The organism is Arthrobacter sp. (assembly GCF_048266065.1).
Taxonomy (GTDB): domain Bacteria; phylum Actinomycetota; class Actinomycetes; order Actinomycetales; family Micrococcaceae; genus Arthrobacter_H.
Genome location: NZ_JBLXAH010000001.1, coordinates 1 through 113,125 on the forward strand (window position 1 = coordinate 1; position 113,125 = coordinate 113,125).

Genomic DNA, 113,125 nt, shown 5'->3' on the forward strand with positions numbered 1-113,125 from the left:
GCTTCCTCGCACCGCCGTTGGCATCCATCCGGTCATCGGCAACGGGTTCGACGCGCTCAACGAGGGACTCGTCGAACAAACCATCCGGGCCGGGAGAACTGGTATCCATACCCCAATTCTCCCAGCCGCACCCTATGGACCCTTGCTATTGCGTCGGCGTTTTAAAGTTCGGGCTCAGCATTATTGACCCACGCACCTAGTGCAACTCGTCGCAGAGCTCAGGGAACGGGGGTATTGCTTTCCGGTCCCTGGAAGAAGGCATCGACACCGGGAACATCAATGGGCAACTGGTGTTCAACATCTTTGCCAACCTCACCGAATTCGAGCGCGAACTCATCCGCGAACGAACAAGCAGAGGCCGCGAAAAGGCACGCGAACGCGGCAAGGTCGGAGGAAGGCCCCGCAAGTACGACGCCAAGACGGTGGCCCTCGTGAAGAAACTCCACGCAGGCGGGGGCATGAGCCCCCAGGCGATAGCCGACGCCGCCCAGGTGAGCGTATCTAGCATGTACCGGCTGCTAAAGATGGAAGCCGCGGACAATGCGTAGCCCCGGCGTCACCGCGGCACTCGCAGAGAAGGCCGCCGAGATAGCACGGTTGCGCGTCAAAGTGCACACCCTGCCCCTCGACGAACTCCGCGCCGAGTGGTGGGGAGGTTACGACGGGAGAACGCACACTATACATCTGGCCGAATCCCTCGGCCCGCTACAGGCCCGATCCACCCTCGCCCACGAACTCTCACACGCCGAGCACCGGCACCAAGGCAGCAGCACTGACGAGAACAACGGGCAGGAAGCCCGCCACACGGCAGCGCAGTGGCTCTTCGGCCCCTGCGGACCTTGCCGCAGCCGTCGCCGGCCTGAACATCGGAGGGGCTCTCGCAATCGGCTTAGGCGCCCTCCACGGGACATACACGCATTCATCGAAGCACGGCTCGAGGCCGCCGCCCAGGCGATCATGGGCACCCTTGCCACCCACGCAGGAAACCTGACCATCCCACGCCCCAGCGAATACCGCAGAAGCAGAGCACAGGGCATCGAAACATTGGAGACAACTCCATGAGCGCCAACCACCCGAACCCGCACCAGCCATGGTGCGACCTGAACCTGTACGAAGCCGAAACAGTCGGCGCAACCTGGCGCTTGTCCGAGAACACCGAGCACACCACGGGCACGCGCACCAACACCACCACCCTGCAGCGCACCAACGACGGCACCGGCACCAGCGCATTCATCCCCGTGCTCCACGACGACCCATGGACACTGGACGACTTCGAAGCCCTTGCCTCGTACCTCACCGACCTTGCCGGACAGATCCGCGAATAGGCTCCAGCAACGCCACCGCGGCCCCGTCACCCATCACCGGGGGCGGGGCCGCTTGCTGTGCCACTGCGAAGGCCGGCGGCGCGATCTAAGGTGTTGTTTATCTGAAACCAATAACGAGGGGGAATCATGGCCGAACCGAAAGCCACGCTGGATGACATCTACCGCCAGAACGAAAGCATCATCGGGTTACTGGAACGCTTGAATGAGAATCTGCACCACATCCGGGAAGCAACCTACGGGCAGACTGTGGAAGAATCGGGCAAGCGTTTCGACCAGCCCAAGCACGGGGTATTCGGAGCCATTGCGGAGAGTAAGACCGAGACGGAATCCATCCTGAGCGAAATTCGGGATGCCCTGAGCAAGAAGTAGGGCAAACAGAGCGGTCCCGCGTCTCGTGATGACGTGGGAAGCGGGGCCTTCCCCATGCCCGCGCCGCCCTAGAAGGAGCGCACAGCAGTCCGGAGGGGGAACGATGGACCGAGAGCTGCAGGAAGCAGCCAGCTCCAAGGAGCAAGCGCCGTGACCAGACAATCAAAGATCAAGCTCAACAGGAACCTGACGATGCAGGTCAAGAAGGCATCCGCCCGAGGCCTGAACCACGCGGCCGAACATGTCCTAGGCGTGGCCGTGGAGAACGCGCCATCGGAAAAGGCATCCTCCGCCGGTCCGGCTTCACCGCACTCGACGAGGGCAACATGAAAGCCTCCATCGCATTCGATACGCCCTACGCCGTCCCGGTCCACGGGGACATGACCGCCTGCCATCCCGTGGGCGGCACCAAGTACCTAGAGAATGCCGTGAAGAGTGAGCGGAAAGCCGTCCTCGACATCGTCGCCCAGGAGCTCAAGAAAGAGTCCAAGACGAAAATCTGTGGTACATTTCACGCGATGCATCCCTTCGGGGACCATACGGGTGTAGCTCAGCTGGATAGAGCAGTTGCTTCATACGCTTCAGGTCACGGGTTCAACTCCCGTCACTCGCTTCCGAAAGGCCCGGCGCGGCGAAAGCCCCGGGCCTTTCGACGTAAGTACGTATTTCCAGACATATTGCTCCCCCATAGGATCGAGTGATGGATGCAAATACGGTGACGGCTATTGCAACCCTCAGTGTCTCCGTCGCAGCACTATCGGTTTCACTTGCCGTATTCCTCATCGAGCGCGTCAGACGACAGGCAACACCCAGTTGGCAACCAAAGCGCACTCGCGTCCAAGGGGCAGGCGAGGACAACGCGGCATTCGAAAACATTAGGGATCTCGGAACGATCTATCCCGTTGGTGAAGGCGTTATGGAGGGTGCGTTCTTCGATGTCCGCCACGCGGTATTGCGGGAGGGATCGTTTCCTCGGAGCTTCTCATTTCGCGATGGGAAGGTCGATTACTCGATCCTTCCTCTAAGGTCCGATGTCCAAGCTGGTCGTGAACCAGTCGTCGCGATGTACTGGTGGGGTCCAGGACTGTTCAGCAGAAAGTTCTACGGCATGCGCCTGCACACGAGATCCCTGAGGTACGAGCGCTATGGCCGCAGCGGATGGCGTCCCTGGAAGCGAATTTGGAAACCGGCAGGCATCCCACAGCTCGAGCCAGCGCCAATAACGGCAGCCCCAGCTGCCAGTGATAAGGCCTGGAAGCGTTATCAGCGCAAGTTCAAGGCGTAGCGACTGGCCCGTATGACCGGCAGGAAATGGTCAACGTGCTCAGTGCTGAGGGCATGAGTCGCCCGGCTATTGCCGCCGTGACGGGAGCGAACGAGCGAACGATGCAGCGGGACTTCAAAGACATTCGGCAGGTGGAGACAGATGTCTCCCCCCCTTGTGGTTCGAGGTAGGTGTGTGGCCCGGGCTGGCGTGTCCCGGGCCACACCCGTTTCCAGAATTGGTCGCCCAACCGCCTAATGTGCACCGATGTGTGAACAAGCTGCGGGTCACGGGCCGGACCCATGGGACCTGGTGGGTCTGAAGACGGCAGAATCCGAACGGGTGGAGACGCCAAGAACGCTCAAGCCTCCGGGGCACGTTCCTTGTAAACAGGGGGTCGCCGGTTCGAATCCGGCAGGGGGCTCCACGAATTCAGGCGCTGAACAGATAAAACGCCCAATCCCAGGCATTCCTCGGATGTTGTTCTCCACGCAGGGGCACCACAAAGCCCACATACAAGCCGGTGGATCGTCGCGCGAGGAAATGCGGTATGAGAATCAGACAGCTCGCGCCTCTCTTCGCCGGGGTCCTCCTGACCGTCGTCGTTGGTCAGCTGGGTCGACGAGGCAGCACGCCGCGGCCATGATAGCCCGGGTCAGCTTCCGGCGTCGTCGTCCTGTGCCGTGGTGTCCTGCCGACCGGGGCGGGACAACCGCAAGGGGACGAAGTAGAAGAGGCCCAGCACGATGCAGACGGCCAGCGTCAGGTAGGGAGTCACCAGCCCCAGCAGTGCTGCGACGAGATAGGTGGGGCCGGCAATGGCACCGCGCATCAGCAACGTTCGCTGCTGGCTGCGGGTCAGGGGCTCGCGCAGCAGGTGCGGTCTGTGCCGAAGGATGAGCACCTGCAACCCGAGGAAGACCAGCGAGGTCACCAGGAAGGAGCCGGCGTAGACGACGGCAGCCAGGTGGCCGCCGGAAGCTGCGTCGAGGTAGGTGGCAAAAAGCGAGGTGCTGAAGGGCAGGGCCACGATGCACATCAGCAGCAACAGGTTGACCACCAGCACCGCATGGTCCACCGCCTTCAGCCGGCGCAGGGCCGCATGGTGGTTGATCCACATGATGCCGATGGCCAGGAACGAGATGCCATACGCCAGGTAGTTGGGCCACAAGTCGAGCAGCCGCGCCCCGAGGCTTCCGTCGCCGAGGGGCTCCGGCACCCGCAGATCCAACACGAGCAGCGTGATGGCAACCGCGATGACGCCGTCGGAAAAGGCCTCGACCCGGCCGATTCCGTACATTTCCCCCGCGGGACTGCCGGAAGGATGCTCGCTTGTCATACGTCATTAAGGCACGGCCGCAGCGGCGCCACAAGGGAACCACCGGCCGTACGCCTCAGCTGCGCAGCACCTGGTGCACGAACTGGACGGCGACCGACCCCTCGCCGACCGCCGAGGCGACCCGCTTGACGGAACTGGCGCGCACGTCGCCGACGGCGAACACCCCCGGGGCGCTGGTCTCGTAGAGGAACGGGTCGCGCTCGCCGTCGGCCGTCGCATGGCGTTGATCCCCGAGGGCCGGCCCGGTGAGGATGAACCCCCGGGCATCGCGGGTGACCTGCGGGGGCAGCCAGTCTGTGCGGGGGGAGGCCCCGATGAAGACGAACAACGCCGTTGCTGCGAGTTCCTCCGTGGCTCCGGTGCCGGCATCCAGGACGGTGACCGTTTTGAGCCGGTCGCCTCCCTCGAGCGTGCTGACCGTCGCCCCACAGCGCACCGTGATGTTGGGGCGTGCCTCGATCTGGTCCACGAGATACGTCGACATCTTGGCTCCGAGTTCGGCCGCCCGGCACAGGATCGTCACGGACCGTGCATAGTCGGAGAAGAAGACGGCAGCCTGGCCGGCGGAGTTCGCTCCACCGACGACGACGATGTCCTCTCCCCGCACCGAGTCGCGCTCGCTCAGGGTGGCTCCATAGAACACGCCGCGGCCCTCCAACTCGGCGCAGCCGGGCACGTCGAGGCCGTGATAGGCCACCCCGCAGGCGAGAATGATGGCACCGCAGCTGATCGCCGACCCGTCTTCCTGCTCCAGGCGCGGATAGGGGCCGGTGAGGTCCAGGCCCACGGTCGCGGTGGGAGCCAGCACGTCGACGTGGAAGCGCTTCGCCTGGGTCACCGCCCGCCTGGCCAGGTCGGTCCCCGAGATGCCGTTGGGGAAGCCCAGGTAGTTTTCGATGCGTGACGACTGTCCGGCCTGGCCGCCGGGAACGAGCTGTTCGATGCAGATCGTGCGCAGACCCTCGCTGGCCCCGTAGACGGCGGCCGCGAGCCCTGCAGGTCCGGCGCCGACGATCGCCAGGTCGAAGGATTCGGCGTCGGCATGGGTCTTGTGGCCCAACGCCTCGGCCAGTTCGGCGAGCCCGGGGGAGTGCAGGGCCGACCCGTTGGGGGTGATGACCAGCGGGAGGCCGTCGGTTCCGGCGGATTCGGAGAGGAGCCGGCCCTCCTGGCTGACATCGACGTCGAACCATTTCATGGGGATCTGGTTGCGCTGCAGGTAATCGCGGATCTCGTGGGTTCGCGCCGACCAGCGGCTGCCGACGACCCGGGTCACCGTGTAGGTGGGCTGGTGTTGGGCATGCCAGTCCCCGAGCAGATCGTCGATGACGGGGAACAGCCGTTCTTCGGGCGGGTCCCACGGTTTGAGGATGTAGTAGTCCAGGTGCAGGTCGTTGATGGCACCGATGGCGACGTCGGTGTCGGCGTACGCGGTGAGCAGGACCGTGCGGACATCGGGGAACAGTTCCAGGGAGGCGGTGAGCACCTCGGACCCGGTGACATCTGGCATGCGCTGGTCGGAGACGACGACGGCGACGGGATCGCCGCGCAGCTTCAACTGGTGGAGTGTATCGATGGCCTCCTGGCCACCGGATGCGGTCAACACCCGGTTGTGGCGCCCGTACCTACCGCGCAGGTCGCCGCGCACGGCGGCGAGGACCGCGGGGTCGTCGTCGGCCACCAAGATGACCGGTCGCTGCGCTGCGGGCACGGTGTCGGTCATGGTTGGCTCCCGGGTGGTGGGTCATCGGGCGGCTGCTCGGTGGCCGGTCGCCGGGGCGGCAGCCAGATGCGGAACACGGTTCGTCCGGGGACGGACTGCACGTCGATGGTGCCGCCGGTTCCGCGGATCATGTTGAACACGATGTTCAGTCCCAGCCCCGTCCCGTGCCCGGGGGCCTTCGTGGTGAAGAAGGGGTCGAACACCTGGCCGATCGCCTCCGGGGCGATCCCGGGACCGTCGTCCTCGATCTCGACGGCAACGCCCCCGTCGGCGGCCCGCGTGCGGATTATCAGGTGTCCGGATCCGTCCAACGCATCGGCGGCGTTGTCGATGAGGTTGGTCCACACCTGGTTCAGTTCGCTGCCCAGGGTCTCGATCCGCGGAACGTCCGGGCCGTAGTCCCGGTGCACCTCGATGCCGCGCTTGAGCTTGGCCTGGAGCATGACCAGAGTGCCATCCAGCCCCTCATGGATGTCGACGTCCTGCACTGCAGCGCGGTCCATGTAGCTGTAGTCCTTCAACGCGCCGACGATCTGCGAGATCCGCGCCGACCCATGCCCGATCTGGGCGATGAGCCCGTAGGCGGTCCGTGCCTCCGCCAAGGCAGTGAGTGCGCTGCCCAGATGGGCCGGATCGAAGGTCTTCGACAACGTGTCCAGGTCACCGGTGTCCAGCCCCAGGTCGACCAACGGTCCCGCAGCGTCCCAGGAGTCGGCGAGCCCATGATCGTCCAGCCAGGCCTCGACCTCCTCCTCGCGGTCGCCACGGGCCAGCGGGTCGAGCTGCTCGAGTTCCGTTGACTGCAGCGCGGCACGTTCGATGAGTTGAACCAGTTGGCCGGCTTCGACGGGTCCCTGGGCGGTACGGACCAGGGCGAGCAGTGCGGCACAGGTCTTGGAGAACGCGTCTTCGAGCAGTGCCGCACCGCGCTTCGCTGCGGCGGCTGGATTGTTGAGTTCGTGGGCCAGGCCGGCACTGAGGCGGCCCAACGTTGCCAGTTTCTCGCTCTGGATGAGGGCCGCTGACCGTTCGGCCACCTCCTGCTCCAGTTCCCGTTGGTAGGAGGCCTGCAGGGCCTCGGCTTGTTTGCGGTCGCTGACGTCGCGGAAGAAGGTGTGGGTCGCGACGAAGACCCCGTCACGGAACCTTCCTGTCGCATTGCCCTCGACGGGGAAGGTGCGCCCGTCCTTGGTGACGAAGCTGACCTCGACATGGTCGAAGGACTTTCCGCTCATGATCTGGCCGATGAGCAGCGTGCAGTGGTCGTGGTCCACCTCGGCGACGATGTCGAACAGGGTCAACCCGGGAAGGTCCTCGGGGGTGTAACCGAGCAGGTCGTGCCACGCACGGTTGACGAAACCGAAGTGCCCATCCGGCAGGATGCTTTGCACGATGTCGTGCGCGGATTCGATGAGGTCCTGGTAGCGGCGCTCGCTTTCGCGCATCTGCGCCTCGGCATGGTGCGTCGGGCTCAGATCGCGGACGACGGCGCGGAAGGATTCGGTTCCGGGCACCCCCACGACGGTCCACAACAACCACCGGGTGGATCCGTCGGCCGCCAGGAAGCGGTTCTGGAAGCGGGAGACCGTGGTGCCGTCCCGGGTGGCATCGAACTGTTCGGCGGTCGCTGCGGCATCGTCCGCGTGGACGAATCCTGCCAGTGGCCGTTGCAGTAGTTGATCGCGGTTCCAGCCGAGCAATGTGGACCAGTCGCCGGTGGCCTCCTGGATGAGGCCGTCGAAGCCGACGGCGCAGGCCAGGTCGGCGCTGCGGTCCAATAGGCGTGCCGTGACGTCGTGTGGCCACGCATCACTACCGAGCCCATCGAGCACCATGGGTCGCTCCTTCGCGGAACCCCCGTCCGGCAGTCTCCGGGCGGTCCTAGGAACATTACACCCGTTTGACAGCAAAAACAGGGGGCACCATGCGCCTCGTTGATCGGCCAGCTGCCCGCTGACTTGCGGCTAACGCGTGGTGGCGACCAGGAAGTCCAGGGCGCGGCAGGCCCGCCACCCGGTCCACAACGCGAAGAGGCCCGAACCGATCGCGGCAGCCCCGGCCAGGGCCGTGGGGAGCGACAGCCCGACGGCCGCCGGGTCGAAGGTGGTGGCCGCGACGGCCGCGCATCCGAGGGATACGAGCCACAAGACGATCGTGACGACGTAGAGTCCAGAGACCGGATGCGGACGTTTCATGGATTCCCCCTGGGTGGCGCTGGCGGATTGGTCTATTCGGACTGGTCCTCGACGGTGACGCCGGTGACGTTGTCCAGTTCGGAGAGGTGGTGGACCAGCACGTTCAGGTCACCGGAACCTTCGATCTCCAGTTCCACACCGACCTCGTTGGTGCGCAGTTGACGGGTGGGTCCCTGCAGGAGCCGCGACATGGTTCCGCCGCTGCCGGCATCGCGCTGGGTGGTGAATCCCTGGATCTGGAAGCCCTGTCTGGTGCACGTCTGCAGGATGGAACGCAGGGCACCGGTCCCATCGATGTAGGTGGCCTGCAGGGCATGCTCGGTGCGGTTTCCGAGCGAGGTCCGCCGGACGATCCACGGGTAGGCGTAGGCCACCAGGTAGTGGGCCAGGACCACGAACACCGCGGGGATGACCAGCCCGGCACCCGCGGCGGTGCCCACCGCGGCGGTCAGCCAGATCGATGCCGCCGTCGTCAGCCCGCGCACCCGGTTGCGTCGCACGAACACCAGTCCCGCTCCGATGAAGCCGATGCCGGAGACGATCTGTGCTGCCACGCGGGAGGGGTCGAGGTTGATGTGGTCCTGCACGTCGGCGGCGATGACATCGGCGAAGCCGTATTTGCTCACGATCGTGAACAGGGCGGCACCCAAACCGACCAGGGTATGGGTGCGCATGCCGGCGGATTTGGCCTTGAGCTGGCGTTCGAAGCCGATGGCAGTGGACAGCACCAGGGCGACGCCGAGGCAGATCAGCATCTGCCACCAGGTGGTTCCCACGGACAGGATCATGGCTGCGCCCCGAGACCGTGCTCGTCCAGTGCGGCCTGCCAGATCCGCAGGGCACGGGGGCCGACCCCGTGGAGTGCGGCGATCTCGTCCCAGGGGCGTTCGGCTAGCTCCGCCAGTGAGGTGATTCCCGCGTTGGCCAGTGCGCGCGCGGCGGGAGCGCTCGTCCGCGGCAGGTCGCTCTCGGGTGTGGCGTCCATGAGCCGGACTCTACAGCATGCCCCGAGGGTGGGAAGCGGCGAACCGGGGGCCACCGGAAGCCCCTCGGATCGGATCGCCGTGACGGCTAACCAAAGCCCGACGCCGGCCGACAGTAGCAGCCGGACGCTCGTGTCGCCCGGAATAATACCCGAGCGAGTCCACGGTGCCGCGGAGACACGCCGCATGCACTTCGCCCGCCGCCTTCCCGGCGGCGGACCCCGATTGGAGACACCGTTGAAGAAATTCGACCACCCGGTGCGGAGCCTGTTGGCCGCCGTCGTTGTGGCAGTGGCCCTCGTGGCGGGTTCGTTGGGGGCACCCGCCGTCGACGTGGCCGTTGCCGCCACCGCCAAGCAGACCTCCGCCAACCTGAACCTGCGGACCTCGGCGTCCACCTCATCGCGCATCGTGACCACGTTGAAGAAGGGGACCCGCGTCAGCGTCTCCTCCACGCGGGGCAGCTGGTCCAAGGTGGCGGCCGGGAAGAAGTCCGGGTGGGTGGCCTCGCGGTACCTGGTCAAGCCGGCGGTTGCGAAGAAGAAGGCAGCACCAAAGAAGAAGGCTGCTGCCAAGGCACCCGTCAAGAAGGCCGTTGCCAAGAAACCTGTTTCCAAGATCACGACGGCGAATCTGAACCTGCGCAGCGGTGCCGCGTCGAAGTACAGGGTTGTGAAGGTCCTCAAGAAGGGCACCAAGGTCTCCGTCACCTCGACGAAGGGGACCTGGTCCAAGGGGACGGCCAGCGGCAAGACCGGGTGGATGTCCTCCAAGTACCTGAAGAACGCCCCGAAGCCCGCGGCGAAGAAGCCGGTCGTGAAGCCCAAGCCCAAGCCGGTCGTGAAACCGAAGCCCAAGCCGAAACCGAAACCCACTCCGGTCGTCAAGCCCAAGCCGGCGGCACCGGTGAACTTCGCCACCACGGTGAACCTTAACCTGCGCAAGACGGCGCCGTCGGGTGCAGTCCTGGCCACCATCCCTGCCGGTGACACCGTCACGAAGACCGGCTCGACGGCCCTGCAGGGCAGCTGGGCCCAGGTGAAGTACGGGACGACGACGGGATGGGTGTCCACGTCCTACCTCAAGAAGGCAGCCAAGCCGTCGACCACCAGGGTCCCTGCCAGCTTCGCCGTCTCCGGGGCCGGCTGGGGGCACGGCGTGGGCATGAGCCAGTATGGCGCGCAGGGCCAGGCCAAGGCCGGGCGCAGTGCGGCGGCCATCCTGAACCACTACTACGCCCCGGCGACCATGTCCTACACGAGCTCCCGGGCGGCAGCTGACATCCGCGTGCAGATCCTGGCGGCATCGACGTCGTCCATCACCCCCGCGAATGGTTCGCTGCGGCTGATGGACGGTTCGAAGGTCCTGGCCACGACGACCGGCAAGGTCACCCTGTCCACCAAGTCAGGCAAGGTGGTCGCCAAGATCGGCTCCAAGACCTACCAGCCGGCCGGAAAACTGGCAGTGGTGTGGCAGAACACCAGGTTCTGGCGTTCGGGCTCGAAGGCCACGACAGTCTCCGTCCCGAAGGCCAATGACGGTTCGGGCACCGTGAACTACCGCCACGGCAAGATCGAAGTCGGGGTCCTCTCGGGACGGCTGAACCTGGTGAACATCGTGCGCCTGAACGATGAATACCTGTACGGGCTGGCCGAGATGCCCTCGTCCTGGCAGCCGGCCGCCCTGCAGGCCCAGGCCGTGGCCGGCCGGACCTACGCGATGCGCAACATGTCATCGCTGAAGAAGAACTGCGATTGCAACGTCTACGACGAGGTCGCCTCCCAGAAGTTCACCGCCTGGAACAAGGAGAACGAGGGCTCCGGAGCCTACTACGGCAAACGCTGGAAGGCTGCTGTCGATGCGACCAACCGGCGCAATGCGTCCGGGACTCCGACGTCGGGGGCCGTGTTGCTCTACTCGGGGTCGCTGATCGACGCCGTCTACTCCTCCTCCACCGGCGGCCGGACCCGCAGCTCGGCCACCGTGTGGGGCAGCAACCACGCGTACCTGCAATCGCGTGATGACCACTGGTCGCTGCTGGCTTCCAGCGGGAACCCGAACCGGTCCTGGACCAACACGGCGTCCCAGGCACAGCTGGCCAGGGCCTTCGGCACCAGTGCAGTGACGACTGTAAGGGTGGCCAAGAACAGCGACCTGACGATCAAAGAAGCCACCGCCACCACGGCGACCGGCGTGGTGCGCACCATCACCGGATCGAAATTCCGTTCCGGCATCGCGACCAAGAGTGCGTGGGTCACCGGCGTGGCCGGGCGGTAGCGGCCCGGTCCGGGGCTGGCCGTCCCGGACCGTTGACAAGGAATCGGCCACCACAAACCTGACCTATGATCTAAGTGCGCTGGAACCGGGTGGTCCGGCGCCGCTTGCGGCACGCAGCCGGCAAGCAGGGGGGAAGCGGTGTCACCGCTGCCCGTTTCATCCACACCAAAGGGCAGTACACCGTTATCCCGACCTGTGAATGTAGAGCGCCAAAATGAACAAGACGAAAAAGCTGCTGTGGTCCACCCTGTCCGCGGCCGCCCTCATTGCCGGCACCATCGGGGCCGGCCCCGTGTATGCGGCACCGGCGAAGGACACCGTGGTGTCCCCGCTGAAACCCAATACCTACCGGTACTCCTCCACCCAGGGGCCGCGGTGCATCCCGGTGCGCAACGGCACCACGATGCACCTGGGCCAGGACCTCGCGGCCTCCAACGGCAGCCCCATCTATGCCGTCGCAGATGGCGTCGTGACCGCCACCCACAACGGCGTCTACCAGGGCACCGCCGGCTACATCGTCGTCCGCCACGTGCTCGGCGGCCAGACGTACTACACCGCCTACATCCACATGTACAACGCGGGGAAGTACGTCAGGGTCGGACAAAAGGTCAAGGCGGGTCAGCGCATCGCCGACGTCGGCAGTTCCGGTGCCTCCACCGCCCCGCACCTGCACTTCGAGGTGTGGGGATCCGCGGGGTGGATGAAGGGCCCGACCATCGAGCCGATGGCCTGGCTCAAGCGCTATGGCGTCGACATGAAGCGCCACGCAACCTTGGTCTACAACTTCACGCTCCCCAAGAGCTGCAACTACTGGGCGGCGAGCGATTTGAACCTGCGCTCCTCCGCCTCGACCGCGTCCAAGCTGGTCAAGGTGGTGCGCAAGGGCACCCCCATGACGTCCGTGCCGGGAGCGTACGCCAATGGCTACGTGAAGGTGAACGCAGCCGGCGTCAACGGCTGGGCCGTGCACGGGGCCGTTTCCCCGACGCGCGTGGCAGCCGATCCGGCAAAGATTGAGGTCACCCCCGTCGCGGCAAACCTCTACTACTACGCCACCGCCAACGTGAACCTGCGCCAGGGGCCCAGCACCGCGTACAACACCCTCGGCACCGTCCCGTCGGGGACGCGGGTGAAGGTCACCGGCACGTCCGGCCGTTGGCTGCGGTTGGTCTACGGGACCAAGACCGGTTTCGCCTCCGCTGACTATTTCACCCGGACCGCACCGGCACCGGTGAAGGCGCCGGCCAAGACGCCGGTGAAGACACCTGCCAAGCCCGCACCGAAGCCGACGACGCCCGCGAAGAAGACCACCCTTCAGGTGAAGTCCAACGTGAACCTCCGCAAGGGTGCCAGCACCAAGGACGCGGTGATCATGGTCCTGCCGAAGGCGGCCAAGGTCGTCCAGACCTCCGCATCGGGTGGCTGGTCCAAGGTCACCTACCAGGGCAAGACCGGCTACGTGGCCTCGTCCTACCTGGTCACCCCGCCCAAGGCGCCCGCCAAGCCGGCGCCGAAGCCCGTCGTCAAGGCACCAGCGAAGGCCCCCGCGAAGAAGACCACCAAGCAGACCACGGCGAACCTGAGCCTGCGGGCCGGTGCCTCGACGTCCAAGAAGCGCGTGCTGGTGATCCCCAAGAACGCCAGGGTCACCGTCACCTCGACATCCAAGGGCTGGTCGAAGGTCACCTATAAGGGCAAGACCGGATACGTGTCCGCGTCCTACCTGAAGAACGTCGCGGCCGCCAAGCCGGCGGCGAAGAAGCCGGTGGTGAAGAAGGCAGCGGCGAAGACGCCCGCCAAGAAGGCGCCGGCGAAGAAGGCCGTCAAGAAGGCAGTCAAGAAGACCACGAAGCAGACGACGGCGAACCTGAGCCTGCGGGCCGGTGCCTCGACGTCCAAGAAGCGCGTGCTGGTGATCCCCAAGAGTGCCAAGGTCACCGTCACCTCGACGTCCAAGGGATGGTCGAAGGTCACCTACAAGGGCAAGACCGGCTACGTCTCGGCGTCGTACCTGAAGAACGTGGCAGCCGCCAAGCCTGCGACGAAGAAGCCGGTGGTGAAGAAGGCCGCGGCGAAGGCGCCCGCGAAGAAGGCGGTCAAGAAGACCACCCGGAAGGCGACGGCGAACCTGAGTTTGCGGGCCGGTGCTTCGACGTCCAAGAAGCGGCTGGCGGTCATCCCCAAGAACGCCAAGGTCACCGTCACCTCGACGTCCAAGGGATGGTCGAAGGTCACCTACAAGGGCAAGACCGGCTACGCCTCGGCCAGGTACCTGAAGTAGGCCATCCCGCGCACTGGGCAGGGCACGACGGCGGTGGAGGCACCGCCGTCGTGCCTTGCCTGGGTGCCAGTGACGGGGTGCCGGATGAATTTGGCCCCGGGCGGGGCCTCCGGTACCCTTTCTAGGTACGCCTTCGCGGCGCACGACCTTGGATCTTTAGCTCAGTTGGTTAGAGCGTTCGCCTCACACGCGAAAGGTCGCTGGTTCGAGTCCAGTAAGATCCACCACCTGAAAGGCCCCCGGCAACTGCCGGGGGCCTTTCGCATGAACGCACGGGTCAGTCGTGGAACCACTTATCGGTTCGGGTGACCGTTTTCGTGTGGGCCGAACCTGCCAGCTTGACGGTGACGCGTTCCAGCTCCGGTGCATCGAAGTAGATGTTGTCCAGGATCGTGACGGCGGTCCCTTCCAGTTCCTGGTTTATCGACCAATACGGCGTGTGTGCCACCTCGGACTGCGGCAACGAGGCATCCATGGTGACCACGAGTTCGCCGCGCTGCGGGGATGACCACGCATCGATCAGCCGGAACCCGAGGGCGAGGTCCGCTACGCTGTCGGCGCGGATCTTGGTGAGCCACTGGTCCATCTTCTCGTCGGCCCAGTCCTGGCCGGTCGCCGTCGACGCGTGGCGGTGCTGTGTCGCGGCGTTTTCGGCCCGCTCGTCCCAGGGCAGGCCGATGTCCCACTGCCCCCGCGTGTAGGACCCGGTGGCCTGGTGCCCGCTGATTTTCGCGGTGACCTGCTGCAGGTCGGCGTTCGTGGGGGCCGTGTGGTCCATGACGTCCCGGGCGAGTTCGGACAGCGCAGCGACGGCTCCCGGCGCGTCCTCGACGATGACCACGAGCTCGCCCGTGGCTCCCCGCTGGAACGATTCCGCGAAATAGCCGGGAAGGGTGATCTGGTCCGGGCAGTCGGCGTGGTCTGCTGCCAACCAGTCGGAGCCGATCGCCTGGGCCCACTTCTCTGCCGGTGTCTGCGGTGCCGGTTGCTCCCAGACCTGGCACTGGATGTCGAAGGCCGCCGCCGGCCGACCCGCGGCGACCGCGCTGGCCTTGACCGCCTCGGCGTCCACGCCCGGGCCCGGATTAGCTGCCGCGGCAGCCGACTGCGGGGCCACAACGGGTGTCTGCGGGGTTGATGCGGTCGCCTGGGCGGAGGCGCTGCAGCCAGCCAGCGCCAGTGCGCAGAGCAAGAATGGAGCCGCGACGATGCTGCCCTTCATGGGGTCCCTTTCATTGGTGGTCTCCAGTGAGCCTAGGGGCCGCTGCGCCGGTCGGACGCCGGTCGGCCCGTCGCAGCGGTAATCGTTACGGATTGGAGATGGCGAAAGGCCCGCGGCAACTGCCGGGGGCCCTTCGCCTCTGCTGCGCCGGATCAGCCCTCGAGCATGTCCAGCACCATGGGCTTGACCTTCTCGCCGAGCAGCTCGATGCTGTGCTGCATGGGGCCGTGCGGGAGCGTGCCGGCGCTGTACTTGATGTCGACCCGCGACAGGCCGAGCGTGCCGGCGATCCTGGCCATCTTGCGCGCCACCGTCTCAGGGGATCCCAGCAGCAGGTTGCCGTCCTCCCCGGCGGAGGCGTTGAAGCGGATCCGGCTGGCCGGCGGCCACCCGCGTTCGGAACCGAGCCGGTCCATGGTGCGCTTGTAGTGCGGCCAAAGGATCTCGGCCGCCTCCTCGTCGGTATCGGCGACCAGGCCATGCAGGTGGGCGCCGATCCGCTGTGGCTGCTGGCCGAACTCCTCCAGCGAGCGGTGGTACAGCCGGGTCAGCGGCTCGAACGCCAGCGGGTTCCCGCCGATGATGGCCAGGAACAGCGGCAGGCCGTGCCGGGCGGCGCGGACCACCGATTCGGGGCTGCCGCCCACGCCGACCCAGGCGGTGAGGCCGTTGGCCGTGGGTGGGTAGACGCGCGCCCCGCTCAGTGGAGCACGGGTGCGTCCGCTCCACGTCACGGGTTCCTCCTTGAGCAGCTTGGCGAACAGGGCGAGCTTCTCCTCGAACAGCACCTCGTAGTCGGCCAGGTCGAACCCGAAGAGCGGGAACGATTCCACGAACGAGCCGCGTCCCAGGATGGTCTCGGCGCGTCCGTTGGACAGTGCGTCCACGGTGGCGAAGCGTTCGAACACGCGGATGGGGTCATCGGAGCTGAGGACCGTGACGGCCGATCCGAGGCGGATTCTCCCGGTCCGTGCGGCGATCGCCGCCAGCACCACCTCGGGGGCGGTGACGGCGTAGTCGTCGCGGTGGTGCTCGCCGACGCCGAAGAAGTCCAGCCCGGCCTGTTCGGCGGATATCGCCTGCTCGACGACGTTGCGGATGACCTGGGCGTGGGGGAGCAGGGTGCCGTCCTCGTCCTCGGTGACGTCGCCGAACGTCTCGACGCCGATCTCAAGCTGTGTCATGGATCCTCCAAAAGTGGTTTATATGCATTCGCATACAACAACCCGTGGGTGCCGCCGGGTATTCCCGGTTCAACTCCGGCGGGGATGCCGCGGCCACCACAACTTGTCGCCGAGGTCGTAGGCCAGGGCGGGAACCAGCAGCGAACGGACCACGATGGTGTCCAGCAGCACCCCGAAGGCCACGATGAAGCCCAGCTGCGCCAGGAACAACACCGGCAGCACGCCCAGTGCCGCGAACGTCGCGGCCAGTACCAGACCGGCGGAGGTGATCACCCCGCCGGTGGCCCGCAGCCCGCGCAGGATCCCGATCCGGGTGCCATGCAGGGCCGTCTCCTCGCGGACGCGGGTCATCAGGAAGATGTTGTAGTCCACCCCCAGCGCCACCAGGAACACGAACCCATAGAGCGGAACCGAGGCATCAGCGCCGGGGAAGTCGAACACCCCGTTGAACACCAGGGCCGAAACGCCCAGCGCCGTCCCGAAGGAGAGCACCGTGCTGGCCACCAGCACCAGCGGGGCCACGATCGAGCGCAGCAGCACCACCAGGATCAGCGCGATCACCCCGAGCACCACGGGGATGATCAGGTTGCGGTCGTGCACGGAGGCGTCGCGGGTATCGAGGGCGACTGCGGTGTTCCCACCCACCAGCACCTGGCCGCCAAACGCCGGGGCATCGAATTCCGTGCGCAGCCGCTGGACCGTCTGCTCCGCGGCGGCCGACTCCGGGGCGTCCTTCAGGGTCGCCGAGAGCATGACCTTCCCGTCGTGTTCGGTCGGCCGGCCCACCGAGTCCACTCCCGGGTCCTTCGAGAGTGCGTCGGTGACCTTGCCGATCTGTCCCGCGGGGGCGATCACCACGGTGGGTGCCCCGGAGCCGGCGGCGAAATGCTCGGCGAGGACCGCCTGGCCGGACTTCGAATCGGTCTGGCCGATGACGAAGTCCGTCTGGGAGATGCCCTCGGCCTTCAGCTGCCCCACGCCCAGGCAGCCGATGACCAGCAGCAGGGCCGTGGCGATCCACACGGTGCGCGGACGCGAGGAGACCAGCCGGGTCACGGCCGGCCAGAGTCCCCGCCCGGTGGCGGCGTAGGCGCGGGCGCCGTCCCGGTCGCCGGCCCCGGAGGCCGCCGGCCGGCCCTCCGCCGCATCGACGGCGCGGGGTTTTCGCGGCCAGTAGGCTGCCTTTCCGGCCCACATCAGCAACGCGGGCAGCAGGGTCAGGGCGGCGAGCATCGCGAACACGATGCCCAGCGCAGCCACGGGCCCCAGTGCCCGGTGGGAGTTCATCTGGCTCAGCAGCAGGCACAGCAGGCCGGCGATCACGGTTCCACCGGAGGCGGCAATCGGCCCGATCGAGGCCCGCCAGGCCACCCGGGTGGCCTCCCAACCGCGCCCGAACCGCGCCAGCTCGGCCTGGAACCGGGAAACGTAGAGCAGCGAATAATCCGTCGCCGCCCCGACGACCAGGATCATCAGGATCCCCTCCGTCTGCCCCGACAAGGTCACCACACCCGCCTTCGCCAACGCGACGACGGTGGCCATCGCAGCTGTCAACGCGGCCATCGCCGTGCCCAGCACGATGATCGGCAGCAACGGCGAGCAGTAGACGATGACCAGGATCAGCAGCACCACGGCCAGCGCCACGAGCAGCAGCAGCCCGTCCAGGCCGGCGAACGCGCCGCCGATGTCGGCACTCATCCCGGCAGGTCCCGCCACGTACACATCCACCCCGGGGACCGGGTGCCCGGCCAGGAACGAACGCAGCTCCTCCACCGAGACCCGGGTCTTGACCGTGCCGCCGTCGGCGGCATGGGTCTGCAGCGGCACGAAGCTGACGGCTGCCAGCCCGTCCCCGCTCGGCCGGGCTGGGGACACGGAGGCCGGAACCACGGTGTCCAGGGCCTGGACCTTCTCCAGCACCGTGTTGATGCCCTTGAGTTGCCCGGCGTCCAAGGGGGTGTCGGCGACGAAGACCAGGGTGGCGGGCAAGGCGTCGGAGTCACGGAAGGCGGGCTGCAGGTCGTTCACCACCGTCGCCTCGGCGCTCGCCGGCAGGTGCTCGGCGGGATCGTTGACCGAGACGCCGTTGACCTCGGAGAAGGCCCGCCCGCCCATCGAGAAGGCCACGAACCAGATGATGATCAGCACGGCCGGCAGCGTGATGCGCAGCCAGCGCCGCGGTCCGGGCCGCGGGGATCCGGTGGTGGTGTCGCCGGAGGGCGGGGGAGGGGTCTTCGGCGTCGGGGTGCGGGTGCCAACGGAGCTCATGGTGGTGCCTTCCTGCGGGGTGTCCAAGGGGCGTTATTCCCGACGCTAAGGAGCCCCCGGGCGCCGCGGATCAACCATTCGGTTGATCCCGTTTCCGGGGCGTGTTTGACGTTGGACACACCTGCCCGCGAGGCCCTCTCACGGAGGGGGAAGCGGTTGTAGAGTTGGCTGCGGAACACCGCGTCAGAACAGGAGACTTCGTGCCCGACCGCGAGACGCCGGAGCCCTCCGAGACCACTGGGCAGCCGGAAGACCCGAACCCGCCCGCCGGCTCGATGCCGCGGGTCACGACGTCCGAGATCAAGCAGCCCGTCGGACTGCTCGGACGCCTGGGCCTGGGTCCGCGTGCCACGGAGGACGACGCCGGTGCCACGGCTGACGCGGAGGCAGCCCCGGGCTTCCATGAGGACTGGGTCAAGACCGAGCCCACCGGCGCCCTCGCCTACATTCCCGAACCGGCCGAGGCCGACGAGCAGGCGCGCCCGCGCACCGACCACGTGCTGCCCAGCGGCAGCGTGGACCTGCCCGGCTCACCCGATGACCGCTCCAAGTCCAAGCTCGACTGGGACGGGGTCACCCCGCGGACCGCCGAGGTCCCCGTCGTCGCGCCAGCGGCCCGGGCGGCCCAGTCCCACGCCCCGCACGCCAGCGCGCCCGCAGCCGACGCCCCACCGGCAGATGCCCCGCCAACAGACGCCCCGCCGGCCACGGCCCCCACCCCCGGGGCGCAGCCGACCGGAACGGGCCGCAAGACCCGTCCGGGATGGCCCGGCCGACCCGGCAAGACCCCGAACCGCTCCGCAGCACCCGGCGCGGCGACGCCTCCGGAAGCCGGGGGATCCCGGCGGCCCAACGCCTGGAAGATCCCGGCGACCCGCCGGCCCAAGCCCGCTGCCTCCGTGCCCGTGCCCACCACCACCGTCCCCATCGACCCCGCAGTCGCCCGCGTCGGGAACGTGGTGCCACCGGAGGCCCGCACCGGACCGCAGGCCGCAGCGCAGGCCGCAGCGCAGCCGGCGCCCCCCACGACGCGCCCGAAACCGCTGCCGACCGTGGCCCGGGCCGCCAGCAAGGCCAACCCGGCGGCCCGGCGCATGTTCTCCAAGATCATGCACACGGAGTCCCCACCCACGCAGGCGTTCTCCATCGTGGACCGGTTGGTGGGCAGCCCGTATGCCAACCCCACCATCCAGCAGGCACCCGAATTCGATGCCAACGCCCGCCAGATCCTGGAGTTCGCCCTGGACCTGGCCGAGGCCATGTTCCGGTTCGGTGCCGGTGCCCTGCAGGCGGAGACGAGCGTCATCGCGGTGACCGCATCGCTGGGCCTGCGCAACGTCGACGTGGAGATCACCAACCAGTCGATCCACCTCAACCATGCGCCGAAGGGCCAGAACCCTGTCGCCCTGCTGCGTGTGGTGCGCTCCTGGACGGGGAACTACCGCGGGCTGGCCAACCTCCACCGCCTCGTCTCAGACATCGTCGCCGGCGAGGCCACCCGGACCCAGGCGGCCGACCGGCTGCACGAGATCCTGCGCCAGCCCAAGCCGTTCCCGCGCTGGATGGCCACCGCGGGAGGCGGCGGATTCACCGCTGCCTTCGTGCTCTTCATCGGCGGCAGCTGGCTCGGGGCCCTGCTGGGTTTCGTCTCCTTCTGCCTGATCACCCAGATCATGGACACCGTCGGTCGGTGGCGGGTTCCCGAGTTCTTCACCATCGGCCTCGGCTCCGCGGTGACGACGGCGATCGCGATGCTCTTGTGGGCGGTCGATGCGCCGATCTCCCCGGCGGTGGTCGTGGCCGGTGGGATCATGCTGCTGTTGCCCTCCTCCCGGTTCGTCTCGGCGGTGCAGGATGCGATCAACGGCTTCCCGGTCACCGCAGCGGGGCGCTTCTTCTCCTCGATGTTGATCTACGGGGCGATCATCGCCGGCATCACCGCCGCCCTGGTCTCCGGAGCCATGATGGGCATGAAGCGCCTGGACGTGGCCAACGTGGCCCAGATCGACTACCCCAAGCCCTTGCTGGTCTTCCTGGTGTTCGTCGCCGTTGCCTGCGTGGGCGTGTTCGAACAGACAGCCCACTCGCTGGTGATCCCGACGGCTGCGGTGGCCATGACCGGTTACCTGGCGTACCTGCTGGCCGAACAGCTCGGGGTGGGGGAGCGGCTGACCCCCGCCGTCGCCGCCGTCGTGGTCGGTGGCCTCGGCCGCTGGGTCGCCCTGCGGATGGGCGCGCCCCAGCTCGTGGTCGCCGTTCCCGCGGTGACCTTCCTGCTCCCCGGTCTGATGATCTTCCGGGCGATGTACGGCATCACAATCGACTCCGGTGACATGTCGGTGGGCCTGATCCAGATGTTCAACGCCTTCACCATCATCCTGGCCATCGCCGGCGGCGTCGTGCTCGGCGATACCGTGGCCCGGCCCTTCACCAAGGGCTGGAACACCCACGAACGCCGGCGCATCCGCCGGCGCTGACGGCCCGGCCTGCGCTACAGACCGGGCAGCGTCTGCGGTGCATCGGCGACGGGGGCGGCGGGAAGCCGCCAGTCGACCGGTTCGCCACCCTGCTCCACGAGCAGCTCGTTCGCCCGGGTGAACGGGCGCGAGCCGAAGAAGCCGCGCCGCGCCGATAGCGGGGAGGGGTGCGCACTGGTGATCACCGGCGTCGTGCCCAGCAGGGGTTCGAAGCGCTGGGCGTGGCGGCCCCACAGGATCGAGACCAGCGGTGTGCCGCGTGCGGCCAGCGCCTCCACTGCCGCCGTGGTGACCTCCTGCCAGCCCAGTTTCTGGTGTGAGCCCGTCTGGCCGGCGGCCACCGTCAGGATGGGGTTGAGCAGCAGCACGCCCTGCTCGGCCCAGGCGGTCAGGTCCCCGGTGGCGGGCATCGGGTGCCCGGTGTCGGCGACGTACTCGTCGAAGATGTTGGCGAGGCTGCGCGGCAGCGGACGCACGGCGGCATCCACGGCGAACGCCAGCCCGATCGAGTGCCCCGGCGTCGGGTAGGGGTCCTGGCCCAGGATGAGGACCTTGACCTCGGACATCGGCCGGTGGAACGCCCTCAACACATGCTCCGGGGCGGGCAGGACCAGTTCGCCGGCATCACGCCGCCGCACCAGCTCGGCCTCGATGGCCTGCAGGCGCGGCGCCACCGGTTCCAAGGCGCGTGCCCAGTCGGGGGCCAGGGGCCAGGGCGGGCGCCGCTCGTCGTTGTCCATGCGCCCATTCTGCCCGCCGGGGCGCGCGCCGCACCAAATGACACCGATGTGATTCGCCCCTATCATGGAGGGTGGGGAAGTACCCGCGCCCGGCCTGGTGCCCGGCGGCGGGACGCAGCGACAGAGACGGCTCAAGGAGGCACACCATGGCAGTTCAGGCCGGCGAGCTGGAGTTCGACGTCGACGAGACCAGTGCCCTGGGCGAACGCGACCAACGGATCCTGGCCCTGGAACGCCAATGGTGGAAGTACGCCGGCGCCAAGGAACAGGCCATCCGCGACCTCTTCGACCTCTCCGCGGCAAACTACTACCAATTGCTCAATGCGCTGATCGACACGGACGCCGCATTGGCCCATGACCCGATGCTGGTCAAAAGATTGCGTAGACTTCGATCGACGAGGCACCGTGCACGCAGCGCCCGCCGTCTGGCAGGCGACGCGTAGGCCGGAGAAGGCCCCGCCACCACCTGCCGGATGCACCAAAGGAACCAAGGACTGCGATGACGAAGTACCCGAACGACGAGTTCGACAGGGTCCCGGAATTCACCAACCGCAAGGGTGTCCACCGCCAGGCCATCACCGGGACGGCAGTGCGCCGCTCACCGCTGGGCTGGATCGTCGGCTTCGGGATCCTGGCCCTGGTGGTCGGGCTCTTCAGCTTTTTCGTCCTGCCGCAGCTGACCGGCAATCCGGTGGCCACCACCGCCGAGGCGTCCTCCAGCGCCCCCGCCGCACCGTCGGCGTCCGCCACCGACGACGCCGGGGCCTCCTCGACGGACGCCGCCTCCAACGCCGCCTCGGAGGAACCCGGTGCCTCCGAGTCCGCTGCCGCGGCATCGTCGAAGGCCGCCGCTGAATCCGCAGCCAAGGCGTCCAAGGCTGCAGCCTCCTCCAGCGAGGCTGCCGCATCGTCCAGCGCTGCGGCCAGCGAACCGGATCTCTCGGCCAAGGTCGGCGTCTACAACGGCTCGCGCCGTTCGGGGCTGGCCGCCGCGGGCAAGAGCACGCTGAGCGGTGCCGGGTTCACCAACGTCTCGGCAGCGAACTGGACCAAGAAGGTCAACACCTCGATCGTCTACTACGCCTCCGACGCCGACAAGGCCACCGCGCAGAAGGCGGCCAGCGCCCTGGGCATCAACGCGATGTACCAGACCACGCAGATCCCCGGGAAGATCGCCGTCGTCCTCGGTTCCGACTTCTAGCAACCGCCCCGCCCTGCCCGTGGTGTCCGCAATCAGCGGAAATCACGGTCCAGGGCGGGGTGTTTTCATGAAATCCACCCCCACGGCTTGCACTCTCGGGTGGGGAGTGCCAATAATTGACTTAGCACTCGGGTGTGGGGACTGCTAAGTCGCCCACCACGCCGGGTGAACCCCGGATCAGTTGCAGCGAGGGTGTGGGTACGGCGTTCAGACAACGCGGGACCCCGCCCGTCCGTCGCGGGCGTTTCAGCTGGTTCATGAACTCGCATGACTGTCCCGAAAGGACCACTAGCCACCATGGCCAAGATGATTGCATTTGACGAGGAAGCACGCCGCGGCCTCGAGCGGGGTCTGAACACCCTGGCCGACGCCGTCAAGGTGACCCTCGGCCCGCGCGGGCGCAACGTTGTCCTCGAGAAGAAGTGGGGCGCCCCCACCATCACGAACGACGGCGTCTCCATCGCCAAGGAAATCGAGCTGGACGACCCGTACGAGAAGATCGGCGCCGAGCTGGTCAAGGAGGTCGCCAAGAAGACCGACGACATCGCGGGCGACGGCACCACCACCGCCACCGTGCTGGCCCAGGCCCTGGTCAAGGAAGGCCTGCGCAACGTTGCAGCCGGCGCCGACCCGCTGTCGCTCAAGCGCGGCATCGAGAAGGCCGTCGAGGCCGTGACCTCCGAGCTCTTCGGCTCCGCAGTGGAGATCGAGACCAAGGAGCAGATCGCCGCCACCGCGTCGATCTCCGCCGGCGACACCCAGATCGGCGAGCTCATCGCCGAGGCCCTGGACAAGGTCGGCAAGGAAGGCGTCATCACTGTCGAGGAGTCCAACACCTTCGGGCTGGACCTCGAGCTGACCGAGGGCATGCGCTTCGACAAGGGCTACCTCTCCGCGTACTTCGTCTCCGACGCCGAGCGCCAGGAAACGGTACTCGAGGATCCCTACATCCTGATCGTCAACTCGAAGATCTCCTCCGTCAAGGACATGGTCGCCATCCTCGAGAAGGTCATGCAGTCCGGCAAGCCGCTGCTGATCATCGCCGAGGACATCGAGGGCGAGGCCCTGGCCACCCTGGTCGTCAACAAGCTCAAGGGCACCTTCAAGTCCGTCGCGGTCAAGGCACCGGGCTTCGGTGACCGCCGCAAGGCCATGCTGGCCGACATCGCCATCCTCACCGGTGGCCAGGTCATCTCCGAGGAGGTCGGCCTCTCGCTGGAGACCGCCACCCTGGACCAGCTGGGCCAGGCCCGCAAGGTCGTCGTCACCAAGGACGAGACCACCATCGTCGAGGGTGCAGGCGACGCCGAGGAGATCTCCGGCCGCGTCAACCAGATCCGCGCCGAGATCGAGAACTCCGATTCGGACTACGACCGCGAGAAGCTGCAGGAACGCCTGGCCAAGCTGGCCGGCGGCGTGGCAGTCATCAAGGCCGGTGCAGCCACCGAGGTCGAGCTCAAGGAGCGCAAGCACCGCATCGAAGACGCCGTGCGCAACGCCAAGGCAGCAGTGGAAGAGGGCATCGTCGCCGGCGGCGGCGTGGCCCTGATCCAGGCCGGCGAAAAGGCCTTCGCGAAGCTGGCCCTGGAGGGCGACGAGTCCACCGGCGCCAACATCGTCAAGGTCGCCATCGAGGCACCGCTGAAGCAGATCGCCTTCAACGCCGGCCAGGAGCCGGGCGTCGTCGCCGACAAGGTGAAGGGCCTGCCCTCGGGCCACGGCTTCAACGCCGCCACCGGCGTCTACGAGGACCTGCTCAAGGCCGGCGTGAACGACCCGGTGAAGGTCACCCGCTCTGCTCTGCAGAACGCGGCGTCCATCGCGGGCCTGTTCCTCACCACCGAGGCCGTTGTCGCCGACAAGCCGGAAAAGGCCGCTCCGGCCATGCCCGGTGGCGACGACATGGGCGGCATGGGCGGCTTCTAGCCACCCGGGCTTCCCAGCCTTCATCAGCACGACGCCGGCGCGGTCACCTCATGGAGGTGGCCGCGCCGGCGGCTTTAAGGAGCGGCGGTTCAGGGTGCCGGAAAGCCGAGATCGGCCAGTTCCGCTGTGAGGTTCTCCCGGGCGGCGACTTCCCACAGGTCCCTTCCGGTGGCTGTCGCGTAGAGCGGTTCGGTGGCCAGCAGCGTGCGCAGCACCTGGGCCCGGCCGACGGCGAAGTCCGCGGCGGGGACGTGCGAGTACTCGCGGCGTACCGCGGCGGCATAGCGGGTGTAGGCGGGCCGCGGACGGGCCAGGACCTCCAGATCCGCGTCGCACAGCAGGCGCCCGGCGGCGTCGTCCGCTTCCGGCCAGTGGGTGGCCGTCAGCCGGACCAGGCGGGCAACCTCGGCCACCTCGTCCGCGGGGACCCCTGCCTGCGGCAGCAGCTGTTCGGCCAGGCGGGCCGATTCCTCCTCATCCTGGCCGGCGACACCGGCGTAGACGGCGTCGTGGAACCAGGCGGCCAACCACGGTGCCCGCGGATGGGGCCCGACCGCTTCGCCCCGAGACCGCAATAGGTCCAGGGCGCGCAGCACGGCCAGCAGGTGGGCCCGGTCGTGGTACTGCCGGTGCGGTTCGGACCACCGGGTGATCAGCTGTGCAGCGAGGCCCGCGTGGCCGGGCAGCAGGCGGTCCCACGCATCGGCGAGGACCCCGTCGAGGCGCTCGGGGCGTTGCCGGGCCGGGATGCGCACCCCGGAACGGATGAGGCGCCGCGCCAGCTCGGTGGCCGGGACGGGCAGGGCCCCGCGTGCGACCAGGTCGTCAAACCGCTTGCGAGGTACGTCGTAGTGGTCACGGTCGAAGGCACGTGCGGGCAGGTCGGCGGCCGCGGCAAAGGCATGGAGTTCCTCGACCGAGATGTCGGAGACCAGATGTGAGAACTCCGTGCCGTGGGCGGGCCACAACGGGGGATCGATGAGGATGGCCATGCGCCCAGATTACCGGCAAGACTTCTGGCTGGGGGACGAGAACTGCAGGCATCAATAGACGGGCATGCTGTCCAGGACCGTGGAAGCACGCTGAATGATGATTGCAGCGGCTGTTCCGGCTTCCGCGACATCGTCAGGTGACGCCACGGATCGTTCAAGACTTGGGTACTCGGTGTCGTTGCGCAGTGGCCGCATCCAGCTGAAGGGCTCCAGATCCTTGCCCAGTGGTGGGTGAAGTTGTGCACGGACGGCCTCATACAAGGTGGCGTGGGCTCCCGCGCCCTTCGCTCGAAGGCCCTCGTTGGCCAGGATCGCTGCCAAGGCCTTTCGGGCGGCGTCGTAGGCAAGTTGAAATGCGCCGGCGGTATCCACCGAAGCGAGAAGTCGTGAGGACTCCAAGTGCGTTTGTGCCTGAGTGATCATGAGATCTGCCAGTTCACGGCTGGCAGAGACTCGTTCGAGTTGTCCGCGCTTCAGAAGATCGTCGATGACTGCTCGACCCTGCGTCCAGTGGTTGATGCTCATGCCGTGTCCTGCAAGGTGAGCTCGACGATTGGCTGGTTCTTGACTGTTCGCTCGAAGGGGCCGTCACCGTTGTCCCAGTCGGTACGGGTGGACCGATGAATGTTGACCTCGCGGCCCAAGCGGCGGCTCGCTTCAGCAGAGGCATGCGCCAGATCTGTGCGGGTCGGAGACCCGAGGACCAAAACGTCGATGTCGTGTGGCGGGGGGCCGGGAATTCCGGATCGCCGAGCGGCCCAGGAACCATAAATGTAAGCGGATTCCACGCCCTTGATATCGGCAAGGACATCTTGAAGGACTGGTCGCGGACCGTAGGTGTCGATGACGATCTCGGACATTGGGCCGTAGATACGGTTCGAAGTGTTCGCCCTGACGACTCGGGTTCGGCCGACCCTACGATCAATGAGGAGTCCGAAGTCGACCAGGCGCCCCACTTCCCGGTGGACTGTGGCCCCCAAGGCACCGGTCAGTCGGGACAACTCACTCAGGCTGAATTCGCGTTCGGGGCTCAGCAGGAGCACTGCAAGGATGTCGCCCTGGGCGTCGGAGCGCATGAACGGTGAGAGCGAAGGGCTAAGACTCTTCATATTCGATGATGATACATTCATCGATTGTGAAAGTGAAGACGCATGCTTTCCGCATTTGGGTGACTTCCTCTGAAAGCCACCCGGATCAGGCAGTGGCGCCCAAGGGGGAGCGCAACGGCCAGTCCTGGCCCTCGAGGATCACCTGGGCGCAGGCCCCGGTTTCCGGGTTGACGAGCACGGGAGCCAGCAGGTTCACTGTGGCCTCCCGGTCGGAGGTGTTGACCATGGTCAACACCGAGAGCTGCTGCCGGGCGGGGGAGCCGACCAGGGCCAGCTGCTCGGCGGAGAACCGGGGCGTGTAGTCCGGCAGGTGGGTGGCCGCATCCAACACGAAGAAGCGGATATCCGGGCTGGTGGCCGAATCCAACGAGTAGAGGCCCACTGCGTCCTGGACCGGCTCGAGGGTGAACTCGGTCAGATCGGAGAGGCCGGGCAGCGGGGCGGCGAAGGCCAGGCGCGTGCTCATCGCAGGAAGTCCATCAACGTCGGCTGCAGGACCTTGGCCGAAGCGGCCAGGGCGGCCTGGTAGGCGACCTCCTGGGTCTTCAGGTCCAGGATCGCGGTGCCGAGGTCGACGTCTTCCACCGCGGAGCGCTGGCCCTCCAAAGCCACCGCCTCGTCCTTCAGGGATGCATCGGCAGCCAGGACCGTGGCGTGCCGGACACCGACCGAGGTCTGTGCGTCGCGCACCTGCTGCATGGCGGAATCTACGTCGCCGATCCGCGTGGAGATGTTGGTTCCCGCGCGCAGGTCCTTGATGATGTTGCTGATCAGCGAGAACACGTCGTCTCCGCCTTCCGTGGCTGGACCGAAGACGGCCGTGGCATCCGTGTCCACGCGGATGGTCGTGTTGGCGCCGGTGCGTCGTTCGACAGTGCCGCCGGCCACCGGGTTGAAAACGACCTTCGTCTCGCCCGCGACGGGTTTTCCGTTGTCGTCGAGTACAGGTTCCGCCGTCACTGCGGTACCGGTGTCGGATGTGCCGGCGAAAACGGTACGGCCCGCGTACTTGGCGTTGGCAGCATCCATCAGGCTGTCGCGCAGCGTCTCAAGCTCGATGGCGATGGCTTCCTTAGCGCCGGCATTGATGCTGCCGTCGTTGGCTCCGCGGACCGTGAGGTCGCGAACCCGGTTGAGGATCGTGGTCGCGGAGGCCAGCGCTGTGTCGGCGGTGGCCAGCCAGCCCTGGGCATCCCCGACGTTGCGGCTGTACTGGGCGTTGGCGCGGGTCTCCGCGCGGACGGCCATGGAGGTGGCCGTGCCCGCGGGGTTGTCGCTGGGCTTGGAGATCGCTTCCAGCGAGGAGGCCTTGGTCTGTGCCGTGGCCAGGCGCTGCATGGCGGTCTGCAGGTTGCGCTGGGCCGCGGCGCTGATGGCTGCGTTCGTGATGCGGGTGATCATGGTTCCTTCCCCTAGCGCCCGACGATGCCGGTGCGGTTGATCAACGTATCGAGCATCTCATCGACGGCCGTCATGACACGGGCCGCGCCCTGGTAGGCGTGTTGGTATGCGAGCAGTGCGACGTTCTCCTCGTCCAGGGAGACGCCGGTCGCTGCCTGCTGCTGCGAAGCTGCAGCATTATGGGCGAGGGCTGCATTCACTGACTGCTGTGCCTCGGCCTGGGCAGCCAGGCCAGAGGAGACGACGACGGTGGACCATTGGTCGTCGGCTCCGCCTTTCTCCGTGGCCAGCTGGGCGATGGCCAAGGCATTGGAACCGTCCAGCTTGCCGCCATCCTTGCTTCGGGTGGCCAGCTCATTGGCCGAGGAGACGACGACTGTCAGGCCGGCCGCCGTCGTTGCGGTGGGATCGAAGAAGTTCCCGCCGGGGAGATCGTCGCCGGTGATGCCCTGTTGGTGGGCGGCATTGACGGTCTCGGCCAGGTTCTTGGCCACGGCGTCCAGCGAAGAAGCCATCTGGGCGATGGCGCCCCCGGTGCCGGTGTCGTTGGCCGGCCCAAGCAGGGACAACGCGCCGGCGATGCGTCCGCCTTGCACGTCGAAGTTCACGGTCGGGGCGCCACCAGCAGCAGAAGTCTCCAGGGACGTGCCGCCAGCGATTGTCAGTTCATGAGGGGTCTTCCCCGAGACGAGCACATCGTTGCCGATCTTCACCTCGAAGACACCCTCGTTTTCGCCTGACGTTGCCCCGGCGAGCTCAGCCAGCCGGGTGACCAGCATGCCCCGCTGGTCCAGCAGCTCATTGGCGTTGCCGCCGGCGGCGATGGTGGAGGTGATGCTGGCGTTGAGTTCGGCGACGCGTGCCGCCGTTGAGTTCACTTCGGCGGTCATGGTTTCCAGTGCGGAATGCTGGGCCGACCACTGGTCGGAGAGTTCGCCGTGCATGAGCTTCAACCGTGCGGCGACGTCGTTGGCGCTGGAGATCAGCACGGTGGCCGGTGCCGCCTCGCCGGGCTGGTTCGCGACGCCTTCCCAGGCGTTCCAGAACTTGCCCAGGATCGCCGACAGGCCGTTCTCGCCGGGCTCGCGCAGGGTGGCTTCGATGTCCATGAGTGCGGCGGCGCGGGTGTCGGCCTGGCCGACAGCACCGGAAGTGGCGTTCAGCCGGGCCTCCAGGTGGGCGTCGGCCAAACGGGAGATGCCGGCGACGGAAACTCCCTGGCCGAGTCCCGGGCGGGAGGCGATGAGCCCCGTGGAAGCGAGGGCGCCGACGGCGGTGAGCTCGGCGCGCTGGCGCGTGTAGCCGGGGGTGTTCACGTTGATGATGTTGTTTCCGGTGGTCTCCAGACCCACGCGGGCGGCATTCAGCCCGGTCATCGCCGTGTTCAATCCACTGAAGGTGCTCATGGTCTCGTCCTAGAGTCTCGTGTCGATGATGCGGGCGCTGCCATGGGCACCGGCCTCGGCCCCGGTCTTGCCGTAGCCCGGTCGTTCGTCGTCAAGGGTGGCCAGCGTCTCCTGCGTCGAGCGGTAGGCAGCGCGGAGGTACTGGTCATTGGCGTCGCGGAGGGTGGCAATCTCTGCGGTGATCTCGCGTAGCGCGCTCAGGTGTGCTGCCAGGATGTCGGTCCACGGCCCTTGGGGAGCGTGGGCGGCGATGTCGGCCAAGGGGGAATCGGTGGGGAGCCCCCATGCCTCGGAGACGGAAGCGGCTTCCACGGAGCGGGCCAGCCCAGCGGCGTGCACCTTTTCCAGAACGCTCTCCACCTCGCGGGTGGCCATGCCGATCCAGCGGCTTTTCCCGGAGACCAGGAGGAGTTGTTCCTCTTCGAGCTTGAACTGGAGAAGCTCCAGCAGCTCACGTTCTTTCCACAACAGTGCGGATAATTCATTGGCACTCATGGCCACGATCCCCTCGGCTTGTCGGGTAGACCTCACGCCTATCTTCAACGGTGCCCCCCGGCATACCCGAGTCTATCGGCCGGTTTTTGGGTGCCGTTAGGAGGGCCGTAGAAGAAGAACAAAATGGGGGCTACCCAAATTCCACAGAGTTAAACTATTATCTCCTGTGGGGGGGATCTTCGCTCTGCCCCAAGCGACCAGTATGGCTGGCCGCTATTTACTTGATTGGGGCGAGTAAGTGGATAGTTCTGTGCGCAACCAGATGGTTGTCGACAACCTTCCGTTGGTCGGATACCTGGCCGCGGAGATGTGTGCCAAGGCCACGCATCTCTCGCGTGAGGACCTGGTCTCCGTGGGCACGATCGCCCTCATCACGGCGGCCGACTCCTTCGACTCGACATTGGGCGTTCCCTTTGGAGCGTATGCGCGCCGGCGCATCGTCGGCGCCTTTGCCGACGACATGCGTTCCAGCGACTGGGCCACCCGTGGCGCCCGCAAGCGCATCAAGGAAACCAAGAGCGTCCAGGAAACCTTGACCTCCGCCTTGGGGCGCACTCCGACGACGGCGGAACTCGCCGGGGCACTTGGTGTCGCCGAGGACGAAGTCCACGCAGCCATGCAGGACGCCGCCCGCACCGTCGTGGGCATCGATGACGTCATGGCCGACTACCTGGTCGCCGAAACCGAGACGCCCGAGCAGCGATTGCTCGCCGATGAACGCACCGCCATGGTCCGCACAGCGGTCACGGTCCTGCCGGAGAAGATGCGCCACATCGTCCAGCGCATCTACTTCGAAGGGTCCAGCGTTAAAGAGGTCGCTGCCGAGTTGGGGATTACCCACTCCGCGGTCTCCCAGCAACGTTCCGAGGCCACGCGGCTCCTGCGTGACGGTCTGCAGACCCACTATGCCGATGCCGAGCAGAAGATTGCTCCGGAGCCGGTGTCCCGTGTGGCAGCGCAGCGCCGCAGCGGATACCTGAAGGCCTTCGGTGAGCAAGCTGCCGGCGGGATCGCCCGCAGCGCCGAAGCCGTGCACCGGCTCAACCCGGCCGCTCCGGCATTCTGACGAAAAATCTTCCAGTTCCCTGCTAACGATCCACGGTCAGCCTGCCGATAGGTGGGGTTGAGGTCCACGGATGGACCTCGCACGAACACCCACTTCACGGAGGAAATCACCATGGGTATGACCGTTAACACCAACCTTTCTGCGATCAACGCACAGCGCAACCTGAGCAACACGCAGAATGACCTTTCCAAGTCGCTGGAGAAGCTGTCCAGCGGACTGCGCATCAACCGGGCCGCCGATGATGCGGCGGGTCTGTCGATCTCCGAGGGCCTGCGCTCGCAGGTCAACGGCTACACCGTGGCAGCACGCAACGCCCAGGACGGCATCTCCGTCATCCAGACCGCTGAAGGTGCACTGACCGAGGTCCACTCCATCCTGCAGCGCATGCGTGATCTGGCTGTTCAGGGATCCAACGACTCGAACAATGATGCTTCACGCGCGGCCATCCAGAAGGAAGCCGACCAGTTGGGCGCCGAGCTCAACCGCATCCAGGAGTCGACCAACTTCAACGGGATCGATCTCCTAAAGGGTGGAGATCCGCTGAAGTTCCAGGTCGGCGCCGATGGCAACGCGAACAACATGATTGCCGTCACTCTGGGGGACATTGCAACCGCAGTGGGCACATTGGCAGACACGGATGGCAGCGGCGCAGCAGGATTCGATGTGGCCGACCACACCGTCGCGCAGACCACTATCGAGTCCATCGATACCGCCATTGCCGCGGTATCGGCTCAGCGCTCCGATCTCGGTGCCGTGCAGAACCGCTTCGAGTCCGCGATCAACTCGCTGAACGTCGGTCGCGAGAACCTGACCGCTGCCGAGTCCAGGATCCGCGACGTCGACATGGCTGCCGAAATGGTCAAGTTCACCCGCTCGAACATCCTCTCCCAGGCAGGCACCTCCATGCTGGCCCAGGCGAACCAGTCGAACCAGGGTGTACTGAACCTCCTGCGTTAGTCCACTGACGCACTGAGGTAATCAGTTCCACGAACGGTGTGTGGCGGCCGGACCGGCCCCCCGCCAGATAACGGCCGCCACCCGCCGTTCGCGGAACCCATCTCGCAGTAACCGCAGCCACCTAAGGGGTATCCATGGGCATCGCCCTCGACGGCCTGTCGTCCGGTCTGGACACCACAGCCCTGATCAATACGTTGATGCAGGCCGAGGCCATCCCGCAGAACATCCTCAAGAACAAGGTCTCGGCAACGCAGACCATGATCTCCGCACTGCAGGCCCTGAACACCAAGGTCGCCGACCTGGCCGAGTTGACGAAGAAGACGGCCAAGCCGGACTCCTTGCAGTTGTTCATCACCACCAGCAGTTCCGATGCGGCGAAGGCCACCGCGGGCAGCGGTGCAGCACCCGGCTCCCTCGACTTCACAGTCACCCAGATCGCCCAGGCCCAGGTATCCGTCTCGGCCCCAATCACCGAGTGGACCGAGACCTCGTTCTCGATCACGAAGGCCGACGGAAGCGCGGTCGACATCACCGCGGACTCCACGTCGCTCGACGACGTGGTCCGCGCGATCAACAACTCCGAGGCCGGCGTCAAGGCCGTCAAAGTCTCGGCCGGCAACGACACCTACCGCCTCCAGTTCTCCGCCGCCGAAACCGGTGCCGCCGGTGAATTCAGCATTTCAGGTGCTGCCGGGGGAGCGCTCACCCAGGTGAAGGCGGCCCAGGACGCGAGAGTCACGCTCTGGGCCGGCACCGCCGCCGAGCAGACGGTCACCTCGTCCAGCAACACCTTCGAGGACCTGCTGCCCGGCGTCGACATCACTGTCGCCAAGGTGTCCGCTGATCCCGTGACCGTCACCGTCGCCCGCGACAACGAGGCCGCTGGCAAGGTCGCAAAGGACCTGGTCGACAGCCTCAACGGGCTCTTCAAGTTCATCTCCGGCAACTCCTCTGTTACCTCTGGTGCCGACGGTGCCACCAAAGCCATGATCTTCACCGGTGACAGCACCGCCCGGGACGTGAACCAACGGATCCTCTCCGCCGCCACGCTGCCGGTGAACGGCAAGTCACCGTCGGAAATCGGCATCAGCATCAACAAATCAGGCACCATCGACTACGACGCCGAGAAGTTCCAAGCCGCCCTTGCCGACAACCCGGCGCAGGTCGAGGCGACCCTGCAGGAAATCGCCTCCCGCATCAACACGGCAGCGGCCGGGCTCTCCGACAAGTACGACGGCCAGATCACCGCCCGCATCAAGGGCCAGGAGTCGACGGTCACCCGACTGGGCGATCAGGTCGAGGACTGGGACCGCCGCCTGGCCACCCGCCGAGCCACCCTGGAGAAAACCTATTCCGCCATGGAGGTCCAGCTCAGCGCGCTGAACGCCCAGTCCTCCTGGCTCACCAGCCAACTGTCCTCGCTCCCCTCGACGAATAGCAGCTCCTGATGATGATGAATGCAGCCCAGAAACGCGCCCAGCTCAACCGCGAGGCCATCCTCTCCGCGAGCCCGGCGCGCCTGTTGACGATGCTTTACGACCGCCTCCTGTTGGACCTGGGTCGGGCCGAGGCCGCCCAGCAGAACGAGCAGTGGGCCGTTGCCTCCGAGAACCTGATCCACGCGCAGGCCATCGTCGCCGAACTCTCCAGCACGCTGAAGGCCGATGTGTGGGACGGCGCAGCGGACCTGATGGCGCTCTACACCTACGTGACCACCGCGATGATGAACGCCAACACCAGCCGTGACGCGGCGACGACGCGCCAATGCATCGAGCTGCTCGAACCGCTGCGCCAGAGCTGGCACGAGGCAGCACAGCAGCAGGCCACTGCCGCGCCGTCGGCCGCCGGGGCCCTGCGTGTTGGATAGGACCGAACATGCAGCCTGGACGCACGTGCTGGAAGACCTTGAGCACCACCTGGAAGCGGACCCGGCACCCGAGGCCGGCACCGGTGGCGTGCCCTGGACCCCGCCGGCCGGGCTTGGTCCACTGCCCGCGGAACTGGCGCCCCGTGCCCAGGCGCTCGTCGCAGCGCTGAATGCCGCCGCCGCCCGAACCGCCGCCGCGCGGGACGGGATCGCCGCCCACCTGGCAGCGGTGCGTTCGGTGCCGCTGGCGGAGGACGGCGGATCGTCGGTGTACCTCGACGTTGCCGGCTGAGCTGGACCGCAGCACGCACGGAAAGGTTTTCGTCGAATCTTGAAGCAATCGCTAACGGGCCGGTGACCCCGGCCGATGGTTGCCAGTGAGCACGGATTGCTCACCCCTTTTTGGCCCACGGACGGGCAGTGTCTCGATCTTGGAGCGGTAAGCCGTGTTCGAATCCGTCACGTCGGTCGCGCTGGAAAGCGCCCTCGATGGCCTGGCCCTGCGCCAGCGCGCCATCGCCAACAACATCGCCAACGTCAATACGCCCGGCTACCATGCCGAACGCGTCTCCTTCGAGGACACGTTGGCCCAGTCCGTGCGCGACGGCGACGGGCATGCGACAGCCACCACGGCACGGTCGCTGGAACCCACACGGCTCGACGGCTCGAACGTGAACATGGACACCGAAACGCTCTCCAACATCGACACCGTGCTGCGCTACCAGTTCGCCACGCAGGCCGCCTCCGGCACCTTCAACGGCATCCGCACCGCCCTGAGGAGCAACTGACATGGCCCTGGACGCCATCGGCATCGCCGGAACCGCACTGACCGTGCACCGCAAATGGCTCGACGCCGTCGCGGACAACCTCTCCAACATCAACACAGCCACCTCCACCAACGGCGACGCCTTCCGTGCCCGCTACGTGCTGGCCCAGGCCGGCGGCGCGGACAACGGCGTGTACGTCGCCGGCACCGAACTCGGTGACGCCGCAGGCCGGGTGGTCCACGAACCGGACCACCCGCTGGCCGATGAGAACGGCAACGTGCGCTACCCGGACATCGACTACTCCGAGCAGATGGGTTCGCTGATCATGGCCCAGCGCGGCTACCAGGCCAACGCGGCAGTGGTGGACCGGGCCAAGGAAACCTACCAGGCAGCCCTGCAGATCGGACGCAACTGATGCCCGCCGTCATCCCCCCTGTCATGGGGGTTTCGCCCACCACCGCCACCGGCTATGCCGGCAAGACCGAGATGCCCTCGACCGACGGTTCGCAGTTCGCGACCTCGCTGACCGGGGCCATCGACAACGTCCAGTCGCTGCAAGCCACCTCCAACGACCTGGCCATCAAGGCGGTCACCGGTGACCTCACCGACATCCACGCCGCCACGCTGGCCTCCAGCCGTGCGTCCATCGCCCTGGAAATGGCAGCCACGTTCCGCAACCGCGGTGTCGAAGCGTTCAACGAGATCATGAGGATGCAGGCCTGATGGCAAACGTTCCCGCGCCGCTGGCCAAGCTGGGCACCACCCTGCGCGGCTTCACCATTGGCCAACGCACCATCGCGATCATCGGCATTGCCGTGCTGGTGCTGGGCGGCATCGCCCTGGCCACCTACGCCACTCAGCCGAAGTACTCGCCGCTGTTCAGCGGGCTGGACGGTGCCGATGCCTCGGCGATCGTGGACCAGCTCAAGACCGACGGCGTCCCCTACGAGCTCTCCAGCGGCGGCTCCACCATCATGGTCCCCCAGGAGAACGTGTACGACGCGCGGCTGAAGGCGGCAGCCGCCGGCCTGCCCACCGCCGGCGCGGGACAGGCCGGCTACTCGCTGTTGGACAACATGGGGGTCACCTCCAGCGAATTCCAGCAGTCCGTCACCTACAAGCGAGCGCTCGAGGGCGAACTGGCCAAGACCGTCGAGGCGCTGGACGGCGTCAAGATGGCCTCGGTGAAGCTGGCCATCCCCGAGGAGACCGTCTTCGTGGATTCCAAGGTGGACCCGACCGCCTCGATCTTCGTCGAAACCACCCCCGGGACCACGCTGACCCGCGACCAGGTCCAGTCAGTGGTGCACCTGACCTCAGCCGCCGTCGACGGGCTCAAGCCGGACAACGTGGCAGTCGTCGACGCCGCCGGCACGCTGCTCTCCGCCGTCGGCGTGGGAGCCACCGGGGGAGTGGACGCCCAATCCTCCGACTACGAAGAGCGGACCCAGGCCGCGGTGCAGGGCATGCTGGACCGTGTGGTCGGCCGGGGCAACGCCACCGTCGCCGTTGCGGCCGACATGAGCATGGAATCGGCGCAACGCAAGGAGGAGTCCTTCACCGACCCCGAGGGCAAGCCCGCCCTGACCGAATCGACCAAGACCGAGAACTACGCGGGTGGCGCCGGAAACGGAACCGGTGCCGGCGTCCTGGGGCCGGACAACATCGCGGTGCCGGAGAACGCCAACGGCGACGGCACCTTCACCTCCAAGAACAGCGACCGCACCAACGCCGTCAACAAGGTCACCGAGGACCGCACCATACCCGCCGGAACGCTGACCCGCCAGACCATTTCCGTGGCCCTGGACGCCAACGCAGCGCCGGGACTGGATGTCAAGCAGGTCACCGAGATGATCAGTGCAGCTGCCGGGGTCGACAAGGCCCGGGGCGACCTGGTCAGCGTGAACCTCATCCCGTTCAATGCCACCGACGCGACGGCCGCGCAGGACGCCCTGGCCGCGGCCAACGCCGATGCCGAGGCGGCCCGCCAGGCGGAACTGACGCGGACCCTGGTCATCGCAGGTGCCTCGGTGCTGGCCCTGCTGCTGGTGCTGGCCGTCATCCTGTTCCGCCGCCGCAACAAGGCGAACCGCGAGCCGCTGGACATCGGGGAGTTCCACGAATACGAACCCCTGCAGGACACCTTCCAGTCCCTCGACGCCCCGTCCACCACCTCCATCCCCTCCATTCCGGTCCCCTCGGCAGTGGCCGCACCCATCCCGGTCCCGGCACCGGGTGCGGGGTTCGGGGCGGACGTCGACGCCGCCCGGAAGCGTTCCGAACTCGACGCCATGGCAGCCTCGGACCCCGCCATGATGGCCGACTACCTGCGCACCGTCATGGATGATCGGGCCAACGCATGAACCCGCCCGCCGAGGTAGCCATCACGCAGCTGACCGGCACCCAGAAGGTCGCCGTGGTGCTCATGCAGATGGACCGCGCCAACGCAGCGGCCGTCATGCGCCAGTTCTCCGAGGCCGAGGCCGATGAGATCGCCGCCGAACTGGTGCGCCTGCGCCGGGTGGAGAGCGACGTCGCCGAACGGGCCCTGGACGAAGTACACGAGCTGACCAGCACCGGCAAGGCCGGCGCCCGCGGCGGCAAGGACTTCGCCGCCGGCCTGCTGGAGGCATCGTTCGGTTCCGAACGCGCCTCCTCCACGCTGGACCGGATCGCCAGCACCCATGCGGGACGCAGTTTCGAGTTCCTCGGTTCGGCCGAGGCGACCCAGATCGTCTCGCTGCTGGACGGCGAATTGCCGCAGACCATTGCGCTGGTCATCGCCCACCTGCCCGCGGACATCGGCTCCGCGGTGCTCGCCGGCTTCGAATCCGAGCTGCGCACCGACGTCGCCCGCGCCCTGGCCACCATGGGATCTGCGTCCCCGGAATACGTCAGGATCGTCGCCGAGGCCCTGCGCTCCCGGGCCGGCTCCATGGTGGGCCCACGCGAGGAGGTCGACGTCGTCGGCGGCATCCAGCCGCTGGTGGACATCATCAACCGCTCCGACGTCGCCATGGAACGGGACCTGCTGGCCAGCCTGGACGCCAACGACCCCGAACTGGCCGAAGAGGTCAGGTCGCGGATGCTCACGTTCGCCGACCTGGTGAAGTTCGACCGCCGCGACGTCCAGCGCGTGTTGCGCGGCGTGGACCCCAAGATCCTCGCCCTGGCCCTGAAGGGTGCCGCGGAACCCGTCGTGGCGACGATCCGCGCGAACATCTCCGACCGCACCCAGGAGATCCTCAACGGGGAGATCGAGGCCATGGGCAAGGTCAGGGTCTCGCAGGTCGAACAGGCCCGCGCCGACATCGTGCGCTCCATCCGCCAGCTCGAGTCCGACGGCGAGATCACCGTGCAACGCGGGGATGAGGACGACTATGTACTCTGAACCGTTTGCCGCGGCCGCCTCCGCCCCCGGCGATTTCCGCCCCGCCGTCTTCTCCACCCTCGCGTCGGTCGCCTCCGCCGGCGAATCCGCGGCCGCCCGCACCAGCGGCTACGCCGCGGGCTATGCCGCCGGCCGGCGGGCCGCCGAGGCCGATGTGCGCGAACTGCGCGCCTCCCTGCAGCGCCGCCACGAGGACGCCGAGGCCGAACGCCGCCGCAGCCTCGAGGCAGCCGTGGCCACCCTGGACAGCGCCTCCGCGGCACTGCGGGCCTGCACCCTGCCGATCGTCGAGGACGCCGCGCAGCTGCTGGCCGCCTCCGCGCTCGAACTGGCCGAAGCGGTGCTCGGCACCGAACTGCTGGACACCGAGCACGGTGCCCGCGCCGCCCTCACCCGCGCCCTGGCGGGCATCGAAACCTCCACCACCCAGGCGGTGCGCCTGCACCCCGAGGACCTGGCCGCCCTGCCCGCCGGCCTGCACCTCGACGAGCGCATCACCCTCGTCGCGGACCCCTCCTTGCGGCGCGGGGACGCCATCACCGAGTTCGACGACGGCTACCTGGACGCACGCATCTCCGCGGCCCTGGCCCGCTGCCGCGACGCCCTGCGCGGTGACGACGCATGAGCACCCTGACGGCACCGAACCGTACGACGGCGGGATCCAGGCTGCGCGATCTGCCCACCCTGTTGGCCGCGGCCCGCCCGGCCCGCGTCGGCGTCGTGACCTCCATCCTGGGCCTCGGCCTCGAGGTCTCCGGCCTGGCCTGCCCGGTCGGCGCCGTCGTGCACATCGGTGCTGCACGCATCCCCGCAGAGGTCGTCGCCGCCACCCGCGCCACGCTGCACTGCATGCCGTTGGGCGCCCTCGAATCGATCTCCGCCGGCGACGAGGTCCACACCACCGGACGCCCGGCGCTCATCCCGGTGGGCCACGGGCTCATGGGCCGGGTCATCGACGGACTCGGCCGTCCCATCGACGGCAAGGGCCCGCTGGCCGGCCACGAACTGGTCGCCCTGGAAAACGAACCGCCTTCGCCGATGGAGCGCACGCGCATCAGCGAACAGCTCCAGCTCGGGGTCCGCGCCCTGGACACGATGACGGCCGTCGGGCGCGGCCAGCGCATCGGACTGTTCGCCGGTTCCGGCGTCGGCAAGTCCTCGCTGCTGTCCATGGTCGCCCGCGGCACGAACGCCGAGGTCAACGTCATCGCCCTGGTCGGCGAGCGCGGCCGCGAGGTGCGCGAATTCCTCGAGGAGGACCTCGGACCCGAGGGCCTGGCCCGGTCCATCGTCGTCGTCTCCACCTCCGATGAACCCGCCAGGATGCGCCTGCGTGCCGCCTTCGCCGCCACGCGCATCGCCGAGCACTTCCGCGACGGCGGCTCCGACGTGCTGCTCATGATGGACTCGCTGACCCGGGTGGCCATGGCCCAGCGGGAAATCGGCCTCTCCGCCGGCGAGCCACCGGCCACCCGCGGCTACCCGCCGTCGACCTTCTCGCTGCTGGCCCGGCTGCTCGAACGCGCGGGAACCGACGCCACCGGGTCCATCACCGGGATCTACACGGTCCTGGTCGATGGCGACGACCACAACGAACCGATCGCCGACTCGGCCCGCTCCCTGCTCGACGGGCATGTGGTCCTGGACCGCAAGCTCGCCGTCGCCGGGCACTTCCCGTCCATCGACATCCTCGGCTCCGTCTCCCGGGTGGCCTCCCGCGTCACCACCCGCGACGACGTCGCCACGGCGGCCTCGCTGCGCCGCATCCTCGCAGCGCGCCGGGCGGCCCAGGACCTGCTCGACGTCGGTGCCTACCAGCGTGGGACCAACCCGCTGGTCGATGCCGCCGTCGACCACGAGGAGGACATCAACTCCTTCCTTTGCCAGCGGCTCGATGCTCCAGTTCCCGCCACGGCTGCCTGGTCCGAACTCACAGCACTGGTGCGCGGCATGGGGGTGGCCTGATGTCCCGCGCCTTCCGCCTGGCCGGCCTGCTGCGCCTGCGCGAATTCCAGGAGGCCCAGGCCGCCGGCAAGCTCGCCGCCGCCAACTCCGGGCTGCGCGACGGGCACGAACGCGTCAACCGGTTGCGCGCCCGCGCCGAGGCGATGCCGATGGAGGCCGACGGGGTCGAGGCGTTGCAGGCGGTGGCCGCCGTGCGGGCCTCCACCCGCGGCATGCTCCTGGAACTGGATTCCCTCGTGGAGAGCCTGGCCGAGGAGGCCGACGCGGCCCGTGACGGCTACCGGCTGGCCCGCCGCGACGCACTGGTGCTCCAGAAGCTCGGCGAACGCCACCAGGCCGCGCTTACTGCGGAGGACCTGGCCCGCGAACAGGCGGCACTGGATGAAGTGGCGTCCCGGTCACGACGAGGAAAGGACCACCGGTCATGAGCATCACCGAAGCGCTCGGGCGCATCACCACCATCCAGTCGACCCTGGCCCAGGTCTCCGGTGCCACCCAGCGCACCACCATGGTCGCCTCGACCGCCGCCGCGTCCTCGCCGAACACCGCAGCCTCCGCCGCCGCGCAGCTGGCGGCGACCACCCTGGCCGGCACCAATGGAACCACGAACGCCGACGCCTTCACCGGGGCACTGGCCACCGCGCTGAAGACCGACCCGTCGGCCGCGACCGCCACCAAGGGTGCCGCCGGCACCGACGCGGTCGGACCCGTGAAGAAGCACGGCTCCACCACCGGAGCGGATGTGGTGGCCACCGCGAAGAAGTACCTCGGGGTGCCCTACGTCTGGGGCGGGAACAACCCGGCGATCGGGCTGGACTGCTCCTCCCTGGTCCAGCATACCTTCCGCGACCTCGGCATCGACCTGCCCCGCGTCGCCCGCCAACAGGCCACCGTCGGCACCGAGGTCCCCTCACTGGCCCAGGCCAAACCGGGCGACCTGCTGGTGCTGCGCAACGGCAAGCACATCGGCATCTACCTTGGCGACAACCAGATGATCCACGCACCCCGCCCCGGCGAAAAGGTCAGCATCCGCGAACTGTTCGAGAAGGACAAGGACATCATGACCATCCGCCGGATCGTCCCGGCCGAGGCCCCCGTCGCCGCGACGCCGGCCGCGGCATCGGGTGGCGCGGCAGCCCTGGCCCTGCAGCAGGCGGCCTTCGCCGGGGCAGCATCGTGAACGCCCTGATGAGCACCCTGGCCCTGGCCCAGGCCCCGGCCAGTACGTCCGCCAGCGGTTCGGCGTCCGGTGGCAGGACCACCGCCGCGCACGACGCCGGTGCCTCCTTCGGCGCGACCCTCGCCGGGCACCTCGAAACCGTCGGCGCGAACACCACCGGTGACACCGCCGGCGGACCGGCAGCCGGCGCTGCTACCGACGCCGCCACCGACGTTTCCACCGACTCCGAGACCACGGCACCGCTCCTGCTGGTCCCGAGCCAGATCACGCCACCGGCGGACGTCGCCGTACCCGGTACCCCGACCACCGTGGCCGACGCGGGGGAGACCGCCGACGCCGACGCCACTACCGATGTCGCGGTGGAGACCGACGCGACGGCGACGGCAGATCCGACGGCCCCCGTGGCCGCCGATGCTGCAGGCGCAGAGTCTTCGACCGCCGGCACCGTGCCGTCGGCCCAGGTCCCGGCAACGGGGCAGCCGCCGGCGGCACCCACCAACCAGGCCGGAACGCCGGCCAACGTGGTGCCCGCCCCGGTCGGCAGTGCTCCGGCCGGCCCCCTGGTGTCGGCACCCCAGGCCACCACCGGCACGGGCCATTCCGCGGCCCCGGCCCTCTCCGCGATCCCCGGCACCACGGTCCCCGCCGCCCCGGCAGATGACGCCGCCACCGCAGTGACGCCTGGGACACCCGTTGCCTCGACGTCGACGCCCACACCATCCAGCACGGTCCACGCGCCCGGCAGCCAGTCGGTGCCCTTCACCGTGGCACCCCAGCCGACCCCCGCCGTGCCCACCGTTGCCCCCGCCGCGGCACCACAGCAGCCCGAACCCCTCAACCGCCAACTCGCCGGACCCATCGCCACCCTGGCCACGGGCCCGCACGGTGACCGGACCATGACCGTCAACGTCGCCCCGGACGGGCTCGGCCCGGTCACCGTCAAGGCCCACCTCGGAGCCGAGGGCCTGCGCGTGGAGTTGACGGCACCGACGGACGCCGGCCGGGATGCCCTGCGCAACCTGCTCGGCGATCTGCGGCGCGATCTGGCAGTTCTCGGCCACGGGTCCGTCAGCCTGGCCACCGCCGACCGTCATGATCCGGGTCCGGGAACGGGGAACGGGCAGCAGCCCACGAGTCCCGGCAACGGCCAGCAGCAGGGTGCCCCAGGGCACCCGGGCGGCCAGCGAACCCCGCCGGGCCAGCACAGCGGCACCGGCGGGCGGGGCCCAGCCCCCGACGTCGTACCCGTCCCCACCCCGCCCGCCGGAGGGGCCGGATCCACCGGCACCACCCAGTACCCCGCCCGCCTCGACGTGTTGGCCTAGGAAGGATCACCATGACAGTCCCAGCGATCGAGCCGACCCAGTTCGGCGCCACCACGCAGCCGGTCCGCGCGCCCAAGCAGACCATGGACAGCGAGGTCTTCATGCACCTGCTGGTCACGCAGCTGGCCAACCAGGACCCGAGCTCGCCCATGGACACCAACGACATGATCGCCCAGACCACCCAGTTGGCCTCCATGGAGCGGCTGAACGCGCTGAGCTCGACCCAGGATTCGGCGTTGGCCATGCAACAACGCGCGGCCGCCGCCTCGCTCATGGGCCAGGAGGTCACCACGGCGGGGGACACGCCCCGGACGGGGATCGTCAGCGCCGTCTCCTTCGCCGGCGCCGAACCCACTGTCACCATCGGCGACACCCAGATCCCGTACTCGCAGATCGCCTCCATCCGCTCGGCCGCCGCACCGGCCGATGCACCGGCAGAAGCCAGCTAGACACCCACCACGTCACCACCACCGACCAGCACCACCGACCGCTCCGCTGAAAGGCACATCATGCTCCGCTCGCTGTATTCCGGCATCTCCGGCCTCCGCGCCCACCAGACCATGCTCGATACCACCGGTAACAACATCGCCAACGTGAACACCGCCGGGTTCAAGTCCTCCTCCACCCAGTTCCAGGACACCCTGTCCCAGATGACCCAGGGCGCCACGACCCCGCAGGCCGGCGCCGGTGGCGGCAACCCCGCCCAGGTCGGCCTCGGCGTGCAGGTCGCCGGCATCAGCACCAACTTCGGCCAGGGCTCCACCCAGAGCACCGGCAAGGCCACCGACATGATGATTTCCGGCAACGGCTTCTTCATCACCCAGCAGGGCAACACGACCACGCTCACCCGGGCCGGGGCCTTCGACTTCGACGGACTGGGCCAGCTGACCAGCCCTGACGGCGGAATCGTGCAGGGCTGGAACCTGGACGCCACCGGTCAGACCACCGGTGGGCTGACCGGCATCACGCTGGACCCGAACCTGCCGAATCTGGAGTCCTACACGCTCGGTTCCGATGGAACCCTGACCGGCAACTTCAGCGACGGGACGCAGACGCCCATCGCCCGCATCGCCCTGGGGACCGTCGCCAACCCGGCGGGCCTGCAGAAGGCCGGCAACTCCGGCTACACCGTCACCGCGAACTCCGGCCAAATGCAGGTCGTCGCCGCAGAGCAGGGCGGTGCCGGCTCGATCATCGGTGGTGCGCTGGAGATGTCCAACGTGGACCTCTCGCAGGAATTCACCAACCTGATCGTCGCGCAGCGCGGCTTCCAGGCCAACGCCCGCATCATCACCACCAGCGACGAGGTCCTGCAGGAACTGGCCAACCTCAAGCGCTGATCCCCACCGCGGCGCCGGAAGCCGTGACGCAGACCTGGGAGAGGTGGTGTCACGCGCCTAACGGCGCCGCCCGGGCTGCCGAGAGTGTGGTCTGAAAGGACGGGCCCATGATCGTCGTGACCCGGCTGAACACCAGCCGCTTTGCGATCAACCCCGACCTCATCGAAAGGATCCAGGAAAACCCCGACACCGTGCTGATCATGTTGAACGGCGCGAAGTACGTGGTGGTGGAACCGATGGAGGAGGTCATTGAGCTGATCGCGCAATTCCGCGCCCGCGTCGTCTCCACGGCGCGCACGCTGGACTCCACGGCGCCCACCGGCCCGACCTCCGATGGAACACTCCCGCTGCGCCCGAGGACGGTTTAACCCATGGATCCCGCAACCCTTATAGGGCTCGTGCTGGCCTTTGGCGCCATGTTCACGATGCTGATCATGGAGGGCGCCAACGTCACATCCATCCTGCTTCCCGCACCGATGATCCTGGTCTTCTTCGGGACCATCGCCGTCGGCGTCGCCAGCGGAACGATCAGCGACGCCCTGGTCGCTGTGAAGGCCCTGCCCAAGGCATTCAAGGGGAAGGTCGAGTCGCCCAAGGCCCTGATCGACCGCCTGGTGGCCCTCGCCGAGGTCGCCCGCAAGGACGGCCTGCTGGCCATGGAGCACGAGGCCGCCGAAACCAAGGACCCGTTCCTGGCGCGTGCCCTGCAAAACCTCGCAGACGGCGTCGACGGCGAGGACCTGCGGCTGCAGCTCGAGGACGACATCGCGACGAAGGAAGGCACCGACGCGATCGGGCACAAGTTCTTCTCCACCATGGGCGGCTTCGCCCCCACCGTCGGCATCATCGGCACCGTCGTCTCGCTGACCCACGTGCTCGAAAACCTCTCCAAGCCCGACGAGTTGGGGCACATGATCGCCGCGGCCTTCGTGGCCACCCTCTGGGGCCTGGTCTCCGCCAACTTCATGTGGCTGCCCATCGGCGCCCGGCTCAAACGGCTCTCGGAACTCGAAGCCGACCGGATGGTCCTGGCGATGGAGGGGGTGCTCTCCATCCAGGCCGGCAGCCAGCCGATGCTGTTGGCCGAACGCCTGCGCGCCATGGTCCCCGCGCACGAGCTGGCGGAGGGCAAGTCCAAGGGCAAGGACGACGGCCCGTCGCTGGATGGACTGCAGGAAGCGGCATGAGCCGCGGCCGGGGCGGCCGGCGCAAGAAGCCGGAAGAGGGCCACGGGGGAGAGGAACGCTGGATGGCCTCCTACATGGACATGGTCACCGTGCTGATGTGCCTGTTCATCGTCCTGTACGCGATGTCCACCGTTGACACCGCGAAATTCGAGAAGCTCAAGGCATCCCTGGCCACCGGATTCGGCGTGGAGCAGTCGCAGACGGTTGACACCGCCGAAGGTGTCATCGTGCCGCCGGAAGACGCCGGCCAGAAGGGCCTGCTCACCAACCAGGACGTCGCACAGGACACCCGCGAGCACCTGATGAAGATCGCCGAAGCCGAGAAGGCCGACCTGGAGGCGCTGCGCCGCAAGATCGAGAAGCGGCTGGCGGCGACCGGACACCGGGGCGCAGCTGACTTCACCGTCGACCAACGGGGGCTGACCATCCGGCTGGTCAGTGCCGAGACCTTCTTCAAACCCAACAGCGCCGACCTGACGGCCAATGCCTCCGAGGTCCTGGAGGCCATCGCCCCCGTGCTGGCCCCGACCAAGCGTTCCTTCGAGGTCGAGGGCTTCGCGGACGTCGTGAAACCCGTGGACCCGTACCCGACCAACTGGGAACTCTCGGCCAGCCGGGCGACACGGGTGCTGCGTTCCCTGGTCGAGGACGGCGGGGTGCGCGGGAACAAGATCGCCTCCGTCGGCTACGGGGATGCCCGCCCCGTCCCCGGGAAGAAGAACCTGGCCCTGAACCGCAGGGTCGACGTCGTCGTCCTCTCCGACCAGCCCGAAAACGTGCGCTCGCTGCTGCCCTCCGTGGTCCCGCGTTCGTAGCAGGGGCGTTCGGCCAGGAACCTTCGAGGCACCGCTTACATGGGAGCGGAACCGTCCGATAGTGGACCCCGTGACAGTCTCGTCCGTGGACCGGCCCGCCGTAGGAGCGCCCGATCCCGAATCCCCGCCCACCCGTGCCGTGCAGGTCTACGACTTCCGTCGTCCCGCCACACTGGCCCGGGAGCATTCGCGCATCCTCGAACTGGCCTTCGAGACCTTTGCCCGCCAATGGGGCACCCAGCTGACCGCCAAGGTCAGGGTCATGTCACAGGTGACCCTCTCCGGTGTCTGCATGAGCACCTACGACGACTACGTCTCCGACCTTCCGGCCACCACCGCCATGATCCTGTGCGACATCGAGGGCCTGGAGGCCAAGGCAGTGGTGCAGTTCCCCGCCGCCGGGGCGCTGAACTGGGCCTCGCACATGCTCGGCAGCCCGACCCCCGTCGACGTGCCGGAACGAAAGTTCACGCGCATCGAACTGACCCTGTTGCGCCGCATGCTCGACGAGACACTCGAGGACCTGCACTACTCGATGGGCTCGCTGCTCGAGTCGCCGCTGACGGTCGACACCGTGCAATACAACTCGCAATTCGCCCAGGCGGCCCCCAAATCAGAGGTGTTCATCGTCGCCACGTTCACCGTGAGGGTGGGGGAGCGCAGCATCATCTCCACCATCGCGCTGCCCGCCGATGCGGTGCTTCCGCAGCTCGACGCGGCCCACACCAGCCAGCACGCCGACGCCGGCACGGGCACCCCCGCCGAGCGGATCGCCCGGCAACTGGCGGCGATCCCGATTGATGTCGCCCTGGAACTGACCCCCAAGCTGGTCACCCCGCAGTTCGTGCTCGACCTGTCGGTGGGAGACGTCTTGTCCCTGCCGCACCCCTCCCACCAGCCCCTGCAACTCAGCGTCGACGGACGCCGCCTCGGCCGTGCCGCCGTGGGCACCCGCAACGGACGCATCGCCGCCGTCATCGTTTCCACCGAGGAGAACCCCGCATGACCATCAACCAGACCAGCCAGCCGGTCCTGCACTCGACCGAGCTCTATGTCTCGGCGGCCGAGGCGCTTGCGGCCGTGCTGCCCACCACCCGGACGCTGACCGCCCGCATCCACACCGGTGCCCGTGACTGGTCGCTACTGGGCGGCTCGGGCGAAACCGTCACCGCGACCTTCGTGGGGCAGCTCTCCGCCGACGTCGCCGTCCACCTGGACGGGTCCCTGCTCGCAGGCACCGAGGGCATGGACGCCTCGCTCATCTCCGTCGCCGATGTGCTGCGCCCGGCGCTGGAAGCGGCCACCGGGGTGCTCGGCACCGGCGTCCTGTCCCCGGCCACTGCAGCGACCGCCGAAGCCCTGCTGGATGACACCGAGACAGTGGTCTTCGCCCTGGAATCCGCGGGCCAGACGGCCGGCTGGTTCGGCCTGCGCATCCGCGACCACGCCGGTCGCGATGTGACCGTGAACGGCTCCCAGGACCCGGGGCACGACGTCGGTTCCCGCCTCGGTCGCATCAACAACGTCGAGATGGCCCTCACCGTGGAAATCGGCCGCACCCGCATGGCGGTCCGCGATGTGCTGAACCTGGAACAGGGCACCGTCGTGGAACTGGACCGCTCCGCCGGGGCCCCCGCCGACGTGCTGCTCAACGGCCGGCTCATCGCCCACGGCGAGGTCGTGGTGACGGACCAGGACTACGGCATCCGCATCACCCGGATCCTCGACGTCGCGGAAGGTCTCGGCTAGTTGGAGAACCTGTTCCTGGTCCTGCGGGTCATCGTCTCCCTGGCGGTGGTCCTGGGGCTGCTCTATGTCCTGCGCCGGAAGCTGGTGCCCCGCGCCGGTGGTGCGGGACAGCGCCGGGAGATCTCAGTGGTTGCCCGCCAGGGCATCGGCGCGAAGACCTCGGTGGCACTGGTGGACGTCGGCGGCAAACGCTACCTGCTCGGCGTGGGGGAGCAAGCGGTCAACGTCCTGGACAGCTACGCGGCCCCGGTCGCCGATGAGCTCGAACCCGCGGCCAGCGCGCGGGGGCGGCTGTTCGCCCTGGACCTCGATGACGCCCGCCAGCGCGGCCGGCGCCCCGCGACCACCGACCCCCTCGAGGCATCGGACGATGCCGCATCGCCGCAGGACCCGGCCGCCGGGGACGATGCCCCGGCACCCCTGACCCGACGCGACCTGCGGTTCGGACGCACCACCGCCCCGGCAGCCGACGGAACGGAGCCCGGCTCCCCGTTGGCCGGTTCGATCCTCTCGGCACAGACCTGGCGACAGGCCGCCGCGGCATGGCGCCGCGGCCCGTCGTGACCACCGTTCCCACGCCGGCGCGGACCCGCACCCCGCACCGGTTGCTGCTGGCGGCGCTGCTGCTGCTGGCGGTGGCAGTCCTGCTGCTGGCCACCGCAGCTGCGGGCCACGCGGCCCCCGTCGAGCCCTCGCCCGGAACCGACAACGGCGGACTGTCCATCGACATCAACGGCCCCAACGGGACGCCGAGCTCCGCCGTGGTCACCCTCATCGCGATCACGCTGCTCTCCGTCGCACCGGCACTGCTGCTGATGATGACGTCCTTCACGAAGATCTTCGTGGTCCTGGCGATGACCCGCAACGCGCTGGCACTGCCGACGATCCCCCCGAACCAGGTCCTCGCCGGCCTGGCGCTGTTCCTGTCCCTGTTCATCATGGCCCCGGTCCTGACGCAGATGAACGACCTGGGCGTCCAGCCCTACCTGAACGGCACCCTGGACCTGAACCAGGCCCTCGCGACGGGCGTCGCTCCGCTGCAGGACTTCATGGTGGCCCACACCCGCGAGGAGGACATCGCCCTGATGACCCGGGCCGCAGGCATGGAAAACCCCGCCTCGCCGTCCGACGTCGCCTTGACCACGCTGATCCCCGCCTTCATGATCTCCGAGCTCCGCGCCGCGTTCATCATCGGGTTCGTGATCTTCGTGCCGTTCCTGGTCATCGACCTGGTGGTCGCCTCGGCCCTGATGTCGATGGGCATGATGATGCTCCCGCCGGTCATGATCTCCCTGCCTTTCAAGATCCTGCTCTTCGTGCTGGTGGACGGCTGGGGACTGATCATCACCGCCTTGATCGGCAGCTACGGCGCGGGTGGTGGCTGAGATGGATACCAATGCCGTGCTGGACATCGGGCTGTCGGGCCTGCTGGTCGCCGCCAAGCTGGCCGCCCCCGTGCTGCTGACCTCGCTGGTCGTCGGCTTCGCGATTTCCCTGGTCCAGTCGATGACGCAGATCCAGGAGATCACCCTGTCCTTCGTGCCCAAGGCCGTCGCCGTGGCCATTGCCCTGGTCGTCTGCGGGCACTGGATGATCTCCGAAATGGTGCTCTTCACCCACGACCTGTTCGATAAGCTCCCCTCCCTGCTGCAGGGCGGATGAGATGGGAACGACAGTCCCGTTCGACTGGCTCGCCGCGATGATGCTGGCCGCCGTGCGCGTCACGGCGTTCATCGTCGTCGCCCCGCCCTTTTCCCACAATTCGATCCCGGCCCGGATCAAGGCCATGATCGGCGTCGGCTTGGCGTTGGCCGTTTCACCACGCGTGGTCGCCGACTATGTCCCGCTGGACACCGGCGCCTACATCGGCGCGCTGGCCCTCGAAATCGTCGCCGGGGCGGCCCTGGGCTTCCTGGTCATGCTGCTCTTCGCCGCCGTCCAGGCCGCCGGCGGGCTGATCGACCTGTTCGGCGGGTTCCAGATGGCGCAGGCCTTCGACCCGCAGTCGATGGTCAACGGCGCCCAATTCACCCGGTTGTTCCATTTCGCCGCGCTGGCCCTGCTGGTGGCCTCCGACGGCTACCAGCTGGTGCTCTCCGGGTTGTTCCGCTCCTTCGACGCGATGCCGCTGGGTGCGGGGATCGGGTTGGATACCGTGGCAGGCGAGGCCGTCGGCGGCGTCACCGACATGTTCCTGGCAGCCGTCCAGATCGCCGGCCCGCTGCTGGTGGTCCTGTTCCTGGCCGATATAGGGCTGGGCCTGCTCACCAGGGCCGCCCCGGCCCTGAACGCATTCGCCATGGGCTTCCCGCTGAAGATCATCCTGACCCTGTCCCTGGCCGGCACCGTCTTCGTGGTCCTCCCCGCCGTCGTCTCGGCACTCGTCCAGTCAGGACTCGAGGCATTGCGGGCGGTGATGGGCTGATGGCAGAAGACTCCGGGGAACGCACCGAAAAAGCCACCCCGCAACGCATGAAGGACGTGCGGTCCAAGGGCAAGACCAGCCGGTCCCAGGACCTGACCGCCTGGCTGGGCATCGGCGCCGCCGCCGTCATGGTCCCCACGGTCATCGCCGCGGGGGAGCAGGCAGGACGCAGCCAGCTCGAAACGGTGACCTCGATCATCGCCAACCCGGAACCGGCAGGAGTCCTGGCAGCACTGGAAGCCGGCTTGGGATCGCTCGGTGGCATCCTGGCGCCGATGCTGGCAGCTGTGCTGATCGTCGTCGCCGGTGCTGCGGCCCTGCAGGGCGGCATCTACTTCAAGAAGTTCAAATTCGATGCCTCCAACCTGAACCTGGTCAACGGCATGAAGCGCACCTTCGGCCTGCAGGCCGTCTGGCAGGGGGTCAAGGCCCTGTTGAAGATCGCCGTGGTGGGACTGGTGCTGTGGGTCATCGTCGCCGGGCTCATGCCCCTGCTGCTGCACTCCGGCATGCTGCCGTTGACCTCACTGCTCGGCTCCGCCGCCGACGGTGCCGCCTCCCTGCTGCAGGCATCGGTGCTGGCGGGACTCGTCCTGGCCGCCATCGACCTGATCGTCGTCAGCCGCCGCAACCGCAAGCACACCCGCATGACGCGCAAGGAAGTCAAGGACGAAGGCAAGAAGACCGACGGCGACCCCCTGATCAAATCCCAACGTCGTTCACGGCAACTGGCGATGAGCCGCAACCGCATGATCGCCGCCATCGGCGACGCCGACGTGGTGCTGGTCAACCCGACCCACGTCGCCGTCGCCCTGCGCTACGAGCCCGGCAAATCGGCGCCGCGGGTCGTCGCGAAGGGGGCGGGGACGATCGCGGCCCGCATCCGCGAGGAGGCCCAGGACAAGCATGTTCCGATGGTGCGCGACATCCCGCTGGCGCGCGCCCTGCACGCCGGCTGCGAACTGGGCCAGGAGATCCCGGTGGACCTCTATGGGCAGGTCGCCGTGGTGCTGGCCTTCGTCATGGCGCTGAAGACCCGCGGCAACGCCGACGGCATCCACACCGTGCCGGACCCGGCGCCACCGCGCACCGGTAACGGCGCCCACCGGGCAGCCCCGCCGCGGCCCGGCCCCCACCGCCCGCACGAATCAGCAGCATCCACGGTCCACATCCCCGAGAAGGCAATCCGATGAACTTCAGCACCTTGTCAAAGCTCGCCGTCCCGCTCGGCGTCGTCGGCATCATCCTGCTGCTGATCGTCCCGGTCCCGGCCGTGCTGCTCGACGGACTCATCGCCATCAACATCCTGCTGGCCCTGGTGATCCTGCTGAACACGATGTTCGTGAAGAAGCCGCTGGACTTCTCGGTCTTCCCCTCGCTGCTGCTGGTCGCGACCCTGCTGCGGTTGAGCCTGAACGTCGCCTCCACGCGGCTGGTGCTCGGCAACGGATACGCCGGTGAGGTCATCGCCGCCTTCGGCCACATCGCCATCGGCGGCAGCCTGATCATCGGCTGCGTCGTGTTCCTGATCCTGGTCGTCATCCAGTTCGTCGTCGTCACCAAGGGTGCCGAACGGGTCGCCGAAGTGGGGGCCCGCTTCACCCTGGATGCGATGCCGGGCAAGCAGATGGCCATCGATGCCGACTTGAACGCCGGACTCATCACCGACACCCAGGCCCGCGAGCGTCGCGCCGAGGTCGCCGCCGAAGCCGACTTCTACGGGGCCATGGATGGTGCCTCCAAATTCGTCAAGGGCGACGCGATCGCCGGGATCATCATCATCATCATCAACCTGGTCGGTGGCATCGGCATCGGCATGATCCAACGTGGCCTCGACGTGGGCGAGGCACTGAACACCTACGCGCTGCTGACCATCGGCGACGGCCTGGCCACCCAGATCCCGGCCCTGCTCATGGCGGTGTCCACCGGCATGATCGTGACCCGTTCCAACGCCGCATCGGACATGGGCTCGACGGCATCGAAGCAGCTCTCCCAATCGCGGACCGCGCTGATGATCTCCGGCGCCGCGGCCATCGCGCTGGCACTGGTCCCCGGGATGCCGAAGCTGCCCTTCGTCCTGGTGGGGGGCCTGCTCATCTTCGTCTCGCAACGGGTCAGGGCGCAGGAGAAGGAACAGGCCGCACGCGAGGCATCGAAGCAGGCCTCCGAGGTGGCGGCGCCGACGGAAACCACGGAGGACATCATGGAAAACATGCGTGTGCATGCCCTCGAAGTCCAGCTGGCCCCGGACCTCGTGGACATCGTCAACGGGGGAGGGGACGACCTGCTCGCCCGGGTGCGGGCCCTGCGCCGGCGCATCGCCAACGAGTTGGGCATCGTGCTGCCCCCGGTCCGGACCCGCGACAGCGTCGATCTGCCGCCGGCGACCTACCTCATCCGCATCGCCGGGGTCGAAGCAGGACGCGGACAGGCCCCGCGCGGGAAGATCCTGGCCCTGGGCGACCAGCTGGAGTCGCTGCCCGGGCCCAGCGTCGTCGAACCCGTCTTCGGGCTGGCCGGGAAATGGATCCCCGCCGAACTGCGGCACAACGCCGAGATGGCCGGGGCGACCACGATCGACCGGGTATCCGTCGTCGTCACCCATCTCTCCTCGGTGGTCCAGGCCAACGCCGCCAGGCTGCTCACCCGGGAAGACGTACGCGTGCTGACCGACGGGACCCGTGAAGTCAGCCCGTCGGCCGTCGACGAACTGATCCCGGGCCTGCTGAGCCTGGCCGAGGTCCAGCGTGTGCTGCAGGGCCTGCTCGCCGAGATGGTCCCGATCAACGACCTGCAGCGCATCTACGAGGCCCTGGCCCTGCGGGCGAAGACCTCCACCGATCCCGAGGGGCTCATCGAGGCCGCCCGCCAAGCGCTGGGCCCCGCCCTGGCCGCCAGCCACCTGGAAGGACGGACCCTGCGGGTCATCATGATCGATCCCGCCCTGGAACAGGGCATGCTCGAGGGGCTCAGGCCCTCCGAACACGGAACGCAGATCCTGCTGGATCCCAGCCGCCTGGAACAGGTCCATGCCGGGGTGAAGGAATCGCTGTCCGAACTCGAGCAGCGTGGGCTCTCGGCCGTGCTGGTCTGCGCCCCGGCACTGCGTCCTGCCATCCAGCGCCTGGTCGCCCCGCTGGCCAGCGGACTGCCGGTGTTGTCCTACCAGGAGGCCACCGCCGGCGGCGCCGAGATCGAAACCGTGGGAGTGGTGCGTGCAGCCAACCAGATTTCAGCTTGAGGCAGCCACCCTCGAGGAGCTGCGCACCCGCGTCAGCGAGGACTACGGTTCCGGTGCCCGCATCGTCTCCGCCGAACGCGTCACGGTTGGTGGCATCGGCGGATTCCTGGCCCGCCGGCACATCGAAGCGGTCATCGAAGTGCCCGCCTCGACGGGCACCGACGTGCGTGAGCCCGACCCCGGGCAGGATCCGCACCTGGCCCCCGAACGCGCTGTCCTGAGCCTTGAAGCGCCAGCGACCCAGCGGGCGCAGCCCGCGGCCCGACGGGACAGCGGGGAAGAGCCGGTCCGTCGACGTGGTCGGCGTGCTGCCGATACCGGCCAACCGCTGCCGGACCGCCAGGCGCTGATCTCCCTGCTCTCCGAAGCAGACGAGGACGAAGCCCACTGGCATGGGCGTCCGGAAACCGACGTGTCCACCGAATCGGAGGAGTTCGACCGACTCATGGACGACCTGACCTTCGGGTCCCAACCCTCCAGCGGGGCACGCGCTGCACGACTCGATGCACCCGCCGACGCGGGGCCGCGTCCGGCCGGCGGCATGAGCCCGACGCAGGGCCCCACCCCGTTGCACGGGCCCGGTGACCTGGTGGTGGTCGTCGGCCTCGGATCCGATGCGTATCGGGCCGCCCGGGCCCTGGCCGGACCTGGCCTGGCCATCCATGCTGCCGGGGCGTTCGCCGCCGAAGCCACGGGACCACGCATCGGGAACCGGATGGAACGCGTGAAGGCCCAGGCCGCGGGGGTCGGGGCCGGGGAACCTGTCTACATTGCCTGCGGGCTCGACCACGCGGTGGACCTGGAAACCCAGGTGCAGGAAGTCGAAGCGCTGGGTGCCGACCAGTTGTGGGTCTGTGTGGACGCCGGGCGCAAGAGCGAGGACACCCGGGCCTGGGTCGAAGCCCTCGACGCGGTGTGCCCGGTGGATGCCGTGGCCGTCCACGGACGGTCGACGACCGCCACCCCCGACACGGTGCTGGACCTGGGCATCGCGCTGCGCGACATCGACCAGCTCCCGGCACCGCCCCGCCGCCGGGCGCCCGGGGCACGTTAGGATGGCCGGGTGCTAGTACTTTCGCGAAAGGCCGGGGAACAGATCCTCATCGGTGACGACATCGTCGTGACCGTTCTGGAAGTGCGCGGTGAAGGCGTCAAGATCGGCATCGATGCCCCGCGCGGCCTGCGCATCCAACGCCAGGAGGTCGTCGCCGCCGTTTCGGACGCCAACGTCGAGGCGGCCCGTTCGGCCGACCCCGCCACCGAGGAGAAGCTGCGCGCACTGCTGGGGATGACCCGCCCCGCCGACGACTGAGGAGCCTGCACCGCGTCAGTAGGTGAACATGCGGGCGTTGGCGGCTTCCGCTTCATCGTATTGCTGCGAGGCATGGGCCAACGCCGTGTTGATCGCCGTCAGCGATTCCTCCACCTTCAACTGGGTCGCCCGCCAATCGGAGACCACCGCCTGGAAGTTCGAGGCGGCCGCCCCATGCCAGGACGATTCAAGGTCACGCAGGCCGCCCTGCATGGCGTCCACCTCCGAACGCAGCCGCTCAATCGTCCCCTGGACGGCCTGGGCCCGTCCGCGCATGTCCTCGGTATTTGCCGAAAAACTACTCATCGCCATTCCTGCCTTGCCTCACGGAACCTGCCCCGGTCCGGGACGCCCGGCGGCGTCCTGTCACCACGATGCCCCACACCGCTGGCCGGCCACAGCGGGTGGGGCCCACCTGTGGAAAAGTCAGGCGGCGTCGTCGTCTGTGGAGGGCTCGTCGAGGGGGACCAGTGGCAGGCGGATCGCCATGGTCGCACCACCTCCGGGGGTCTCGGTGAGGCGGACCGAACCATCGTGCTGGGCGGCGATCGCAGCGACGATCGCCAGGCCCAGCCCGGTGCCGCCCGTTTCACGCTGCCGGGAGCTGTCGGCACGGTAGAAGCGCTCGAAGACCCGTGCCGCATCCTCCTCGGAGATCCCGGGGCCGTGGTCGCGGATCTCCAGCACCGCATCGGAGCGGCCATCGATGACCGGCAGGACCCCGACGGCGACCTCCAAGGGGGACCCCTCGGGGGTGTAGCGCAGGGCGTTGGTCATCAGGTTCCCCACGACCTGGCGCAAACGCGGCTCATCCCCGCTGGTCGGGGCGCTGCTTGGTTGCGGGCCATCGAGCCCTACGAGCAGGACCTTGCGTTCGGGGGCGTTGACGCGGGCATCCTCGACCGTGTCCGAGGCCAACATGAACAGGTCCACCGGTTGGCGTTCCAGGGGCCGCTGCTCATCGAGGCGGGCCAGGGTCAGCAGGTCCTCGACCAGCTGGGCCATGCGCTTGGCCTCGCCCTCGATCCGGCCCATGGCCGTGCCGACCTGTTCCGGGCCGGTCAGCCCCCCGTGGCGGTACAGCTCCGAATAGCCCTGGATGGTGACCAATGGGGTGCGCAATTCGTGCGAGGCATCCTGGATGAAGCGGCGCATCTTGCGTTCGGAGGCCGCCCGGCCGCGGAACGCGTATTCGATGTGGGCCAACATGGCGTTCAGCGAGCGTGAGAGCCGCCCCACCTCCGTTTCGGGCGGGTACTCCTCGACACGGCGGGATAGGTCCCCGGCGGCGATCGCGGCGGCGGTGCGTTCGACCCTGACCAGCGGGCGCAGCGCACGGCCCGTGATGCCGTAGGCGATCATGGACATGACCAGCGTGACGAGCGTGCCGCTGACGACCACCAGCCGGGTCGCCATGTCGACGGTGCCCATGGTGGATTTCAGCGGAAGGGAGACCACGATGTAGCCGCTGTGGTTCCCCAGCACGTAGACGCCGGTGCGCCAGCCGTCGGAACCGGCCTCGGTGCCGGGGACCTCCATGGTCGGGCCCGCCAGGGCGTTGACCTGGTCGATCGTCATCGTGGGCACTTTGGGCCCGTCGGTGTGCTTGGGGTGCGGCAATTCGTAGAGGACCTTGCCGGTGTTGTCGCGCAGCGTGCCGCGGAAGCGGTTGAACTCCAGGGTGGCGCCCTCGCTGGGTGCCTGCTCGTTCTTCCAGGCCGACCACATGATGTTCGCCAGCGCGACCGAGTTGTCCCTCAGGTCGGTGTTCATCTGGTCCTGCATGGTCACCCGCAGCGAGGTGGAGGCCGCCAGCGCCGTGACGATGACGCCACACATCATCAGGATGGCCATCAGGGCCACGAGTTTGGAGCGCAGGGAGACCTGCCGCAGCAAACGGGGAAGGGAACGCACCCTCGGCAGCCTAGCGCCGGTCGGCCGAACGCAGCAGGTAGCCCACGCCGCGCTTGGTCTGGATCATGGCCGGCCAGTCCTCCCGGGCATCGATCTTGCGGCGCAGATAGGAGATGTAGGACTCCACGATGGAGGCATCGCCGTTGAAGTCGTATTCCCAGACGTGGTCCAGGATCTGGGCCTTGGAGAGCACCCGGTTGGGGTTCATCATCAGGTAGCGCAGCAGCTTGAACTCGGTGGGAGACAAGTCCACTATTTCCCCGGCCCGGCGGACCTCGTGGGCGTCGTCGTCGAGCTCGAGGTCATCGACCCGGATCACTGCGTCGTTCTCATCCAGGGGCTGGGTACGGCGCAGCACGGCCCGGATGCGGGCCACGACCTCGTCGAGGCTGAACGGTTTGGTGACGTAGTCGTCGCCGCCGACCGTCAGGCCCATGACCTTGTCCTCGGTCCCGTCGCGGGCGGTGAGGAAGAGCACCGGGAAATGCCGTCCTGCGGCGCGCAGCTTGCGGGTGACCGTGAAGCCGTCCATGTCAGGGAGCATGACGTCCAGGACCGCCAGGTCCGGGAGTTCCTTTTCGACGGCGGCCAACGCCTCGCGGCCGTTGGCGGCGGCGACGACGGAGAACCCGGCAAAGCGCAGGGACGTGGAGAGCAATTCGCGGATATTGGGCTCGTCGTCGACGACCAGGAGCTTGGCTTCCGCAGGTTTGTCAGTCATATCAGACATTGTGCGTGCAAAGTCTGGGAGTTTTCTGGGTATTCGTTGTGCGCGGAGGCGATCCGCGAAGAACCCCCGCGCCCGCCGGTCAGCTCCGGCGGCGGTCCCGGACGCGCAACAACACCAGCACGATCAGCAGGATGAAGGCCACCGGCAGCCCGTACAGGCCCACGGCCATCAACGCAGTGAACGGGGTGGCGCCCACCATGTACTGGATCAGCACTGCTGCCAGCGACAGGATCGAAACGAGGGCGACCGCGCTCGCAAGCACGGTGACGATGCGCTGCGTGGGGGCCGGGGAGTCGATGGTATTCACAACGTCAAAATATCAGCGTCACGACGGGCGGCAAAGTCCGCGACGCCCTCCCCATGCCGTACCCTAGGGTCATAGACTTCCCCGGCTGGGCCGTACCCCGCGCGCAGACGCCGCCGGTACGGGCACGGGCCGGGAATCCAGACGCGGCGCGGCCACTGGGCCGGGCGCCGCCGGAACGTGAGAACGAGGTAAGTGCAGTGCCTTTTGGCAAAGTGAAGTGGTTTGAGGCCTCGAAGGGCTTCGGTTTCCTGGTCAGCGACGACGGCGAGGAGGTGTACCTGCATGCCTCGGCGCTGCCCGAGGGCACCACCGAGGTCCGCGCCGGAACCCGCATGGAATTCGGCATCGCCCAGGGCCGCAAGGGCGCCCAGGCGCTGACGGCACGCATCGTGGACGCGGCCCCCTCGGTGGCCCGTGCCAAACGCAAGCCCGCCGAGGACACCGCGATCCTCATCGAAGACCTGATCAAGGTCCTGGACAGCGTCTCCAACGGACTGCGCAAGGGCCGCTACCCCGAGAAGAACCACGCCACCAAGATCGCCACCGTCCTGCGTCGCGTCGCCGACGACCTGGACGCCTGATCATGGCACGGGCACCGAAAATCGACGCGGTGCTGGGCGCCGGGGTCGACCTGGCCCGCAGCACCTTGTTGGGCACCGTTGAAGCCGATCAGATCGGCGAACACCTCGGGGTCTCCGCCGACGACGACCGCGTGCTCACCCACCGGTTCGAGGCCAAGCTGCCCGGCTATGCCGGCTGGAACTGGTACGTGACCCTGGCCCGCGTCCCGCGCGGCAAGGAGGCCACCGTGTGCGAGACCGGGTTGCTGCCCGGCGACGGTGCGCTGCTCGCCCCCGAATGGGTGCCCTGGGCCGACCGGGTGCGACCCGAGGAACTCGAGGCGCAGAAGGCGGCCGAGGCGGCTGCTGCCGACGCCGCCGCCGGGGAGAAGCAGTCGCCGGACCAGTCCCAGGACACGCACGACGACGATGCCCCCGCCGCTGCGCAGGCAAACCCGGCCTCCGACGCCGAACCGGCGGCGGACGGGACCGACGTGGAAACGGTGGACACCGCAGCCAGCCCCGATGAGCCCGACGAGGTCCTCGAGGACGACGAGGAACTGGTGGACGCCGAACAGGCCGCCGAGTCAGCGCCGCGCCGCAGCCGTTCGCGCCGTCGCCGCCGGTAGCGCCAACACCTCCGCCCCGCCGGGATGACGTCCTGACGAGAACGGGCCGCGGGGCATCCCACCGAAGTGGGGCCCCGCGGCCCGTTGCCGTCCCTGCTGTTACATGTTCTCCAGCACGTAGTCGATGCAGGCGGTCAGCGCGCTGACGTCGTCCGGCTCGATCGCCACGAACGTGGCGATGCGCAGCTGGTTGCGGCCCAGCTTCCGGTAGGGCTCGGTGTCCACGACGCCGTTGGCACGCAGGATCTTGGCGATCCGTGCGGCATCGACCGACTCGTCGAAGTCGATCGTGGCAATGACATTCGAGCGCTCGTCGGCGTTGACCACATACGGGGTCGCCACCGGGGAGGCCTCGGCCCACGAGTACACGCGCTGCGCCGAATCCGCGGTCCGCGCGGCTGCCCAGTCCAGGCCGCCCTGCCCGTTAAGCCATTCGACCTGGGCGTTCAGGGTCACCAGCGTGGACAGTGCCGGGGTGTTGTAGGTCTGGTTCTTCAGCGAGTTGTCGATGGCGGTGCGCAGATCCAGGAAGTCGGGAATCCAGCGGTCCCCGGATCCGATGCGTTCGGCCCGCTCGAGCGCTGCGGGGGAGAAGAGTCCCAGCCACAACCCGCCGTCGGAGGCGAAGTTCTTCTGCGGGGCGAAGTAGTAGACGTCGGTTTCGGCGACGTCGACGGCCAGCCCGCCGGCGGCGGACGTCGCGTCCACCAGCACCAGGGAGCCCTCGTCGGCACCGTCGACCCGGCGCACGGGGGCGCTGACACCCGTGGAGGTCTCGTTCTGCGGCCAGGCATAGACGTCGACGCCGGCCTCGGCGACGGCCGCCGGACGGGTTCCCGGTGCGGAGCTGATGATCGAGGAGGCCTGCAGGAACGGGGCCTTGTCGGTGGCCTTGGCGAACTTCGAGCCGAATTCGCCGAAGGAGAGGTGCTGTGCCTTCTGCTGGACCAGGCCGAAGCTGGCCACATCCCAGAAGGCCGTGGATCCGCCGACGCCGAGGATGACCTCGTAGCCGTCGGGGGCGTTGAAGAAGGTGGAGAGCCCCTCGCGGATGCTGCCGACCAGGTTCTTCACGGGAGCCTGCCGGTGGGAGGTGCCCAGGATGGTGGGATTGGCGGCAGCCAGGGCCTCGATTTGTCCGGCACGGACCTTGGAGGGCCCGGCACCGAAGCGACCGTCCGCGGGAAGAAGGGCTGCGGGGATGCTCAGCGAATCGGTCAAGTTCTGCTCCTGCCATCGGGGTGTTCTGGGGTGCGGGGCCGGCCCTGTCGGCCGGGGCCCGGTTCCCATGGTCCCGCACGCGCGCAGGGAATGCCGAAACCGGTCGACATTGTTAACGCGGGTAGAGTTGGATGCACGGGTCCACCGTCCATCGCCCCGCCCTACAGGAGTGCCACGCAGTGACAGATCTGATCGACACCACCGAGATGTACTTGAGGACCATTCTGGAACTCGAGGAAGAGGAAATCACGGCACTGCGTGCGCGCATCGCCGAGCGCCTGGACCATTCTGGTCCCACGGTGTCCCAAACGGTGGCCCGGATGGAACGCGACGGACTGGTCGTGGTGACGCCGGATCGCCACCTCGAGCTGACGGCCGCCGGACGTGAGCGTGCCACCTCGGTGATGCGCAAGCACCGCCTCGCCGAGCGCCTCCTGGCGGACGTCATCGGCCTGGAATGGGAGTACGTCCACGACGAGGCCTGCCGCTGGGAACATGTGATGAGCGAGCGCGTGGAGAAGCGCCTCTACGACCTGCTGGGCAAGCCCTCCGATTCGCCCTACGGCAACCCGATCCCCGGCCTGGAGACCCTCGGGGGTCCGGCGGCCCACGAGTTCGCCCTCGGGGTGCAGAACCTCGACGCGGCCCTGGTGGAGGGCAATACCGGCCCGGTGGCCGTCGAACGCCTGGCCGAGGCCATCCAGGTTGATCCCGAACTGCTGGCCCAGCTGAACGACGGCGGCATTCGCCCGGGTGCCCAGGTCACCCTGGAGCGCGCCGGCGAGTATGTGGTCGTGCGGGTGCAGGGGATCGAGGGCGCGCTGGAGCTGCCCGTGGAGGTCAGCGCCCACGTTTTCGTGGCCCGCAGCGTTTGATAACGGAACTGTTACTTCGTATTCGATTAAGATACCGTTGGTAACAGACGGGGATTCGTCCCCATCACCCCTTCCGACCGCCTGACCCTGCCTGCGGAACGGGTCCGTTCGCATCAATGACAGGCAGGGGTGGAGAACCCAATCTTTGGTGGTCCGTGGCGCCCGCAGTTGCGGGGTGCCCGTCCGCCTGGGGTGAAGCCGCAGTGCAGCCACGCTGCCCGCGGCCGGGCCTGACCGGCCCGAATCCGACAGCTAACTCCGCAGGCGCCCATGAGAGGTCACCGTTTGACAGAGCACAAGCGTTCCGGTCGTCGTGCTGCGCTCGCCCCCGAGGCGGCCGTCCACGCCGCCCCCGACGCCGGCTGCTACCTGCCGCGCCGCTTTGAGGGCTCGATGCGCTACGCCGCGTCGGCCACGCCGTTGCAGCGTGGGGGCGCCTCCCCCGTGCCCCTCGAGGCGGATGCCCCCGTCGCCGATGTCATCCCCCTGCTGGCCGGCGCGGCTCCCGCACCGGTGCCCGCCACGCCGGTCCAGGACCGCGGAAGCTTCGATGCCACGGTCATCGGCCTGCCCGAGGGCACGCGGGCCGTGGGGGCACGGCTCCCGTCCTCCACCCGGGCCAGCCGGTCGACGGCCCGCGGAACCACCACCCGTCCGGCGCTGGCCTGGAGCCACCGCTTCGCCGCCGTTGCGGCAGTTTCCGGCCTCGCACTGACTGCCGCCTACCCGGCCATGCTCGGCACCGACGAGGCCCCCGCCGAGCGCGTGGCCCACCAGAGCGCTGCCACCGTCGCCGATGTGACGGTCCCGGGCTCGGGGGACTACACGGTCGAACAGGCCTCGGTGTCCAGCAGCTTCACCAAGGACGACCAGCTCAGCTACCTGATGTCGGCCTCCGGGGGAAACATCAACACCATCGACACCCACGGCGTGCTCACCCAGCCGGTGGACCACGTCAGGATCACCTCGCCGTTCGGCGCGCGGGCCAACCCGACGGGCGAGGGCGCACAGGTCCACATCGGACAGGACTACGGAATTCCCTGTGGATCCGTTGTCAAGGCCGCCGCCTCGGGCACCGTCGTCCAGGCGGGCTGGGCCGGACACTCGGGCAACCGGGTGCGCATCGACCACGGCAACGGCCTGGAGACTACCTACAACCACAACACCAGCCTGAAGGTGGCCGTGGGGCAGAAGGTGGACCGCGGTGACGTGGTCTCCCTGAGCGGAACGACCGGCAACTCAACGGGGTGCCACCTGCACTTCGAAGTGCTCGTCGACGGCCACGCAGTCGACCCCGCAGGGTGGCTGTAGGCCCCGAAAATCACGGGTCGTGATCTGGAACAGACCGTTTCGTGACCTGAACGTGACTTTTACAAACATTTCATATATCGTTATCGACGTGCCAGGCCGCATAGGGGCCGGGCGCACTCGGGCAGATTGCCGAATACTGCCACTGCCCGAGGTCCGTTCGCAAAGAATCGCTTGGCAGTAGCGGGGGAACCACATTTCGGGTCCGCAAGGATCCTTGGGGTTAAGTGCCACGGTCTGTCATCCAGACGCGGCACCGAGTGACTCCCACTCGAATCCGACAGCTCACCTCGTAGGCATTGGGAGAGGTAATCAACACATGACCAAGCGTCAAGCACTGGGCCGCCACCGCGCCACGCCCGTCCGCACCAATCCGTTGGGCTCCATTTCCAAGGCCGTGTCCTCCAACGCCGGTTCAGTCGGCCGCCAGGCCGCAGTCATCGCCGCCGCATCCGGCCTCGTGCTGACGCTCGGCGTCCCGGCACAGGCCACGCCGGCCACCCGCGCAGCCGACAAGGCTCCCGTCACCGGCCTGCAGCGTGCCTCCGTCACCACGCCGGCCGCCGTGACCGTTCCCGCCGCAAAGTCCAAGAGCGCCATCCACGTGTCCGTCGCCAAGGTCAAGTCGACCTCCGGTGCCGCGTACCGCGAAGCACAGCGCCAGGCCGCCAACGAGCGTGCAGCCGCCCAGGAAGCAGCGCAGCAGGCCCAGGTCGCCGCCTCCACGCAGTCCAGCACCTCCAGCGCTTCGGAGTCCTCCTCCAGCGCTTCGGGCTCCTCCAGCGCTTCGGGCTCCTCCAGCGCTTCGGGCTCCTCCAGCAGCACGTCGGGCACCTCGCGCTCCACGGCGTCCTCCTCGGGTTCCACCGTGACGACCGCTTCGGCCGGCGCCGTGACCAAGAAGGCCGAGCCGGCAGCCGTCAGCACCGGGAACTCCAGCATCGCCGCCATGGCCAAGTCCTACCTCGGCACCCCCTACGTCTTCGGTGGTTCCACCCCGGGCGGCTGGGACTGCTCCGGCTTCGTGCAGTACGTCTACGGCAAGGCCGGCGTCAGCCTGCCGCACAACGCCGCTGCGCAGCGCGCCTCCGGCAAGTTCGTGCGCACCTCGAACCCGCAGCCGGGCGACCTGGTCTTCCAGAGCAACGATTCGCACGTCGGCATCTACATCGGCGGCGGCAAGATGATCGGCGCCCAGAACCCGAGCGTCGGCACCGTCGTCCGCGACACCACCGGCCCCTACGCGGCCCCTCTGGTCGGCTACTACACGCTGGCCCGCTAGGCGACAAAGCATCTAGTGGAGTCCTCGCCCCTTGGGGCGGGGACTTCGCTCGTTAAGTGAAGCCTGGCCGGGCCCGTGAATGCGTGGGGGACCACCGGTGAACCGCCGATGGACCCGTGGTGAAAGGCCAGTGCCCGCCGCCGGACACGCCGCGCTCCGGGCGTCCCGGCTCCCCGGGGCGGCGCCCCCGGGCATAGGCTGGTGGCCGAAGGCCCTTGCACACCACGACGAGGAACGCTGATGCGAACCCTGGTACTGAACGCAGGATACGAACCACTGGCAGTGGTCACCTTCCGCCGCGCGCTGCTGCTGGTGCTCACCGGCAAGGCCAGTGTCCTGGCCGAAGTCGGGGATCCGGTCACCACGCCCCGGATGGTCCTCGGCCGTCCCTCGGTGATCCTGCTGCACCGCTACGTGAAGGTCCCCTACCGCGAAGCAGTCAACGTGACGCGGCGCGGCGTGCTGCGACGAGATGGGCGCCGCTGCGGCTATTGCGGCAAGGCGGCCACCACCGTGGACCACATCATGCCGCGCTCCAGGGGCGGGACCAACACGTGGGAGAACCTCACCGCCTGCTGCCTGGCCTGCAACAGCACGAAGGGGGACAGGACGCTGCGCGAACTCGGGTGGAGCCTGCGGATCACTCCGACCTGCCCACGCGGCCCCCACTGGTTCATCACCGAGCTCGAACGCCCCGCCCCCGAATGGAACGACTTCCTGTCCGGGAGGGCAGCATGAACTTCGATGCCATCGTCGTCGCCGGTGGGCGCGGCGCCCGGCTCGGCGGCACCGACAAGCCCCTGCTGCACCACGGAGGGGCCACGCTGCTGGACCACGCCCTGCGGGCCACCGCCGCCGCGGGGCGCATTGCAGTCGTCGGCCCCACCGAGCTGAACCCGGTGATCTCCCGCTACGCCGCCGATGCGGATGCCGGCCAGGTCATCACCCTGACCCGCGAATACCCGGCATTTGCCGGACCCGCAGCGGCCGTGGCAGCGGGGATCCGCGCCCTGGGCGAAGGAGCCGCCGGGGAAGTGCCCCAGCCTGGGGACCGCGCCCCGCTGACCCTGATCCTGGCCGCCGACCTAATCGCCCCCGGACCCGCTGCGGCGGCGATCGTCTCCTACGCCGTCGAGCATTATGACGATGCCCTGACCCCGGCGCCGGCCCCGCCCGGCGAACCCGCCACTGCCCCCACCAACCCCGCCGAAGCCGGGGACACGGGGCTGGAGTTGGCCGAGTTCGGCCGCGCCTGGGTGCCCGTCGATGGGCAGGGACGGCTGCAGCCGCTGAGCTGTGTCATCGAGACGGCTGCCCTGCTGCGCGCCGTGGAAGCCTCCGAACGGCCCGGCGAGGGACTGGCCAACTCCTCGATGATGCGCTTGCTTGCTAAGGTGCAGATAGTCAGGGTGTCCCTCGACGGCGTGGACTACGCGGACGTGGACACCTGGGAAGACGCCGATCGGGCGGGCATTGCCCGGCCCTCGCCCCGACCGAAGGGCCGGTGACCCGCCACAACAGGAGGTACGGATGTCAGAGATGCCAGAGCTGGATGCCTGGGTGGCCGAGCTGCTGGCGGGCCTGGAGATCCCCGATGCCCCGATCGACGTGGACGCCATCCTGTCGATGGCCGGCGTCGCCGCCCACTCGATCATCCGCCCCGCGGCCCCGGTGACCACCTACATTGCCGGATACGCCGCCGGGCTGGCCGCCGGCGCGGGCATGGCCGGCGAAGGCGCCTCCATGGCCGGGGCCCGCCAACGGGTCGCCGAACTGCTCGAGCGCCACGGTTCCGACCAGTAGTGCACGAAGCCGATTGGCCGGCAGCCCGCCGCATCGCCTACCAGGCCGGCCTCGACCTGGCCGTGGACCCCGCTGCCGCCGAACACCTGCCCCTGGCCGAGGCCACCGGACGTGTCCTGGCCCGTGACGTCCACTCCCTGCACACCATGCCGCACTACGCCTCCTCCGCCATGGACGGTTGGGCCGTCTCCGGCCCCGGCCCCTGGCGTACCGGGGACGGTGCCCGGCCCCACGCGGGAGCCGGCACCGAACCGGCGACGCTGGCCCCCGGGTCGGCCCGCGCCATCGTCACCGGTGAAACCGTCCCGACGGGCACGACGGCGATCCTGCGCCAGGAGGACTCGTCACTGGATCCGGCCTCGGGGCTGCTCACCACCGGGCTGGAACTGCGCCCGGGGGCCGACATCCGGCCCGCCGGACGCGAGGCCGCCAGCGGGGACCTGCTCCTGGAAGCGGGAACCCGGCTGGTCCCCGGGCAGATCGCCGTCGCCGCAGTCGGCGGGCACGACACGCTGCCGGTGGCCCCGGCACCGCGGATCCGGCTGGTGCTCACCGGCGACGAGGTCATCACCTCAGGCATCCCGCGGCCCGGCCAGGTCAGGGACACGTTCGGACCCGTGCTGCCGGCGTGCATCGAGGCACTGGGGGGAGTGCTGCTGGACACCGTGCGCATCGGGGACGAGCGGGAACACACCCTGCAGGCCCTGGATTCGCCCCGGGCCCGGAGCGCGCAGATCCTGCTCAGCACCGGCGGCACGGGCCACTCCGCTGCCGACCACCTGCGGCCCGCCGCCGAACAGCTGGGGGCCACCACGCTCATCGGATCGGTGGCCATGCGCCCCGGCCACCCGGCGATGCTCTCCCGGCTGCCCGACGGCAGGCTGCTCGTCGCCCTGCCGGGGAACCCGCTCGCCGCCCTCATGGCGGTGGTGACGCTGCTGGAACCGCTGCTCGAGGCGGTCACCGGGCAACCGCCGTCGTCCCCCTCCACCGCCCGCAGCGGCGAGGCGATCCGCGGCGCCGGGCACTCCCACCGGCTGCTCCCGGCCCGGTGGCAGGACCCGGAGGACCACCGGGTGCTGGTGGCTTCCGAACACACCGGCTCGGCCATGATGCGCGGGCTGGCGGGCGCCGACGTCGTGCTGGTTGTCCCGCCCGCGGGAGTGGCCGCGGGAGGGGCCGTCGGATACCTCAGGCTGCCATGGTACGGTCGGTGAAATGCCCGGGCCCGGCGATGTTGCCGTGCCCTGGAGGCAGCGGAGCGAAGGAGGCCCCCGGGTGGGCAGATTGACCCAACGGCGCCGCGTCGTGCGCTACACAGTGGACGGTGGCCCGCGCACCCGCGAGGAGACCCTGGCCGCGGAGGAACCCCTGGAAATCCGCCTGGGTGGACGCGTCTTCAGCGTCACCATGCGCACCCCCGGCGACGACTTCGACCTCGTCGCGGGATTCCTGGTCAGCGAGGGCATCATCGCCGGCCCCGCGGAACTGTCCAGCCTGCGGTTCTGCGCCGGCGAGGACGAGGACGGACGCCAGACCTTCAACGTCATCGAGGTCCAGCTCGGCCCCGGGGCGATCGTCCCGGACCCCTCGCTGGACCGCCACGTCTACACCTCATCCTCCTGCGGGATCTGCGGGACAGCCTCCATCGATGCCGTCTCCAAGACCAGCCGCTTCACGCTCCCGGCGGCAACTCCGGCGATCGGCGTGCACACGCTGCTGGGCCTGTCCGACACGCTGCGCGAACACCAGGCGCTCTTCGGCAAGACCGGGGGGGTGCACGCCGCAGGGCTGTTCGACGCCGACGGGAACCTGCTGTGCCTGCGCGAGGACGTCGGCCGGCACAACGCGGTGGACAAGGTGGTGGGCTGGGCCCTGCGCGAGGGGAGGCTCCCATTGGACGGGACCATCCTGCAGGTCTCCGGACGGGCCTCCTTTGAACTCGTCCAGAAGGCCTACCTCGCCGGGATTCCGGTCCTCAGCGCCGTCTCCGCGCCCTCATCGCTGGCCGTGGAGCTCGCCGAGCAGGCGGGACTGACCCTCGCGGCCTTCGCCCGCGGCTCCAGCGTCAACATCTACACCCACCCGGACCGGATCGACACCGACCCGGAGACCACCCACCCGGCGGAGGCGCACCATGCACCGGCCCGCCCCCGGCAACAGGAAGCAGGACGAACGCAGTGAAGCGCTCGGCACCCGAGAAGGACATCAACGAGGACGCGCTGGAAGTCGGCGCACCGAAGACGACGGCGGCTGGAGTCAAGGCGGTCATGGTCGCCCTGGAACGCGGTTACGAGCAGGCAGGGGTCAGCCGGACCCTGCGCTCGATGCTGCGGGTCAACCAGCGTGGCGGCATCGACTGCCCCGGCTGTGCCTGGCCCGAATCGATCACCGGGGCCCGCAAGCCCGCCGAATTCTGCGAGAACGGCGCCAAGGCCCTGGCCGAGGAGAACACCACCCGCACCGCCGACGCCGCCTGGTGGGCGAAGCACCCGATCTCCGAGCTGGCGGAGAAGACCGAGTACTGGCTCGGCAACCAGGGCCGCATCACCGAGCCGATGATGATCCGCGCGGGGGAGACCCACTACCGGCCGGTCTCCTGGTCGCGGGCGTTCGCCACCATCGGCGAGCACATCAACGCGACCACCCCGGACCGCTGCGTCTTCTACACCTCGGGGCGCACCGCCAACGAGACGGCCTTCATGTACCAGCTGTTCGCCCGCAGCATCGGCACCAACAACCTGCCGGACTGCTCGAACATGTGCCACGAATCCTCCGGCACCGCGCTGGCCCCGACCATTGGCATCGGCAAGGGCACCGTCTCGCTGGAGGACTTCGAACACGCGGAACTGATCTTCGTCGTCGGGCAGAACCCGGGAACCAACCACCCGCGGATGCTCTCCGCACTGGCCGACGCCCGCCAGCGCGGCGCGAAGGTCGTGGCCGTGAACCCGCTGCCGGAGGCCGCGCTGCTGAACTTCCGCGACCCGCAGACCGTCGCCGGGGTCATCGGCGACGGCACCCGCATCGCCGACGAGTTCCTGCAGATCAAGGTCGGCGGCGACCTGGCGCTGTTCCAGGCGTTCGGGCACCTGCTGCTGGCCGAGGAGGCACGGGTCCCGGGCAGCGTCGTGGACCACGAGTTCATCGCCGCGCAGACCCACGGGTTCGACGCCTACGCCGCGGCCCGGGCCGAGATCGACTGGGACGCCACCGAGGAGGCCACCGGCCTGACCCGCGGGGAGATCACCTCGATCGCCTCGATGCTGGCCAAATCCAAGGGCACGATCATCTGCTGGGCGCTGGGCCTGACCCAGCAGCCGCACTCGGTGGACACGCTCAAGGAACTGATCAACGTGCTGCTGGTGCAGGGCAACTTCGGCAAGCCAGGTGCCGGCGCCTGCCCGGTACGCGGGCACTCCAACGTCCAGGGCGACCGCACCATGGGCGTGTGGGAGAAGCCGAAGGAGGAGTGGCTGGCCGCCCTCGACGCCGAGTTCTCGATCACCAGCCCGCGCGAACACGGCTACGACTCCACCGACACTGTGGAGGCCTTCGAGAACGACGCCGTCGACGTCTTCGTCTCGATGGGCGGGAACTTCTCGCTGGCCTGCTCGGACACCGAGGCCCTGGAAGCCGGCATGCGCCGCACCGGGCTCACCGTGCACATCTCGACCAAACCCAACCGCTCCCATGTGGTCCACGGGCAGACCTCGCTGATCCTTCCCACCCTGGGCCGCACCGACCGCGACGACAAGCACCCGGGCGGACCGCAATTCCTCACGGTGGAGGACTCCATGTCGGTGGTGCACACCACCCAGGGCCGCCTGGCGCCGATGTCGCCGCACCTGCTGGCCGAACCGGTGATCGTGGCCCGCATGGCGGCGGCGACCTTCGGCGAGGGCCACGCGGTGGGCTGGCGGGCCATGGCCGAGGACTACGACGTCATCCGCGACCACATCGCCGCCGTCTGCCCCGGTTTCGAGGACTTCAACCGCAGGGTGCGCACCCGCAACGGATTCGTGCTGCCCAACCCGCCGCGCGACACCCGGACCTTCGCCACCGACATCGGCAAGGCCCGCTTCACGGTCAGCCCGCTGGAATACCTCAAGGCCCCCGCGGGACACCTGATCCTGCAGACCATGCGCAGCCACGACCAGTACAACACCACGTTCTACGGGCTCGATGACCGGTACCGGGGGATCTCCAACGGACGCCGGGTCATCCTGGTGCACCCCGATGACCTGGCCGAGCTGGGGTACGCCGACCGCGCCCTGGTCGACGTCATCTCCACCTTCGCCGGCACCGAACGCCGGGCCAACCGCTTCCGCCTGGTTTCCTATCCGACGGCGCGGGGCTGTGCCGCCGCCTACTTCCCGGAGGCGAATGCACTGGTGCACCGCGGGCTGGTCGCCCGGGAATCGAACACCCCGGGCTACAAGGCCATGACGGTCAGCTTCGTGCCGCACACCGCCGAACCCAACCGGGTCTTCGACGAGCGCGAACGCCCGTCCACGGTGGGGGCGGCCGCCGGGTAACGGGGCGCCGCCGGCGCGGGTACCATGGTCCCCGGCCCCTTCCCGGGCCGGATCGGACCAATCGAAGGATCACCGCCGTGAGTATGGACCAAGCCGCCTGGAACTCGCTGTGGAGGATGTCCTCGGGGCACACGGGACGGCAGTTCGCGCCCGGAACCGTCCGCCGTGTCATCGATTTCGCCCGCGGGTACGGCGGACGCCTGACGGTCTTCGTCCTGCTCTCGGTGGTCGCCGCGGTGCTCGCCGTGGCCACCCCGGTCCTGGCCGGCAAGGTGGTCGACGCGATCGTCGCCGGCGGGCCGCTGTCCGTGGTCGTGGACCTGGCACTGCTGATCGCAGCCGTTGCCGTGGTGGAGGCCGGGGTGTCGCTCTGGAACCGCTGGCTCTCCTCGAACCTGGGCGAACAGGTGATCTACGACCTGCGCACCGCGGTGTTCGAACACGTCCAGAAGATGCCCATCGCCTTCTTCACCCGCACCCGCACCGGGGCGCTGGTCAGCCGGTTGAACAGCGACGTGATCGGGGCCCAGCAGGCCTTCGCCGGCACGTTGTCGGGGGTGGTGAGCAACATCGTCGCCCTCGTGCTGACCGCAGCCGTCATGCTGGGCACCTCCTGGCAGCTGACCCTGCTCTCGGTGGTCATGCTGCCCATCTTCCTGATCCCCGCCCGCCGCATGGGCTCGACGCTGGCCCGGCTGCGACGCGAGGCCGCCGAATACAACGCCGAGATGGGCTCGCAGATGACCGAGAGGTTCTCCGCCCCCGGGGCCACCCTGGTCAAGCTCTTCGGCCGGCCCGAGGCCGAGGTCGACGCGTTCGCCGACCGGGCGGCCCGGGTGCGGGACATCGGCGTGAAGACGGCCGTCCGCCAGTTCACGTTCGTCACCGCCCTGACCCTGGTCGCCGCGCTGGCGCTCGCCCTGGTCTACGGCATGGGTGGCGCCTTCGCCCTGACCGGGCAGCTCGAGGCCGGCGACGTCGTCACCCTGGCCCTGCTGCTCACCCGCCTGTATGCGCCGCTGACGGCGCTGGCCAACGCCCGCGTCGAGGTGATGAGCGCGCTGGTCTCCTTTGACCGGGTGTTCGAGATCCTTGACCTCAAACCCCTGCTCGCCGAGCAGCCGGGCGCCCGCGAGGTGCCGGCCGGGCCGGTCTCCGGGCGTTTCCGCAACGTGCGGTTCGGCTACCCCAGTGCCGAGAAGGTCTCGCTGGCCTCCCTCGAGGAGGTCAGCGTGCTGGATACCCGCGGCGGCGAGGAGGTCCTGCACGGCATCGACTTCGAGGTCCCCGCGGGGCAGACCTACGCCCTGGTGGGCTCCTCGGGGGCCGGGAAGTCGACCATCGCCCAGTTGCTGGCCCGGCTGTACGACGTCGAGGAGGGGGCGGTGGAGCTCTCGGGCCTGGACGTCCGCGATGCCACGTTTGCCAGCCTGCGCGAGACGGTGGGCATGGTGACCCAGGATGGGCACCTCTTCCACGAGAGCATTGCCGCCAACCTGCGCCTGGCGGCGCCCGAGGCCTCCGACGCGGCCCTGTGGGATGCCTTGCGACGGGCCCGGTTGGAGGAGCTGATCCGTTCGCTGCCCGATGGGCTGCAGACGATGGTGGGCGAGCGCGGGTACCGGCTCTCCGGCGGGGAACGCCAGCGGTTGACCATTGCCCGGCTGCTGCTGGCTGCCCCGCGCGTGGTGCTGCTGGATGAGGCGACCGCCGCGCTGGACTCGACGAGCGAAGCCGCGGTGCAGGCTGCCCTGGTGGAGGCGCTGTCGGGCCGCACCGCCGTCGTCATTGCGCACCGGCTCTCCACCATCCGCACGGCCGATGCCATCCTGGTCATCGAGGGCGGGCGCGTCGCCGAGCGGGGCACCCATGGCGAACTGCTGGCCCGGAACGGACGTTACGCCGAGTTGTACCGGACCCAGTTCGCTGCGGCCGGGCCGGACACCGGCTCCATCCCGTAGACGCCACCGCCGGGAACACGCGCCGCCGGCGCTCTGGGCGCATGTGACGCAATCGATATGTACAATCAAAGACCATGCGCTCATATGGGGCGCAACGGGATGTGACGCGCCGTTGGGGCTGCGTGGGCGGATCCCGATCCCCGTGGCCACAAAATGATCTGGAGCATACATGCAGCGCGGCACCAACCTTGGGCGGCTAGGCGACTTCAACCAGGCAGTGATCTTCGAATCCATCCGGCGGGCCCTCGACGGCGTCAGCCGTGTCGAACTGGCCGAATCCACCGGCCTCTCACCCCAGACGATCTCCAACGTCGTGCGCCGGCTGCTCGACGAGGGCCTGGTCCGCGAGGACCGCACCATCGTGTCCGGCCCCGGCAAACCCCGGACCGTCCTGGAACTGGAGGCGAACCGCCAGCTCGCCATCGGCATCCACCTGGACCCCGCCCTGATCACCTTGGTGATGCTCGATCTGCGCGGGGAGGTCATCGTCTCCCGGCGCTATCCCGGCCCCACGGTGGAGGACCCGGAGGGCACCGTGGCACGGATGGCGGAGGCCGTCGAGGACCTCATCAAGGCCTCCGGGCAGCCGCGCTCGAACATCGTCGGCGTCGGAGTCGTCGTCCCCGGGCCGATGGACGCCGATGGCGGACATGTCACCGGTCCGCCGTTGCTGGATGGCTGGTCCAAGGTGGAGGTCGTCAAACCGCTGGCGACCCAGCTGAAGCTGAACGTGATCCTCGAAAAGGACACCATCGCCGCGACCATCGCCGAGGTGTGGCACGGGGCGAACCAGGAGGACGAACAGGACATCGTCTTCGTCTACGTCGGTGCCGGCATCGGCGTCGGCATGGTCATCAACGGGGAGATCGTGCGCGGCGTGAGCAACAACGCCGGGGAGATCGGGCACTACTCGGTCGGTGAGGAAACCACCCTGTGCGTCTGCGGGCGCACCGACTGCCTGGCCGGCGCCACCTCCTTCGAGACGATCGCCCGCAAGGCCACCGCGGCCGGCCTGGACCTGGGCATCGCCGAAAACGCAGGCGTTTCGGAACGGGCTGCCGGCATGGGGCGCCTCGTGGCGCTAGCCGATGAGGGGAACGCCGTGGCGATCGAGCTGCTGCGCACCTTCGCCCGGCGGGTGGCCGACATGGTCGGCCAGCTGGTTAACGTGCTGGACGTGGACAAGGTCGTCTGCGGCGGACCGTATTGGGAGCAGATCCGCGACCACGTCCTGGAGACCGCCAGCGAGGTCGTCAACGAACGCTTCAACGCCAAGGAGGTCCACGGGATCCGCGTCGTCAATTCCGAGCTCGGCCCGGAGGTCGCGGCCATCGGCGGAGGGTGTGCCGTGCTGGACGCGAGCCTTTCCCCCAAGCCCAGCGTCCTGTTGCTCGGCTGAGGCCCACCAACTGCGTGGCAGTATGTCGAAGTGGATTGACATTCTATTTCCAGTGGAATTAGATATGAAGGTTGGCGCTGCGGCAACCAAGCTGCCCATCGACACGGCAAGGCGAGTCTCAACTGCTTTCGTGCCTGGTGGGGGAACGGCAGATTGGCTACCACGGGAGCGGTGCCGGCACGGGAGCCGACGGACGGCGTGGTGATGCATCTAGGGAGCCATCACCATGGGGTCCGTCGGCCCCACCCTTTAAGCTGCGGCCCCAGAGTGGGAACCGGTGCCTTCTTCGGGTGCCCCTGACCGGAATCGAACCGATGGCCTACCCTTTAGGAGAGGGTCGCTCTATCCGACTGAGCTACAGGGGCCGCTGGCCCGGATCCTGGACCCGGGCGAACAGCAACCATCCTAGCGCCCGATCCGGTCGACGCCGAAAACGCCGGGTGCCTCAGGACAGGCCCGCCTCGCTCCACTTCCTGCGGAACGTGCGCACGAACGCGGTGATGACGACTCCCAGGCCGGTGGCCACCGTGGCAAAGAGCAGGTACCAGCTGGCCACCGTCAGCGCCGAGGCAGTGGCCACCGACGCGGCATCCACCGGCCCGGAGAGCAGCCCGTCGATGAGCGGGTTGTCCCACAGGTCCACGATCGCAAACACCAACGGGACCGCCCAGAGTGCCCACCTCAGCCCACGGCGGGGCACATGCAGGGCGATTGTCAGCATCGTCACCAGGGACAGGAACAGGGGGAACAAGGTCCCGGCCGTCTTGTGCACGTAGGAGAGCTGCCCGCGGGCGTCGGCGTCCATGTGCGAGCGCAGCTGCTCGATGTGCGGAAGGCGGTAGCCGCCGATCATCTGGTCCGGCATCGCCAGGCCCCCGGCGAGGTCCTGCATCTGGTGCAGCACCACCAGGTGGTAGTACCAGAACAACAGCACCGCGGCGCCGAGTCCGGCCCACAGGATCAGGTTGCCGTTGCCCTGGGCCTGTTCCGGGGTGCGGCCCGTGGTCGTGTTGGCCAGCGCGCTGCCCGGGCGCGGCACCGGGCCCGCAGGGGTGGAAGCCGGCCTCGTCGCCGTCCCGCGGGAACTGGTGGACTGGCGGTTGCGGGGCTTCTTGCGGCGCTGGGCGGGCTTCTTGGACATGCTGCCCATTATGCCGTCGGGCCCACCGACCACGGAAAACGCCGGTGGCGGAGCGACCGTAGACTGGAGGGACCATGGATTTTCTCTTCGACGACTTTTCCGATGCGCGTTCGCGCCTGACCGCGGACGACGCCGGTGCCCCCCCGGTGCCGAATGCCGCCGAACTGCTCGAGGGCCTGAACCCCGAGCAGGAACGCGCGGTGAAGCATGCCGGCAGCCCCCTGCTGATCGTTGCCGGCGCCGGATCCGGCAAGACCCGGGTGCTCTCGCACCGCATCGCCTACCTGTTGGCCACGGGGCGTGCCCGCCCCCATGAGATCCTGGCGATCACCTTCACCAACAAGGCTGCCGCAGAGATGCGCGAACGCATCGGGGACCTGGTGGGGGAGCCGGCCCGCAAGATGTGGATTTCCACGTTCCACTCCTCCTGCGTGAAGATCCTGCGCCGCGAGGCCACCCATGTGGGCCTGAAGTCCAACTTCTCGATCTACGATTCGGCCGATTCGCTGCGCTTGATCACCCTAGTGGCCAAGGGGCTGGACCTGGACCCGAAGAAGTTCGCCCCCAAGGCCATGCAGCACCGGATCTCCGCGTTGAAGAACGAACTCGTCGACGACGAGGACTACGCCGCCACGGCGAACCTGAACGACCCGTTCGCCGCGGCAGTGGCAGAGGTCTACCGCGGCTACACCCAGCGGTTGCGCCAGGCCAACGCCATGGACTTCGATGACCTCATCGGCCAGGTCGTGAACATCTTCCGTGCCTTCCCGGCGATCGCCGACAACTACCGCCGCCGCTTCCGCCACGTCCTGGTCGACGAGTACCAGGACACCAACCACGCCCAGTACTCCCTGGTCCGCGAGCTCACCGGACCCGACGGGCCGACCCCGGGCGGGGAGCTGACGGTGGTGGGCGACTCGGACCAGTCCATCTACGCCTTCCGTGGCGCCGACATCCGCAACATCGTGGAGTTCGGCAAGGACTATCCGGACGCGGAGACCATCAAGCTCGAGCAGAACTACCGCTCCACCCAGACCATCCTCAATGCAGCCAACGCGGTGATCTCCCGCAACGAGGACCGGCCGGAGAAACGACTGTGGACCGCCGAGGGGGACGGGGCCAAGATCATCGGCTACGTCGGGGAATCCGAACAGGACGAGGCACGGTGGATCGCCGATGAGATCCTGCGCCTGAACGACGACGAGGGCATCCGCCCCGGCGACGTGGCGGTGTTCTACCGCACCAACGCCCAGTCGCGTTCCCTCGAGGAACAGCTCATGCGCGTTGACCTGAAATACAAGGTCGTCGGCGGCACCCGGTTCTACGACCGCAAGGAGATCAAGGACGCCCTGGCCTACCTGCGGGTACTGGTCAACGAGGAGGACGACGTCAACGTCCGCCGCATCCTGAATGAACCCAAACGCGGGATCGGAGACCGTGCCGAATACGCCATCGCCGCCCTGGGGCAGAAGGAGCGCATCGCCTTCACCGCGGCCCTGCGCCGTGCCGATGAGGCGCCGGGGCTGGCCACGCGCAGCGCCAAGGCCATCGCCGGATTCGTGAAGATCATCGACGACCTCTCGGTCGTCGCCCAGGGCTCCGGCGCCGCCGCGGCCCTGGAAGCCGTGCTGGAGCAGACCGGGTACCTGGAGATGCTGCGCAGGTCCGATGACCCGCAGGACGAATCGCGGGTGGAGAACCTGGCCGAACTGGTGGCCGTGGTCCGCGACTACGAACGCGACAACCCCGAAGGGACCTTGGGCGACTTCCTCGAACAGGTCTCCCTGGTCGCCGACGCCGACTCCATCCCGGCGGCGCCCACCGACGAGGAGGGCGCCCAGCTGGCCGAGCAGGAAGGCGTCGTGACGTTGATGACCCTGCACACCGCCAAGGGGCTGGAATTCCCCGTCGTGTTCCTCACCGGCATGGAACACGGCATCTTCCCGCACCAGCGCTCCATGGCCGATCCGAAGGAACTCGCCGAGGAACGCCGACTCGCCTATGTGGGCCTGACCCGGGCACGACGCCGGCTCTACGTCACGCGCGCCGAGTACAGGAGCCTGTGGGGCCAGTCCCAGTACAACCCGGCCAGCCAGTTCCTGGAGGAGATCCCGGCCCACCTGCTCGAATGGAAGCGCGAGGGAGCGGCGCGGTCGGCCCCCGGCACGTTCGGCGGCACCGGTGACTTCGCCACCAGCCGCTACGACGCCGGCTCCTACTGGGGTTCGGGCAGCGGGGGAGGGCGGCGCTCCGGCGACGCCGAGCCGGGTTCGCTGCGCACCACCCCGACGGCACGCGCCGTCGGACGGGTGCAACCGCAGAAGGAGGTCATTGCCCTGTCGGTGGGGGACAAGGTCTCGCACACCAGCTTCGGCGAGGGGGTGGTCCTGGCCCTGGAAGGTGCCGGTGACAAGACGGTGGCCAAGGTGAAGTTCACCGCCGAGGAGAAGCGGCTGCTGCTCCGCTACGCACCGCTGTCCAAGATCGACTGAGCCCGCCGGCTGGCGCCTGGGTGGCCGTGGCGGACCGGCGGAAACGAGCCACCGCAGGGGGCGTCGGTGGCCCCACGGGGCGCGAAAAATCGCGGTATGACGGCCCAGGATGTCTACTTGACGTAGAACTGTGCTCTTGCTCACGAAAGCGATACCCTAGGCAGGGCATCCGCCACCCAGGGACTAAAGTTCCACTTGGAGCCATCGGGCCAACACGAGCCGTGCTCCGAGTCAGAAACGACTTCGACGTAGAAGGACACACCCGTGGACCTGTATGAATACCAGGCGCGCGATTTGTTCGAGCAGCACGGTGTCCCCGTGCTTGCCGGCATCGTTGCGTACACCCCTGAAGAAGCCAAGGCTGCCGCCGAGAAGATCGGCGGAGTTGTCGTGGTCAAAGCCCAGGTCAAGGTCGGAGGCCGCGGTAAGGCCGGCGGCGTCAAGGTCGCCAAGACCGCCGACGAGGCGTTCGACTACGCTTCCGCCATCCTCGGGATGGACATCAAGGGCCACACCGTCAACAAGGTGATGATCGCCCAGGGCGCAGACATCGCCGAGGAGTTCTACTTCTCCGTCCTGCTGGATCGCGCCAACCGCAACTACCTGGCCATGTGCTCCGTCGAGGGCGGCATGGAAATCGAGGAGCTCGCCGTCGAGCGCCCCGACGCCCTGGCCAAGGTCGCCGTCGACCCCGCAGTGGGCATCGACCAGGCGAAGGCCGACGAGATCGTCGCCGAGGCCGGCTTCGCCGCCGAGCTGCGCGCCGACGTCGCAGCGGCCATCATCAAGCTGTGGGACGTCTTCGTGAAGGAAGACGCCACCCTGGTCGAGGTCAACCCGCTGGTCCGCACCGGCGCCGGCGAGATCGTCGCCCTGGACGGCAAGGTCTCGCTCGACGAGAACGCCTCCGAGGTCCGCCACCCCGAGCACGAGGCACTGGAGGACAAGGGTGCCGCCGATCCGCTCGAGGCCAAGGCCAAGGAAGCCGGCCTGAACTACGTCAAGCTCGACGGCCAGGTGGGCATCATCGGCAACGGCGCCGGACTGGTCATGTCGACCCTGGACGTCGTCGCCTACGCCGGGGAGAACCACGGCAACGTCAAGCCCGCCAACTTCCTGGACATCGGCGGTGGCGCTTCGGCAGAGGTCATGGCCGCCGGCCTGGACGTCATCCTCAACGACGAGCAGGTCAAGTCGGTGTTCGTGAACGTCTTCGGCGGCATCACCGCCTGTGACGCCGTCGCCAACGGCATCGTGAAGGCCCTGGAAATGCTCGGCGACAAGGCCACCAAGCCGCTCGTCGTCCGCCTCGACGGCAACAACGTCGACGAGGGACGCAAGATCCTGGCCGACGCCAACCACCCGCTCGTGACGCTGTCCACCACCATGGATGAAGGCGCCGACAAGGCCGCCGAACTGGCGAACGCCTAAGGACCAGGGGAAAGAAAACATGTCTATCTTCATCAACAAGGACTCCAAGGTCATCGTCCAGGGCATCACCGGTGGCGAGGGCTCCAAGCACACCGCCCGCATGCTCGCCGCAGGCACCCAGGTCGTCGGCGGCGTCAACGCCCGCAAGGCCGGAACCACCGTCACCCACGGCGAGGTGACCCTGCCCGTCTTCGGTGCGGTCTCCGAGGCCATCTCCGAAACCGGCGCCGACGTCTCCATCGTCTTCGTGCCGCCGAAGTTCACCAAGGACGCCGTCGTGGAGGCCATCGAGGCAGGCATCGGCCTGGTCGTGGTCATCACCGAAGGCGTGCCCGTGCAGGATGCCGCCGAGTTCTGGGCCCTGGCCCAGTCCAAGGTCGACGCCAACGGCAACCAGGTTACCCGCATCATCGGCCCGAACTGCCCCGGCATCATCACCCCCGGCGAATCGCTGGTCGGCATCACCCCGGCCAACATCACCGGCAAGGGCGGCGTGGGCCTGGTCTCCAAGTCCGGCACCCTGACCTACCAGATGATGTACGAACTGCGCGACCTGGGCTTCTCCACCGCCATCGGCATCGGCGGCGACCCGGTCATCGGCACCACCCACATCGACGCCCTGGCCGCGTTCGAGGCGGACCCCGACACGAAGGCGATCGTCATGATCGGCGAAATCGGCGGCGACGCCGAGGAACGTGCCGCCGAGTACATCAAGGCGCACGTCACCAAGCCGGTCGTCGGCTACGTCGCGGGCTTCACCGCCCCCGAGGGCAAGACCATGGGCCACGCAGGCGCCATCGTCTCCGGCTCCTCGGGCACCGCCCAGGCGAAGAAGGAGGCCCTCGAGGCCGCCGGGGTCAAGGTCGGCAAGACGCCGTCCGAGACCGCCCACCTGCTGCGCGAGATCTACCCCGAGCACGCCGAGGCCTCCAACCTCTAAACCCGCGTCGCCGGCCACCGGCCGGTACCGGTCACACGCAACGGCACCCACCTTCACTGCGAAGGCGGGTGCCGTTTCGTGTTGCCGGGAGGGGGTCACCGCTCGGGGGCGGACCGGGGCAGCGACGTGCCGGAGAAGTACCCGGGATGACGGCGGTGGGCCCCGATGAGCAGCAGCAACCCCACAGCCAGGATGCCGACGCCGACCACGAACACCAGTCCCACGCCGAAGACCTCGGAGCCTGAGCCGTAGGAGGGATCCCAGCTGTCGAACGCCGTCTGCAGGAACACTGCAGTCAGGGCGATCCCGCCCAGCAGCGGCGCCAGGAACCGGAAGAGGAAGTTGCGCACCGTCCGGAACGCCGTGTGGCGGAAGTACCAGACGCAGGCCATGGCCGTCAGCCCGTAGTAGAAGCAGATCATCATGCCCAACGCCAGGATGGTGTCGTTCAGGACGTTGGTGGACAGCACCCGCATCAGCGCATAGAAGGCGGTGGAGACGCCGCCGGCGAAGAGGGTGGCGAAGACCGGTGAATACGATCGCGGACTGATCCGGGAGAACCGCTTCGACAACGCCCCGTGATGTCCCATGGCCAGCAGTGAGCGTGCGGGGGAGATCATGGTCGATTGCAGGGAGGCGGCGCAGCTGGAGAGCACCGAGAGCGAGAGCAGGATCGCGAAGGGCCCCATGACCGGCGAGGCGAGTGCGGCAAAGACGTTTTCCCCGTTGTCCGGGTTGCCCAGGCCGGTCCCCGTTGTCCCGGTTCCGGCGAACATCACGACGGCGATGGACCCGAACAGGTAGATGGCCAGGACCACCACGGCGGTGAAGCCCGCGGCCAGTCCTGAGGTCTTGCCGCCGTTTTTGGTCTCCTCGTTCATGGTCAGGCAGACGTCCCAGCCCCAGAAGGCGAAGATGGACAGGCTCAGCCCGACGGCGAACGCGGAGAACGAGCTGATGTGCATCGGGTTGAACCAGTCCCAGCTGAAGGCCAGGTGCCCCGGCTGGGCGGAGGCCTTCGAGATCCCGGCGATGACGAACCAGGCCAGCACCACGACCTGGAAGCCGACCAGCAGGAACTGCACCGTGCGGGTGGTGTGCAGGCCACGGCAGGAGACCCAGACGGCCAGGGAGACGAAGACCAGGCAGGTGGCGATGTTCACCGGAATGTTCTGCGCCAGCGCGGCCAGCTCCGGACGCCCGGTGACCTGGGAGAGCAGCAGGTAGAAGAAGTCGACGGCCACGCCGGCGAGGTTGGAGAGCACGATGATGTTCGCCGCCAGCAGCCCCCAGCCGCCCATCCAGCCGATCCGTGGTCCGAAGGCCTTCGAGACCCAGGTGAAGGTGGTCCCGCTGTCCGGGGTGTCGGTGTTCAGCTCGCGGTAGCCCAGGGCGACCAGGAACATCGGGATGAAGCCGATGATGAAGATCGCCGGCAGGTAGGGGCCGATGGCCTGCACTGTCGGGCCCAACGACGACGTGAGCACATACGCCGGGGCAATCGTCGAGACGCCGATGAGGATGGCGGCTCCCAAGCCGATCTGGCTGGGGGCCAGGCCCTTGGACGTTCCCCCGCTGCCATCGGCCAGGTCGGTGGGCCGCTGCGGGGCGGTTCCGGTGTTCGTGCTCATGGTTTCCTCCCCACGGCTGGTTGTTGCTGGGTGATGCAGTGGATCCCGCCACCCCGGGCGAAGAGTTCGCGGGCGTCGACGCCGACGACCTCGCGGCCCGGGTAGGCCCGGCCGAGGACCTCCAGTGCCTCGTCGTCGTGCAGGTCATCGAAGGTGCAGGCAATGACTCCCGCGTTGGTGACCAGATGGTTGAGGTAGCTGTAGTCGACCCAGCCCTCCTCGTCGCGCAACGTGGCCGGTGCCGGGACCGGGATGGCGTGCAGCCGCTGGCCGGAGGCGTCCGTCGCGGCGGTGAAGAGTGCGCGCAGCTCGATGCTGAGCTGGTGGTCCGGGTGTTCGGGGTCCCGCTGGTCGTGGTAGAGCACGACGCCGGGGGAGGGGAAGGTGGCGACGATGTCCACGTGGCCGCGGGTGCCGAATTCGCCGCTGTCACGGGCCAGCCCGCGGGGCAGCCAGATGACCTTCTTGACGCCGAGCAGCCGGGAGAACTCGGCCTCGATGTCGGCCTTCGTGGCGCCGGGATTGCGGTGCGGATCCAGCTGGACCGTCTCGGTGGCCAGCGCCGTGCCGGCACCGTCGACGTGGAAACCGCCGCCCTCGTTGACCAGCGATGAGGCGATGACCGGTACCCCGGCGAGCCCGGCGACGGCTGCCCCGATGTGGCGGTCGCGGTCCCACGTGGCCCACTGTTGCTGGCCCCACCCGTTGAAGACCCAGTCGACGGCGGCGAGGCGGCCGGCGTCGTCGTGGACGAACGTGGGGCCGATGTCGCGCATCCAGGCATCATCCAGGGCCCGTTCGACGATCTTCACTGCGGTGCCGAGATGGCGCTCCGCCTCTGTGCGGGCCGCGGGGTCCACGACCATCGTCACCGGGGTGAAGCGGGCCACGGCGCGGGCGACGTCGGCCCAGCAGGTCCTGGCGGCCTCGGCGTCGGCCGCGGTGTCGCCCAGCGTGTAGCCGGAGGCCGGGAAGGCCATCCAGATGCGCTCGTGCGCGGCGGTCTCGGCGGGCATGGTGAACGCCATCTCAGGCACCCCCCACCGGTGCGGTCAGCGCCGCGTAGGTATCCGGGCGGCGGGTCCGCAGGAACGGGAAGAGCTGGAGCCAGTCCCGGCGTTGGTCCAGGTCGATGTCGGCGACCAGGACGGCTGATGCGTCGCGCGGTGCCTGGGCCAGGATGCGTCCGTAGGGATCGCAGATGAAGGACGATCCATAGAATTCCAGCGATCCCTCATCCCCGTACCGGTTCGGTGCCGCGATGAACAAGCCGTTGGCGATCGCGTGGCCGATGATGGACTGCTGCCACAGCGGCTGGGTGTCGAACTCCGGGTGGTCCGGCTCCGAGCCGATCGCCGTGGGGTAGGCCAGCAGGTCGGCACCGGCGAGCGAGTAGCTGCGGGCCACTTCGGGGAACCATTCATCCCAGCAGGTCGGCAGGCCCACGCGCAGCCCGTCCAGGCCGGCCGGGGTGTGCACGGGGTAGGGGTCCTGCGCGGGGCCGGGGCGGAAGTAGAGGTCCTCGTGGTAGCCGGCGGTGACCGGGATGTGGAGCTTGTGGGTGGCGGCCTGCAGGCCGCCGTCGGCGCCGACGAGGATGGCGGTGTTCAGGCCCAGGCCGTCGCCGGCGTCGGCCCGCTGGTACAGGGAGGCGTGCACGCTGATCCCGTGCCGGCGTGCCGCCTCGGCGGCAAAGGCGAACGTGGGGCCGGATTCGAGATCCTCCGCGGCGTCGGCCGGGACCCCCTGGGGCCGCGTGTCGGCGGGGTAGCGCGAGAGGGTGAGCTCGGGCAGGAAGACCACTGCCGCACCGTGTCCTGCGGCGCGGGCGATGCCCTCGTCGAGCTCGGCCCGCAATGCGGCGGCGTCCGGCTGCCAGCGGTGTTGGACGAGTGCGATGCGGCGGGTGCCGCGTTCGGGTGCCTCGACCCGGCACGGCGGGGGGAGGGGTGTGGTGGTGACGATTTCCAGCATGGCCGGCTCCTTCGACGGGACGACGCTTATATGAATGACGTTCGTTTAGTAGTATGACCCTCGTCACGATGACGCGCAAGACTTTTAGCGAATGAGATTCGTTTTCTGGGCCGCGGCTGGCATACTCGGCTGCGGGGCCCGGCCGCGGCCCGCACACGAGGAGGGGACATGGCCCGACCGACGACGCCGAAACTCAGCAGGTCCGCCATCGCCGCCGCCGCCCTGGACCTGGTGGACCGCACCGGCGAGTTCACGATCCCCGCCCTGGCCGCAGCGCTGCACGTCAGCCCGTCCTCGCTCTACAACCACATCGGCTCCAAGGCCGACATCGTCGAGCTCATGCGCGGGGCAGCGATGTCGGCCGTCGACATCCCGGGACCAGCCGACGACGCCGACGCGGCGGCACCGGGGGAGGGGCACCACTGGCGCGGGACCCTGCGGGCGATCGCGATCGGCTACCTGGACTCCTACGCCCGGCATCCACGACTCATCCCGCTGCTGACCGCCTACACCGTCCGCGACGCCACCACCTTGCGGGTCTACGACGCCATGGCGCGCGCACTCGCAGCGGGCGGCTTTGACCCGGCGGCCCGGTTGCGTGCCGTGACCATCCTGGACTCCTTCATCCTCGGCTCCGCCCTCGATGCGGCGGCACCGGCGGTGGTCTGGGAGGCCGACGAGGCGGCCAGCGAGGAATTCACCCAGGCACTCGCCGCCGGGCTGGACGCACCGGACCGGGCCCGCACGACGTTCCTGGAGGGGCTGGACCTGATCCTCGACAGCTGGGCCGCGCGCGCGGCGGCAGAACGTTCTACGCTGGAGACGTAGACCGGAATCCCGGCCTCCTTACGCCCAGTTCCCAGGAGCACCTGCATGCGCGCCACGATGATCCACGCCCCCTATGACATCCGCGTGGAGGACCGCCCCGCGCCGGCGATCGCGCACCCCGGCGACGCAGTGGTCACGGTGGCCGCGGCCTGCGTGTGTGGTTCCGATCTCTGGCCCTACCGGGGCGTGCGTGAGACCAGCGCACCGCATCCGATCGGGCACGAGTTCGTCGGCACGGTGACGGAAGTCGGCGCCGAGGTCAGCACGCTGGCCGTCGGGGACTTCGTCATCGCCCCCTGGGCCAACAGCTGTGGAACGTGCCCGGACTGCCGCAACGGCGTCCAGGTCGCCTGCCGGCACCGGGCCATCTGGGGCGGACAGGACGAAAACGGGCTCGACGTCGAAGGCGGCCAGGGCGAAGCGGTCCGCGTCCCGAACGCCGACGGCACCCTCGTGGTCGTCCCCGGTGTCACCGATCCTGACGAAAAACTGCTCAAGAGCCTGCTCTCGCTCTCCGACGTCATGGGCACTGGGCACCACGCGGCCCTGGGCGCCCAGGTCGGGCCCGGACGCAGCGTCGTGGTGGTCGGGGACGGCGCCGTGGGCCTCAGCGGGGTGCTGGCCGCCCATCGACTGGGTGCCACCCGGATCATCGCCATGTCCCGGCACGAGGACCGGGCCGCGATCGCCCGGGCCTTCGGGGCGACTGACATCGTCGCCGAGCGGGGCGAGGAGGCCGCCGCCAAGGTCTCGGAGCTCCTCGGAGGTGTCCTGGCCGATTCGGTCCTCGAATGCGTCGGCACCGCCGAATCGATGGACCAGGCCCTGCGTTGCACGCGCGCCGGCGGTGCCCTGGGGTTCGTCGGCGTTCCGGCAGGGGGCGCCGAACTGCCGATCGGGGTGTTGTTCTCCAAGAACATCACGGTGGCCGGCGGCGCCGCCTCCACCCGGGAGTACATCCCCGAACTGTTGGCCGATGTGCTGGCCGGAAGCATCGATCCCGGGCTGGTGTTCGATGCCGTCATGCCGTTGGACGACGCGGCAGAGGCCTACCGGGCGATGGACGAACGCCGGGCCACCAAGGTGATGCTGTTGCCGCGGGGCGAATGAAAGTTATGGCCACCGCTGGGTGCCGCGGCACCGCGCGGCATAGCCTGTAGATGACTCCGGCAGCCGCACCGATGGGGCTGTCCAGCGGCCGGCTGCCGCCCGGATCCACAGCTTGAGGGTCCCGCGCCGCGGTACCCCTGCCCGAGGAGCTGCATGAGCACGCAACCCCACCGTCCAGAACTCAAGACCCGCGACCTGGACGATCCCTACGCCCTGAATGCCAGTGACGTCCAGGAACCACCCACCACCTGGCGGGGCCGCTTCAAGTTCCTGGGCCCTGGCATGATCACCTCGGCGGCGGTCGTGGGTTCCGGAGAACTCCTGACCGCCACGACCCTGGGCGCCCAGGTCGGGTTCATCCTCTTGTGGCTGGTGCTGGCCTCCACGTTCCTGAAGGTCTGGGTGCAGATCGAACTGGGACGGTGGTCCATCTCCACCGGCAAGGTCGCCGTCACCGGGTACGACGAGGTGCCGCCCCGGCTGGGCAAGCGCGGTTGGATGGCCTGGCTCGTGCTGCTGATGTTCGTCCAGTTCCTCACCAGCCAGGCCGGCGTGATCAGCGCCTCGGCCTTCGCCTTCTCCGCACTGATGCCCATCGGAGGGGACCCCTTCTCGATCCTGTCCATCGGCGCGTGGGTCGCCATCCTGGTGGTCATCGCCATCGCCATCCACGTGGCCAACAAGTACACGGTGGTCGAGGGCATCTCCACCAGCCTGGTGCTGCTGATCGCCGTCTTCGCCGTCCTGATGGTCTTCCTCATCCAGGGCACCGAATTCTCCTGGACCGCCGGCGACATGCTCGAGGGCATGCGCTTCCAGGTCGCCGTCGGGTCCATGGGCGTGGCGCTGTCCATGTTCGGCCTCACCGGCGTGGGCGCCGGCGAGATCACCGCCTACACCTACTGGTGTGTCGAAAAGGGCTACGCCGCCTGGTCCGGCAAGAACGACGGCTCCGACGCCTGGGTGAAGCGTGCCCGCGGCTGGATCTCTGTGATGAAGCTGGACGCCTGGGTCTCCTGGGTCGTCTACACGGTCTCCACCGCTGCCTTCTACATCCTGGGCGCCGCCGTCCTGCACCCGCAGGGGATCGTGCCGAAGGGCGACGCGGTCATGGGCACCATCGCCAGCATCTTCTCCACCCAGGTGGGACAGTGGGGCGCCGTCGTGTTCCTGATCGGCGCCGGACTGGCGCTGTTCAAGACGATCATCGCCAACGTCCCCTCGCTGGGCCGCCAGGTCGGCAACATCCTGGCCGTCTTCGGGGCCTTCGACTGGGACAACCAGGTCCAGCGGGACCGCTGGATGCGCGTGATCATGGTCGTCCTGCCCATCGTGTGGGGCCTGTTCGGCACCGTCGTGTCCTCACCGCTGGCCCTGGTGGTGCTGGCGGGCATCCTCAACGCGGTGTTCCTGATGGGGGTCGCCGCCGCCACGATCTACCTCTCCCACCGCCAGACCGATCCGTTGGTGAAGGACGGCAAGTTCTTCACCGTCCTGCTCGTGCTCTCGGCACTGGCGATCTTCCTGGTCGGCGTGCTCGGCCTGGCCAACAGCTTCTGATCCGCCCCGCGGGGCAACGAAGGGAATCCGGCATGAAAGCCGTCGTGGTACACGGGCAGGGCGACCTGCGCGTCGAGGACATCGCCGATCCGGCCTGCGGCCCGGACCAGGTGCTGGTCGAATTGGCCTGGGGCGGCATTTGCGGCTCCGACATCGCCTACTGGAAGCACGGTGCCTCCGGCACCGCCATCCTGCGCGACCCGCTGATCCTGGGCCACGAGGTCTCGGGACGCGTTGCCGACCTCGGCGAGCGGGCAGCTGGGGCCCTCGCCGGACGGGGCATCCGCGTCGGCACGGCGGTCACGCTGCACCCGGCGACGTATGTGGGACGCGAGGACCCCGTCGCCGCTGAAGGGGAACGGCTGAACCTCTGGCCCGAGGTCAGGTACTTCGGATCGGCGGCGTTCCAGCCGCACGAACAAGGCGCCTTCAGCCGCTACCGCACAGTGCGCGCCGACCAGCTGCGCGTCATCCCCGCAGGGGTCTCCCTGAAGCAGGCGGCCTTGGCCGAACCCTTCGGGGTGGCGCTGCACGCCGTCAAACGGGCCGGAGACATCACGGGCCAGACGGTGCTGGTCAACGGGTGCGGGCCCATCGGTGCCCTCGCGGTCGCCGCGGCCCGGGCTGCCGGGGCCGGGACGGTCATCGCCGCCGACCTCTCGGCGGCCGCCTTGGACATCGCCTCCCGGATGGGCGCCGACGGGATCGTGAACCCCCGGAGTGGCGACGAGCTTCCCAGCGACGTCGACGTCGCGATCGAGGCCTCGGGGGCACCCCGGGCGCTGGGCAGGGTCATCTCAGCGGTTCGCCGCGGCGGGGCGCTGGTCCAGGTGGGGAACCTGCCCGGGGGCGAGATCCCGGCGGCCCTGGGCAACATCGTCACCCGCGAAATCGACTACCGCGGCTCGTACCGCTTCGTGGACGAGATCAGCGATGCCCTCGCCCTGATGGCCGGCGGTGTCGATGTGGGCCCCCTGATGACCCACGAGGTGGCCATCGAGGATGCCGTCAGTGGTTTCGAACTCGCTGCGGACCGCCGCACCGGATCCTCCAAGGTCATGATCCGGCTCGGCTGACACGGGGCGTTCAGCCGGTCTGTGCGCCGGCGGGCCGGACGGGGAAGAACGAGCGCCCCACGCGGTCGTGCCCGCCGGGGACCAGCAGCATGCCTAGCGCTGCGTTGAACTGCACCGCGGAACGACCGGCGGCGGGCATCCGCAAGGCAGCGCTCAAGGTCTCGAAGTCCTCGGGAAGGAGGATGTGCCCCTGCTCTGCAGTGTCCACGCGGATGGTCCCGTGCCCCAGGACGACGGCGGCGTCGACCCAGTCACCACGAAAGCGCGGCATTCCCGGGGAGGGGTGTGGTGCGGGGTAGGGGTGCAGCGGCATGGCCTGCATGGCGGTGCCTTTCGGATCGTCCTTGCCCCTGGCGGCTACCGGAGGCCGCTTCGTCATCCGAACCACCCGCCGAACAATCCGTGGACGACGCGCGCGTCGCACGCAGTGGGGTTGGTGCATGGCCAGTCGGAGCTTGGCGCCATGTCTCGTGAAGCTGGTTACAGCCTAGCCGGGTGCCCCGACACTTTGAATCCGGGCACCGGCGTCGTTCATGTGACGCCATGCGGCGCAACATCGGAACGGGTCAGTCGACGTCCGTGAGCATGGAGGGGTGCGAGGAGCACTCGCTGCCGAACCTGATGTTGGTGCGCAGGTCATTGGTGCGGTAGGAGACGAAGGCGCCGTTGGGGCTCTGGGCATCGATGGCCGAGGCAGCCCGCTTGGTCTTCCCCGGAATGTAGCCGGTGATCTCCATGCCGCGGTCCTCCAGCAGCTTCTGCATCCGCTCGATGGCCGCCGGCCCATCGGTGCTGGGCCCGGTAGTGACCATGAGCAGCAACTGCCGCGCATCTTGGGGCCCGCTGGCGCAGGCTTTCGGCGCGAAGGACTCCCGGTCCTGCGGCGAGTAGGGGACGCCATCCAGGTACTCCCATTGACCGCCGATCGCCGTGGTGACATCGGTGATCGAGGCGTAGAAGTCCTCGCGGATGGCCTGGGCATCGCGCTGGTTCTCGGCGGCGGAGGCCGCGCCGGTGGAGGTGTCCATGGGTTCTCCTGGGGAGGGGCTGCAGGCGGTGATGCCGATGAGCAACGACAGGGCCAGGGCCGTGCCGGCGACGCGGGTCGTTCGAAAAGGGGTCACGGTTGCCGAGCCTATCGTGTCGGCTCGTCGCGGTGTGTGTCGGACCAGTGGCGGAGGGCGACCTCTTCCGGAGCCAGGGCGCTGTCCACGGCAACCCCGACACCGCGTTGCGCCGAATCGACCGATCCGTTGCCGACCAGCTGGAATCCGTCGATGGTTGTGTTTCGGGTCCACTTGGCGGCATCCGATAACAAGCGGCCACGGTCCTGCGCGTCATCGACACTGGCGTTGAAGGCATCGTGGGTGAGGTCGTAGGCGCCGCCGAGGACCTTGCCGGAGCCGTCCTGCAGGGACTTCACGACATCGGAGTCGCCCCAGCCGAAGGGGATGGCCTTGCGCGCGCCGTCTGCGGCACCGCTGGCCAGCGACTTGCCGGTGTCACCCGCCGCATCCACCAGTGACTGGCCCTTGTCGATCCCGGAATTCACCGCCCCGACCGCCGAATCCTGCAGGCGGTCGAAGACCGACTGATGCGAATCGACGGTGGTGTTGACGACCAGTTGGGAGGCATCGACCGCAACGGTGGGGGCCATGTAAACGTTCTTGGCTCTTTCGATGTAGGTGTCGCTGATGGCCTGGTCGTGGATATCCAGGATCTGCGCCTGGTCGGTGGTCACCGCCGCGAAGTTGTACAGGCTGGTGGTGTTCGCATCCAGGTAGCCGTGCCCGGTTTCCGTGTCGTAGGCACCGATGGCCTCGCCCTTGGCATAGTCGAACAGGAACTTCACTGCCTCTACCTGGTTGTGCGGCGTCGACAGGTGCGACCCATCGTAGGTGCCGTGCCCGCTGTGGCCCGTGGTGGCCTTCAGCGGATTGCCCGACCCGTCGACGCTGGACTCGGAGTAGAGCACCTGGGCGCCGAAGGCGTCATCGGTGGGCGAGATGCGGGCAACATCGCCGAACGCGGAGGACAGGATCCCGCCGGGGGCCACCAGATCGCCCTTGGCCTGGGTGGCATAGACCGCCGGACGGCCGTTGGGGGCGTCCTTGACGTGCAGGTCGTCGGCGGAGTCGGCGACGTTCGGGTCCAATCCGGCCGAGCCGTAGAAGTAGACGGAGTCGACCTTGAACTCGGTCTGGGTCAGCGCGTAGGCGGCCATGGTGGTGCCATACGAGTGGGCCCCGACGTTGATCCGGGGGACGGTTCCGCCGTCCTGTACCAGGGTCAGGTGCAGGCCGTCGAGTTGGGTGGCCAGCTCATGTCCGCCGACCCGCGCCTTGTCCGTGTAGTTCACCTCGGTGGAGGCCGGGAACCCCCCGGGGGAGTCGTAGCCGATCCAGGCGACGACGACCTGGCGGCCATCGGCATACATGCCCTGTTGGTCCCACAGTGCCTGGGCGTTATCGACCTCCCCCGTCATGCCCTGCGTCTTGCTGGTGATGCCGGAGGCGTTGAACGTCACCGAGGAGGCATCGTCGATGTTGCCGATGGCCACTGCCGCGAGCGGTTTGTCGGTGGAGGGGTCGAAGCTGATCAGGTGGCGTTTCTGGTCGTGGGTGGTGGGGGCCTTCAGTGATTCGAGGATCGACTTGTAGGCCTTCTCCTGGGCCTTGGTGACCGGGAATTTCCCGCCCAGCATCATGCGCAGCACCTTCTTGTTGGACTTCGCACGCTGGGTATAGCTGACGCCCTCGGTATTGCCGGCGATGATCGGCAGTGAAGCGATGATCGCCGTCTGCTGTGCGCCGGTCAGGCCCTTCCAGAAATCCACTTGTTCACGCGCCGGCATGGAGGTGCGTGGCCCATAGGCCATGGCCTCCGGGTACTCCTGGGCGAAGGTGGCGATCTCCTCGGGGGACATCTTGGCCAGGTAGGCGTAATAGGCCCGGACCTGGGCCGGTGTGGAGTCCTGGCGGCTCGCTGCCTTCTGCAGCCGTTCGGCGTCGTTGCTGACCAGGTCCAGGACTCCCGCGGCGTAGTGGGAGGTGACGTCGGTGGTGACCCGCTTGACCTTCTGCAGGGCGGTGACACAGGTTTTCCGGGCGGTGGTGTAGTCGGTGGCCAGCGCGCTGGCCCGGCGGATGAGCGGAGCGCGGATCAACTGTGCGACCTGGGCGTCGTAGATGTCCTTGAACCTGGCCTTGGCATCGTCGATGTCGCCAACCAGCGCCGTGTGCTTCGTCTGGATGTCGCCGACCGCCGTGGCGAAGTCGTCCAACGCGTTCTTGATGGAGGTGGCGCTGTCCACGAGGTCCTCGGCAGCTGTCTTGGGGGTGTTCATGGCCGTGAGGACCTGCTGTTGGGCCGGGGCGTGGTAGATGCCGGAGAGCCCGTTCCAGGTGGTGTGCAGGTCGGTGAAGTGGTTCGAGAAGGACTGGGTCTTCGTCTTGATGGCCGAGGCCTGCGTCGTCAGGGTGTCCTCGTCGGGGACGTTGGCCGTGGCGCTGATGTCGATGGGTTCCCACTTCACGATTCAACCGTCCGTTTCCCGGCGCCGAAGTTGAACTTGCCCGCTGGAACACCGCCGACCGGGGGACCGGCCACGGGGACCGAAGCGGCCATGGATTGTGCCCGGTCGCGCATTTCGGTATCTGCGCTCTGGAACGCCTTGACCGATGCCCCGGTTCCCTGGATCGCATTGTTGCCGCGGGTCATCGTGTCAGTCATGTCGTTGACCATGACATCGGTGCGCAGCGTGGACAGCTCCGCGACAATGTCCTCGCACTCCCCGGCGAGGGTGGACTCGACGGCTTCCAACGCGCTGTTCACGGCGTCCTTGGCCGGTTCAGTCAGTTCCAGCGTGCCCTCGGCCGAGGAGAGCAGGGTCTTCGCCGCCGCCACGTCCACTGTCCACGCCATGTGCTGCCCTTCTCCGTCCGTTGACCGTACCCACCCAGCGTAGGGGCGCGGGGCCGACGGGGCGATGGGGAGAACTCCCCATGGACCCGGTGCCGGGCGGCCCGGGTGCGGGGTCTAATCGACGAGCAGGTTGCGGATGTCCTCGGCGGTCATGGCCGAGCCGAAGCCCTCCCCGGCGTCCATGACCGAGGAGATCAGCTGGCGTTTGGCATCCTGCAGGGCCACGACCTTCTCCTCGATCGTGTCCTTGGCGACCATCCGGTAGACCATGACATTGCGGGTCTGCCCGATCCGGTGCACCCGGTCGACGGCCTGGGATTCGGCGGCGGGGTTCCACCACGGGTCCAGCAGGAAGCAGTAGTCGGCCTCGGTGAGGTTCAGCCCGAACCCGCCGGCCTTCAGCGAGATCAGGAACACCGGTGCCTTCCCGGATTTGAACGAGTCGATGACCTCGGTGCGCCGCCGGGTGGACCCGTCCAGGTACGCGTACTCCACGCCCTCGGCCTCCAGCCGTGCGGCTGCCTTCTTCAGGAACGAGGTGAACTGGCTGAACACCAGGGCCCGGTGCCCCTCGGCGAGCACATCGGCAAGTTGCTCGAAGAGCACATCGAGCTTGGCCGAGGCCACGCCGTCGTACTCCGGATCCACGAGCGAGGCATCCAGGGAGAGCATGCGCAGCAGCGTCAGCGACTGGAAGATGGTGAACCGGTTCTTGTCCATGTCATCGACCAGGCGCAGGATCTTCTGGCGTTCGCGCTGCAGGTGGGTGTCGTAGATCTTGCGGTGGCGCGGGGTCAGGTCCACGTTGAGCACCTGTTCCTGCTTCGGCGGAAGGTCGGTGACGACGGCGCTCTTGGTGCGCCGGAGCATGAACGGGCGGATCCGCTTGCGCAGCCTCGCCAGCGGTTCGTCCAGCCCCTGCTTCTCGATGGGCCGCTGGTAGTTCTCCGCGTAGCGCAGCGCCGAAGGGAACAGCCCGGGGGAGACGATCGCGAAGATGGACCACAGCTCCATCAGGTTGTTCTCCATCGGGGTACCGGTGATCGCCAACTTGAACGCTGCGTTCAGGTCCCGGGCCGCATGGTGGGCCTTGGTGGCCTTGTTCTTCACGAACTGGGCCTCATCCAGGATCAGCCCGGCCCACGTCTGGGAATGGTAGGCCTCGGCGTCGAGCCGGAAGAGCGTGTAGGAGGTGACCACGACGTCGTTTTCGGCGGCGACGGTGGACAGCGGCCGGGCGGCGCGGCCCTGCGTGTCGGAAATGGCCTCGACCTTCAGCCCCGGGGCGAAGCGGGCCGCCTCGTCGGCCCAGTTGCCGACCACCGAGGTGGGGGCGACCACCAGGAAGGGGCCGGGGACCGCGGTGGAGGACGACGCCGGGGCGCCGGCTGCCCGATCGAGCCCACGCCGGGCGCGGGCCGGGTCCCCGCCGTCGGGGACCGCAGCTGCCCACTGCTCCTTGGCGTGCAGGATCAACGCCAGGGTCTGCACCGTCTTGCCCAGGCCCATGTCATCGGCCAGGACGCCGCCGAGTTCGTTGCGCCACAGCATGGCCAGCCACTCGAAGCCCTCGCGCTGGTAGGGGCGGAAGGTGGCCTTCAGCCCGGCCGGCAGCGGCGGCGGATCGGCGTCGGCGACGTTGAGCAGCGAGTTGACCCCGGCGTACCAGGAGTCCGGGCCCTCGGTGACCGTGGCGAGTTCCTCGAGTTCCTCCCACAGCGACGCCTGGTAGCGGGTGATCTGCAGTTCCGAGTTCCTGTCGTTCAGCGCCCCGGCCTCGGCGACGAGCTCGCGCAGCTTGTCGAAGAGCTCGTGCTCGAGCGAGAAGTAGGTCTTGTCCGGCATCAGCATGCGGGTCTGCCCGCGGGAGAGGGCCCGCAGCACGTCGGCGAACGGGATCCTGCGCTCGCCGATGGCGATGACCAGGCCCAGGTCGAACCAGTCGCGCTTCTCCGATTCGACGGTGGTGACCGTGAGCTCGGGGGATTCGGTCAGTTCCCGGTATTCGGGAGGGGTGCCGGTGGCGCGGATCTGCAGGCCCTCGACCTCGGCGAGCAACGGCAGGGAGCGGCGCACGAAGTCCACGGTGTCCAGCCCGTGCAGGGTGCGCGGGACCAGGGCGCGGCCGGCCAGGGCGCTGGAATCGGCCAGTGCCGCCAGCGCGGCTTCCTCCAACGCGGTCTCGGTGTCGGCATCGCGCAGGTCGGCGTCGACGGGGCCGTGCCCGTAGTCGAAGTCCCAGGCGAGCTCCGCGGCGTCGCCGCCCGGATAGTTCACCGACAGGACCAGCTGCGGGGGCAGGATCTGGGGCAGTTCGATCGAATCGTCCATCGCGCTGACGGCCAGCCGGCGGCCCAGGCGCGGGTACACGCTGGCCAGGAAGTCATCGACGTCCCCTGCAGGAACGACCACGGGCTCGGGGCGGTGCAGCAGGGCGATCTCGGCGGCACTGAGCCGTTGGGTGGTGGGGGCCAGGATGACCAGGTCGCCGTCGGCCCGGGCCGCGTAGACGCCATGGGTGCCGATCGCCCCGACCGGGGTGTCCGGACCCAGGGCCAGGTCGCCGCCCTCCAAGGTGAGCCTGGGCACCAGGTCCAGCGCACCGTCGTCGTGCCCGGCGCGTCCGGCGGAGAGCCCGACGCTGGCCGGCTCGGCGAGGTGGATCTCGGTGTCGGCGTGCGGGCCGATGAGGCGGATGCCCAGGGCCGTGGTTTCGCGCAGCAGCGACCACAGCAGCGGGGAGGAGAACTCGTCGAGGTAGAGCCAGTCGTTGTCCTCGCCGAAGTAGAGCTGCCCGTTGGCGCGGTAGAGCGGGACGAACTGGCAGAACCAGCGGTGCTGTTCCTCGTCCAGGTTCAGCCCGTAGGTCTTGAAGCTGATGGTGTTCCAGCGCAGGTTCCCGCGGATCCAGCGGCCCTTGGCGTTCAGGACCATGGGCCGCACGCCCAGGCGCCAGCGGTGGCTGGAGGTGCGCTGGTGTCCGACCCCGGAGCCCGGCGCCCATTGCCGGTGCGCGACCTGGGTGGTGTCCTGCAACTCGAATTGCAGGGCCATGGGCTGGACGTGGTGGCGTTCGGTGGTGCCCGTGCCGCGATGGCCCGCGTTGATGAGTGAATTCAGCGAATCCTGCCAGGCGGGGACCTTCACCGGGGTGCTGGTGTTCTCGAAGAACACCCGTTGGGCCCGCAGGTGCAGGGTGTTGGAGTAGATCAGCACGGCGGCGACGTGCTTGCAGGCGGCGCCGACGGGGCAGGTGCACCAGGAGTCGGCAATCGTCCAGGCGTCCTTGGCCCGGCGCAGCACCACCGCCGTGTCGTAGGGCTCGTCGGCGGTCCCCGACACGCCGGAGGACAGCGTGGAGTCGCTGGTGCGGAAGTCCAGGTCCAGGACGTGCTCGGCGTTCGCGTACCCCTTGCCGCGGGTGAACGCGGCTCCGCCGACCACGCGCAGGATTTCGCGGGCGTCGACGAGCGGGAATGCGGATTCGGCCATCCCTGCATCTTTTCACGATCCGGGCCCCTGCGGCGAACCGGGATGCCCGCTGCTGTGGGGGAGTCGTAGGGTATCGACATGAAGACGACCCCGGCGATGCAGGCCCCACCCCACGAGCTGGACATCGACACGCTGGAGCAGTTCGACGCCCACACCGCGGCACCGGGCGCGTCGATGGCCGGATGGCATCTGCAATCGGTGGACCTGCTCCGGCGCGGGGCGGTCCTGGAGCAGGCCGACGTGTCGGGGGCCGTGTTCCTGGGCTGCGATCTGCCGGCCGACGCGGTGGAGGGGCTGCGCCGGCGCGGGGCATTGATCTTCCCGGAACTGCCCGGGCTGCCCTTCGACCCCTACCGTGGCGGCCTGTATACGGCGGCGGAACTCTATGAGGGCATCGGCACCGGACCCTACGAGCAGACCCCCGATGCCCGCATCTACGCCTGGACCCGGCGCCCGGGCAGCGGGCGCGGCACCCTGGATGCCGCCTTGGCGGCCACCTTGCACGACCATGCGATCGGGGTGGCCCTGGGGCAGTTGCTGGAGGCCGGGCCCGGGGCAGGGAACGACGACGGTGCCCCCGCCGGCACGATCCCCGGTCGCGGGGTGGTGGGGGTGATGGGCGGGCACGCGGCGCAGCGCGGGTCGGACGACTACGCCGATGCCCTCCGGCTGGGGACGGGACTGGCCCGGGCCGGCTTCACGGTCGCCACCGGCGGCGGGCCCGGGGCCATGGAGGCGGCCAACCTCGGGGCCTACCTGTCGGCGGAGGATGAGCCCGCCATCGACGGGGCCCTCGCCACGGTGGCCACCGCCCCCTCGTTCCGCCCCTCGGTCACCGGGTGGGTGCGCGCCGGCCTGGAGGTGGTGGAACGGCATCCGCACGGCACCGCCAGCCTGGGGATCCCGACCTGGTTCTACGGGCACGAACCGCCCAACGTCTTCGCCACCCACGTGGCGAAGTACTTCGCGAACTCGATCCGTGAGGACGTGCTGCTCACCGCCTGCACGTCGGGACTGGTGGTGCTGCCCGGCGCCGCCGGAACCGTCCAGGAAATCTTCCAGGACGCCTGCGAGAACTACTACGGCACCGCTGGGGTCCAGACGCCCATGGTGCTGGTAGGGCGCCGCTACTGGAGCCACGACCTGCCGGCCTGGCCGTTGCTGCGTGCGCTCGCGCGGGGACGTGACATGGATGCTTCCATCCACCTGGTCGACGACGTCGAGGACGCGGTGCGGATCCTCTCCGCCGGCTGAACTGCCGCCGCGCCGCCAGTCGGGATTCCACCCGCGGGAATCCATCCGCGCGGCGGCCGCCGACGTCCAGCGGATGGACAGCTCGGCTGGGTACGCTGGCGTCATGGACTCGAACCCGTATTTCGTGACCCGGCAGCGCCTGGTCCAGGCTCCCCCCGGAGCCATCTTCGAACTGCTGGCCGACCCGTCGAAACATCCGCTCATCGACGGTTCCGGCACGGTCAAGCGTGCCCGTCAGGAGCAGCCCGCCCGCTTGAGCCTGGGCGCCGAATTCGGCATGGACATGCGTCTGGGCCTCGGCTACAAGATCCGGAACACCGTCGTGGAATTCGAAGAGGCCCGGGTCATCGCCTGGCGGCACTTCAACGGCCACCGGTGGCGCTATGAACTGACCCCCGCACCACGCGGCACGCTGGTGCGCGAAACCTGGGACGCCTCCCGGCTGAAACGGCAATGGCCACTGAAGGTGCTCGGGTTCACCCGCACCACGCCGGTGAACATTGAGCGCACGCTGGAGCGGCTGGCCGACTACTTCGACCCCGAAACCCCGCGCCCCACCGATCCCGAACCGTCGAAGCGCACGAAGAAGGCCACGCCTGCCACCCCCGCCGAGGCGGCGCAGGAGGAGGCCCGGAAGCAGGCCCGGCTTCAGCAGGCGCAGCGCGCGGATGCGGAGGCTGCGGCCGCCCAGGCCGCGAAGGCCGAACGGGCCACCCGGACCGCCCAGACGCGCGCCGAGCGACGGGCCGAGTGGGCCGCACGTGCTGCCGTCGCCCGTCAGGCACGCGCCGAACGCCAGGCGGCCAAGGTCGAAAAGGTGGCGCAGGCGCAACGCGCCGCTGCGGAGAAGGCGGCCGAAGCCGAACGGGTCCAGGCGGCCAAGGCCGAGGCGGCAGCGCAGGCCGAACGGGCCCGCGTCGAAAAGGCAGCCCGCGAGGAGCAGGCGCGGGCCGAGAAGGCGGCGCGCCTCGAGCAGGAGCAGGCAGCCAAAAAACGCAAACACGAGCAGGCCCAGGCGGCCCGGAAGCGCAAGCACGAGCCGGAGGTCCCCGTCGAGCCGATGCCGCCGATCGGAGCGACCGCCAGGCCGCTGGCCTCCGCACCGGTCCGCCCGGCACGCGAGGCGATCGCCGCCGCCAAGGCCGGCCGGTGGGAGAAGCCGAAACCGAAACCGAAGCCGAAGGCACAGCCCGCGCCGGCACCGGCCCTCGTCGAGTCGGAGCCGGGCACGACCCCCGCCCCGGTACGCACCGGGCTGCCCCCGGCAGCGGCACGGAGGTTGCGCCGCGCCAGCTGAGCCGGCCCGGCACCCATCCCGTGCCTAGGCGACCGTACCGCCGAAGAGCAGTCCCAGCAGGTAGGTCACGCCGGCTGCGCCGAGGCCAATGGCCAACTGGCGGAATCCGCGTTTGGCAGGTGACGCGCCGGAGAGCAGGCCGACCACCCCGCCGGTGGCCATGAGCGCGATGCCCACCAGGACCAGGGAGAGCACCACGGCGGCGAGCCCGGTCATGCCGAAGATGTACGGCAGGATCGGGATCAGCGCGCCGGAGGCGAAGAAGCAGAAGCTCGACGCCGAGGCCCCGAAGGCCGAGCCCAGGGTCTCGTGCTCGTCCTCCGTCTCCTCGGGCAGCTCGGGCTGCAGCGACAGCGACGGGTCGCAGTCGCAGCTGAACTTGCCCATGCGTTCGGCGGCCCGGTGCTCGGCCGCCTCGCGGCTCATGCCGCGCGCCCGGTAGACCAGCACGAGTTCATTGGCCTGCAGGTCCAGGTCGGGGGCGGCCACCAGGGTGACCTGGGTCGGTTGGGATGCGGTGAGCAGTTCGCGTTGGGAGCGCACCGAGACGTACTCGCCGGCGGCCATGGACAGGGCGCCGGCCAACAGTCCGGCGATGCCGGAGAAGAGGACGAAGGCACTGGAGACGCCGGTGGCCCCGACGCCCATGACCAGGGCGAGGTTGGACACCAATCCGTCATTCGCTCCGAAGACCGCAGCCCTGAAGTTGCCGGAGAGCCTGGTGCGGCCCCGGGTGGCCAGACCGCGGACGACCTCCTCGTGGACCAGCTCGTCGGCGGCCATCTGGGCCGTCGCGTCGTCGTCGTCCTCGTACGGCGAGTCGCCCTCGGCCCGCTGGGCCAGGGCCAGGACGAAGACGGAGCCGAAGTTCCTGGCCATGAAACGCAGCATGGTCCGGCGCAGGGACGGGGGAACCCGCTTGTCCGCGTGCTCGCCGAGCAGGGCCGCCCAGTGCTCCTCGTGGCGTTTCTCGGCGGTGGCCAGGCCCAACAGGATTTCGCGTTCCTCGCCCTCGCGGCGCGAGGCCAGTGCGGCGTAGATCGCCCCCTCGGCCCGTTCGTCGGCCAGGTACTTGCGCCACCGGCGGATCTCGCTGGGGGTGGGTTCGGGGCGGTGGGTCCCGCCATCGGCGGGGGCATCGGGCAGGTGGGCATCCGGTGTCATCGGGCGTCCTTCAATCGGTTCGTTTCTCCCGCGCGAAGGCGGGGGTGCCGGTCAAAGGCTTGCGGGGATGCGCACGACCTCGGACCGCCACAAGCGGGCCGAAGGTCTCGTTCGCCCGGCGCAGACGCCGGGTGGATTGCCGGACCGCCGTCGTGGCGATCAGTATGTCGACAGATCCTCTGTCGTCCGCCCAGGCCTCAAGGTCCGGGCGGACGGGGTGTGGAACTACTCCCCTTCAGCCAACCATCATAGCCGAGTCGGCGTCGCGGTGCTCGCGGACGGGGAGGCGTTCGAGGAAGAACACCTGTGCTTCGCCGTCGGACCGGCCGGCCCGGGGGACCCGCACGGTCAGGGCGCAGGAGTCGGCCTCCCACGCGGGGCGTCCCGCGGTGTTGCCCAGGGCATGGGCCAGATCCTTGGGGTGGGGGGCGATGAAGCGCTCCCAGGCGCCATCCACGTTGAGGCAGACGGTGCCGAGCATTGAATCGAAAATGGGAAGAACAGGGACGCTGTGCGCCACGGATTTCCTTTCGTGCGTTCTTACCCGGCACGTTGTCGCGCGGGCCGCTTCCTCATCCGAACCACCCGCGAACCTGGGGTTGGTGCGCGGGTAGTCGGAGCTGTTGCCCGCGTCTCATGAAGCTTTCTGCCAGCCTAACGCGAATGGTGGAGCCACCCAAGCTGTGTCCGGGGCCACTGCCGGTGCATCCCAGGGCTGGTGCGGCTAGATTCGTTTCGCGTAACAGGCCGGAAAGGGGAACTCCGGGGCTATGATCGGCCCATGGCAGCCAACGACGGTGATGCCCCGGCATCTGCGGTGGAGAGTGGGTCTGGAAGCGGCGGGAAACCGGCCGCGCCCCGGGGCGAGGGGCCTCGGGAATCGGGGGCCGGCCAGAAGACCAGCCTGTGGATGTCAGGTATAGCACTGTGCCTTGCAGCTGCCAGTTGGCTGTGGCCGTTTCTGGGCTTGCCGACCGTGGGGACGATCCAGGCACGGGAACACACGGTGGACAACTATTTCAAGGCAGTGAACGTCCAGACGTCGGCCCCCGATGGCTTGCCGGCCTCCAGCGCGAGCATGGCCCTGGCCTACTCGGCCCCCGGTTCGCCCGCCGAGTCCTACGCCAGGGCGTGGAAGGAAATGTGGACTGCCTACTCGGAGGCCCCCACGTCGGATCAGCCGGAATTCCACTACCACCGGTTCAGCAACATCATGAATGTCTGCCAGGGCCCCGAGGAGGCCGGTGCCTGCCTGCAGTATGCCAATCTGCGTTTTGATGAAGAACAAAGGATCCAGGACTTCACCATCCAGGGCCTGCCGGTGGCGCAATTGACCTTCTTGGAAAGCGAGAAGCCCACCACGGTCGGCCAGCTGTCGGTCACCTATCTGGGCGGGGTCCAATCCCCCTTCGGTGGCAGCTACAAGTTTGCCGTCCGGCTCAGGAACAACGGGAAGGAACCGATTGTCATCTCGGATGACCTGAAGTTCCGCACCGATGCCAATGAGGACCTGGACCTCGGCGTGGAAGGGCGCCTGAAGCTCCAGGTGGCCCAGCCCTCCACCCTCTTTGCCTATACCGAGGGCAACCATGGTGGGTGGGTCTCGATGAACGTCGCCGAAGGTGGGGGCGAGCCCACTCTGCTGTGGTTCCAGGTGCCGTAGCCTCCGTACGGGGGAACACCGCACCCCGCCTGCGGTGGCAGACGGGGTGCGGCGATGGTTGCCGTGTGGCTACTGCTGGTCCGCCGGGATGCCCTCGACATCGACGCGTCCGGAGACGCGGTCGGCCCAGTGCCGGCTGACCTCGGGCCGGGTGGCCGGGGTCAGCAGGCTGACGACGAGGTAGACCACCAGCGAGCAGAGCAGGCCGTAGTAGATCGGCTCGTTGGCGTAGACGCCGCCGAACTTCTCGTCGGACTCTACCTCCAGCACGATCATCGTCGTCAGCGTGACGATGGTTCCCGCGGCCATGGACAGGGCAGCGCCCACGCCGTTTCCGCGCTTCCAGAGAAGCCCGCCGAGGATGGAGACCAGCAGGCCGCCGACCAGGATGTCGTAGGCGATGGTCAGGGCCGCGACGACGTCGTCGACGACGATGGCCAGGATGATGGCGACCACGCCCAAGCCCAGCACCCAGTAGCGGTTGGCGGCGACATCGTGCTCCGGGTTGCGCCCGGAGTTGACCTCGATCTTCTTGCCGAACCAGCCGGCAACGAAGGGGGTGACGTCGTTGCGGGCCACCGTGGCGGCGGCGATCAGGGCGCCGGAGGCGGTGGACATCATGGCGGCGACCGCGGCGGCCAGCACGATGCCGCCGACGACCACGGGGAGCAGGTTCATGGCGACCTCGGCGTAGATGACGTCCTTGCCCAGGTTCTCGATGTCGATGCCGGGCAGGGCGACGCGGGCCGACATGCCGATCAACGCGCCGGCCACGCCGTAGAGCACGCAGTAGATGCCGGCGGTCGAACCGCCCCAGCGGGCGACCTTCGGGGTCTTGGCGGTGAACACGCGCTGCCAGATGTCCTGGCCGATGAGCAGGCCCAGCGTGTAGACGACGAAGTAGGTGATGATGGTCTGCGCGCCGATGCCGCCCCAGCTGAAGAACGCCTCCCTGGCGCGTTCGGGGATTCCTGCGGAGATCCCGTCGAAGCCGCCGGCCGCCGAGAGGGCGAAGGGCAGCATCAGGGCGAACACGCCGATGGTCTTGATGACGAACTGGACCTGGTCGGCCAGGGTGATGGACCACATGCCGCCGATGGTGGAGTACACCAGCACGATGACGCCGCCGACGGCGATGGCCAGCCAGCGTTCCCAGTCGAAGAGCACCACGAAGATCGTGGCGTAGGCGCCGGTCGAGGTGGCGCACAACATCAGCGTGTAGGCCAGCATGACGATGGCCGAGGCGTTCGTGGCGTTCTTCGAGCCGTAGCGCAGGGTGAGCATCTGCGAGACGGTGAAGATCTTCAGCCGCTGCAGACGTGGGGCGAAGAGCAGGCTCAGCAGCAGCACGCCGATGCCGATGGCGATCACCAGCCAGGCGCCGGAGACGCCGAACTTGTAGCCCAGGCCGACGCCGCCGACGGTGGAGGCGCCACCGAGGACGACGGCGGCCATGGTTCCGGTGTAGAGGAAGGGGCCGAGGCGTCGGCCGGCGACCAGGTAGTCGCTGCTGTTCTTGGTGCGCGACTTGCCCCACCAGCCGAAGGCGAGCATCGCGATCAGATACGCGATGACAATCGCAATGTTGATGATTTCCATGGGGGACCTTATTTCGTGGGGAGACGACGATAGATGCTTGACGGTAAACACCTGTTGTCCACTAGGCTAAAGTGAGCTGGCTTACAAATCAATTGACCTATGCTGTGTGACGGAATGCAGCATCGCATTCCCCGTCACCACTGTTACCACCGTCACTGTCACCACGCGCACGAGGACTCGGAGTATCCCACCCATGAAGGCGTTGCCCGTCGAACCCAGCAACACGCCGCTGGCGATCGGCTCGAAGATCAGGGCCGCACGGCATGCCCAACGCATGACGATCGAGCAGGTGGCCGAGTCCACCGGGTTGACCAAGGGCTTCCTCTCCCGCGTCGAACGCGACCTCACCTCACCGTCGGTCGCGTCGTTAGTGACGCTGTGCCAGGTTCTCTCCGTCTCCATCGGGGACCTCTTCGCCCAGCCGGAGACCCATGTGGTCCGGCTCCAGAGTGCGCCGCGCATCTCCCTGGGTGGCCATGGCATCGTCGAGCGCCTGATGACCAGCCGCTCGGAGAAGCGCCTGCAGATGATCCGGGCCGTCATCGAACCCCGCGGTGAGGGGGAGTCGGAGCTGTATTCGGTCGATTGCGAGGTCGAGGTCCTGCATGTGGTCTCGGGGACGTTCATCATCATCTTCGCCAACGAGCGCTTCGAGCTGGAGGCCGGCGACTCGCTGACCTTCCCCGGCCGCGAACCGCATTCGTGGATCAACCCCACCGACACCGAGACAGTGGTCCTCTGGACGCTGGTCCCCGCGGCCTCGCGCTGAGCCCCGGAACGCCTCAGCGTCTCAGCGTCGCAGCGCCGTGGGCCGGGGCAGGTCCAGCCCCTCCAACAGGTCCCCGAGGAGCCGGTCCAGTTCGTAGCCGGCCTGCCGGATCTTGTTCGGCCCATAGCTGCCCAGCTGGGATCCCGGCTGGTCGAAGGACATCACCGTGCCGCCGGCACGGTGGGCGTGGAGTTCGATCCGCAGCGGGGCATGCAGGGCGGTGCCCGGTTCGATGCGGAACAACCGGGCCGACAGCGCCAGGCTGCCGATGAGGTAGATGCGGCTGGGCGCATCGTTGCCCGCCAGGTGAAGCAGCGCCGAGGGGGAATGCGTCCAGAAGCGGTACAGCTCGTACGCCGCCTCGTGGCCCGCAGCGCGTTGGAGCTCATCCCAGGTGGCCCCGCGTGCCGCCAGCTGCTCGAGTCCGGCCAGGTCAAGGGCCGGCACTGCCGCCTCGAAACGCGCCGTGAGGGAGCCGAAGGCCAGCGGCGTCTGCACGGCGATGCGGCGCACCGTCATCTCGGTCGTGGATTCGGTGGCTGGAAGTGTCACCCCCTCAGCGTAGGCCAGCCACCGACGGCATCGCCGGTTCAGCCCACATGGATCCAGGGGCGGCGCTGCACCTGCGGTTCGGCCTCGCGCAGCACCTCACGGGTCAGCGGGGCGATCTCGCCTTGGCCCAACAGCAGGAAGCCCGCCAGGTTGCGCAGCGGGGAGCCCTCCGTCCACCTGAAGTACAGGTGCGGCATGGTGGCGTATTCGTCGCGGATCCGCAGGCAGATCGCCGCCAGCGCCGTGGGGATCGACGGGGCGGTGGCCGTGAGCACCGGGTAGCCGTGCCGGGTCGTGCCGCACACCAGCAGGTCCTGGGCGAAGTCCGAGTAGTCGCCGAGTGTGATCTCGATGAACAGCGGCCGGGCCGTCTCGGGCAGGTGGCTGGCGACGCGTGCGTGCTGGAGCTTGTGGCGGTACCGCTCGGCGCTGAAGCGCACCGGTTCGTGGGCGATCAGCGAGATCTGTCCCGCATCGGCGGCGGAGCGCAGCAGGTCGTGGGCCGCGTCGTCGAACATGACGGTGGTGGCCCGCAACTCGGTGGAGCGGCGGAAACGCGAGATGAAGGAGACGAAGAGGATCGCCGCGATGAACAGGGCGGCGATGCGCAGGCCGTCGGGCCGCTCGACCACGTTGGCGATCGTCGTGTACAGGAAGACCACCACGACGACGGCGAAGGCCACCGTGCGCCCGCGTTGGCGCTTGCGCCGGGCCGAGAGCATCACGGCGACCGCAGCCGAGGTCATCAGCACCAGCACTCCGGTGGCATAGGCGGCTCCCTGCGCGTCGACGCTCGCCTTGAAGTGCAGGGTCACCAGGGCGGCGATGGCGACGATGACCAGGACCAGCGGCCGGTTGGCCCGGGCCCACTCCGGGGCCATGCCGAAGCGGGGCAGGTAGCGGGGGATCAGGTTGAGCAGTCCGGCCAGTGCCGAGGCCCCGGCGAACCAGAGGATGAGGATGGTGGAGAGGTCATAGACGCTGCCGAAGCCCTCGCCGAGCTGTTCGTGCGCCAGGTAGGCCAGGGCGCGGCCGTTGGCGGCGCCCCCGGGCTGCAGTTCCGCCGACGGCACCAGCCAGGTGGTGACCACGCAGGAGATGACCAGCAGCACGCTCATGGTGACTGCTGCCGTCGTCAGCAGGCGCTTGGCTCCGGCGATCCGGCCCGCGGGGTTGGCCTCGGTGTCGGTGGCCCGGCCGCGGATCTGCGGCATGACGGCGACCCCGGTCTCGAAGCCGGAGAGCCCCAGGGCCAGTTTCGGGAAGACCAGCAGGGCCATGGCCACCATCATCCACGGGCTGCCGTGGCTGGTGGTCAGGGTGGTCCACCAGTCGCCGACGGGCCCGGGGGAGGCGACGATGCGCGCGATGCTGGAGCCGAGCACCACGACATTCAGGGCCAGGTAGACCCCGACGATCCCGACGGCGAGCGAGATGACCTCGGTGAATCCGCGCAGGAACAGTGCAGTGAGCAACGCCAGCAGGACCAGCGTGATCGGCACGTTCCTGCCCTCGAACCAGGCGGGGGTGAAGGGGTTTTCGATGATGTGGGCGGTGGCGTCGGCGGCGGAGAGGGTCATGGTGATCATGAAGTCCGTCGCCGCGAAACCGAGCAGCACCAGGACCAGGACCTTGCCCCTCCAGTGGGGCAGCAGCCGTTCGAGCATGGCGATGGAGCCCTGTCCGTGGGGGCTTTCCGCGGCGACCCTGCGGTAGATCGGCAGGGCGGCACCGAGCGTGACGGCGACCAGGACCAGGGTGGCCAGCGGTGCCAGGACCCCGGCGGCCAGCACGGCGATGGCCGGCTGGTACCCCAGCGTGGAGAAGTAGTCCAGCCCCGACAGGCACATGACCTTGAACCAGGGCTGTCCGGTGTCGTGGTGCGGGTGGGCCTGGCCGGGTGCCTCGGGATGGGCGATCCCGTCCCGCATGAGCCAGGTGCCCAGGCGGCGTCGAATCGGGTGCTGTGGGCCGGAGCCGGTGGCGGGGCGCAGGCCCGCTGTCTTCTTCACGAGGTGGAACACTACGCCGACGGCGCCCGGAAACAAGAGGACAAGGTCGGCAGGGGGCGTGATCTGCGGCACTGCAGCCCGCCGGGGGTGCCGTCTTGACCCGCACGTGAGGTGGGACGAGGGTGGAGCGGGGATGCCGGCGTCGTGCTCCTTGACTGTGCCCCGGGCCACAAATAGCATGAAGAGCAACAAATGTATCTTATGAGGCAACTAGCCGAGGGAGAACCATGGAAGAGATCCGCATCGAGGCCAACGGCAACATCGGGCCCATTGATTCATCGCGCATCCCGCGTTTCGCCGGAGCGGCCACCTACGCCCGCCTGCCGCGACTGGACCAGGTCGAAACGGCGGGCATCAAGGTGGTCGGCGTGCCCTTCGACGCCGGCGTCTCCTACCGGCCCGGCGCCCGGTTCGGGTCCAACCACGTGCGCGAATCCTCGCGCCTGCTGCGCCCCTACAACCCGGCGCTGGACATCTCCCCGTTCGAAAACGTCCAGGTCGCCGACGCCGGGGACATGGCCGTGAACCCGTTCAACATCAACGAGGCCATCGAGACCATCCAGCAGAACGCCCTGGACCTGACGGCCGACGGCTCCTCGCTGATGACCATCGGCGGTGACCACACGATCGCGCTGCCGCTGCTGCGCGCCGCCGCCGAACGCGCCGGCGAACCGGTGGCCATGCTGCACTTCGACGCCCACCTGGATACCTGGGACACCTACTTCGGCGCCGAATACACCCACGGGACCCCGTTCCGCCGGGCCGTGGAGGAGGGCATCCTCGACACCGAGGCCATCTCCCACGTCGGCACCCGCGGACCGCTCTACGGCAAGAAGGACCTCGAGGACGACAAGCGCTTCGGGTTCGGGATCGTGACCTCCTCCGACGTCTACTACCAGGGCGTCGCCGAGGTCGTTGCCAAGCTCCGGGACCGGATCGGCAACCGCCCGCTGTACATCTCGGTTGACATCGACGTGCTGGACCCCGCCCACGCACCCGGCACCGGAACCCCCGAGGCCGGCGGCATCACCAGCCGCGAACTGCTGGAGATCCTGCGCGGGATGCGCGGCATGAACCTCATCGGCGCCGACCTGGTCGAGGTCGCCCCCGCCTACGACCACGCCGAGATGACCGGCGTCGCCGGCTCCCACGTCGCCTACGACCTGGTCTCCCTCATGGCGGACAAGCGCACCGCCGGACAGGGGGCATGATGTCGGCCCCCCACGCATCCACCACACCGTCGACCCCGTCGGCGCCCCGCAACGGCGGCGACCTGGTCATCGAGACGCTCTCCGCCCTGGGGGCGCGCACCGTGTTCGGCATCCCCGGCCAGCACGCCCTGGGCCTGTTCGACGCGCTCTCGCGCTCGGAACTGCACTTCGTCTCCTCGCGGGTGGAGAACAACTCGGCGTTCGCCGCCGACGGCTACTCCCGGGCCACCGGAGAGGTCGGCGTGCTGTTCCTCTCCACCGGCCCCGGGGCTTTGACCTCGCTGGCTGGGCTGCAGGAGGCCTACGCCACCGGCGTGCCGATGGTCGTGATCGCCAGCCAGATCCCGCTCGACGGGCTCGGCGCCCGGCGCAAGGGCATGCTGCACCAGCTCGATGACCAGAAGGCCTCCGCCGCCAACGTCACCAAATCCCAGCGCACCGTCCACCACGCCTCCGGCATCCCCTCGGCCATCCAGGACGCCTGGGCCGACGCCATCACCGTGCCGCAGGGCCCCGTCTGGGTCGAGGTGCCCCAGGACATCCTGCTGGCCGAGGTCTTCGTCCCCCCGGTGGTCGACGCGCTCGCCGAGGCGTACGAGCACCCGCCACGCGTGGAGCTCATCGAGGAGGCAGTGCGCTGGCTGGGCCAGGCCCGCCGCCCGGCGATCGTGGCCGGCGGCGGCGTCCGCCGGGCCGGGGCCCAGGCCGAGCTGCTGCGCGTGGCCGAACAGCTGCGCGCCCCGGTGATCTGCTCGCCCGGCGGCAACGGGGCGTTCCCCTGGGAGCACCCGCTGAGCCTGCAGTCCTGGATCGAGGACCGGCACACCACCGAGGTGCTCGAGGACGCCGACGTGCTGATCGTCATCGGCTCCGCCCTGGGCGAGGTCACCTCCAACTACTTCACGCTCGCCCCGCGCGGGCGCATGATCCAGATCGACGCCGAACCCCGCGTGCTCGAATCCAACAGCCCCGCCCTGGGCATCCGGGCCGATGCGAAGGCCGCCCTGCGGTTCCTCTCCGACGCGCTGGATGAGCATCGTGCCGGGAACGACGCCGGTGCCCCCGACTGGCACGGGTCCTCGCCCGAGCAGGTGGTCACGCAGACGCTTCACAAGGTCACCGACCGGCTCGACGCCCAGGACCTGGGCCTGGAACGCCGCTTCATGGAGGACATCCGTGCCGCCGTCCCGGACACCATGCAGACGTACTGGGACATGACGATCGCCGCATATTGGGGTTGGAGCTGCTGGGATGCCCGCGCCGGGGAATTCCACTCAGCCCAGGGCGCCGGCGGGCTCGGCTACGGCTTCCCTGCGGCCATCGGCGGTGCCGTCGGCCTGGCGGTGGCCGGGAAGGAAGGGATGGAGGGCCGCGTGCTCGCTGTTTCCGGTGACGGGTCCTCGATGTACTCGATCGCCGAACTGGCCACCGCGAAACAGCACCAGAGCGCGGTGACCTGGCTGATCGTCGACGACGGCGGCTACGGGATCCTGCGCGAGTACATGGAGGGGGCGTTCGGCAAGGCCACCGCCACCGAACTGGCCCGCCCCGACTTCGTCGCGCTGGCCGAATCCTTCGGCATCCCGGCCCGGGCCGTGGCGCCGCAGGATGTCAAGGCGGCCCTGCAGCAGTCCTTCGCCGCCGAGGGCCCCAACGTGGTGGTCGTGCAGACGCTGCTGAAGATGTTCGCCGCCACCCACCTGGACTGACAGCAGGGCCCGCGTGGTCCGTGCCCGGGGCGCGGACCACGCGACGGGTCAGGACCGGGCGCCCCGGGGCGCCGGTGCATGCGCATCGGCCGAAATGCCCAGCAGCAGCACCAGGCCGGCCACAACGGCGCTGGCGGATGCCGCGACCGGGGTGACCAGCAGGCCCCCGGCCAGCCCCAGCACGCCGACGACGGCGAGGGCCGCCCCCAGGCGGGCGAAGACCGGGGCGCCGAAGGCCCGCGCGTAGGGCAGGAAGTGCACGCCCACCGCCACGACGATCACCGCTGGTTGCACCGGCTCCCGGTCAAGGGCCGCCAGGAGCCGGGACCCGGCGAACATGATGAGGAACATCCCGGCGATCCCCGCCAGGTACACCCACCCCGCCGAACGTCCGGGACGGGGCAGATCGGGCATCACGCGCCGGGCCAGCAGGACCGTCCAGCACCACACGGCCAGGGCCACTGCGCCGGCCACCCAGGCGATCCCGGTCCAGGGCGCCGGCAGGGCGGGCGCGTTGGCCGCAACGAACACCGTGCCGCCGATGCCGCCGATGACCGCACCGATCAGTGCGGGATGACCGGGGCGTGAGACGCCGCGCGGTACCGGTGTCCGGGTGTCGTCGAGGGTTTCGCTCATGTCCTACACGCTAGGCGGGCGCCGCCGTGGCCGACAGTGACATCCGTCAGGGATCGGCCATGACGTCGGGCCGCCCCGGGCCGCGGTCCGTCGTGCCTAGCGCAGCACCACCGTGCGGTTCTCCAGCAGGAACACGCGTCCCTCGCAATGCCATTTCACCGCGTTGGACAGTGCCTTGCACTCGGTATCGCGGCCGGCGGCGACCAGATCCGCGGGGGAGAAGGTGTGGTCCACATCCTGGACCTGCTGGGAGATGATCGGCCCCTCGTCCAGCTCGCTGTTGACGTAGTGCGCCGTGGCGCCGACCGTCTTCACCCCGCGCGCATGGGCCTGGTGATAGGGCTTGGCGCCCTTGAACGAGGGCAGGAACGAGTGGTGGATGTTGATCGTCTTGCCCGTGAGCCGGCGGCTGAGCTCGTCGGAGAGGATCTGCATGTAGCGGGCCAGGACCACCAGTTCCACGTCGTAGTCGTCCATGAGTTCCAGCAGCTTCGCCTCGGCCGCCGGCTTGGTGTCCGGGGTGACCGGTACGTGGTGGAAGTCGATGCCATGCCATTCCACCAGTGACTGGTGGTCGGTGTGGTTGGAGACCACTGCGACGATGTCGATGGGCAGTTCGCCCATGCGCGAACGGTAGAGCAGGTCGTTGAGGCAGTGCCCGAACTTGGAGACCATGATCAGCACCCTGCGCTTCTCGGCCCGGGGGCGCAGGCTCCACTGCATGTCGTGTTCGCCGGCCAGCGGGGCGAACGCGTCGCGCAGGCGCTTCAACTCCTCGGTGGCGTCGGCGGCCACCTGGGGGAAGTCCTCGCCCGACCGGCTGGCGAAGTGGACGCGCATGAAGAAGCGGCTCGATCCGAGGTCGTCGAACTGGCGCAGTTCATGGATGTCCCCGCCATGTTCGAGCAGGTACCCGGAGACCGCATGGACGATCCCGGGGCGTTCGGGGCAGTCCAGGCTGAGGACGAATTCGTGGGCTGGGGCTTCGGCGACCGGTGCCATGGGGCCTGCTTTCTCGAAGGGTGGGTGGTGCTGACGGATCCGGAACAGGGTGATCCTACGTGGTCCACCGTCGTCGCCGGGGTCGGAAGACCACGACGACGACGGTGGGCCTGTGGGGAGGGCAGGGACTCAGGGGACCTCGGGGGCCGCGAACTCGCCCAGCGCATCGAGCAGCCAGTGCACGGTGTAGTCCGCGAACGAGGCCCGGGGCATCAGGCGGAACGTGGTCTCGTCCGTCTTCCACAGCAGGATCGGCACCGGGCCCAGCTGGGTGGAGACCGCCGTCCCGACCGCGAAGACCGAGGGGTGCAGGTCATGGTGGCACCCCTTCTCCAACACCGCGCGGGCCGAGGGGCCGGAGAGCTCCAGGGTGGTGCGGTTGGCGGAGAGGTCCACGACCGAACCGGGCAACGCCTGCTCCCCGGTGCCCAGGGCGGCGGCCGCCGCGGCGACGTCCACGCTGTCGGGGTCGGCGACGAGCAGGAACTCATCGGGGCTGATCCACAGCACCTGGCGTCCGGCGGGCCCGGTGACCTCGCCGGAGCGGCGCGGGAGCGTGGTGCCCAACGCCGCTTCCAGGGCCGCGGCCGATGGCGTCCCGGGGCGGGCGCGCACGCCCACCTGGGCCAGGAACGGGATTTCGCGCAGGGAGACCCCGCGCTCCCCGGACACCGATGCCGAGGCCATCTGTTCGGCCAGGTGGGCCACGGGACTGGTGCGCAGGCCGGCGACCTCCTGGCTCACGGCGGGTGCTTGCAAGGTGTTTTCAGCCATCACGACGGCTCCCTTCAGGGTCGTAGAGGACGGGGGATGTGATTTCGACGTCGACCAGCCGGCCGTCCACGGGGGACTGGATGATCTCGCCGATGCGGTTGCGGCCGTTGGCGACCAGCGCCAGGCCGAAGGTCCGCCCCAGGGCAGGGCTGCGGTAGCTGGAGGTCACGTGGCCCTCCATCGGGACGGGGCCGGCCTCGGGGGTGATCGGGGTGCCGGCGGTGACCAGCTGGGCCCCTTCCTCCAGCAGCGTGGTCCGGTCCACCGGCAGGACGCCGACCAGGTGCTTGCGGTCCTCGCGGGCCGTGTCGATCCGCGTGTAGGAGCGCTTGCCGATGAAGTCCTTGAGCTTGGACACCACCCATTCCATGTTGGCGTCCTGCGGCGTCACGGTGCCGTCGGTGTCCTGCCCGACGATGATGAAGCCCTTCTCGGCGCGCAGCACGTGCATGGTTTCGGTGCCGTAGGGGGTGATGTCGAACTCGGCGCCCGCGGCGGCCACGTCCTCCCACACCTTGAGCCCGTACCAGGCGGCGACGTTGATCTCGAACGCCAATTCGCCGGAGAAGGAGATCCTGCAGACGCGGGCGGGGATCCCGCTGGCCAGCGTGGTCTCGCGGAACTCCATGAACTTGAACGCCTCGTTGGACACGTCCAGGTCCGGGGCGACCCGCGCGATGACCTCGCGTGACTTCGGCCCGACGACGGCAATGGTGCTGAACTGCTCGGTCACCGAGGTGCACACCACGTCCAGGTCCGGCCACTCGGTCTGCAGCCACTCCTCCAACCAGTCCAGCACCTTGGCGGCACCGCCGGTGGTGGTGGTCATGAAGTAGCGTTCCTCGTCCAGGCGCAGGGTCACCCCGTCATCGAAGATCATGCCGTCCGGGGTGCACATGACCCCGTACCGGCCCAGGCCCGGGCGCAGCTTCTTGAATCCGTTGGTGTAGATGCGGTTGAGGAACTCCCCGGCGTCCTTGCCGCGGATCTCGATCTTGCCCAGGGTGGTGGCGTCCATGAACCCCACGGAGTCGCGGACTGCGGCGCATTCGCGCTGCACTGCGGTGTCCATGTCCTCCCCGGCCTGCGGGAAGTACCACGGGCGCTTCCACTGGCCCACGTCCTCGAACTCCGCGCCGTGGGCTTCGTGCCACGGCTGGATCGAGGTCAGGCGGGCCGGGTCGAGCATCTGGCCGCGCTGCCGGCCGGCCAATGCGGCGAACGTGACAGGGGTGTAGGGGGCGCGGAAGGTGGTGGTCCCGATGTCCCCGAGTTCGTCGACGCCGAGCAGGGCGGCGATGACGCCGATGGCGGCGACCCCGCTGGTCTTGCCCTGGTCGTTCGCGGTGCTGATCGAGGTGTAGCGCTTGATGTGCTCCACCGAACGCATGCCGGCCCCGGTGGAGCGCACGACGTCGGCGACGGTCTGGTCGCGCTGCAGGTCCACGAAGTGGCTCGTCATGGATGCCGCGTCACCGGTGTCGCCGATGAGCCACAGCGGCCGTGGGTCCGACGCCGCAGTGGCGTCGGCACGCGGTGCGGGGACCGCTGCGCGGGCTCCCACCGCGGCGACCGCTGCCTGGCCCGCCGCGGCGCCTTCGGCCAGGCAGGCCGCGAGGTCGAACGAGCCGTTGACGGCGCCCGCGGTGTGCAGGTCGCGCACCGGATTGCCGGGGACGAACGCTGCCAGTTCCTTGTTCCAGGCGACTTTGCCCTGTCGCTGGCTGAACAGGTGCACCACCGGGCTCCAGCCGTTGGAGACGGCGAGCAGGTCGGCCTCGAGGGTTTCGCGCTCGCCGGTGGCGGCGCCGTCATCGGCCAGGCCGGTGACCTCGACGGTGGCGAGGCGCCCCTTGGCGTCGGCCGAGGTGTCGGCGACCGCCGAACCGAAGATGCCGCGCACCCCCGATGCCCCGAGGACCCGCGCCGCGATGGCGGAGGCCTGTGGCCGCGAGTCGACGACCGCCGCGACGTCGACCCCGGCGGCCGCCAGATCGGCGACGGTGTCGTAGGCCGAGTCGTTGGTGGTGGCCACCACCACGCGGGATCCGGCGGCGACGCCGTAGCGGTTCAGGTAGCTGCGCACCGCCGAGGAGAGCATGACGCCGGGGCGGTCGTTGTTCGCGAAGACCAGGGGGCGTTCGTGCGCCCCGGTCGCCACGACGACCTGGCGGGCGCGGATGTGCCAGATGCGTTCGCGCGAAACGCCGGTGCCGGGGGCCTCGGTGAGGTGGTCGGTGCGGCGCTGGACGGCGATGATGTAGTTCGCGTCGTAGGCGCCGAAGGCGGTGGTGCGGGGCAGGTAGGTGAATTCCGCTGCCATCTCCAGTTCGCGGGCCGTCTCGTCGGCCCACTGGGCGGCGGGAACGCCGTCGATCCGCTCGGTGCCGGAGGACAGCAGCGATCCGCCGGGAGCCGGCTGTTCGTCGATGAGGATCGTCCGTGCACCGGAGTCGGCGGCTTGGCGGGCCGCGGCCAGCCCTGCAGGGCCGGCACCGACGACGAGCACATCGGCGTGCACGTACTTGCGGTCGTAGTAGGCCTCGTCGCGGCGGGGATCGAGCACGCCCAGGCCGCTGAGGTAGGAGGCCTC

The 113,125-nt window shown here is 68.6% G+C and carries 108 protein-coding genes, 3 tRNA genes and 4 riboswitches (1 of these 115 cut by a window edge); of the genes, 70 read left to right on the top strand and 41 right to left on the bottom strand.

What is annotated here, in order from left to right; genetic code table 11:
- Positions 1-287: 287 nt before the first annotated feature.
- From ACN0TP_RS00005 to ACN0TP_RS00035, 7 genes are all read left to right on the top strand, one after another.
- Complete coding sequence (locus ACN0TP_RS00005; protein ID WP_417216467.1) at positions 288-548, top strand: helix-turn-helix domain-containing protein; 261 nt, start codon at positions 288-290, stop codon at positions 546-548.
- Positions 541-1,062 (top strand): ImmA/IrrE family metallo-endopeptidase, encoded by a 522-nt coding sequence (locus ACN0TP_RS00010; RefSeq protein WP_417215182.1) that lies wholly within the window; start codon positions 541-543, stop codon positions 1,060-1,062. Before ACN0TP_RS00005 ends, ACN0TP_RS00010 begins: the two co-directional genes overlap by 8 nt.
- Entirely contained in the window at positions 1,059-1,325 is a 267-nt protein-coding gene (locus ACN0TP_RS00015; RefSeq protein ID WP_417215184.1) for a hypothetical protein, read from the top strand. The genes ACN0TP_RS00010 and ACN0TP_RS00015 overlap by 4 nt, the downstream gene beginning before the upstream one ends.
- Positions 1,326-1,451: 126 nt before the next feature.
- Positions 1,452-1,694, top strand: coding sequence for a hypothetical protein (locus ACN0TP_RS00020; RefSeq protein ID WP_417215186.1), 243 nt, complete (start codon positions 1,452-1,454; stop codon positions 1,692-1,694).
- A gap of 150 nt (positions 1,695-1,844) precedes the next feature.
- Complete coding sequence (locus ACN0TP_RS00025) at positions 1,845-2,024, top strand: hypothetical protein (protein WP_417215188.1); 180 nt, start codon at positions 1,845-1,847, stop codon at positions 2,022-2,024.
- 209 nt (positions 2,025-2,233) lie between these two features.
- Positions 2,234-2,307 (top strand) — tRNA-Met (locus ACN0TP_RS00030).
- Between the two features lie 87 nt (positions 2,308-2,394).
- Complete coding sequence (locus tag ACN0TP_RS00035) at positions 2,395-2,979, top strand: hypothetical protein (protein ID WP_417215190.1); 585 nt, start codon at positions 2,395-2,397, stop codon at positions 2,977-2,979.
- A 634-nt stretch (positions 2,980-3,613) separates the two neighbouring features.
- On the opposite strand, the gene ACN0TP_RS00040 is transcribed toward ACN0TP_RS00035, so the two are convergent.
- From ACN0TP_RS00040 to ACN0TP_RS00065, 6 genes are all read right to left on the bottom strand, one after another.
- The gene (locus ACN0TP_RS00040; RefSeq protein ID WP_417215192.1) at positions 3,614-4,258 is read right to left on the bottom strand and encodes a TMEM175 family protein; all 645 of its coding nucleotides are present in this window, start codon (positions 4,256-4,258) and stop codon (positions 3,614-3,616) included.
- A gap of 94 nt (positions 4,259-4,352) precedes the next feature.
- Positions 4,353-6,020, bottom strand: coding sequence for an FAD-dependent oxidoreductase (locus ACN0TP_RS00045; protein ID WP_417215194.1), 1,668 nt, complete (start codon positions 6,018-6,020; stop codon positions 4,353-4,355).
- Complete coding sequence (locus ACN0TP_RS00050; RefSeq protein WP_417215196.1) at positions 6,017-7,855, bottom strand: PAS domain S-box protein; 1,839 nt, start codon at positions 7,853-7,855, stop codon at positions 6,017-6,019. The genes ACN0TP_RS00045 and ACN0TP_RS00050 overlap by 4 nt, the downstream gene beginning before the upstream one ends.
- Before the next feature lie 129 nt (positions 7,856-7,984).
- Positions 7,985-8,215 carry a hypothetical protein gene (locus ACN0TP_RS00055; RefSeq protein ID WP_417215198.1) on the bottom strand — a complete coding sequence of 77 codons (231 nt, stop codon included), beginning with the start codon at positions 8,213-8,215 and terminating at the stop codon, positions 7,985-7,987.
- 32 nt (positions 8,216-8,247) lie between these two features.
- Positions 8,248-8,991 carry an MgtC/SapB family protein gene (locus ACN0TP_RS00060; RefSeq protein WP_417215200.1) on the bottom strand — a complete coding sequence of 248 codons (744 nt, stop codon included), beginning with the start codon at positions 8,989-8,991 and terminating at the stop codon, positions 8,248-8,250.
- Between the two features lie 8 nt (positions 8,992-8,999).
- Positions 9,000-9,200, bottom strand: coding sequence for a helix-hairpin-helix domain-containing protein (locus ACN0TP_RS00065; RefSeq protein WP_417215201.1), 201 nt, complete (start codon positions 9,198-9,200; stop codon positions 9,000-9,002).
- 235 nt (positions 9,201-9,435) lie between these two features.
- On the opposite strand from ACN0TP_RS00065, the gene ACN0TP_RS00070 reads away from it, so the two are divergent.
- The 3 genes from ACN0TP_RS00070 (at position 9,436) to ACN0TP_RS00080 (ending at position 13,983) form a co-directional block, all read left to right on the top strand.
- Positions 9,436-11,475, top strand: coding sequence for a SpoIID/LytB domain-containing protein (locus tag ACN0TP_RS00070; RefSeq protein WP_417215203.1), 2,040 nt, complete (start codon positions 9,436-9,438; stop codon positions 11,473-11,475).
- 214 nt (positions 11,476-11,689) lie between these two features.
- Positions 11,690-13,756 carry an SH3 domain-containing protein gene (locus ACN0TP_RS00075; RefSeq protein WP_417215205.1) on the top strand — a complete coding sequence of 689 codons (2,067 nt, stop codon included), beginning with the start codon at positions 11,690-11,692 and terminating at the stop codon, positions 13,754-13,756.
- A gap of 150 nt (positions 13,757-13,906) precedes the next feature.
- Positions 13,907-13,983 (top strand) — tRNA-Val (locus ACN0TP_RS00080).
- 50 nt (positions 13,984-14,033) lie between these two features.
- On the opposite strand, the gene ACN0TP_RS00085 is transcribed toward ACN0TP_RS00080, so the two are convergent.
- From ACN0TP_RS00085 to ACN0TP_RS00095, 3 genes are all read right to left on the bottom strand, one after another.
- Positions 14,034-14,978: a hypothetical protein gene (locus ACN0TP_RS00085; RefSeq protein ID WP_417215207.1), complete on the bottom strand. Its 945-nt coding sequence runs from the start codon at positions 14,976-14,978 to the stop codon at positions 14,034-14,036.
- A 152-nt stretch (positions 14,979-15,130) separates the two neighbouring features.
- Positions 15,131-16,162 carry an LLM class flavin-dependent oxidoreductase gene (locus ACN0TP_RS00090; protein ID WP_417215209.1) on the bottom strand — a complete coding sequence of 344 codons (1,032 nt, stop codon included), beginning with the start codon at positions 16,160-16,162 and terminating at the stop codon, positions 15,131-15,133.
- A gap of 69 nt (positions 16,163-16,231) precedes the next feature.
- Positions 16,232-18,430, bottom strand: a complete 2,199-nt coding sequence (locus tag ACN0TP_RS00095; RefSeq protein WP_417215211.1) for an MMPL family transporter — start codon at positions 18,428-18,430, stop codon at positions 16,232-16,234.
- A 200-nt stretch (positions 18,431-18,630) separates the two neighbouring features.
- Here ACN0TP_RS00095 and ACN0TP_RS00100 point away from each other — a divergent pair, with 200 nt between their 5' ends.
- Positions 18,631-20,907 (top strand): threonine/serine exporter family protein, encoded by a 2,277-nt coding sequence (locus ACN0TP_RS00100; RefSeq protein ID WP_417215212.1) that lies wholly within the window; start codon positions 18,631-18,633, stop codon positions 20,905-20,907.
- Between the two features lie 14 nt (positions 20,908-20,921).
- Here the strand turns inward: ACN0TP_RS00100 and ACN0TP_RS00105 are convergent, their stop codons facing one another.
- Positions 20,922-21,647, bottom strand: a complete 726-nt coding sequence (locus ACN0TP_RS00105) for a uracil-DNA glycosylase (protein ID WP_417215214.1) — start codon at positions 21,645-21,647, stop codon at positions 20,922-20,924.
- 146 nt (positions 21,648-21,793) lie between these two features.
- Between ACN0TP_RS00105 and ACN0TP_RS00110 the strand changes: the two genes are divergently transcribed.
- The 3 genes from ACN0TP_RS00110 to groL all read left to right on the top strand — a co-directional run bounded on the left by ACN0TP_RS00110 (position 21,794) and on the right by groL (position 24,774).
- Complete coding sequence (locus ACN0TP_RS00110; RefSeq protein ID WP_417215215.1) at positions 21,794-22,090, top strand: DUF3263 domain-containing protein; 297 nt, start codon at positions 21,794-21,796, stop codon at positions 22,088-22,090.
- 56 nt (positions 22,091-22,146) lie between these two features.
- Positions 22,147-22,848: a LytR C-terminal domain-containing protein gene (locus ACN0TP_RS00115; protein WP_417215217.1), complete on the top strand. Its 702-nt coding sequence runs from the start codon at positions 22,147-22,149 to the stop codon at positions 22,846-22,848.
- A gap of 297 nt (positions 22,849-23,145) precedes the next feature.
- On the top strand, positions 23,146-24,774 hold the full coding sequence (gene groL / locus ACN0TP_RS00120) for a chaperonin GroEL (protein ID WP_417215219.1): 1,629 nt from the start codon (positions 23,146-23,148) through the stop codon (positions 24,772-24,774).
- 89 nt (positions 24,775-24,863) lie between these two features.
- Here groL and ACN0TP_RS00125 read toward each other — a convergent pair whose 3' ends face one another.
- From ACN0TP_RS00125 to ACN0TP_RS00155, 7 genes are all read right to left on the bottom strand, one after another.
- Positions 24,864-25,766, bottom strand: coding sequence for a DUF4031 domain-containing protein (locus ACN0TP_RS00125; protein ID WP_372698490.1), 903 nt, complete (start codon positions 25,764-25,766; stop codon positions 24,864-24,866).
- Between the two features lie 51 nt (positions 25,767-25,817).
- On the bottom strand, positions 25,818-26,291 hold the full coding sequence (locus ACN0TP_RS00130; protein ID WP_417215221.1) for a HEPN domain-containing protein: 474 nt from the start codon (positions 26,289-26,291) through the stop codon (positions 25,818-25,820).
- Positions 26,288-26,626 carry a hypothetical protein gene (locus ACN0TP_RS00135; protein ID WP_417215223.1) on the bottom strand — a complete coding sequence of 113 codons (339 nt, stop codon included), beginning with the start codon at positions 26,624-26,626 and terminating at the stop codon, positions 26,288-26,290. The genes ACN0TP_RS00130 and ACN0TP_RS00135 overlap by 4 nt, the downstream gene beginning before the upstream one ends.
- A gap of 334 nt (positions 26,627-26,960) precedes the next feature.
- Entirely contained in the window at positions 26,961-27,341 is a 381-nt protein-coding gene (locus tag ACN0TP_RS00140) for a flagellar assembly protein FliW (protein ID WP_417215224.1), read from the bottom strand.
- Complete coding sequence (locus ACN0TP_RS00145; RefSeq protein WP_417215226.1) at positions 27,338-28,276, bottom strand: flagellin; 939 nt, start codon at positions 28,274-28,276, stop codon at positions 27,338-27,340. The genes ACN0TP_RS00140 and ACN0TP_RS00145 overlap by 4 nt, the downstream gene beginning before the upstream one ends.
- Positions 28,277-28,287: 11 nt before the next feature.
- Complete coding sequence (flgK, locus tag ACN0TP_RS00150; RefSeq protein WP_417215228.1) at positions 28,288-29,682, bottom strand: flagellar hook-associated protein FlgK; 1,395 nt, start codon at positions 29,680-29,682, stop codon at positions 28,288-28,290.
- A 9-nt stretch (positions 29,683-29,691) separates the two neighbouring features.
- Entirely contained in the window at positions 29,692-30,177 is a 486-nt protein-coding gene (locus ACN0TP_RS00155; protein WP_417215230.1) for a flagellar protein FlgN, read from the bottom strand.
- Between the two features lie 250 nt (positions 30,178-30,427).
- Here ACN0TP_RS00155 and ACN0TP_RS00160 point away from each other — a divergent pair, with 250 nt between their 5' ends.
- The 30 genes from ACN0TP_RS00160 (at position 30,428) to csrA (ending at position 54,764) form a co-directional block, all read left to right on the top strand.
- Positions 30,428-31,243, top strand: coding sequence for a sigma-70 family RNA polymerase sigma factor (locus tag ACN0TP_RS00160; RefSeq protein ID WP_417215232.1), 816 nt, complete (start codon positions 30,428-30,430; stop codon positions 31,241-31,243).
- Positions 31,244-31,354: 111 nt separating this feature from the next.
- The gene (locus tag ACN0TP_RS00165) at positions 31,355-32,200 is read left to right on the top strand and encodes a flagellin (RefSeq protein ID WP_417215234.1); all 846 of its coding nucleotides are present in this window, start codon (positions 31,355-31,357) and stop codon (positions 32,198-32,200) included.
- A 134-nt stretch (positions 32,201-32,334) separates the two neighbouring features.
- On the top strand, positions 32,335-33,648 hold the full coding sequence (gene fliD / locus ACN0TP_RS00170; RefSeq protein ID WP_417215236.1) for a flagellar filament capping protein FliD: 1,314 nt from the start codon (positions 32,335-32,337) through the stop codon (positions 33,646-33,648).
- A complete protein-coding gene (fliS, locus tag ACN0TP_RS00175) occupies positions 33,648-34,067 on the top strand; it encodes a flagellar export chaperone FliS (protein ID WP_417215238.1) in 420 nt (139 codons plus the stop codon). The genes fliD and fliS overlap by 1 nt, the downstream gene beginning before the upstream one ends.
- A gap of 25 nt (positions 34,068-34,092) precedes the next feature.
- Positions 34,093-34,359 carry a hypothetical protein gene (locus ACN0TP_RS00180; protein WP_417215240.1) on the top strand — a complete coding sequence of 89 codons (267 nt, stop codon included), beginning with the start codon at positions 34,093-34,095 and terminating at the stop codon, positions 34,357-34,359.
- Positions 34,360-34,513: 154 nt separating this feature from the next.
- On the top strand, positions 34,514-34,855 hold the full coding sequence (locus ACN0TP_RS00185; RefSeq protein ID WP_417215242.1) for a flagellar basal body rod protein FlgB: 342 nt from the start codon (positions 34,514-34,516) through the stop codon (positions 34,853-34,855).
- Between the two features lies 1 nt (position 34,856).
- Positions 34,857-35,249: a flagellar basal body rod protein FlgC gene (locus ACN0TP_RS00190; RefSeq protein ID WP_417215243.1), complete on the top strand. Its 393-nt coding sequence runs from the start codon at positions 34,857-34,859 to the stop codon at positions 35,247-35,249.
- A gap of 23 nt (positions 35,250-35,272) precedes the next feature.
- On the top strand, positions 35,273-35,557 hold the full coding sequence (gene fliE / locus ACN0TP_RS00195) for a flagellar hook-basal body complex protein FliE (protein ID WP_417215245.1): 285 nt from the start codon (positions 35,273-35,275) through the stop codon (positions 35,555-35,557).
- Positions 35,557-37,197, top strand: a complete 1,641-nt coding sequence (gene fliF, locus ACN0TP_RS00200) for a flagellar basal-body MS-ring/collar protein FliF (protein WP_417215247.1) — start codon at positions 35,557-35,559, stop codon at positions 37,195-37,197. Before fliE ends, fliF begins: the two co-directional genes overlap by 1 nt.
- Positions 37,194-38,225, top strand: coding sequence for a flagellar motor switch protein FliG (gene fliG, locus ACN0TP_RS00205; RefSeq protein ID WP_417215249.1), 1,032 nt, complete (start codon positions 37,194-37,196; stop codon positions 38,223-38,225). The genes fliF and fliG overlap by 4 nt, the downstream gene beginning before the upstream one ends.
- Complete coding sequence (locus ACN0TP_RS00210; RefSeq protein ID WP_417215250.1) at positions 38,215-38,850, top strand: FliH/SctL family protein; 636 nt, start codon at positions 38,215-38,217, stop codon at positions 38,848-38,850. Before fliG ends, ACN0TP_RS00210 begins: the two co-directional genes overlap by 11 nt.
- The gene (locus tag ACN0TP_RS00215; RefSeq protein WP_417215252.1) at positions 38,847-40,190 is read left to right on the top strand and encodes a FliI/YscN family ATPase; all 1,344 of its coding nucleotides are present in this window, start codon (positions 38,847-38,849) and stop codon (positions 40,188-40,190) included. The genes ACN0TP_RS00210 and ACN0TP_RS00215 overlap by 4 nt, the downstream gene beginning before the upstream one ends.
- Complete coding sequence (gene fliJ, locus ACN0TP_RS00220; RefSeq protein WP_417215253.1) at positions 40,190-40,618, top strand: flagellar export protein FliJ; 429 nt, start codon at positions 40,190-40,192, stop codon at positions 40,616-40,618. Before ACN0TP_RS00215 ends, fliJ begins: the two co-directional genes overlap by 1 nt.
- Positions 40,615-41,370: a C40 family peptidase gene (locus ACN0TP_RS00225; RefSeq protein ID WP_417215255.1), complete on the top strand. Its 756-nt coding sequence runs from the start codon at positions 40,615-40,617 to the stop codon at positions 41,368-41,370. Before fliJ ends, ACN0TP_RS00225 begins: the two co-directional genes overlap by 4 nt.
- Positions 41,371-41,378: 8 nt before the next feature.
- Positions 41,379-42,695 (top strand): flagellar hook-length control protein FliK, encoded by a 1,317-nt coding sequence (locus ACN0TP_RS00230; RefSeq protein ID WP_417215257.1) that lies wholly within the window; start codon positions 41,379-41,381, stop codon positions 42,693-42,695.
- Between the two features lie 11 nt (positions 42,696-42,706).
- Positions 42,707-43,144 carry a flagellar hook assembly protein FlgD gene (locus ACN0TP_RS00235; protein WP_417215258.1) on the top strand — a complete coding sequence of 146 codons (438 nt, stop codon included), beginning with the start codon at positions 42,707-42,709 and terminating at the stop codon, positions 43,142-43,144.
- A gap of 60 nt (positions 43,145-43,204) precedes the next feature.
- Positions 43,205-44,035 (top strand): flagellar hook-basal body complex protein, encoded by an 831-nt coding sequence (locus ACN0TP_RS00240; protein ID WP_417215260.1) that lies wholly within the window; start codon positions 43,205-43,207, stop codon positions 44,033-44,035.
- A 107-nt stretch (positions 44,036-44,142) separates the two neighbouring features.
- Positions 44,143-44,403 (top strand): flagellar FlbD family protein, encoded by a 261-nt coding sequence (locus tag ACN0TP_RS00245; RefSeq protein WP_417215262.1) that lies wholly within the window; start codon positions 44,143-44,145, stop codon positions 44,401-44,403.
- 3 nt (positions 44,404-44,406) lie between these two features.
- Positions 44,407-45,222 carry a motility protein A gene (locus ACN0TP_RS00250; protein WP_417215263.1) on the top strand — a complete coding sequence of 272 codons (816 nt, stop codon included), beginning with the start codon at positions 44,407-44,409 and terminating at the stop codon, positions 45,220-45,222.
- Positions 45,219-46,037: an OmpA/MotB family protein gene (locus tag ACN0TP_RS00255; RefSeq protein WP_417215265.1), complete on the top strand. Its 819-nt coding sequence runs from the start codon at positions 45,219-45,221 to the stop codon at positions 46,035-46,037. Before ACN0TP_RS00250 ends, ACN0TP_RS00255 begins: the two co-directional genes overlap by 4 nt.
- Positions 46,038-46,107: 70 nt before the next feature.
- On the top strand, positions 46,108-47,043 hold the full coding sequence (locus ACN0TP_RS00260) for a flagellar motor switch protein FliM (protein ID WP_417215267.1): 936 nt from the start codon (positions 46,108-46,110) through the stop codon (positions 47,041-47,043).
- The gene (gene fliN / locus ACN0TP_RS00265; protein WP_417215269.1) at positions 47,040-47,786 is read left to right on the top strand and encodes a flagellar motor switch protein FliN; all 747 of its coding nucleotides are present in this window, start codon (positions 47,040-47,042) and stop codon (positions 47,784-47,786) included. The genes ACN0TP_RS00260 and fliN overlap by 4 nt, the downstream gene beginning before the upstream one ends.
- Positions 47,787-48,350, top strand: coding sequence for a FliO/MopB family protein (locus tag ACN0TP_RS00270; protein WP_417215271.1), 564 nt, complete (start codon positions 47,787-47,789; stop codon positions 48,348-48,350).
- Positions 48,329-49,171, top strand: a complete 843-nt coding sequence (gene fliP, locus ACN0TP_RS00275) for a flagellar type III secretion system pore protein FliP (RefSeq protein WP_417215273.1) — start codon at positions 48,329-48,331, stop codon at positions 49,169-49,171. Before ACN0TP_RS00270 ends, fliP begins: the two co-directional genes overlap by 22 nt.
- A gap of 1 nt (position 49,172) precedes the next feature.
- On the top strand, positions 49,173-49,448 hold the full coding sequence (gene fliQ, locus ACN0TP_RS00280) for a flagellar biosynthesis protein FliQ (protein ID WP_417215275.1): 276 nt from the start codon (positions 49,173-49,175) through the stop codon (positions 49,446-49,448).
- Position 49,449: 1 nt separating this feature from the next.
- Positions 49,450-50,211 (top strand): flagellar biosynthetic protein FliR, encoded by a 762-nt coding sequence (locus ACN0TP_RS00285; protein ID WP_417215277.1) that lies wholly within the window; start codon positions 49,450-49,452, stop codon positions 50,209-50,211.
- Positions 50,211-51,404 (top strand): EscU/YscU/HrcU family type III secretion system export apparatus switch protein, encoded by a 1,194-nt coding sequence (locus tag ACN0TP_RS00290; protein WP_417215279.1) that lies wholly within the window; start codon positions 50,211-50,213, stop codon positions 51,402-51,404. The genes ACN0TP_RS00285 and ACN0TP_RS00290 overlap by 1 nt, the downstream gene beginning before the upstream one ends.
- Entirely contained in the window at positions 51,401-53,452 is a 2,052-nt protein-coding gene (locus ACN0TP_RS00295) for a flagellar biosynthesis protein FlhA (RefSeq protein ID WP_417215281.1), read from the top strand. The genes ACN0TP_RS00290 and ACN0TP_RS00295 overlap by 4 nt, the downstream gene beginning before the upstream one ends.
- Positions 53,427-54,506: a hypothetical protein gene (locus ACN0TP_RS00300; RefSeq protein ID WP_417215283.1), complete on the top strand. Its 1,080-nt coding sequence runs from the start codon at positions 53,427-53,429 to the stop codon at positions 54,504-54,506. The genes ACN0TP_RS00295 and ACN0TP_RS00300 overlap by 26 nt, the downstream gene beginning before the upstream one ends.
- A gap of 9 nt (positions 54,507-54,515) precedes the next feature.
- Positions 54,516-54,764 carry a carbon storage regulator CsrA gene (csrA, locus tag ACN0TP_RS00305; RefSeq protein WP_417215285.1) on the top strand — a complete coding sequence of 83 codons (249 nt, stop codon included), beginning with the start codon at positions 54,516-54,518 and terminating at the stop codon, positions 54,762-54,764.
- Positions 54,765-54,779: 15 nt separating this feature from the next.
- Here the strand turns inward: csrA and ACN0TP_RS00310 are convergent, their stop codons facing one another.
- The 4 genes from ACN0TP_RS00310 to ACN0TP_RS00325 form a co-directional block, all read right to left on the bottom strand.
- Complete coding sequence (locus tag ACN0TP_RS00310) at positions 54,780-55,070, bottom strand: WXG100 family type VII secretion target (RefSeq protein ID WP_417215287.1); 291 nt, start codon at positions 55,068-55,070, stop codon at positions 54,780-54,782.
- Between the two features lie 120 nt (positions 55,071-55,190).
- Positions 55,191-56,678 carry a sensor histidine kinase gene (locus ACN0TP_RS00315; protein ID WP_417215289.1) on the bottom strand — a complete coding sequence of 496 codons (1,488 nt, stop codon included), beginning with the start codon at positions 56,676-56,678 and terminating at the stop codon, positions 55,191-55,193.
- A gap of 10 nt (positions 56,679-56,688) precedes the next feature.
- A complete protein-coding gene (locus ACN0TP_RS00320; RefSeq protein ID WP_417215291.1) occupies positions 56,689-57,399 on the bottom strand; it encodes a response regulator transcription factor in 711 nt (236 codons plus the stop codon).
- A gap of 88 nt (positions 57,400-57,487) precedes the next feature.
- Complete coding sequence (locus ACN0TP_RS00325; protein WP_417215293.1) at positions 57,488-57,715, bottom strand: hypothetical protein; 228 nt, start codon at positions 57,713-57,715, stop codon at positions 57,488-57,490.
- A 197-nt stretch (positions 57,716-57,912) separates the two neighbouring features.
- On the opposite strand from ACN0TP_RS00325, the gene ACN0TP_RS00330 reads away from it, so the two are divergent.
- Together ACN0TP_RS00330 and ACN0TP_RS00335 are read left to right on the top strand one after the other, a co-directional pair.
- A complete protein-coding gene (locus ACN0TP_RS00330) occupies positions 57,913-58,296 on the top strand; it encodes a cold-shock protein (protein WP_417215295.1) in 384 nt (127 codons plus the stop codon).
- Positions 58,297-58,298: 2 nt separating this feature from the next.
- Entirely contained in the window at positions 58,299-58,904 is a 606-nt protein-coding gene (locus ACN0TP_RS00335) for a DUF3027 domain-containing protein (RefSeq protein WP_417215296.1), read from the top strand.
- Positions 58,905-59,003: 99 nt separating this feature from the next.
- On the opposite strand, the gene serC is transcribed toward ACN0TP_RS00335, so the two are convergent.
- Positions 59,004-60,125: a phosphoserine transaminase gene (serC, locus tag ACN0TP_RS00340; RefSeq protein ID WP_417215298.1), complete on the bottom strand. Its 1,122-nt coding sequence runs from the start codon at positions 60,123-60,125 to the stop codon at positions 59,004-59,006.
- Between the two features lie 179 nt (positions 60,126-60,304).
- Here serC and ACN0TP_RS00345 point away from each other — a divergent pair, with 179 nt between their 5' ends.
- The 11 genes from ACN0TP_RS00345 (at position 60,305) to ACN0TP_RS00395 (ending at position 73,291) form a co-directional block, all read left to right on the top strand.
- A complete protein-coding gene (locus ACN0TP_RS00345) occupies positions 60,305-61,000 on the top strand; it encodes a metal-dependent transcriptional regulator (RefSeq protein WP_417215300.1) in 696 nt (231 codons plus the stop codon).
- Positions 61,001-61,101: 101 nt separating this feature from the next.
- A riboswitch (cyclic di-AMP (ydaO/yuaA leader) is annotated at positions 61,102-61,282 on the top strand.
- A gap of 3 nt (positions 61,283-61,285) precedes the next feature.
- Complete coding sequence (locus tag ACN0TP_RS00350) at positions 61,286-62,311, top strand: M23 family metallopeptidase (RefSeq protein ID WP_417215301.1); 1,026 nt, start codon at positions 61,286-61,288, stop codon at positions 62,309-62,311.
- A gap of 117 nt (positions 62,312-62,428) precedes the next feature.
- Positions 62,429-62,621: riboswitch (cyclic di-AMP (ydaO/yuaA leader) on the top strand.
- A gap of 6 nt (positions 62,622-62,627) precedes the next feature.
- Positions 62,628-63,590 (top strand): C40 family peptidase, encoded by a 963-nt coding sequence (locus ACN0TP_RS00355; RefSeq protein WP_417215303.1) that lies wholly within the window; start codon positions 62,628-62,630, stop codon positions 63,588-63,590.
- Between the two features lie 240 nt (positions 63,591-63,830).
- Positions 63,831-64,328 carry an HNH endonuclease gene (locus ACN0TP_RS00360; RefSeq protein ID WP_417215305.1) on the top strand — a complete coding sequence of 166 codons (498 nt, stop codon included), beginning with the start codon at positions 63,831-63,833 and terminating at the stop codon, positions 64,326-64,328.
- Positions 64,325-65,098: an NTP transferase domain-containing protein gene (locus ACN0TP_RS00365; RefSeq protein ID WP_417215307.1), complete on the top strand. Its 774-nt coding sequence runs from the start codon at positions 64,325-64,327 to the stop codon at positions 65,096-65,098. Before ACN0TP_RS00360 ends, ACN0TP_RS00365 begins: the two co-directional genes overlap by 4 nt.
- 22 nt (positions 65,099-65,120) lie before the next feature.
- The gene (locus ACN0TP_RS00370) at positions 65,121-65,393 is read left to right on the top strand and encodes a DUF6457 domain-containing protein (protein ID WP_417215309.1); all 273 of its coding nucleotides are present in this window, start codon (positions 65,121-65,123) and stop codon (positions 65,391-65,393) included.
- The gene (locus tag ACN0TP_RS00375; RefSeq protein ID WP_417215311.1) at positions 65,393-66,610 is read left to right on the top strand and encodes a molybdopterin molybdotransferase MoeA; all 1,218 of its coding nucleotides are present in this window, start codon (positions 65,393-65,395) and stop codon (positions 66,608-66,610) included. The genes ACN0TP_RS00370 and ACN0TP_RS00375 overlap by 1 nt, the downstream gene beginning before the upstream one ends.
- A gap of 61 nt (positions 66,611-66,671) precedes the next feature.
- Positions 66,672-67,577 carry a formate dehydrogenase accessory sulfurtransferase FdhD gene (gene fdhD / locus ACN0TP_RS00380; protein WP_417215313.1) on the top strand — a complete coding sequence of 302 codons (906 nt, stop codon included), beginning with the start codon at positions 66,672-66,674 and terminating at the stop codon, positions 67,575-67,577.
- Positions 67,574-69,931, top strand: coding sequence for an FdhF/YdeP family oxidoreductase (locus ACN0TP_RS00385; RefSeq protein ID WP_417215315.1), 2,358 nt, complete (start codon positions 67,574-67,576; stop codon positions 69,929-69,931). The genes fdhD and ACN0TP_RS00385 overlap by 4 nt, the downstream gene beginning before the upstream one ends.
- Positions 69,932-70,008: 77 nt before the next feature.
- Positions 70,009-71,892 (top strand): ABC transporter ATP-binding protein, encoded by a 1,884-nt coding sequence (locus ACN0TP_RS00390; RefSeq protein ID WP_417215317.1) that lies wholly within the window; start codon positions 70,009-70,011, stop codon positions 71,890-71,892.
- Between the two features lie 169 nt (positions 71,893-72,061).
- Entirely contained in the window at positions 72,062-73,291 is a 1,230-nt protein-coding gene (locus tag ACN0TP_RS00395; protein WP_417215319.1) for an ROK family protein, read from the top strand.
- A gap of 291 nt (positions 73,292-73,582) precedes the next feature.
- Here the strand turns inward: ACN0TP_RS00395 and ACN0TP_RS00400 are convergent.
- Positions 73,583-73,656: transfer RNA gene (locus ACN0TP_RS00400), tRNA-Arg, on the bottom strand.
- An 80-nt stretch (positions 73,657-73,736) separates the two neighbouring features.
- Complete coding sequence (locus ACN0TP_RS00405; RefSeq protein ID WP_417215321.1) at positions 73,737-74,432, bottom strand: hypothetical protein; 696 nt, start codon at positions 74,430-74,432, stop codon at positions 73,737-73,739.
- 74 nt (positions 74,433-74,506) lie between these two features.
- On the opposite strand from ACN0TP_RS00405, the gene pcrA reads away from it, so the two are divergent.
- The 3 genes from pcrA to sucD all read left to right on the top strand — a co-directional run bounded on the left by pcrA (position 74,507) and on the right by sucD (position 79,295).
- Positions 74,507-76,924 carry a DNA helicase PcrA gene (gene pcrA, locus ACN0TP_RS00410; RefSeq protein ID WP_417215322.1) on the top strand — a complete coding sequence of 806 codons (2,418 nt, stop codon included), beginning with the start codon at positions 74,507-74,509 and terminating at the stop codon, positions 76,922-76,924.
- A 264-nt stretch (positions 76,925-77,188) separates the two neighbouring features.
- Entirely contained in the window at positions 77,189-78,355 is a 1,167-nt protein-coding gene (gene sucC / locus ACN0TP_RS00415; protein WP_417215324.1) for an ADP-forming succinate--CoA ligase subunit beta, read from the top strand.
- Between the two features lie 19 nt (positions 78,356-78,374).
- On the top strand, positions 78,375-79,295 hold the full coding sequence (gene sucD, locus ACN0TP_RS00420) for a succinate--CoA ligase subunit alpha (RefSeq protein WP_417215326.1): 921 nt from the start codon (positions 78,375-78,377) through the stop codon (positions 79,293-79,295).
- Between the two features lie 95 nt (positions 79,296-79,390).
- Here the strand turns inward: sucD and ACN0TP_RS00425 are convergent, their stop codons facing one another.
- From ACN0TP_RS00425 to ACN0TP_RS00435, 3 genes are read right to left on the bottom strand one after another with little or no spacing between them, the layout of a single operon-like run.
- Positions 79,391-80,926: an APC family permease gene (locus tag ACN0TP_RS00425; RefSeq protein ID WP_417215328.1), complete on the bottom strand. Its 1,536-nt coding sequence runs from the start codon at positions 80,924-80,926 to the stop codon at positions 79,391-79,393.
- Entirely contained in the window at positions 80,923-81,942 is a 1,020-nt protein-coding gene (locus ACN0TP_RS00430) for an agmatine deiminase family protein (RefSeq protein WP_417215330.1), read from the bottom strand. The genes ACN0TP_RS00425 and ACN0TP_RS00430 overlap by 4 nt, the downstream gene beginning before the upstream one ends.
- A 13-nt stretch (positions 81,943-81,955) precedes the next feature.
- Positions 81,956-82,900 carry a nitrilase-related carbon-nitrogen hydrolase gene (locus ACN0TP_RS00435; RefSeq protein WP_417215332.1) on the bottom strand — a complete coding sequence of 315 codons (945 nt, stop codon included), beginning with the start codon at positions 82,898-82,900 and terminating at the stop codon, positions 81,956-81,958.
- A gap of 168 nt (positions 82,901-83,068) precedes the next feature.
- Between ACN0TP_RS00435 and ACN0TP_RS00440 the strand changes: the two genes are divergently transcribed.
- The 4 genes from ACN0TP_RS00440 to ACN0TP_RS00455 all read left to right on the top strand — a co-directional run bounded on the left by ACN0TP_RS00440 (position 83,069) and on the right by ACN0TP_RS00455 (position 87,474).
- Complete coding sequence (locus ACN0TP_RS00440) at positions 83,069-83,728, top strand: TetR/AcrR family transcriptional regulator (RefSeq protein ID WP_417215334.1); 660 nt, start codon at positions 83,069-83,071, stop codon at positions 83,726-83,728.
- Positions 83,729-83,773: 45 nt separating this feature from the next.
- Complete coding sequence (locus ACN0TP_RS00445) at positions 83,774-84,838, top strand: zinc-binding dehydrogenase (protein WP_417215336.1); 1,065 nt, start codon at positions 83,774-83,776, stop codon at positions 84,836-84,838.
- Positions 84,839-84,991: 153 nt separating this feature from the next.
- On the top strand, positions 84,992-86,398 hold the full coding sequence (locus ACN0TP_RS00450; RefSeq protein WP_417215338.1) for an Nramp family divalent metal transporter: 1,407 nt from the start codon (positions 84,992-84,994) through the stop codon (positions 86,396-86,398).
- Positions 86,399-86,430: 32 nt separating this feature from the next.
- Positions 86,431-87,474, top strand: coding sequence for an L-idonate 5-dehydrogenase (locus tag ACN0TP_RS00455; protein WP_417215340.1), 1,044 nt, complete (start codon positions 86,431-86,433; stop codon positions 87,472-87,474).
- A 10-nt stretch (positions 87,475-87,484) separates the two neighbouring features.
- On the opposite strand, the gene ACN0TP_RS00460 is transcribed toward ACN0TP_RS00455, so the two are convergent.
- The 5 genes from ACN0TP_RS00460 to ACN0TP_RS00480 all read right to left on the bottom strand — a co-directional run bounded on the left by ACN0TP_RS00460 (position 87,485) and on the right by ACN0TP_RS00480 (position 94,890).
- Entirely contained in the window at positions 87,485-87,796 is a 312-nt protein-coding gene (locus ACN0TP_RS00460; protein WP_417215341.1) for a hypothetical protein, read from the bottom strand.
- Between the two features lie 13 nt (positions 87,797-87,809).
- Positions 87,810-87,950: riboswitch (SAM riboswitch) on the bottom strand.
- A 90-nt stretch (positions 87,951-88,040) separates the two neighbouring features.
- Positions 88,041-88,598 (bottom strand): hypothetical protein, encoded by a 558-nt coding sequence (locus ACN0TP_RS00465; RefSeq protein ID WP_417215343.1) that lies wholly within the window; start codon positions 88,596-88,598, stop codon positions 88,041-88,043.
- Positions 88,599-88,609: 11 nt separating this feature from the next.
- Positions 88,610-91,009 carry an alpha/beta hydrolase gene (locus ACN0TP_RS00470; protein ID WP_417215345.1) on the bottom strand — a complete coding sequence of 800 codons (2,400 nt, stop codon included), beginning with the start codon at positions 91,007-91,009 and terminating at the stop codon, positions 88,610-88,612.
- The gene (locus tag ACN0TP_RS00475) at positions 91,006-91,398 is read right to left on the bottom strand and encodes a DUF6507 family protein (protein WP_417215346.1); all 393 of its coding nucleotides are present in this window, start codon (positions 91,396-91,398) and stop codon (positions 91,006-91,008) included. The genes ACN0TP_RS00470 and ACN0TP_RS00475 overlap by 4 nt, the downstream gene beginning before the upstream one ends.
- A 114-nt stretch (positions 91,399-91,512) precedes the next feature.
- Positions 91,513-94,890, bottom strand: coding sequence for an SNF2-related protein (locus ACN0TP_RS00480; protein ID WP_417215348.1), 3,378 nt, complete (start codon positions 94,888-94,890; stop codon positions 91,513-91,515).
- Positions 94,891-94,968: 78 nt separating this feature from the next.
- Between ACN0TP_RS00480 and ACN0TP_RS00485 the strand changes: the two genes are divergently transcribed.
- Together ACN0TP_RS00485 and ACN0TP_RS00490 are read left to right on the top strand one after the other, a co-directional pair.
- On the top strand, positions 94,969-96,144 hold the full coding sequence (locus ACN0TP_RS00485) for an LOG family protein (RefSeq protein WP_417215349.1): 1,176 nt from the start codon (positions 94,969-94,971) through the stop codon (positions 96,142-96,144).
- Positions 96,145-96,247: 103 nt separating this feature from the next.
- Positions 96,248-97,441 (top strand): hypothetical protein, encoded by a 1,194-nt coding sequence (locus tag ACN0TP_RS00490; RefSeq protein ID WP_417215350.1) that lies wholly within the window; start codon positions 96,248-96,250, stop codon positions 97,439-97,441.
- A gap of 24 nt (positions 97,442-97,465) precedes the next feature.
- Here the strand turns inward: ACN0TP_RS00490 and ACN0TP_RS00495 are convergent, their stop codons facing one another.
- Both ACN0TP_RS00495 and ACN0TP_RS00500 read right to left on the bottom strand, forming a co-directional pair.
- Positions 97,466-98,605 carry a VIT1/CCC1 transporter family protein gene (locus tag ACN0TP_RS00495; RefSeq protein ID WP_417215352.1) on the bottom strand — a complete coding sequence of 380 codons (1,140 nt, stop codon included), beginning with the start codon at positions 98,603-98,605 and terminating at the stop codon, positions 97,466-97,468.
- A gap of 235 nt (positions 98,606-98,840) precedes the next feature.
- Complete coding sequence (locus tag ACN0TP_RS00500; RefSeq protein WP_417215354.1) at positions 98,841-99,086, bottom strand: hypothetical protein; 246 nt, start codon at positions 99,084-99,086, stop codon at positions 98,841-98,843.
- A gap of 50 nt (positions 99,087-99,136) precedes the next feature.
- Positions 99,137-99,247, bottom strand: a riboswitch (SAM riboswitch).
- 364 nt (positions 99,248-99,611) lie between these two features.
- Between ACN0TP_RS00500 and ACN0TP_RS00505 the strand changes: the two genes are divergently transcribed.
- A complete protein-coding gene (locus ACN0TP_RS00505; protein ID WP_417215356.1) occupies positions 99,612-100,268 on the top strand; it encodes a hypothetical protein in 657 nt (218 codons plus the stop codon).
- A gap of 69 nt (positions 100,269-100,337) precedes the next feature.
- Here ACN0TP_RS00505 and ACN0TP_RS00510 read toward each other — a convergent pair whose 3' ends face one another.
- On the bottom strand, positions 100,338-101,867 hold the full coding sequence (locus ACN0TP_RS00510; RefSeq protein WP_417215358.1) for a sodium:solute symporter: 1,530 nt from the start codon (positions 101,865-101,867) through the stop codon (positions 100,338-100,340).
- A 193-nt stretch (positions 101,868-102,060) separates the two neighbouring features.
- On the opposite strand from ACN0TP_RS00510, the gene ACN0TP_RS00515 reads away from it, so the two are divergent.
- A complete protein-coding gene (locus ACN0TP_RS00515) occupies positions 102,061-102,636 on the top strand; it encodes a helix-turn-helix domain-containing protein (RefSeq protein ID WP_417215360.1) in 576 nt (191 codons plus the stop codon).
- A 21-nt stretch (positions 102,637-102,657) separates the two neighbouring features.
- Here ACN0TP_RS00515 and ACN0TP_RS00520 read toward each other — a convergent pair whose 3' ends face one another.
- On the bottom strand, positions 102,658-103,188 hold the full coding sequence (locus ACN0TP_RS00520) for a hypothetical protein (RefSeq protein ID WP_417215362.1): 531 nt from the start codon (positions 103,186-103,188) through the stop codon (positions 102,658-102,660).
- A gap of 38 nt (positions 103,189-103,226) precedes the next feature.
- Positions 103,227-105,119 (bottom strand): amino acid transporter, encoded by a 1,893-nt coding sequence (locus ACN0TP_RS00525; RefSeq protein ID WP_417216469.1) that lies wholly within the window; start codon positions 105,117-105,119, stop codon positions 103,227-103,229.
- A gap of 308 nt (positions 105,120-105,427) precedes the next feature.
- Between ACN0TP_RS00525 and speB the strand changes: the two genes are divergently transcribed.
- Together speB and ACN0TP_RS00535 are read left to right on the top strand one after the other, a co-directional pair.
- A complete protein-coding gene (speB, locus tag ACN0TP_RS00530) occupies positions 105,428-106,411 on the top strand; it encodes an agmatinase (RefSeq protein ID WP_417215364.1) in 984 nt (327 codons plus the stop codon).
- Complete coding sequence (locus ACN0TP_RS00535; protein WP_417215366.1) at positions 106,408-108,120, top strand: thiamine pyrophosphate-binding protein; 1,713 nt, start codon at positions 106,408-106,410, stop codon at positions 108,118-108,120. The genes speB and ACN0TP_RS00535 overlap by 4 nt, the downstream gene beginning before the upstream one ends.
- Positions 108,121-108,168: 48 nt before the next feature.
- Here the strand turns inward: ACN0TP_RS00535 and ACN0TP_RS00540 are convergent, their stop codons facing one another.
- The 4 genes from ACN0TP_RS00540 to ACN0TP_RS00555 all read right to left on the bottom strand — a co-directional run.
- Positions 108,169-108,756, bottom strand: a complete 588-nt coding sequence (locus ACN0TP_RS00540; protein WP_417215368.1) for a hypothetical protein — start codon at positions 108,754-108,756, stop codon at positions 108,169-108,171.
- Between the two features lie 96 nt (positions 108,757-108,852).
- Positions 108,853-109,758 (bottom strand): formyltetrahydrofolate deformylase, encoded by a 906-nt coding sequence (gene purU / locus ACN0TP_RS00545; RefSeq protein WP_417215370.1) that lies wholly within the window; start codon positions 109,756-109,758, stop codon positions 108,853-108,855.
- 129 nt (positions 109,759-109,887) lie between these two features.
- Positions 109,888-110,532 carry a sarcosine oxidase subunit gamma gene (locus tag ACN0TP_RS00550; protein WP_417215371.1) on the bottom strand — a complete coding sequence of 215 codons (645 nt, stop codon included), beginning with the start codon at positions 110,530-110,532 and terminating at the stop codon, positions 109,888-109,890.
- On the bottom strand, positions 110,525-113,125 hold the 3' portion of the coding sequence (locus tag ACN0TP_RS00555) for a sarcosine oxidase subunit alpha family protein (protein WP_417215373.1). Its footprint extends 324 nt past the window's final position; only the last 2,601 of its 2,925 coding nucleotides appear in the window; its start codon lies off the right edge, out of view; it ends in the stop codon at positions 110,525-110,527. Before ACN0TP_RS00555 ends, ACN0TP_RS00550 begins: the two co-directional genes overlap by 8 nt.

Coding starts and splice junctions, on each gene's coding strand:
- ACN0TP_RS00010 (WP_417215182.1), top strand. CDS start 541: ATGCGTAGCCCCGGCGTCACCGCGGCACTCGCAGAGAAGGCCGCCGAG.
- ACN0TP_RS00015 (WP_417215184.1), top strand. CDS start 1,059: ATGAGCGCCAACCACCCGAACCCGCACCAGCCATGGTGCGACCTGAAC.
- ACN0TP_RS00020 (WP_417215186.1), top strand. CDS start 1,452: ATGGCCGAACCGAAAGCCACGCTGGATGACATCTACCGCCAGAACGAA.
- ACN0TP_RS00035 (WP_417215190.1), top strand. CDS start 2,395: ATGGATGCAAATACGGTGACGGCTATTGCAACCCTCAGTGTCTCCGTC.
- ACN0TP_RS00040 (WP_417215192.1), bottom strand. CDS start 4,258: ATGTACGGAATCGGCCGGGTCGAGGCCTTTTCCGACGGCGTCATCGCG.
- ACN0TP_RS00045 (WP_417215194.1), bottom strand. CDS start 6,020: ATGACCGACACCGTGCCCGCAGCGCAGCGACCGGTCATCTTGGTGGCC.
- ACN0TP_RS00050 (WP_417215196.1), bottom strand. CDS start 7,855: ATGGTGCTCGATGGGCTCGGTAGTGATGCGTGGCCACACGACGTCACG.
- ACN0TP_RS00055 (WP_417215198.1), bottom strand. CDS start 8,215: ATGAAACGTCCGCATCCGGTCTCTGGACTCTACGTCGTCACGATCGTC.
- ACN0TP_RS00065 (WP_417215201.1), bottom strand. CDS start 9,200: ATGGACGCCACACCCGAGAGCGACCTGCCGCGGACGAGCGCTCCCGCC.
- ACN0TP_RS00075 (WP_417215205.1), top strand. CDS start 11,690: ATGAACAAGACGAAAAAGCTGCTGTGGTCCACCCTGTCCGCGGCCGCC.
- ACN0TP_RS00085 (WP_417215207.1), bottom strand. CDS start 14,978: ATGAAGGGCAGCATCGTCGCGGCTCCATTCTTGCTCTGCGCACTGGCG.
- ACN0TP_RS00090 (WP_417215209.1), bottom strand. CDS start 16,162: ATGACACAGCTTGAGATCGGCGTCGAGACGTTCGGCGACGTCACCGAG.
- ACN0TP_RS00095 (WP_417215211.1), bottom strand. CDS start 18,430: ATGAGCTCCGTTGGCACCCGCACCCCGACGCCGAAGACCCCTCCCCCG.
- ACN0TP_RS00105 (WP_417215214.1), bottom strand. CDS start 21,647: ATGGACAACGACGAGCGGCGCCCGCCCTGGCCCCTGGCCCCCGACTGG.
- ACN0TP_RS00110 (WP_417215215.1), top strand. CDS start 21,794: ATGGCAGTTCAGGCCGGCGAGCTGGAGTTCGACGTCGACGAGACCAGT.
- ACN0TP_RS00115 (WP_417215217.1), top strand. CDS start 22,147: ATGACGAAGTACCCGAACGACGAGTTCGACAGGGTCCCGGAATTCACC.
- groL (WP_417215219.1), top strand. CDS start 23,146: ATGGCCAAGATGATTGCATTTGACGAGGAAGCACGCCGCGGCCTCGAG.
- ACN0TP_RS00125 (WP_372698490.1), bottom strand. CDS start 25,766: ATGGCCATCCTCATCGATCCCCCGTTGTGGCCCGCCCACGGCACGGAG.
- ACN0TP_RS00130 (WP_417215221.1), bottom strand. CDS start 26,291: ATGAGCATCAACCACTGGACGCAGGGTCGAGCAGTCATCGACGATCTT.
- ACN0TP_RS00135 (WP_417215223.1), bottom strand. CDS start 26,626: ATGTCCGAGATCGTCATCGACACCTACGGTCCGCGACCAGTCCTTCAA.
- ACN0TP_RS00140 (WP_417215224.1), bottom strand. CDS start 27,341: ATGAGCACGCGCCTGGCCTTCGCCGCCCCGCTGCCCGGCCTCTCCGAT.
- ACN0TP_RS00145 (WP_417215226.1), bottom strand. CDS start 28,276: ATGATCACCCGCATCACGAACGCAGCCATCAGCGCCGCGGCCCAGCGC.
- flgK (WP_417215228.1), bottom strand. CDS start 29,682: ATGAGCACCTTCAGTGGATTGAACACGGCGATGACCGGGCTGAATGCC.
- ACN0TP_RS00155 (WP_417215230.1), bottom strand. CDS start 30,177: ATGAGTGCCAATGAATTATCCGCACTGTTGTGGAAAGAACGTGAGCTG.
- ACN0TP_RS00165 (WP_417215234.1), top strand. CDS start 31,355: ATGGGTATGACCGTTAACACCAACCTTTCTGCGATCAACGCACAGCGC.
- fliD (WP_417215236.1), top strand. CDS start 32,335: ATGGGCATCGCCCTCGACGGCCTGTCGTCCGGTCTGGACACCACAGCC.
- fliS (WP_417215238.1), top strand. CDS start 33,648: ATGATGATGAATGCAGCCCAGAAACGCGCCCAGCTCAACCGCGAGGCC.
- ACN0TP_RS00190 (WP_417215243.1), top strand. CDS start 34,857: ATGGCCCTGGACGCCATCGGCATCGCCGGAACCGCACTGACCGTGCAC.
- fliE (WP_417215245.1), top strand. CDS start 35,273: ATGGGGGTTTCGCCCACCACCGCCACCGGCTATGCCGGCAAGACCGAG.
- fliF (WP_417215247.1), top strand. CDS start 35,557: ATGGCAAACGTTCCCGCGCCGCTGGCCAAGCTGGGCACCACCCTGCGC.
- fliG (WP_417215249.1), top strand. CDS start 37,194: ATGAACCCGCCCGCCGAGGTAGCCATCACGCAGCTGACCGGCACCCAG.
- ACN0TP_RS00210 (WP_417215250.1), top strand. CDS start 38,215: ATGTACTCTGAACCGTTTGCCGCGGCCGCCTCCGCCCCCGGCGATTTC.
- ACN0TP_RS00215 (WP_417215252.1), top strand. CDS start 38,847: ATGAGCACCCTGACGGCACCGAACCGTACGACGGCGGGATCCAGGCTG.
- fliJ (WP_417215253.1), top strand. CDS start 40,190: ATGTCCCGCGCCTTCCGCCTGGCCGGCCTGCTGCGCCTGCGCGAATTC.
- ACN0TP_RS00225 (WP_417215255.1), top strand. CDS start 40,615: ATGAGCATCACCGAAGCGCTCGGGCGCATCACCACCATCCAGTCGACC.
- ACN0TP_RS00230 (WP_417215257.1), top strand. CDS start 41,379: ATGAGCACCCTGGCCCTGGCCCAGGCCCCGGCCAGTACGTCCGCCAGC.
- ACN0TP_RS00235 (WP_417215258.1), top strand. CDS start 42,707: ATGACAGTCCCAGCGATCGAGCCGACCCAGTTCGGCGCCACCACGCAG.
- ACN0TP_RS00240 (WP_417215260.1), top strand. CDS start 43,205: ATGCTCCGCTCGCTGTATTCCGGCATCTCCGGCCTCCGCGCCCACCAG.
- ACN0TP_RS00245 (WP_417215262.1), top strand. CDS start 44,143: ATGATCGTCGTGACCCGGCTGAACACCAGCCGCTTTGCGATCAACCCC.
- ACN0TP_RS00250 (WP_417215263.1), top strand. CDS start 44,407: ATGGATCCCGCAACCCTTATAGGGCTCGTGCTGGCCTTTGGCGCCATG.
- ACN0TP_RS00255 (WP_417215265.1), top strand. CDS start 45,219: ATGAGCCGCGGCCGGGGCGGCCGGCGCAAGAAGCCGGAAGAGGGCCAC.
- fliN (WP_417215269.1), top strand. CDS start 47,040: ATGACCATCAACCAGACCAGCCAGCCGGTCCTGCACTCGACCGAGCTC.
- fliP (WP_417215273.1), top strand. CDS start 48,329: ATGGCGCCGCGGCCCGTCGTGACCACCGTTCCCACGCCGGCGCGGACC.
- fliQ (WP_417215275.1), top strand. CDS start 49,173: ATGGATACCAATGCCGTGCTGGACATCGGGCTGTCGGGCCTGCTGGTC.
- ACN0TP_RS00285 (WP_417215277.1), top strand. CDS start 49,450: ATGGGAACGACAGTCCCGTTCGACTGGCTCGCCGCGATGATGCTGGCC.
- ACN0TP_RS00290 (WP_417215279.1), top strand. CDS start 50,211: ATGGCAGAAGACTCCGGGGAACGCACCGAAAAAGCCACCCCGCAACGC.
- ACN0TP_RS00295 (WP_417215281.1), top strand. CDS start 51,401: ATGAACTTCAGCACCTTGTCAAAGCTCGCCGTCCCGCTCGGCGTCGTC.
- ACN0TP_RS00310 (WP_417215287.1), bottom strand. CDS start 55,070: ATGAGTAGTTTTTCGGCAAATACCGAGGACATGCGCGGACGGGCCCAG.
- ACN0TP_RS00320 (WP_417215291.1), bottom strand. CDS start 57,399: ATGACTGACAAACCTGCGGAAGCCAAGCTCCTGGTCGTCGACGACGAG.
- ACN0TP_RS00335 (WP_417215296.1), top strand. CDS start 58,299: ATGGCACGGGCACCGAAAATCGACGCGGTGCTGGGCGCCGGGGTCGAC.
- ACN0TP_RS00355 (WP_417215303.1), top strand. CDS start 62,628: ATGACCAAGCGTCAAGCACTGGGCCGCCACCGCGCCACGCCCGTCCGC.
- ACN0TP_RS00360 (WP_417215305.1), top strand. CDS start 63,831: ATGCGAACCCTGGTACTGAACGCAGGATACGAACCACTGGCAGTGGTC.
- ACN0TP_RS00365 (WP_417215307.1), top strand. CDS start 64,325: ATGAACTTCGATGCCATCGTCGTCGCCGGTGGGCGCGGCGCCCGGCTC.
- ACN0TP_RS00370 (WP_417215309.1), top strand. CDS start 65,121: ATGTCAGAGATGCCAGAGCTGGATGCCTGGGTGGCCGAGCTGCTGGCG.
- ACN0TP_RS00395 (WP_417215319.1), top strand. CDS start 72,062: ATGCAGCGCGGCACCAACCTTGGGCGGCTAGGCGACTTCAACCAGGCA.
- ACN0TP_RS00405 (WP_417215321.1), bottom strand. CDS start 74,432: ATGTCCAAGAAGCCCGCCCAGCGCCGCAAGAAGCCCCGCAACCGCCAG.
- pcrA (WP_417215322.1), top strand. CDS start 74,507: ATGGATTTTCTCTTCGACGACTTTTCCGATGCGCGTTCGCGCCTGACC.
- sucD (WP_417215326.1), top strand. CDS start 78,375: ATGTCTATCTTCATCAACAAGGACTCCAAGGTCATCGTCCAGGGCATC.
- ACN0TP_RS00425 (WP_417215328.1), bottom strand. CDS start 80,926: ATGAGCACGAACACCGGAACCGCCCCGCAGCGGCCCACCGACCTGGCC.
- ACN0TP_RS00430 (WP_417215330.1), bottom strand. CDS start 81,942: ATGCCCGCCGAGACCGCCGCGCACGAGCGCATCTGGATGGCCTTCCCG.
- ACN0TP_RS00435 (WP_417215332.1), bottom strand. CDS start 82,900: ATGCTGGAAATCGTCACCACCACACCCCTCCCCCCGCCGTGCCGGGTC.
- ACN0TP_RS00440 (WP_417215334.1), top strand. CDS start 83,069: ATGGCCCGACCGACGACGCCGAAACTCAGCAGGTCCGCCATCGCCGCC.
- ACN0TP_RS00445 (WP_417215336.1), top strand. CDS start 83,774: ATGCGCGCCACGATGATCCACGCCCCCTATGACATCCGCGTGGAGGAC.
- ACN0TP_RS00450 (WP_417215338.1), top strand. CDS start 84,992: ATGAGCACGCAACCCCACCGTCCAGAACTCAAGACCCGCGACCTGGAC.
- ACN0TP_RS00455 (WP_417215340.1), top strand. CDS start 86,431: ATGAAAGCCGTCGTGGTACACGGGCAGGGCGACCTGCGCGTCGAGGAC.
- ACN0TP_RS00460 (WP_417215341.1), bottom strand. CDS start 87,796: ATGCAGGCCATGCCGCTGCACCCCTACCCCGCACCACACCCCTCCCCG.
- ACN0TP_RS00475 (WP_417215346.1), bottom strand. CDS start 91,398: ATGGCGTGGACAGTGGACGTGGCGGCGGCGAAGACCCTGCTCTCCTCG.
- ACN0TP_RS00480 (WP_417215348.1), bottom strand. CDS start 94,890: ATGGCCGAATCCGCATTCCCGCTCGTCGACGCCCGCGAAATCCTGCGC.
- ACN0TP_RS00485 (WP_417215349.1), top strand. CDS start 94,969: ATGAAGACGACCCCGGCGATGCAGGCCCCACCCCACGAGCTGGACATC.
- ACN0TP_RS00490 (WP_417215350.1), top strand. CDS start 96,248: ATGGACTCGAACCCGTATTTCGTGACCCGGCAGCGCCTGGTCCAGGCT.
- ACN0TP_RS00495 (WP_417215352.1), bottom strand. CDS start 98,605: ATGACACCGGATGCCCACCTGCCCGATGCCCCCGCCGATGGCGGGACC.
- ACN0TP_RS00500 (WP_417215354.1), bottom strand. CDS start 99,086: ATGCTCGGCACCGTCTGCCTCAACGTGGATGGCGCCTGGGAGCGCTTC.
- ACN0TP_RS00510 (WP_417215358.1), bottom strand. CDS start 101,867: ATGGAAATCATCAACATTGCGATTGTCATCGCGTATCTGATCGCGATG.
- ACN0TP_RS00515 (WP_417215360.1), top strand. CDS start 102,061: ATGAAGGCGTTGCCCGTCGAACCCAGCAACACGCCGCTGGCGATCGGC.
- ACN0TP_RS00525 (WP_417216469.1), bottom strand. CDS start 105,119: ATGCGGGACGGGATCGCCCATCCCGAGGCACCCGGCCAGGCCCACCCG.
- speB (WP_417215364.1), top strand. CDS start 105,428: ATGGAAGAGATCCGCATCGAGGCCAACGGCAACATCGGGCCCATTGAT.
- ACN0TP_RS00535 (WP_417215366.1), top strand. CDS start 106,408: ATGATGTCGGCCCCCCACGCATCCACCACACCGTCGACCCCGTCGGCG.
- ACN0TP_RS00540 (WP_417215368.1), bottom strand. CDS start 108,756: ATGAGCGAAACCCTCGACGACACCCGGACACCGGTACCGCGCGGCGTC.
- purU (WP_417215370.1), bottom strand. CDS start 109,758: ATGGCACCGGTCGCCGAAGCCCCAGCCCACGAATTCGTCCTCAGCCTG.
- ACN0TP_RS00550 (WP_417215371.1), bottom strand. CDS start 110,532: ATGGCTGAAAACACCTTGCAAGCACCCGCCGTGAGCCAGGAGGTCGCC.